This window comes from Enterovibrio coralii (genome assembly GCF_001559595.1).
Taxonomy (GTDB): Bacteria; Pseudomonadota; Gammaproteobacteria; order Enterobacterales; family Vibrionaceae; genus Enterovibrio; species Enterovibrio coralii.
Map to the genome: position 1 here is coordinate 56,100 of NZ_LNTY01000049.1, position 106,221 is coordinate 162,320.

Annotated in this window: 102 protein-coding genes, 1 tRNA gene, 9 pseudogenes and 1 riboswitch (1 of these 113 cut by a window edge); of the genes and pseudogenes, 72 read left to right on the forward strand and 40 right to left on the reverse strand. The window is 46.3% G+C overall.

All coding sequences use genetic code 11. The annotated features are described in order from the left end of the window. Positions 1-192: pseudogene (gene catB / locus ATN88_RS17405) on the forward strand (type B chloramphenicol O-acetyltransferase); it begins 437 nt to the left of the window's first position. A gap of 51 nt (positions 193-243) precedes the next feature. Here the strand turns inward: catB and katG are convergent. Then, the gene (gene katG, locus ATN88_RS17410; protein ID WP_067418933.1) at positions 244-2,454 is read right to left on the reverse strand and encodes a catalase/peroxidase HPI; all 2,211 of its coding nucleotides are present in this window, start codon (positions 2,452-2,454) and stop codon (positions 244-246) included. Positions 2,455-3,082: 628 nt separating this feature from the next. Between katG and ATN88_RS17415 the strand changes: the two genes are divergently transcribed. Both ATN88_RS17415 and ATN88_RS17420 read left to right on the forward strand, forming a co-directional pair. Further along, positions 3,083-3,505 (forward strand): VOC family protein, encoded by a 423-nt coding sequence (locus ATN88_RS17415; protein ID WP_067418682.1) that lies wholly within the window; start codon positions 3,083-3,085, stop codon positions 3,503-3,505. Continuing rightward, positions 3,505-3,888 (forward strand): VOC family protein, encoded by a 384-nt coding sequence (locus tag ATN88_RS17420; protein WP_067418685.1) that lies wholly within the window; start codon positions 3,505-3,507, stop codon positions 3,886-3,888. Before ATN88_RS17415 ends, ATN88_RS17420 begins: the two co-directional genes overlap by 1 nt. A 44-nt stretch (positions 3,889-3,932) precedes the next feature. Here the strand turns inward: ATN88_RS17420 and ATN88_RS17425 are convergent, their stop codons facing one another. Beyond that, positions 3,933-5,516 carry a Na+/H+ antiporter NhaC family protein gene (locus tag ATN88_RS17425; RefSeq protein ID WP_067418687.1) on the reverse strand — a complete coding sequence of 528 codons (1,584 nt, stop codon included), beginning with the start codon at positions 5,514-5,516 and terminating at the stop codon, positions 3,933-3,935. A 409-nt stretch (positions 5,517-5,925) separates the two neighbouring features. Between ATN88_RS17425 and ATN88_RS17435 the strand changes: the two genes are divergently transcribed. The 5 genes from ATN88_RS17435 (at position 5,926) to ATN88_RS17460 (ending at position 10,213) form a co-directional block, all read left to right on the forward strand. Next, positions 5,926-6,459 carry a GNAT family N-acetyltransferase gene (locus ATN88_RS17435; protein WP_067418692.1) on the forward strand — a complete coding sequence of 178 codons (534 nt, stop codon included), beginning with the start codon at positions 5,926-5,928 and terminating at the stop codon, positions 6,457-6,459. A 15-nt stretch (positions 6,460-6,474) separates the two neighbouring features. Then, on the forward strand, positions 6,475-6,810 hold the full coding sequence (locus tag ATN88_RS17440; RefSeq protein ID WP_067418695.1) for a DUF2834 domain-containing protein: 336 nt from the start codon (positions 6,475-6,477) through the stop codon (positions 6,808-6,810). Between the two features lie 19 nt (positions 6,811-6,829). Beyond that, positions 6,830-7,744, forward strand: coding sequence for an aldo/keto reductase (locus tag ATN88_RS17445; protein ID WP_067418697.1), 915 nt, complete (start codon positions 6,830-6,832; stop codon positions 7,742-7,744). 813 nt (positions 7,745-8,557) lie between these two features. Continuing rightward, entirely contained in the window at positions 8,558-9,469 is a 912-nt protein-coding gene (locus tag ATN88_RS17455) for a helix-turn-helix domain-containing protein (protein WP_067418702.1), read from the forward strand. An 84-nt stretch (positions 9,470-9,553) separates the two neighbouring features. Next, positions 9,554-10,213 carry an EAL domain-containing protein gene (locus ATN88_RS17460; RefSeq protein WP_083539510.1) on the forward strand — a complete coding sequence of 220 codons (660 nt, stop codon included), beginning with the start codon at positions 9,554-9,556 and terminating at the stop codon, positions 10,211-10,213. Between the two features lie 157 nt (positions 10,214-10,370). Here the strand turns inward: ATN88_RS17460 and ATN88_RS17465 are convergent, their stop codons facing one another. Beyond that, positions 10,371-10,571, reverse strand: coding sequence for a hypothetical protein (locus ATN88_RS17465; RefSeq protein ID WP_157490749.1), 201 nt, complete (start codon positions 10,569-10,571; stop codon positions 10,371-10,373). Between the two features lie 350 nt (positions 10,572-10,921). Between ATN88_RS17465 and ATN88_RS17470 the strand changes: the two genes are divergently transcribed. Continuing rightward, positions 10,922-11,719: a hypothetical protein gene (locus ATN88_RS17470; protein WP_232313365.1), complete on the forward strand. Its 798-nt coding sequence runs from the start codon at positions 10,922-10,924 to the stop codon at positions 11,717-11,719. A gap of 181 nt (positions 11,720-11,900) precedes the next feature. Next, positions 11,901-12,275 (forward strand): hypothetical protein, encoded by a 375-nt coding sequence (locus ATN88_RS17475; protein ID WP_067418712.1) that lies wholly within the window; start codon positions 11,901-11,903, stop codon positions 12,273-12,275. A 361-nt stretch (positions 12,276-12,636) separates the two neighbouring features. On the opposite strand, the gene ATN88_RS28960 is transcribed toward ATN88_RS17475, so the two are convergent. From ATN88_RS28960 to ATN88_RS28970, 3 genes and pseudogenes are all read right to left on the reverse strand, one after another. Then, the gene (locus ATN88_RS28960; RefSeq protein ID WP_408607715.1) at positions 12,637-13,122 is read right to left on the reverse strand and encodes a transposase; all 486 of its coding nucleotides are present in this window, start codon (positions 13,120-13,122) and stop codon (positions 12,637-12,639) included. 56 nt (positions 13,123-13,178) lie between these two features. Next, entirely contained in the window at positions 13,179-13,631 is a 453-nt protein-coding gene (locus tag ATN88_RS28965; protein WP_083539512.1) for an IS3 family transposase, read from the reverse strand. Then, positions 13,555-13,761: pseudogene (locus ATN88_RS28970) on the reverse strand (transposase); the annotation flags it as partial. The pseudogene ATN88_RS28970 and the gene ATN88_RS28965, both read right to left, overlap by 77 nt. 307 nt (positions 13,762-14,068) lie before the next feature. Between ATN88_RS28970 and ATN88_RS17490 the strand changes: the two are divergent. From ATN88_RS17490 to ATN88_RS17545, 12 genes are all read left to right on the forward strand, one after another. Further along, positions 14,069-14,689, forward strand: coding sequence for a type IV pilus major pilin (locus ATN88_RS17490; protein ID WP_269748189.1), 621 nt, complete (start codon positions 14,069-14,071; stop codon positions 14,687-14,689). Positions 14,690-14,809: 120 nt separating this feature from the next. Next, positions 14,810-16,012, forward strand: a complete 1,203-nt coding sequence (locus ATN88_RS17495; protein ID WP_157490751.1) for a hypothetical protein — start codon at positions 14,810-14,812, stop codon at positions 16,010-16,012. 4 nt (positions 16,013-16,016) lie between these two features. Next, complete coding sequence (locus tag ATN88_RS28340) at positions 16,017-16,652, forward strand: TcpQ domain-containing protein (protein ID WP_067418724.1); 636 nt, start codon at positions 16,017-16,019, stop codon at positions 16,650-16,652. A gap of 1 nt (position 16,653) precedes the next feature. After that, complete coding sequence (locus tag ATN88_RS17505) at positions 16,654-18,090, forward strand: pilus assembly protein (RefSeq protein ID WP_067418727.1); 1,437 nt, start codon at positions 16,654-16,656, stop codon at positions 18,088-18,090. 23 nt (positions 18,091-18,113) lie between these two features. Beyond that, positions 18,114-18,563 carry an HAD family hydrolase gene (locus tag ATN88_RS17510; protein ID WP_157490752.1) on the forward strand — a complete coding sequence of 150 codons (450 nt, stop codon included), beginning with the start codon at positions 18,114-18,116 and terminating at the stop codon, positions 18,561-18,563. After that, a complete protein-coding gene (locus ATN88_RS17515) occupies positions 18,551-19,324 on the forward strand; it encodes a hypothetical protein (protein ID WP_067418732.1) in 774 nt (257 codons plus the stop codon). Before ATN88_RS17510 ends, ATN88_RS17515 begins: the two co-directional genes overlap by 13 nt. A gap of 7 nt (positions 19,325-19,331) precedes the next feature. Next, the gene (locus ATN88_RS17520; RefSeq protein ID WP_067418735.1) at positions 19,332-19,793 is read left to right on the forward strand and encodes a hypothetical protein; all 462 of its coding nucleotides are present in this window, start codon (positions 19,332-19,334) and stop codon (positions 19,791-19,793) included. Then, on the forward strand, positions 19,790-21,295 hold the full coding sequence (locus ATN88_RS17525; protein ID WP_067418737.1) for an ATPase, T2SS/T4P/T4SS family: 1,506 nt from the start codon (positions 19,790-19,792) through the stop codon (positions 21,293-21,295). Before ATN88_RS17520 ends, ATN88_RS17525 begins: the two co-directional genes overlap by 4 nt. Further along, positions 21,240-21,899, forward strand: a complete 660-nt coding sequence (locus ATN88_RS28345; protein ID WP_269748185.1) for a type II secretion system F family protein — start codon at positions 21,240-21,242, stop codon at positions 21,897-21,899. Before ATN88_RS17525 ends, ATN88_RS28345 begins: the two co-directional genes overlap by 56 nt. Before the next feature lie 34 nt (positions 21,900-21,933). Then, the gene (locus ATN88_RS28975; protein WP_408607717.1) at positions 21,934-22,281 is read left to right on the forward strand and encodes a type II secretion system F family protein; all 348 of its coding nucleotides are present in this window, start codon (positions 21,934-21,936) and stop codon (positions 22,279-22,281) included. A 28-nt stretch (positions 22,282-22,309) separates the two neighbouring features. Beyond that, complete coding sequence (locus ATN88_RS17535; RefSeq protein ID WP_157490753.1) at positions 22,310-23,140, forward strand: hypothetical protein; 831 nt, start codon at positions 22,310-22,312, stop codon at positions 23,138-23,140. Between the two features lie 774 nt (positions 23,141-23,914). After that, complete coding sequence (locus ATN88_RS17545; RefSeq protein ID WP_067418744.1) at positions 23,915-24,190, forward strand: hypothetical protein; 276 nt, start codon at positions 23,915-23,917, stop codon at positions 24,188-24,190. Between the two features lie 368 nt (positions 24,191-24,558). Here the strand turns inward: ATN88_RS17545 and ATN88_RS17550 are convergent. The 3 genes and pseudogenes from ATN88_RS17550 to ATN88_RS28980 form a co-directional block, all read right to left on the reverse strand. Beyond that, a pseudogene (locus ATN88_RS17550) lies at positions 24,559-24,848 on the reverse strand (transposase); the annotation flags it as partial. 17 nt (positions 24,849-24,865) lie between these two features. Further along, positions 24,866-25,912: pseudogene (locus ATN88_RS25585) on the reverse strand (IS3 family transposase). An 85-nt stretch (positions 25,913-25,997) separates the two neighbouring features. Continuing rightward, positions 25,998-26,102 (reverse strand): transposase, encoded by a 105-nt coding sequence (locus ATN88_RS28980; protein WP_408607718.1) that lies wholly within the window; start codon positions 26,100-26,102, stop codon positions 25,998-26,000. A 392-nt stretch (positions 26,103-26,494) separates the two neighbouring features. On the opposite strand from ATN88_RS28980, the gene tpx reads away from it, so the two are divergent. The 3 genes and pseudogenes from tpx to ATN88_RS17580 form a co-directional block, all read left to right on the forward strand. Then, on the forward strand, positions 26,495-26,992 hold the full coding sequence (tpx, locus tag ATN88_RS17570; RefSeq protein ID WP_067418762.1) for a thiol peroxidase: 498 nt from the start codon (positions 26,495-26,497) through the stop codon (positions 26,990-26,992). Between the two features lie 60 nt (positions 26,993-27,052). Beyond that, a complete protein-coding gene (locus tag ATN88_RS17575; protein ID WP_067418764.1) occupies positions 27,053-27,310 on the forward strand; it encodes a hypothetical protein in 258 nt (85 codons plus the stop codon). Between the two features lie 131 nt (positions 27,311-27,441). Beyond that, positions 27,442-27,732, forward strand: a pseudogene (locus tag ATN88_RS17580) (Mpo1-like protein); the annotation flags it as partial. Positions 27,733-27,795: 63 nt separating this feature from the next. On the opposite strand, the gene ATN88_RS17585 reads toward ATN88_RS17580, so the two are convergent. Further along, positions 27,796-28,719 (reverse strand): hypothetical protein, encoded by a 924-nt coding sequence (locus tag ATN88_RS17585; RefSeq protein WP_067418766.1) that lies wholly within the window; start codon positions 28,717-28,719, stop codon positions 27,796-27,798. 247 nt (positions 28,720-28,966) lie between these two features. Beyond that, entirely contained in the window at positions 28,967-29,896 is a 930-nt protein-coding gene (locus tag ATN88_RS17590; protein WP_067418769.1) for a GlxA family transcriptional regulator, read from the reverse strand. Positions 29,897-30,041: 145 nt separating this feature from the next. Here ATN88_RS17590 and ATN88_RS17595 point away from each other — a divergent pair, with 145 nt between their 5' ends. After that, positions 30,042-30,560, forward strand: coding sequence for a cysteine hydrolase family protein (locus ATN88_RS17595; RefSeq protein ID WP_067418771.1), 519 nt, complete (start codon positions 30,042-30,044; stop codon positions 30,558-30,560). Positions 30,561-30,901: 341 nt separating this feature from the next. After that, the gene (locus ATN88_RS17600) at positions 30,902-31,585 is read left to right on the forward strand and encodes a dioxygenase family protein (protein WP_456297735.1); all 684 of its coding nucleotides are present in this window, start codon (positions 30,902-30,904) and stop codon (positions 31,583-31,585) included. Positions 31,586-31,665: 80 nt separating this feature from the next. Here ATN88_RS17600 and ATN88_RS17605 read toward each other — a convergent pair whose 3' ends face one another. Then, positions 31,666-33,483 carry a PhoX family protein gene (locus ATN88_RS17605; RefSeq protein WP_232313376.1) on the reverse strand — a complete coding sequence of 606 codons (1,818 nt, stop codon included), beginning with the start codon at positions 33,481-33,483 and terminating at the stop codon, positions 31,666-31,668. A 381-nt stretch (positions 33,484-33,864) separates the two neighbouring features. On the opposite strand from ATN88_RS17605, the gene ATN88_RS17610 reads away from it, so the two are divergent. The 4 genes from ATN88_RS17610 to ATN88_RS17620 all read left to right on the forward strand — a co-directional run bounded on the left by ATN88_RS17610 (position 33,865) and on the right by ATN88_RS17620 (position 35,661). Next, entirely contained in the window at positions 33,865-34,110 is a 246-nt protein-coding gene (locus ATN88_RS17610; RefSeq protein WP_332308923.1) for a c-type cytochrome, read from the forward strand. A 2-nt stretch (positions 34,111-34,112) separates the two neighbouring features. Further along, a complete protein-coding gene (locus ATN88_RS28985) occupies positions 34,113-34,202 on the forward strand; it encodes a c-type cytochrome (protein WP_408607716.1) in 90 nt (29 codons plus the stop codon). A gap of 341 nt (positions 34,203-34,543) precedes the next feature. Continuing rightward, positions 34,544-35,110, forward strand: a complete 567-nt coding sequence (locus ATN88_RS17615) for a cytochrome b/b6 domain-containing protein (protein ID WP_067418777.1) — start codon at positions 34,544-34,546, stop codon at positions 35,108-35,110. A gap of 92 nt (positions 35,111-35,202) precedes the next feature. After that, the gene (locus ATN88_RS17620) at positions 35,203-35,661 is read left to right on the forward strand and encodes a YaiI/YqxD family protein (RefSeq protein WP_067418780.1); all 459 of its coding nucleotides are present in this window, start codon (positions 35,203-35,205) and stop codon (positions 35,659-35,661) included. A gap of 61 nt (positions 35,662-35,722) precedes the next feature. Here ATN88_RS17620 and ATN88_RS17625 read toward each other — a convergent pair whose 3' ends face one another. From ATN88_RS17625 to ATN88_RS17635, 3 genes are all read right to left on the reverse strand, one after another. Further along, positions 35,723-37,402, reverse strand: a complete 1,680-nt coding sequence (locus tag ATN88_RS17625; protein WP_067418782.1) for a YncE family protein — start codon at positions 37,400-37,402, stop codon at positions 35,723-35,725. Positions 37,403-37,856: 454 nt separating this feature from the next. Further along, positions 37,857-38,711 carry a lipase family protein gene (locus tag ATN88_RS17630; RefSeq protein ID WP_067418785.1) on the reverse strand — a complete coding sequence of 285 codons (855 nt, stop codon included), beginning with the start codon at positions 38,709-38,711 and terminating at the stop codon, positions 37,857-37,859. A gap of 120 nt (positions 38,712-38,831) precedes the next feature. After that, the gene (locus ATN88_RS17635) at positions 38,832-39,335 is read right to left on the reverse strand and encodes a hypothetical protein (RefSeq protein ID WP_067418788.1); all 504 of its coding nucleotides are present in this window, start codon (positions 39,333-39,335) and stop codon (positions 38,832-38,834) included. A gap of 320 nt (positions 39,336-39,655) precedes the next feature. On the opposite strand from ATN88_RS17635, the gene ATN88_RS17640 reads away from it, so the two are divergent. Continuing rightward, positions 39,656-40,963 carry a glycoside hydrolase family 18 protein gene (locus tag ATN88_RS17640; RefSeq protein WP_067418790.1) on the forward strand — a complete coding sequence of 436 codons (1,308 nt, stop codon included), beginning with the start codon at positions 39,656-39,658 and terminating at the stop codon, positions 40,961-40,963. A gap of 345 nt (positions 40,964-41,308) precedes the next feature. Here ATN88_RS17640 and ATN88_RS28990 read toward each other — a convergent pair. The 6 genes and pseudogenes from ATN88_RS28990 to ATN88_RS17670 all read right to left on the reverse strand — a co-directional run bounded on the left by ATN88_RS28990 (position 41,309) and on the right by ATN88_RS17670 (position 48,734). Next, positions 41,309-42,423 (reverse strand): annotated as a pseudogene (locus ATN88_RS28990) (PQQ-dependent sugar dehydrogenase). Between the two features lie 92 nt (positions 42,424-42,515). Next, a complete protein-coding gene (locus tag ATN88_RS17650; protein ID WP_067418792.1) occupies positions 42,516-44,522 on the reverse strand; it encodes a diguanylate cyclase in 2,007 nt (668 codons plus the stop codon). Between the two features lie 442 nt (positions 44,523-44,964). Next, positions 44,965-45,228 (reverse strand): DUF2960 family protein, encoded by a 264-nt coding sequence (locus tag ATN88_RS17655; protein ID WP_067418795.1) that lies wholly within the window; start codon positions 45,226-45,228, stop codon positions 44,965-44,967. A gap of 56 nt (positions 45,229-45,284) precedes the next feature. After that, positions 45,285-47,217, reverse strand: a pseudogene (locus ATN88_RS17660) (alkaline phosphatase family protein). A 73-nt stretch (positions 47,218-47,290) separates the two neighbouring features. Further along, positions 47,291-47,893, reverse strand: coding sequence for an SEL1-like repeat protein (locus ATN88_RS17665; protein ID WP_067418797.1), 603 nt, complete (start codon positions 47,891-47,893; stop codon positions 47,291-47,293). Between the two features lie 178 nt (positions 47,894-48,071). Continuing rightward, positions 48,072-48,734: a hypothetical protein gene (locus ATN88_RS17670; RefSeq protein ID WP_067418799.1), complete on the reverse strand. Its 663-nt coding sequence runs from the start codon at positions 48,732-48,734 to the stop codon at positions 48,072-48,074. Between the two features lie 222 nt (positions 48,735-48,956). Here ATN88_RS17670 and ATN88_RS17675 point away from each other — a divergent pair, with 222 nt between their 5' ends. The 7 genes from ATN88_RS17675 to ATN88_RS17705 all read left to right on the forward strand — a co-directional run bounded on the left by ATN88_RS17675 (position 48,957) and on the right by ATN88_RS17705 (position 54,016). Further along, positions 48,957-49,928: a Gfo/Idh/MocA family protein gene (locus ATN88_RS17675; protein ID WP_067418802.1), complete on the forward strand. Its 972-nt coding sequence runs from the start codon at positions 48,957-48,959 to the stop codon at positions 49,926-49,928. Between the two features lie 138 nt (positions 49,929-50,066). Then, a tRNA-Asn gene (locus ATN88_RS17680) sits at positions 50,067-50,142 on the forward strand. A gap of 382 nt (positions 50,143-50,524) precedes the next feature. Beyond that, positions 50,525-50,821, forward strand: a complete 297-nt coding sequence (locus tag ATN88_RS17685; protein ID WP_067418804.1) for a hypothetical protein — start codon at positions 50,525-50,527, stop codon at positions 50,819-50,821. 22 nt (positions 50,822-50,843) lie between these two features. Next, positions 50,844-51,548, forward strand: a complete 705-nt coding sequence (zrgA, locus tag ATN88_RS17690) for a zinc uptake protein ZrgA (RefSeq protein WP_067418807.1) — start codon at positions 50,844-50,846, stop codon at positions 51,546-51,548. A 35-nt stretch (positions 51,549-51,583) separates the two neighbouring features. Beyond that, on the forward strand, positions 51,584-52,279 hold the full coding sequence (locus tag ATN88_RS17695; RefSeq protein WP_067418809.1) for an ABC transporter ATP-binding protein: 696 nt from the start codon (positions 51,584-51,586) through the stop codon (positions 52,277-52,279). Positions 52,280-52,484: 205 nt separating this feature from the next. Then, the gene (locus ATN88_RS17700; RefSeq protein ID WP_408607719.1) at positions 52,485-53,531 is read left to right on the forward strand and encodes an ABC transporter permease; all 1,047 of its coding nucleotides are present in this window, start codon (positions 52,485-52,487) and stop codon (positions 53,529-53,531) included. A 2-nt stretch (positions 53,532-53,533) separates the two neighbouring features. Beyond that, positions 53,534-54,016, forward strand: a complete 483-nt coding sequence (locus ATN88_RS17705) for a DUF3299 domain-containing protein (RefSeq protein ID WP_067418811.1) — start codon at positions 53,534-53,536, stop codon at positions 54,014-54,016. Between the two features lie 29 nt (positions 54,017-54,045). Here ATN88_RS17705 and ATN88_RS17710 read toward each other — a convergent pair whose 3' ends face one another. Then, positions 54,046-54,927, reverse strand: a complete 882-nt coding sequence (locus ATN88_RS17710) for a LysR family transcriptional regulator (protein ID WP_067418813.1) — start codon at positions 54,925-54,927, stop codon at positions 54,046-54,048. Between the two features lie 96 nt (positions 54,928-55,023). On the opposite strand from ATN88_RS17710, the pseudogene ATN88_RS17715 reads away from it, so the two are divergent. Then, a pseudogene (locus ATN88_RS17715) lies at positions 55,024-56,387 on the forward strand (MATE family efflux transporter). Positions 56,388-56,428: 41 nt separating this feature from the next. On the opposite strand, the gene ATN88_RS27630 reads toward ATN88_RS17715, so the two are convergent. The 4 genes from ATN88_RS27630 to ATN88_RS28350 form a co-directional block, all read right to left on the reverse strand. Then, complete coding sequence (locus tag ATN88_RS27630) at positions 56,429-56,644, reverse strand: hypothetical protein (protein WP_232313370.1); 216 nt, start codon at positions 56,642-56,644, stop codon at positions 56,429-56,431. Continuing rightward, a complete protein-coding gene (locus ATN88_RS17720; protein WP_232313371.1) occupies positions 56,638-59,334 on the reverse strand; it encodes a methyl-accepting chemotaxis protein in 2,697 nt (898 codons plus the stop codon). Before ATN88_RS17720 ends, ATN88_RS27630 begins: the two co-directional genes overlap by 7 nt. An 85-nt stretch (positions 59,335-59,419) precedes the next feature. Beyond that, the gene (locus ATN88_RS17725) at positions 59,420-60,388 is read right to left on the reverse strand and encodes an ABC transporter substrate-binding protein (RefSeq protein WP_269748186.1); all 969 of its coding nucleotides are present in this window, start codon (positions 60,386-60,388) and stop codon (positions 59,420-59,422) included. Further along, entirely contained in the window at positions 60,331-60,981 is a 651-nt protein-coding gene (locus tag ATN88_RS28350) for an ABC transporter substrate-binding protein (protein ID WP_269748187.1), read from the reverse strand. Before ATN88_RS28350 ends, ATN88_RS17725 begins: the two co-directional genes overlap by 58 nt. 523 nt (positions 60,982-61,504) lie before the next feature. Between ATN88_RS28350 and ATN88_RS17730 the strand changes: the two genes are divergently transcribed. The 3 genes from ATN88_RS17730 to ATN88_RS17740 all read left to right on the forward strand — a co-directional run bounded on the left by ATN88_RS17730 (position 61,505) and on the right by ATN88_RS17740 (position 66,857). Further along, on the forward strand, positions 61,505-62,626 hold the full coding sequence (locus ATN88_RS17730) for an efflux RND transporter periplasmic adaptor subunit (protein WP_067418816.1): 1,122 nt from the start codon (positions 61,505-61,507) through the stop codon (positions 62,624-62,626). A 5-nt stretch (positions 62,627-62,631) separates the two neighbouring features. Further along, the gene (locus ATN88_RS17735; protein ID WP_067418818.1) at positions 62,632-65,781 is read left to right on the forward strand and encodes an efflux RND transporter permease subunit; all 3,150 of its coding nucleotides are present in this window, start codon (positions 62,632-62,634) and stop codon (positions 65,779-65,781) included. Positions 65,782-65,921: 140 nt separating this feature from the next. After that, positions 65,922-66,857, forward strand: coding sequence for a CorA family divalent cation transporter (locus ATN88_RS17740; RefSeq protein ID WP_067418820.1), 936 nt, complete (start codon positions 65,922-65,924; stop codon positions 66,855-66,857). A 65-nt stretch (positions 66,858-66,922) separates the two neighbouring features. Here ATN88_RS17740 and rarD read toward each other — a convergent pair whose 3' ends face one another. Then, positions 66,923-67,822, reverse strand: coding sequence for an EamA family transporter RarD (gene rarD, locus ATN88_RS17745; RefSeq protein WP_067418822.1), 900 nt, complete (start codon positions 67,820-67,822; stop codon positions 66,923-66,925). A 392-nt stretch (positions 67,823-68,214) separates the two neighbouring features. Between rarD and ATN88_RS17750 the strand changes: the two genes are divergently transcribed. Continuing rightward, on the forward strand, positions 68,215-68,718 hold the full coding sequence (locus tag ATN88_RS17750; protein WP_198158405.1) for a hypothetical protein: 504 nt from the start codon (positions 68,215-68,217) through the stop codon (positions 68,716-68,718). 50 nt (positions 68,719-68,768) lie between these two features. Here the strand turns inward: ATN88_RS17750 and ATN88_RS17755 are convergent, their stop codons facing one another. The 3 genes from ATN88_RS17755 to ATN88_RS17765 form a co-directional block, all read right to left on the reverse strand. Next, on the reverse strand, positions 68,769-70,070 hold the full coding sequence (locus ATN88_RS17755) for an alpha/beta fold hydrolase (protein WP_067418826.1): 1,302 nt from the start codon (positions 70,068-70,070) through the stop codon (positions 68,769-68,771). A 52-nt stretch (positions 70,071-70,122) separates the two neighbouring features. Next, a complete protein-coding gene (locus tag ATN88_RS17760; RefSeq protein ID WP_067418829.1) occupies positions 70,123-70,824 on the reverse strand; it encodes a PilZ domain-containing protein in 702 nt (233 codons plus the stop codon). A 194-nt stretch (positions 70,825-71,018) separates the two neighbouring features. Beyond that, complete coding sequence (locus ATN88_RS17765; protein WP_067418831.1) at positions 71,019-71,423, reverse strand: thiol-disulfide oxidoreductase DCC family protein; 405 nt, start codon at positions 71,421-71,423, stop codon at positions 71,019-71,021. A gap of 103 nt (positions 71,424-71,526) precedes the next feature. Between ATN88_RS17765 and ATN88_RS17770 the strand changes: the two genes are divergently transcribed. Beyond that, positions 71,527-72,159 carry a LysE family translocator gene (locus ATN88_RS17770; RefSeq protein ID WP_067418834.1) on the forward strand — a complete coding sequence of 211 codons (633 nt, stop codon included), beginning with the start codon at positions 71,527-71,529 and terminating at the stop codon, positions 72,157-72,159. Positions 72,160-72,233: 74 nt separating this feature from the next. Here the strand turns inward: ATN88_RS17770 and ATN88_RS17775 are convergent, their stop codons facing one another. Together ATN88_RS17775 and ATN88_RS17780 are read right to left on the reverse strand one after the other, a co-directional pair. Next, complete coding sequence (locus ATN88_RS17775) at positions 72,234-72,773, reverse strand: peroxiredoxin family protein (RefSeq protein ID WP_067418836.1); 540 nt, start codon at positions 72,771-72,773, stop codon at positions 72,234-72,236. Next, positions 72,773-73,360, reverse strand: coding sequence for an NAD(P)H-dependent oxidoreductase (locus tag ATN88_RS17780; RefSeq protein WP_067418839.1), 588 nt, complete (start codon positions 73,358-73,360; stop codon positions 72,773-72,775). The genes ATN88_RS17775 and ATN88_RS17780 overlap by 1 nt, the downstream gene beginning before the upstream one ends. A 97-nt stretch (positions 73,361-73,457) precedes the next feature. Between ATN88_RS17780 and ATN88_RS17785 the strand changes: the two genes are divergently transcribed. The 5 genes from ATN88_RS17785 (at position 73,458) to gbpA (ending at position 78,875) form a co-directional block, all read left to right on the forward strand. Then, a complete protein-coding gene (locus tag ATN88_RS17785; RefSeq protein WP_067418841.1) occupies positions 73,458-73,817 on the forward strand; it encodes a winged helix-turn-helix transcriptional regulator in 360 nt (119 codons plus the stop codon). A 35-nt stretch (positions 73,818-73,852) separates the two neighbouring features. Beyond that, positions 73,853-74,482, forward strand: a complete 630-nt coding sequence (locus ATN88_RS17790) for an NAD(P)H-dependent oxidoreductase (RefSeq protein ID WP_067418843.1) — start codon at positions 73,853-73,855, stop codon at positions 74,480-74,482. After that, positions 74,479-76,440 carry a monovalent cation:proton antiporter-2 (CPA2) family protein gene (locus ATN88_RS17795; protein WP_067418845.1) on the forward strand — a complete coding sequence of 654 codons (1,962 nt, stop codon included), beginning with the start codon at positions 74,479-74,481 and terminating at the stop codon, positions 76,438-76,440. Before ATN88_RS17790 ends, ATN88_RS17795 begins: the two co-directional genes overlap by 4 nt. After that, positions 76,440-76,925: a GNAT family N-acetyltransferase gene (locus tag ATN88_RS17800; RefSeq protein WP_067418848.1), complete on the forward strand. Its 486-nt coding sequence runs from the start codon at positions 76,440-76,442 to the stop codon at positions 76,923-76,925. Before ATN88_RS17795 ends, ATN88_RS17800 begins: the two co-directional genes overlap by 1 nt. Before the next feature lie 206 nt (positions 76,926-77,131). Next, positions 77,132-77,228, forward strand: a riboswitch (cyclic di-GMP riboswitch). A gap of 81 nt (positions 77,229-77,309) precedes the next feature. Next, positions 77,310-78,875, forward strand: a complete 1,566-nt coding sequence (gene gbpA, locus ATN88_RS17805) for an N-acetylglucosamine-binding protein GbpA (RefSeq protein WP_067418851.1) — start codon at positions 77,310-77,312, stop codon at positions 78,873-78,875. A 63-nt stretch (positions 78,876-78,938) separates the two neighbouring features. Here the strand turns inward: gbpA and ATN88_RS17810 are convergent, their stop codons facing one another. Then, entirely contained in the window at positions 78,939-79,436 is a 498-nt protein-coding gene (locus ATN88_RS17810; protein ID WP_067418853.1) for a L,D-transpeptidase family protein, read from the reverse strand. Positions 79,437-79,486: 50 nt separating this feature from the next. Then, entirely contained in the window at positions 79,487-80,056 is a 570-nt protein-coding gene (locus ATN88_RS17815) for a hypothetical protein (protein ID WP_067418856.1), read from the reverse strand. A 437-nt stretch (positions 80,057-80,493) separates the two neighbouring features. Here ATN88_RS17815 and ATN88_RS17820 point away from each other — a divergent pair, with 437 nt between their 5' ends. From ATN88_RS17820 to ATN88_RS17855, 8 genes and pseudogenes are all read left to right on the forward strand, one after another. Then, on the forward strand, positions 80,494-81,213 hold the full coding sequence (locus tag ATN88_RS17820) for a DUF969 domain-containing protein (RefSeq protein ID WP_067418858.1): 720 nt from the start codon (positions 80,494-80,496) through the stop codon (positions 81,211-81,213). A 5-nt stretch (positions 81,214-81,218) separates the two neighbouring features. Continuing rightward, entirely contained in the window at positions 81,219-82,124 is a 906-nt protein-coding gene (locus ATN88_RS17825; protein ID WP_067418861.1) for a DUF979 domain-containing protein, read from the forward strand. 8 nt (positions 82,125-82,132) lie between these two features. After that, a pseudogene (pcp, locus tag ATN88_RS17830) lies at positions 82,133-82,770 on the forward strand (pyroglutamyl-peptidase I). Between the two features lie 119 nt (positions 82,771-82,889). Beyond that, positions 82,890-83,345, forward strand: coding sequence for a hypothetical protein (locus ATN88_RS17835; RefSeq protein ID WP_067418863.1), 456 nt, complete (start codon positions 82,890-82,892; stop codon positions 83,343-83,345). Between the two features lie 148 nt (positions 83,346-83,493). Then, a complete protein-coding gene (locus ATN88_RS17840) occupies positions 83,494-84,483 on the forward strand; it encodes an MBL fold metallo-hydrolase (RefSeq protein ID WP_067418936.1) in 990 nt (329 codons plus the stop codon). Between the two features lie 365 nt (positions 84,484-84,848). Further along, positions 84,849-86,639 carry a hypothetical protein gene (locus ATN88_RS17845; protein WP_067418865.1) on the forward strand — a complete coding sequence of 597 codons (1,791 nt, stop codon included), beginning with the start codon at positions 84,849-84,851 and terminating at the stop codon, positions 86,637-86,639. Then, positions 86,632-87,264, forward strand: a complete 633-nt coding sequence (locus tag ATN88_RS17850; protein WP_067418868.1) for a hypothetical protein — start codon at positions 86,632-86,634, stop codon at positions 87,262-87,264. Before ATN88_RS17845 ends, ATN88_RS17850 begins: the two co-directional genes overlap by 8 nt. 254 nt (positions 87,265-87,518) lie before the next feature. Further along, positions 87,519-88,076, forward strand: coding sequence for a sugar O-acetyltransferase (locus ATN88_RS17855; protein ID WP_067418938.1), 558 nt, complete (start codon positions 87,519-87,521; stop codon positions 88,074-88,076). Positions 88,077-88,175: 99 nt separating this feature from the next. Here ATN88_RS17855 and ATN88_RS25590 read toward each other — a convergent pair whose 3' ends face one another. Continuing rightward, positions 88,176-88,484 (reverse strand): DUF1272 domain-containing protein, encoded by a 309-nt coding sequence (locus ATN88_RS25590; protein ID WP_083539517.1) that lies wholly within the window; start codon positions 88,482-88,484, stop codon positions 88,176-88,178. Between the two features lie 260 nt (positions 88,485-88,744). On the opposite strand from ATN88_RS25590, the gene ATN88_RS17860 reads away from it, so the two are divergent. After that, complete coding sequence (locus ATN88_RS17860; protein WP_067418871.1) at positions 88,745-89,896, forward strand: porin; 1,152 nt, start codon at positions 88,745-88,747, stop codon at positions 89,894-89,896. A 128-nt stretch (positions 89,897-90,024) separates the two neighbouring features. Here the strand turns inward: ATN88_RS17860 and ATN88_RS17865 are convergent, their stop codons facing one another. Both ATN88_RS17865 and ATN88_RS17870 read right to left on the reverse strand, forming a co-directional pair. Next, the gene (locus ATN88_RS17865; RefSeq protein WP_067418874.1) at positions 90,025-90,774 is read right to left on the reverse strand and encodes a hypothetical protein; all 750 of its coding nucleotides are present in this window, start codon (positions 90,772-90,774) and stop codon (positions 90,025-90,027) included. Beyond that, on the reverse strand, positions 90,771-91,739 hold the full coding sequence (locus ATN88_RS17870) for a lactonase family protein (RefSeq protein WP_067418876.1): 969 nt from the start codon (positions 91,737-91,739) through the stop codon (positions 90,771-90,773). The genes ATN88_RS17865 and ATN88_RS17870 overlap by 4 nt, the downstream gene beginning before the upstream one ends. 351 nt (positions 91,740-92,090) lie before the next feature. Between ATN88_RS17870 and ATN88_RS17875 the strand changes: the two genes are divergently transcribed. From ATN88_RS17875 to ATN88_RS17900, 6 genes are all read left to right on the forward strand, one after another. Beyond that, the gene (locus ATN88_RS17875) at positions 92,091-93,200 is read left to right on the forward strand and encodes a tetratricopeptide repeat protein (RefSeq protein ID WP_067418879.1); all 1,110 of its coding nucleotides are present in this window, start codon (positions 92,091-92,093) and stop codon (positions 93,198-93,200) included. Between the two features lie 15 nt (positions 93,201-93,215). After that, complete coding sequence (locus tag ATN88_RS17880) at positions 93,216-94,730, forward strand: 4Fe-4S dicluster domain-containing protein (protein WP_067418882.1); 1,515 nt, start codon at positions 93,216-93,218, stop codon at positions 94,728-94,730. Further along, positions 94,730-95,038, forward strand: coding sequence for a hypothetical protein (locus ATN88_RS17885; protein ID WP_067418885.1), 309 nt, complete (start codon positions 94,730-94,732; stop codon positions 95,036-95,038). The genes ATN88_RS17880 and ATN88_RS17885 overlap by 1 nt, the downstream gene beginning before the upstream one ends. A gap of 79 nt (positions 95,039-95,117) precedes the next feature. Further along, complete coding sequence (locus ATN88_RS17890) at positions 95,118-96,338, forward strand: FMN-binding protein (protein WP_067418886.1); 1,221 nt, start codon at positions 95,118-95,120, stop codon at positions 96,336-96,338. Beyond that, on the forward strand, positions 96,335-96,553 hold the full coding sequence (locus ATN88_RS17895; protein WP_067418889.1) for a hypothetical protein: 219 nt from the start codon (positions 96,335-96,337) through the stop codon (positions 96,551-96,553). The genes ATN88_RS17890 and ATN88_RS17895 overlap by 4 nt, the downstream gene beginning before the upstream one ends. A gap of 87 nt (positions 96,554-96,640) precedes the next feature. After that, a complete protein-coding gene (locus tag ATN88_RS17900; protein ID WP_067418892.1) occupies positions 96,641-97,516 on the forward strand; it encodes an AraC family transcriptional regulator in 876 nt (291 codons plus the stop codon). A gap of 39 nt (positions 97,517-97,555) precedes the next feature. Here ATN88_RS17900 and ATN88_RS17905 read toward each other — a convergent pair whose 3' ends face one another. After that, positions 97,556-98,497 carry a LysR family transcriptional regulator gene (locus tag ATN88_RS17905; protein ID WP_067418895.1) on the reverse strand — a complete coding sequence of 314 codons (942 nt, stop codon included), beginning with the start codon at positions 98,495-98,497 and terminating at the stop codon, positions 97,556-97,558. A 194-nt stretch (positions 98,498-98,691) separates the two neighbouring features. On the opposite strand from ATN88_RS17905, the gene ATN88_RS17910 reads away from it, so the two are divergent. Beyond that, the gene (locus tag ATN88_RS17910; protein ID WP_067418897.1) at positions 98,692-99,075 is read left to right on the forward strand and encodes a DUF2541 family protein; all 384 of its coding nucleotides are present in this window, start codon (positions 98,692-98,694) and stop codon (positions 99,073-99,075) included. A gap of 73 nt (positions 99,076-99,148) precedes the next feature. On the opposite strand, the gene ATN88_RS17915 is transcribed toward ATN88_RS17910, so the two are convergent. Continuing rightward, entirely contained in the window at positions 99,149-99,685 is a 537-nt protein-coding gene (locus ATN88_RS17915; RefSeq protein ID WP_067418900.1) for a MerR family transcriptional regulator, read from the reverse strand. A 202-nt stretch (positions 99,686-99,887) separates the two neighbouring features. Between ATN88_RS17915 and ATN88_RS17920 the strand changes: the two genes are divergently transcribed. Together ATN88_RS17920 and ATN88_RS25880 are read left to right on the forward strand one after the other, a co-directional pair. Then, on the forward strand, positions 99,888-101,111 hold the full coding sequence (locus ATN88_RS17920) for an MATE family efflux transporter (RefSeq protein ID WP_067418902.1): 1,224 nt from the start codon (positions 99,888-99,890) through the stop codon (positions 101,109-101,111). Continuing rightward, on the forward strand, positions 101,086-101,253 hold the full coding sequence (locus ATN88_RS25880; protein WP_198158406.1) for a hypothetical protein: 168 nt from the start codon (positions 101,086-101,088) through the stop codon (positions 101,251-101,253). The genes ATN88_RS17920 and ATN88_RS25880 overlap by 26 nt, the downstream gene beginning before the upstream one ends. Positions 101,254-101,357: 104 nt before the next feature. Here ATN88_RS25880 and ATN88_RS17925 read toward each other — a convergent pair whose 3' ends face one another. Continuing rightward, complete coding sequence (locus tag ATN88_RS17925; RefSeq protein ID WP_067418905.1) at positions 101,358-102,389, reverse strand: extracellular solute-binding protein; 1,032 nt, start codon at positions 102,387-102,389, stop codon at positions 101,358-101,360. A gap of 519 nt (positions 102,390-102,908) precedes the next feature. On the opposite strand from ATN88_RS17925, the gene ATN88_RS17930 reads away from it, so the two are divergent. The 4 genes from ATN88_RS17930 (at position 102,909) to ATN88_RS17950 (ending at position 106,105) form a co-directional block, all read left to right on the forward strand. Continuing rightward, positions 102,909-104,237, forward strand: a complete 1,329-nt coding sequence (locus ATN88_RS17930) for an anaerobic C4-dicarboxylate transporter (protein WP_067418907.1) — start codon at positions 102,909-102,911, stop codon at positions 104,235-104,237. Positions 104,238-104,607: 370 nt separating this feature from the next. After that, complete coding sequence (locus ATN88_RS17940) at positions 104,608-105,156, forward strand: porin family protein (RefSeq protein WP_157490757.1); 549 nt, start codon at positions 104,608-104,610, stop codon at positions 105,154-105,156. A 200-nt stretch (positions 105,157-105,356) separates the two neighbouring features. Then, a complete protein-coding gene (locus ATN88_RS17945) occupies positions 105,357-105,683 on the forward strand; it encodes a hypothetical protein (RefSeq protein WP_067418915.1) in 327 nt (108 codons plus the stop codon). Next, a complete protein-coding gene (locus ATN88_RS17950; protein WP_157490758.1) occupies positions 105,641-106,105 on the forward strand; it encodes a hypothetical protein in 465 nt (154 codons plus the stop codon). The genes ATN88_RS17945 and ATN88_RS17950 overlap by 43 nt, the downstream gene beginning before the upstream one ends. The last annotated feature ends 116 nt before the right edge of the window (positions 106,106-106,221 follow it).

Sequence of the window (106,221 nt, forward strand, 5' to 3'; positions counted from 1 at the left end):
CCTTACGAAGTGGTTGGGTCGAATCCCGCCAAACACATCAAGTTTCGATTCACCGAAGTCGAGATTGCAAAGTTGTTGGAAATAACATGGTGGGATTGGACAGATGAACAATTGAAAGGATGCATGGCCCAGCTTTGTTCTGCCGATATTGAAGGCTTGCATCAATACTGGAAAAAACACATCGCCAAATAAAAGAAAACGCCCTGAGCCGGTCAGGGCGTTTAACCTTATGATCGCTAGGATCTAATTGACGTCAAACCGATCGTTGTTCATGACCTTAGTCCATGCCGTCACGAAGTCATTCACGAACTTCTGTTGCGCGTCGTTTGACGCGTAGACTTCTGCAATGGAACGAAGCTCTGCGTTTGAACCGAAGATCAAATCAACCGGTGTTGCTGTCCATTTTTGATCCCCAGACGCGCGGTCATAACCGACATAAATGCCTTCTTGGCTGGTGGACGGTACCCAAGCCGTTGACATATCAAGTAGGTTGACGAAAAAGTCGTTGTTAAGCGAACCCGGCTTATCCGTAAACACACCGTTTGCCGAACCGTCACTGTTGGTGTTCATACTGCGCATACCGCCTACGAGTGCTGTCATCTCTGGTACTGTCAGTGTTAGCAAATCGGCTTTTTCAACCAGCATTTCAGCCGGGGATTTGTAGTTCGCAGATGCATCATAGTAGTTGCGGAAACCGTCGGCTTTTGGCTCCAATACCGCAAAAGATTCCACATCCGTCATGTCCTGCGAGGCATCCATTCGACCAGGCATAAACGGCACATCTGCTGAATATCCGGCCGCTTTCGCTGCCTTTTCAACGCCCGCATTACCCGCCAATACGATCAAGTCGGCAAGTGAGACCTTGGTGTCACCCGATGACTTGTTGAAGTTGGATTGGATGTTTGCGAGTGTTTTCAAGACGCGTTGAAGCTCCTGAGGGTTGTTCACCGCCCAGTCTTTTTGTGGCGCGAGCGCGACACGAGCTCCGTTGGCTCCGCCTCGCATGTCCGTGCCGCGATAGCTCGCCGCAGATGCCCATGCCGTACGCACGAGCTCTGGGACACTCAATCCCGAATCCAGGATTTGTTGTTTGAGCTGTTCTGCTTGCGCATCAGTGATCAACGGATGATCGACGGCTGGGATAGGATCTTGCCAGACAAGGATTTCAGCAGGAATTTCACCGCCGATGTAACGAGCACGTGGCCCAAGGTCTCGGTGATTCAGTTTGAACCATGCTTTGGCAAACGCTAACTCAAAGGCCTCTGGGTTGGCGCGGAAGTTCTCTGCAATGGCGCGAAAACCGGGGTCTTCCTTGATGGCAAGATCGGTTGTGAACATGATAGGAGCATGTCGTTTGTTAGGATCGTGCGCATCCGGCACCATTTGTGCAGCGGCATCAGTATCAGGAATCCACTGTTTGGCCCCTGCGGGGCTTTCCGTTAACACCCAATTGAAATTGAAAAGATTATCGAGATAGTTCGTTGTCCATTGCGTGGGTGTTACTGTCCACGCACCTTCAAGACCACTGGTAATCGCGTCTTTACCGCTGCCATCACCACACTTGTTTTTCCAACCAAAGCCTTGTTCCTCGATTGGTGCACCTGCTGGCGCAGCACCCAAACACTCTTCTGGTTTGTGTGCACCGTGCGCTTTACCGAAGGTGTGTCCGCCTGCGATAAGCGCGACAATTTCTTCGTCATTCATTGCCATACGGCCAAACGACATACGAATGTCTCTTGCTGCGGCAATAGGATCTGGATTTCCACCCGGGCCTTCAGGGTTGACGTAGATTAAACCCATTTGGACTGCACCCAACCCTTGAATAAGGTTACCTTTTTCATCTCGGCGTTGGTCATCCAGCCACACTTCTTCCGGTCCCCAATATACAAAATCAGGCTCCCAGTCATCTTCGCGACCACCGGCAAAGCCGAAGGTTTTGAAGCCCATCGACTCAAGTGCAACGTTTCCTGTCAATGCCATAAGGTCAGCCCATGACAGTGCAGCTCCGTACTTTTGTTTGACGGGCCAAAGCAGGCGTCTGGCTTTATCAAGGTTACCGTTGTCTGGCCAACTATTGAGAGGGTCAAAACGCTGTTGACCCCCGCCAGCACCGCCGCGACCGTCACTGACACGATATGTCCCTGCTGCATGCCATGCCATTCGGATGAAAAATGGCCCGTAGTGACCGTAGTCAGCTGGCCACCAATCTTGGGACGAGGTCAGCACGGTCGCGATGTCTTTTTTCACGTCGTCAAGGTTCAGCGTTTCAAAGGCCGCGCCGTAGTCAAAATTATCACCCATTGGGTTAGATTCCTGACCATGGTCGCGAAGGGGAGCAAGATTTAATTGATCTGGCCACCAAAACTGGTTTGATTTCGGTTCACCAGCCGAAAACGAAGGTGTTGAAATCAGTGCGCCAGATAGGGCAAGAGATAACAGTGTTTTTCGAAACATACTCATATCCTCTTCCGTGTTGCAACCGTATTGATTTAATTGTTTGGTTGTTATATGAAATAAGTGCCATTCAAATTCATTGAACGACTTGAGACGCTTGATTTAATTATTCAACCAAGCAAGAAATGTTTTCGCGCAGCGAATGTTAGTGCTCTCTAATTAAAAAAGAACAACGTCAGCCTCTCATCAAGCTACGATGGTTGGGTTTTATCTTTATGATTTACATGCAATTGAAATGCTTGTTTAGTTCAGTGTCCTTTCAGTTATTGCGGCTTTTTGATTATAGAAATAAGAAATTGAAATTATAAAAATGATTATTTCGATTGCGATGATTGGAAAAGACAATAATGATGGATGTCTGGTTTTAAATTAGGTGTATTAACTCACTAATATTGTTGGTTATTTTCTGCTTTGTAATGTTTTATAAATATTGGATTTCATCTGGCTTTCTAGTCCAAAATTAATTTCCTACTCACGTTTTAGTGATACTTTAGCAATATATGCAACGTGTTTTTTATGTGGAAATTTGAGAATGGATGCTAATTTTTTTGACAGGCTGAGATAGCGTTAAAGTAAGCTGTGTGTTAGTGAGATACAGTCGAACCCAAATGAAGGAGAGAGAACTGAGATGAAACAATCTTTGGTTCACGTGGCTATCGTCGTTAGAGATTACGATGAAGCCATTGATTTCTATGTGAACAAGCTAAAATTTGAGCTGCTTGAAGACACGTATCAACCGGAAGAAGACAAGCGATGGGTTGTCGTTTCTCCTCCTGGCTCAACCGGGGCGACCCTGTTGTTAGCAAGAGCATCAAAACCAGAACAAATCGACTTTATCGGCAACCAAGCAGGTGGACGCGTTTTTCTGTTTCTCAATACAGATGATTTTTGGCGGGACTACAACCGAATGGTTGATGACGGTATCCAATTCATCCGAGAGCCGAAAGAGGCGGACTATGGCACAGTCGCGGTATTTGAAGATTTGTATGGCAACCTTTGGGACTTGCTGCAACTAAACCCGAATCATCCGATGGCAAAACGGAGTCATTAATGAACATCTCCCATCTCGATCATTTTGTGCTGACCGTTGCGGATATTGATGCAACGGTGAACTTTTACGAAAGTGTCATGGGGATGAAAAAGCTTGTCTTTGGCGAAGGTAGGGTCGCTTTATCGTTCGGGCAGCAGAAAATTAATCTTCATCAGCATCACAACGAATTCAAGCCGCATGCCATGCATGTGCAACCTGGAAGTGCAGATCTTTGTTTTATTGCAGATTCTTCGATTGAAGAGATTGAGCGGCAACTTCTCGAAAAGGGCGTTGAAATAGAAGAAGGGCTGGTTAGCCGCACGGGGGCTCAAGGGCCGATTGTGTCACTCTATTTTAGAGACCCAGACGGCAACTTGATTGAGGTGTCTAACTACCTGTCATAGGCAGAAAAAAAGGGCGTTTTCACGCCCTTTATCATTCTGGTTGTTTATGAAAGCACTGGCTCTGCGCTTGTGCTTTTTTGTTTTCTGAGGGCAAACAAACAGAAAGTGGCAAACCAAATGCTGCTGACTGCGAAGCCCATCCACGCTGAGTGGGTGAAACCAATCGCAAGGTAGCCAAGGAGCGCGCCAAAGGCGACAGTGGCAGCGTAGGGAAGCTGTGTCATCACATGGTCGATGTGGTGGCACCCTGCGCCTGTGGCAGACAAGATACTGGTGCTCGAAATGGGCGAAGCGTGGTCGCCGAATACAGCACCCGCCAAGACCGCAGACATCATAGGCAGCAGCATTGCAATGTCTGTTGCAGCAGCTATATCACCCGCTAGTGGCAACATGATCCCGAAGGTTCCCCAGCTCGTGCCGGTAGCGAATGCCATGACACATGAAAGCAGGAAGATGGCCGCTGGCAGCAATGCGGAAGGCAAGTTACCTTCTGACAGAGACGCTAAATACATACCGGTTTTCATGTCGCGTACTACCGCACCAATCGTCCATGCAAAGAACAGGATGATGATCGCGGGTAGCATGGCAGAGACGCCTTTTGGCAGTGCCTGTAGCCAGTTTTTGGTGCTGAGGTTTAAACGCATCGCCAGCACAATAGAAACTGCAAGGCTGCTCAACGCACCGTAAACCAGTGAAGAACCAATGTTGGTGTGTTCAAGGGCAGGGATAAGGGCGAATGGCATGTCATGTGCTGATAAGTATGCCGCGCCAGATTGCACCATGAAAAACACGGTTGCGCTGGTCAGTGTCAGGATCGGAAGCACCATATCAATCATGCCACCATTACCTGCGTTTTCTACCTGCACATCCAGCCCTTTTGGTCGGCCTTTAGATTCGTCCCACAACTGACCTTCCATCGCCATGTCTTCGTGTTTTTTCATCGCGCCGATGTCGAGTTTGAACGCAATGACACTCACGACCATGATAAGCGTGAAAATAGCGTAGAGATTCATCGGTACCATTGAAACGAACGCACCGATAGGGCTGATGTCAGTGATGCTCAATGCCGTGAGTACGCCGCCGATCAACGCGATGATGTACGCACCCCAAGATGAAATCGGCATCAGCACACACATAGGGGCTGCCGTCGAGTCCAACAGGTAAGCGAGCTTTGCGCGAGAAATCTTAAAGCGGTCTGTAATTGGGCGGCAAATCGCGCCAACGGAAAGACAGTGGAAAAAGTCATCGATAAAAAAGATGAAGACCATCAAACCGGTGAGCGACTTTGCGCTGCGCTGCGTTGCACATTTTCTCTCAGCCCAGTTCGCAAAAGCCTGCGTGGCCCCAGAGATACTCATTAAGCTGATGAGTGAGCCGAGCAGCAACATGAAGATAATCATGTTTACGTTGTCAGCGTTAACCTGACCGCCAGTCCACACCAAATTGATCAACTTTTCGGCAAGGTAGTGCAGTCCGCCGAGCACGGAGTTGTCGCTGAGCATGTATGCGCCCGAGAGAATGCCCACACCAAGGGACAAAAGTACGCGGCGCGTAGATATCGCAAGAATCACCGCCAAAAGGGGCGGAAAAACGGACCAAGCGGAGTCCGAAAAATCAATCAAGTTCATCGTAATTGTTAATCCTAAACACAAGAAAGAAATCTAAAATGGTTCGCTAAGCGCGAAAAACTGAGCTGATATCGTTTCTTGACTGTTTAGGCTTTAAAGGAGGGTCACCGAACTCAATGTGAACACGATGTACATGTTGAGAACAAAGTGTGACTTTCGTCATATTATCCCCGAGCCGTGATGAATACGAACACTTTTGTTAGAAAAGTTATCGCGTTGTCGCTAACACCCTGATAGAAGTCATGTTTATAGTCAGATTCAATGTCGTTATTTGCAGTTTTAGCGGTGAATTTTCGCCTCAATGCGTAAATTTCGGACGTCGCTGTTCTCTTTCTCATGTGTTTTGTGAACATGTGGCTATTGACGTGCTCACGGGGTCACATGTCTTTTCTCGGACTAAGGTGGTGCCATGTTTGTATATAAAATCGATGAAGAGGTTTCCCTCGCGCTTGTGCAACCGTCTTTTGCCATGACGTATTTTGACATTGTCGCGCGAGAACGAGATTACCTCTCTACGTGGTTAGCTTGGCCGCCTCATGCTGATGGAGAGGCGTTTTTCAGTGCGTTTATCACATCATCCCTCAAGGGCTACGCGGAAGGTAAATCCATGACCTGTGCCATGGTGTACAAAGGACAGGTCGTGGGAAACGTAAGCTTTAATACGATCGACAAGTCACTTAAGAAAGCGACGGTGGGTTATTGGCTGAGTAAGGATTTTCAAGGTAACGGCATCACGTCGCGCTGTGTAGCGTCGCTGGTGGATATGGCGTTTAATCAACTGGAACTCACGAAAGTTGAAATTGCAGCGGCCACAGGCAACGCGCCAAGCCGTCGGTTGTGTGAACGTCTGGGATTTACCTTGGAAGGCATAATCACTCAGGCAGAAAACCTGAATGACCGTATTGTTGATCACGCTATATATGGTCTAGCCAAAGACGGATAAAGAAAAGGAGCAAGGATGCCTGCTATCTATCTGATACTTGCGATTTTAGGGACGCTATTCCCGTATGCAGCGTTAGTACCTTGGGTCATCGAGAATGGCGTTAATCCGTCCCTTTTTCTTGCCGATCTGTTAGCGAATCCAATCAGTGTTTTTGCTTGGATTGACGTTGTTATTTCAGCTATCGCCCTGATAGTATTCATCATCACTGACGGACGGCAGCATGATATCCGTTATCGCTCCCTTGCCATTGCTGGCACGCTAACCATTGGCGTTTCTTTTGGGTTGCCGTTTTATCTTTATCTGCGTGAGCGAGTAAAGCTTCGAGCCTTTTTCAGTCACGAAGATTCATAACTAGCAAATTGGAGTTGTTATGTCCTTAATTTCAAAAGTTCTCATGTCGCCTGAGGGGCCATCATTCTCATCGCTTGTGCAAGGCTACTGGCGCATGGCCGAGTGGGGCATGAGCCCGCAGGAAAGACTGACCTTTTTGAAATCTCACATGGAAATGGGGATCACAACCGTTGACCATGCACATGTCTATGGCAAGCCGCCTTGCGAGACTTTGTTTGGCGAAGCATTGAAACTCGAGCCGAGCATTCGCGATGAGATTGAAATCATCACTAAATGCGGCATCGTGCCTGTACCGCCAGTTGATGGTCGACCAGAAGTCTCTCATTACAACTCCAGCCGTCAGCACATTCTCGAGTCTGTAGACCTGTCGCTTTCTCGTATGGGCATTGAAAACATCGATGTGCTTCTTATCCACCGTCCTGATTGGTTGATGGATGCCGATGAAGTGGTCGAAGCGTTTGATGCGCTGAAGCAAAGCGGAAAAGTCAGCCATTTCGGTGTTTCAAATTTCACGCCGTCACAATTGGCTCTGTTGCAATCTCGCCTGTCAGATGTGCTGGTTACTAACCAGATTGAAATCAACCCATTCAACATGGGGGCGTTGGAAGACGGCTCTTTAGACATGTTGCAACAAGCTCGTGTCAGACCGATGGCGTGGTCGATTTTGGGCGGTGGTCGTTTGTTCAACGGCAATGACGAGCAAACGCTGCGTGTTCGTACTGCACTTGAGCAAGTTGCCGCAGAAGTTGGCGCGAGCAGCGTCGACCAAGTGGCATATGCCTGGGTAATGAAGTTGCCTTCAAACCCAGTTGCATTGATTGGTAGCGGCAAAATCGAGCGCGTTGCAGAGGCGGTGGAAGCAACCAAAATCAGCTTGTCACACGAGCAGTGGTATCGCATTTGGGTCGCGTCAAAAGGCAACGGTGTCGCATAACCTCGACGCTTCTCCTTAGGGTATGAGCGTGATAACAAAATGCAGCTGAATAACTATTTGTCTTAAGATAGGTTTGAAGCTTAAAGTAATCCGTGTGTGTTAACTAGACGTACATTTAGCCATGCCTTTTCTTTTTCCGACTTTCTGCGCAAACTTCTGCATACTTGCCGGAAATTTAGCTAACCTTCTTGCGAAAACAACTTTGTCTTGAACTGCGTCACCCCAGTACATTGGGGTGGCCGACTCTACCAACGACATGGTGTGAAAATTGTTTTTGCTGCAGTAGCAAAAAACAGCTCGACCAAATTTAGCTATTTTTGCGGTTCTGTTTATATGACAAAAGATTCCATTTCATTGCAGCTAATTTTATCTATTGTTTCGCTTTTGAATATTAACGAGAACAGTGCTGGCTTTTCGTTGAATAAAACAACAGTCCTCAAAGTAAAGTAAACCTGCCCTCCGAATATTTCTCTGGCAATTGTGGTGGACATACTTTCTATCGCGGTGTTTTCAACGTGTTTACAATACTCCAACTCTGCCACAATGAGGGGGGATGGCTGCTGTAGAATTAGATTATCGATGTTTCTCGATGTACTAGAGAGAGCAACACTGTTCATTAAATTCTCATGAGCAGTGTTTGAGTAAAGGATTTTTCGCGTCACCATATCTGTGAGAAAAGCGGGCTGGTTCAAATGGTCGATCAGTTCTGTGAGTAGCATATCATTAAGCATGAGTTAAGAAAAATAGTGGCTGAATTATTGCTAAGTTTCGACTGTACATGAATAGCTTGCTGCGCAAGCAAAATGCTATTCGGTGCAAAAAAAAGCATCAATTCACGCAACTTATGTTTGCGCATTGTGGGATTTACTGTTCTTTGCGACGGATGTAGCATTTTTGATACAGCAAATGTTATTGTTTTCACTTGGTTTAGATGATGCTATGGAAAACAGGTTACCTCTGATAATGAACCTTACACAAGGTTCTAGCTACATTTGCGTCTCTACTGAGAGCGTATTTCTATTTTCTGGTGCTTCTGGGCAAATAAAGGCTGCAAGGATGTCACTATATATTGGCAACTACGTTGCACTTTGTTACGAGAAGCGGATAGGTGGTACTGGAGAAAGAACAGCCAGCATTAAACAAACGATCAAAATACATTCTAATACTGATGACTTTGACTTTGATGAAAAGTGTATAGTTCTCATACTAGGAGAAAGCTTTCTCTCTGCGTTTGATAGGACGGGAGAGAGGGTGAGACAGGCGCATATACTTCATGAAGACATTGTCACTGTTTTATTAGATGGCATAACGTCTTCAGAGTGCCCACTTTATGACTTAAATGCAATAGCCAATTTGGTTGCCATAGGTATTTATAAAAAAGTACTAGACACGGATTACGAAAGAATCAGAACGGTTATTTTAAAAAATTATCAAGACCCAAATTTCTGCCTAGAGAGCTTGGCGAGCTGTGTATATATGTCAAGACGAAAGGTTCAGTATGTGTTAGCAAGAAATGGCCAGAACTTTCTAGAATGCATAAATGATATTAGAGTCAGTCGATTATATGATAAGGTAATTAAATGTTACGCTATTGATCTGGAAGAAATATCACATAGTTGTGGCTTTAAAAGTCTTGTGTCTGCTAATCGAGTGTTTAGTAAACGCTTCGGAGAATCTCTGTCATCTTTTAAAAAGAAACAAAAGCAGAATAGCTTGGTGGCTTGATTTTAAAAATAATTAGTATGTTCTAGTGCGTAATACTAGGTATGTACTAACAAGTGGTTTACTAATACTTATTGTGGAAGTCTCATGAGTTTTTACATGCATTATCAGGCTATCTATACTGACAAAAATATTTCATATGCAGAGGCCCTTTTCCGGAATGATGAGGTCTCAGATATGGAGAGTTTTATCAAAAGCCAAGCGGATGCCTTAGCTTTTGATAAGAAGGTTATTGAAAAGGTGATCTCTGAAATAGAAATACATCGACCTAGCTTTCCCATTTCAGTTAACGTTAGTGCTGCCAGCATTTGCAACGAAAATTTCGTGGATTTTTGCTGTTCTACATTACTCCAACACAACCTATATTTGGAGTTAATTGAAGACGGGTACCCGCTTGACTATCTTAGCGCAAAGGAAAATATATCAAAGTTGGAGGTGGCTGGGGTAAAGGTAATAATGGATGATTTTGGAGTGAAAGATGCAAACTTTATCAACCTTATTAGGCTTGGCATAAAAAACATCAAAATAGATAAGTCCCTGGTGCTTAATGTTGATTCCGACACTGAAAAACAACGTATTCTAAAATCTATCGTTGGGATTCTCGACTTTATGAAAATTGAACAAATAACTTATGAAGGGGTGGAAACAAACGCGCAATACGATGCCGTAAGAAACATATCTAAGCACTGTGCCATACAGGGTTTCTTGCTTTCTCAACCGACAAGTATGGCTAATCTAACTATTTGAATATAGATTTAAATCTCCGAAGTTTCAATGCAAGTAGTGTTTCATTTGATGTGTTTCTCAAAAAGAAAATCTGTAGAACATAAAGTATTAGCGATTTCGAATCGTTCTTTTTTTGAAAGTCGATCTATTGACAGCGCTAGCTCTAAACAAAGAACCATTAAAAGCTTGGAGGGTGCCATAAATAAAGTGTCAATAAGAATAGTTGGCCTTGCTCTAATCTCAAATTAAAGAATTCCATTAATTGTGGGATTCTTTGTCTATGTAAAATCATTTGTGCTTGCGGGTTAAAACTAATAGCTATAGTCTCTTTAACTCTTGAAATTTTACCAGTGAAGTCATCGTTATCAATGTTTGACATGTTACTAATTTTTCCTTTTAAAGTCATAGATTGGATCTTGAAATGCTTATGAATACACTCTTTGAAGCAAAAAAACGAATGTACTGAGGCATAAAAAGGTCTCGTCATTATTAAGACTTCATTGGGAATAATGGGGCATTATAACAATGATATGCAGCGATGAGTCGACCTGTTTGCGTCACTTAAACAAATACATAGGTGATGATAGCAACGTCTGTTGAGAAATATGAATACTCAATTAATCGATGCTTATTACTTCATTCGAAATTTTCGCTATGCTGATTTTTATCTGCTTTACACGGTTTAGGGGGGGCATCAAAGTGCCTAACATTAAGATAACGAGTTTACTATTGCTTACGATTAGCATGCCATTGTATGCATTCCAAGCTGATTATGAATCCTCGAATACGTCTGGGGCTTCGGTTGGAAGTAATAAATTTGCTGCTAATTTGCCCTATTCTCTATGTGGACTTGCTGGTATCACAGACAAAACCAGGTGTGAAAATGTTTCAATCCCATTAGGTGAAAAAACATTCAAGGAATATGCCAATAAAGATATTGCGAGTTTTGACTATAGCCAATTAGATGCTGATGAGTTATTGCAAGTTGAAAAAAAATTTACTCTTCAAGGGCGCAATTTTGTCATCCCAACCTTAGAACAATTACAGCACCTTGTAAAAGATGGAGAAATAACCCCAAAGCAAGGCGAAGGGTTCTGGAGTAGAAATAGGTTCGGTGTATTTGCTCCTGTCAGCATAGGCTCAGTTCCTTCGTCAAATAGGTACGCTTTACCTTACTTGGTTGCCAATACATACGCAGGTGATTCCTGTTCGGGCGCATCATGTCTCGTAGAGCACCCTTTTGTGGATTTCATGCAAACCAGTACGTCAACGGGGACGACAATGAAATTTCCTTTTGAGCAACCTAAGGCGGTGAGAGTACGTTTGCATACAAGTGGGCACACCGCTGACCTGTGGTATAACTCATCGTCAAAACAATGGGAAAACGGAAGCCTTAGAAACAGCTCGACAGTATCGTTTAAAGCAATGGTAGCTTGGGAGTCTAATATTGGAACAACATTTGAATGCGCAACAACGGGGCCTCGTGGCACTTTTAGATGTGATTCCAATAATATTCACATTCGTTGAGTGAAACTGTGCATCTTTTTGAATCTTTGAAATAGCTATATTTTAATGAGAGCCATTCAACAAGCTTGAAATTTTATGTGAATGTTTATTTTTTAACGTAAAGATCATGCATCATCTACTGTTTTTTTTGTGAGCATGATCTTTTTACGCATCACCTAACTAACCCAATGAAGGGGGATGTTTGAAATTTGAAAATAAACCTAAGACTCTTGCCAAAGAGAAATGTAAAAATCTTAATCGTTCAGAAAGGTTGGAAATTGTATTTTTCCGTAGTTTAAGGAAGTCATTTAAAGTTAACGGGCATCTTTCTTTGGCTGCTTTGGTAGAAAGTCAGTGGAAGGCTAAAGGGCAAAAAAAAAATCTTTTTCGGCCTAGGGAAATACACAGCTTTACTCAGCCGCAAAGGATAAGTAAACGTCAACTTTCTTATGATAATCATATGGCTAGCCTGAAGTTAATAAGAGAGCAGAGAATGACAAACGTCAGAATGTTGTCGAAAGCCAGGCAGATAACCAATGAAAATAAAACGGAGGCTGCCATTAACTTGATGGGATAGATGTCTATCCGTTAAGGTTTAAACTAAACGTTAACCACATTGGAAGCGCGCACGAATAATATGGGCAATCTAGAGTTAGCCGTTGAGCTTTAGCTAAATTACGTATTTATTCTATTAGAGTGGCTCTTGGGGAATTATTTTCTAATTATAAAGTGAATGTGGAGATGTTATACTATAAACAATCTGCGATAGATAACAAACTCAAATATTTGGGGTTTATTTCTGAAATTTTTAAATTACACTAAGCAGTTACACGAATTAGAAAGCACTGTTGACAGGTTTCTCTATTTGTTTATAGAGAGGGCGGTGCTTTGATGTTCCTCCGTTTAAACGGACACTGAATTATCTATATCTGTTGTTTCTAAAACGCTATTGGATAAATATAACCCATACTACCGTGAAGCCGTGATCGGTTGTAAAAGTAATCAACGTATCGCCGGAGTTGTTCTTCAAGCTGCACTAAACGACCAATAAAGACATCCTTAATCAAATCGCCTTTCAGCGTTTTGAGGAAGGACTCCACTTCTGCATTATCTGTGCAACGACCAGAACGGTTCCTATTTTGCATCACACCAATACCGCTCAGGTGATACCGCACACGACCCACACAATATTCACGACTTCTATCTGTATGGAATGATAATCCGTGTTTGGGCTTCCTAGACCTAACTGCTTTCGTGATTGCGAGCATGGTCAAGTCCATATCTAGTCGACTGCTTAAAGCCCAACCCACAATTTTCCGCGAACATAAATCAATGATAACAGCTAGGTAAGCCCACTTATTTCTAACTCGAATGTAGGTCATGATCGATGACCAGTACTGTTTAATTTTTAATGGCTTAGACAACTCTCTACGACGATTTTATAGCCCCTGAAGAGCGATCAGCTTTTGTTCTTACGACGTTATACTCTGTCGACACGTGCCTTTAATACTGCCTCTTTCATCACACGACCGACACGTTTCTTGCCGACGCTAACGCTTTCTTGCTTCAACGCTTTATGTATCTTCGGGCTGCCATATCTGATTTCACTACGTTTGTGCAATAACGTGAATCTTTCGCCAAGTATCTTGTCTATCTGTGCGCGCTTAGAAACACTGCGGTGCAGCCAAGCGCAATAACCACTGGCTGACACATTAACGTGTAAACAATCAATTTCAATGTATACACGCCGGTGAATGTCTTTATGAATCCGAAGGATTGCCTCTTTGGTCAGCCGGAAATCGTTGCCACTTCGTAAGGATGTCATTTTCCTCTTCAAGCTCAGTAATGCGTCGCTTTTATGTGGATATTTCATCTTGTGTTTTTGGCTTATTCTGTGGTTTGGGAGGGGACTTAGGTATACCGAATACTTCATCAAGGTAAGTGCGTCGCCACTTCGAAAGCATAAACGGATGGATATCTAATGCTTCTGCAACTGACTTGACTGTACGGTGATTTTGAAAGACCCATTCCAACGCTTTACGTTTAAAGTTTCGTGAATATTCGGCTGTCTTTTTTCCTGATTTTTAGGTCTGCATAAGCCCCCCCTTTATGGACTGACTGTGTGTTCCCTAAATCGTGGGACGTTCAGTCACAATTCATTCAACCGTGTCTGCACAAAGTGGGTGTAACTTTGCGCACTGTGATATCGGTCCCAGAAGTGCATGGGTGTATTATCGCGGTGAACCTAAACGGTCTTTCGCGAAGCGTTAAGCTCTTCGACGACTTATTCAGAAATGCTCAATAACAGAGATAAAAAATGAAAATAGAAGAAAACAACAGCAATAAAAAGGTAGCGAAACAAAAGCTAATATTTATAAGTCTCAAAAAGGCATGACTCTTCTTGAGGTAATTATTGTCCTTGGCATTATGGGTGTTATAGCTGCTGGTGTCGTTGTGCTCGCTCAAAGAGCTATCGATAATCAGAATACAACTAAGCTGTCTCAGGCACTAAACGTTATTCAGACGGCAATGGTTCAGAGTTACCGCAGCCAAAAATCTTACCCAGCTGTTAAAACCACAGCTGATTCAGAAAAGCTGAATAAAGCTCTAGTTTCTATGGGTAAAGTGACTCAGTCTGATTTGGTCAATCCATTTACTGGTCAGACGTTAGAGGTCTTAACCACTAAAGACAATAAGGCAGACAATAGAGGTTTTGCGATAAAAGTAGCAAACATGTCTCAGGCTCAATGTCGCGCACTAATTTCAAGTAGTTCTGACCTGTTCGCTTTCATTGAGGTTGGTGCAGCAGGTTCAGCACTAGCAGCCGATATGTACGTGGACCCTACGGCAAACCAACCGACTGGCGTAATTAAGTCGACTAAGGGTGGTGCAAACCAGTTCGATATTACTAACTTGGACCACCTAACTAACCTTTGTGGTGGTGATGCAGGTGCGACTAACTATTACGACATCTTCCTAGGTAATAGATAATCGTATGCAAAATAAACAGCGCGGAGCTACGCTACTAGAGGCGATATTAGCCGCTGCTGTTATTGGTTGGGGCTGGCGTTCGCTGGCGCCCAACTAGTTAAAGCAGCGAAAGAAAAGGAAGTGGAAAAGTCTGCCGTTAAAGTTGTTGAATTGCAAAAGACCATAATGCAGTACATTTCCCAAGTGTATTTAACGACTGATAAAGAAGGAGTTGGTGAAAAAGTTGTTAACCCCTTACTTGCTAGTTCTGTGGTTGGAAAAAACATTAGACAAGCTCCTGACCTTGAATGGATGAAAAGTAGCTCATGCTCCGTGCCTGGGGTAGTGCCAGCCGATGTCAAGAGGAAATATGTAGACTGCTCATACAAGCCTGATACTTTTTCCTTAACATATCAGGGGAGTTGGTTTGACTTCGTAGCATATAATAATCTTGCTTTTCCAAGAGCTAAAAGAATCGCAGTTAACGGTTATAGTATATATAGCTTTAGGGGGCACGAGTTCGAAAATGCATATGATGTAATCAGTAAAATACCAAATATAAATAGTGTTGATGGGTTTCGTCTGGCAAATACAGACATAGAAATTGGTGAGATGGAAATAACTGGCGACACGATCACTCGCATCGGAGAATGGAAAACCATTTCAAATGTTCTAACAACCAACTTAGACGAAGTTAATTCATTTATTGAAAAAATGAAGGCATCGGATAAAACGATAGGCGCGAAAGTTAAAATATTCTATGACTCTGAAGTAACATTGAAGCGTGACGGTTCTGTTCCGCTTGCTCTTAATGCGCCGATGTGTTGGGACAGTGCTAACGATGAAAGTCGACCTTGTATTAGGTTGAAAAGCAAACGCGGGTTCCCGAAGCAAGACTATTTGGTTGTTGATAGCGGATTCGCTTTTGGTGTGGAGAAAAAACGCACTCCTGTCACTGTTCAATATCATAGTTTTGGAAGTGGCGGCGGGCCAGTAGAAGTGCCGTTTTTAACTTGTCCGGTTAATGAAGAAGGGTCTAATTGGACCAATCAATTAGTGGCATTGAACAGCTCTTTCTCGTCGGGCTCCGAAGCTGGTACTGATTTTAGCAACCCTGCGTCTATTGTCAGTAAGGGTACTAAAGGTGCTGGAGGTAAACACGCCTTTCTATCAGGACTTTCATTAGAGTGGGAGAAGGGCACTAGAGGCGGCAAAGAAGTATTTTTGATTAACGGTGCTGTAGCAATAGATGGGGCTTACAAAAAGGATAATGGCGATTCGTCAGTGCTTAAGAATCCTAGGTCGATGTCGTTTGTTACAATGCAGTGGTGCGAAGAGGAATAATAAAATGCGTATGTTCATCCTTCCGGCTATAGCGGTAGCATTGTCGGGATGTAATACTTTAAGTATAGAAAATAATACAAGCGTAGATAATCTAGAACAAAATCAGACTCGAGCTCTTAGAAATATAGAAATGCTCAACAATACAAGTGATATGCTTAATGAAAATGAATCACTTTTTAATAACGGTAAAAGTAATGCATCGCTAGTTATTAGCAAAGACGAGAATAGTGATGAACTCGGACAAGAGTGGTTTTCATTCCATTCTGACGATATCGAAAACGAAGGTGGTTTTTCAGAAGAGAACAAAATCAGGCCAACTGATTACGAAAAAATACAGTTGGCAAGTAATGGTGTAAAAGAAGTAGCAACGCCGGAGACCCCCCCTGAGTTAGAGGTGAATTTCCAAGAAGGTGAGTCATTAAAGCACCAGTTGAATGAAGTATTGAATTCTGAAGGGTATAAATTACTTTGGAAAACAGACAAAAATGTAATATTTGATGGTAACATCACTTACAAAGGCGACACCATTTTACTTGTTTTAAAACAAATTTCAGATGAGTTGGCTCGTTCGGGTATCGATATTCACATGAATGTTTACACCAAAAATAACGTAGTGCTAGTCTATTCAGTCAGAGGATAAAATGAAAAAAAAATTACTTGTAGGAGCTGTTCTGGTACTAAGCGGTTGTAGTAGTTTGGATAAACAAAGTTCTTTTGAAATAACTGATAACGAAATAAAAGCTCTTGCCGCAGCTCGAGATTCAAAATCAGCGAATTTTGCTGAATACGATAGCGCATATTTATCGGTAACTGAAACAACTAAAAAGAATGACTTCTTAGATACACCAATGAGCTTTTTCAGTGTTGCGCCGCTGAGCATACAAGAGGTGTTAGAGGTAGTTGAGGACCGATTCAATGTACCTTACTACCTAACTGACTTGCATGACGTATCTGAAAAAAACACTAAGATTTATAAAGAGACAAAAAAGGTCGCGTTCGAAGGAACTATAGGCGAATTTTTCGATTATATTGGGAACCTTTACGGCGTTGTCATTAACGTCGGTGAAAATAAGGTGCTAGATGTTAGCTTCTACCAAACTAAAGTATATAGTTTAGACCAGTTTATCGACAACACAAAAGCGTCAGCTAGTCTATCTGTTGGTGGTGGCGAGGGCGCAGCTGCTGGCTTCAGTGCATCTTCTGAGCAAACTGTTGAAAGCGATACATGGGAAAAAATATCCGACTATTTAGACAAGACGATCGGGGACGATGGTACATCAACGATCTTAGAAGATTTTGCCATTGTAAATGTCAAAGCTCGCCCTTGGGTGATAAAAGAGATCGACAAGCTTTTTGATAAAATAAAGTCAGAAAGCCAAATGCAGGTATCTGTCCAATACCGTGTTATTAGTCTCAACCAGTCTAAACTTGACCATCTGGCACTCAATCTTGGTATTAACAAAACAGGAGACAATTTCACAGTTACCAGTGACATTGTTGATTTGATATCTTCGAATGCTTCAGCCGCAGGTGTTTCTTTCGCTAAAAGATCGGTAAGTGGAAGACTTGATGCTATCGTTCAACAGATTGGACAAGATGTTGTGAGTGAGGGACAGTTTGTTGGATTACCGAATCGCATAATGCCGATTAACTTGACGACGACTTCATCTTACATCTCAGAAATTGAGAAGACGGATAGCGATACTATTGAAAAGTCTACAACGGCAGTGAAAACTGCAGAGATTAAGACTGGTTTAAGTATGCTGATTCTTCCAAAAGTGCTAGAAGACGGTAGAATTCAATTGATGTCGGGATTCACAAGAAAACAGCTTGTGGGGCTAGCAAAGGTAGATGGCGTACAGTTGCCGACAGTCGACGAAAACGAAACACTTTCTACCGTTACAATTGACTCCGGAGACGTTGAATTAATCACTTTATACCGTGGAAATGCAAATAACTCACAAAAAGCGGCAAAGCTATTTGGAGCGGGTTATGAAGACGCTTTAGAAGATAAAGTGATCGCTGTTCTTGTTGGGGCCAATAGCTATAAACTTGACAGTATAGTTTCGAGGAAGTGATGCATTTATCGAACTGTGTTTGGGTGCAAAAAAATGACCCAGCATATAAAGAATTTGAGCGACTGTCTTGGCATCCTGTATTAAGTCTAAAAACGACATCAGGTGAACTCTATTATTGTTTGACAAAAGAAAAAACCACACTTTCTGAACTGCAGAAAACACAACTTCTTGCTCCTATATGCATTGTTGATGGCGACTATAGTGACATGTTGATTTTTCTTGAAGAGGAAGGTAAAGCTTTCTATTGGAGAGACAAAGTGTGCTTTTTCATGGAAGATTGCGCCTCATCAGTGCTTCAATCGAAGATAGGGCAATCTATCCAAAACAAGGTCTTAACAAACGAAGCGATGTTAGAGATAGTAAATTCAGCAAACATCACTGCAAAGACCCATTTTGGAAATGAAATTTATATTATCGGTACACTAGTTGTTTTCATTCTTTTTGCTTTAGGAGCGTACTGGTGGTTATTTTAGATAAAGTAAATTTGAAATTCGGACGAAAGACAATCGTCGTATCTGGTATTGCTATTGCTGCGGTTATTGTAATTGGTGGTATAGCCTACAAGAAGCAAGCCGATGAAAAAGTGCTACAAGCAGCTAGGAATCAGGCCGAAGCTTTGGAGCGCAACCATAAAGCGCAATACAGTGATGGAATGATTACTTTTGGTTCATCGAGCACGCTCTCTGATATTGAACAGCTACAGAAGGAAATGTACACAACCAAACTTGATATGGAGCCTTTAGGTTGGAGCCTTTCAGGGTTTGACTGTGATCCTACCTATTGTAATGTTGAGTTTTCCCGAGAACCAAACGCCATTTTTCAATATGTGGAGATAAAGCGAGCTGGGGAAGTATACACGCCAATATTTGGCGAAAATGAATTGCTTTTTGAAAACGTAAAGTTCGCAGACGATAAAGAACCCATTCATGAGGAGTTTGCGTTTCAGAGTTGTACAGACTTAATCTCACTTGCTTATGAACTTAAAACTACCTTAGGTGGTCGCCTGGTCGAAGATATGGGAGTTGGGGAGCCACAATTTGTTTTCGCAATTCCTAAAGATTATAGCTGGGCTACCCATAAGGGATTGAAGAAATTTGGTATAGATGTTAGCTATCAAAATATGCTGGCACCAAAACTTATTAAAGATTTCTTTGGCGACGAGCATATAGTCGTAGATAGTTATAGTATGAATGGTTCTACCTTCTCCATGAAATTAAACGCATTTTGTATCTGAGGTCTAAATGAAAAATACAATAGGATACGGCTCGGCCACACTGTTGCTTCTATCTTTTTCTCTACAAGCGCAAGCAAACGAATATAATAGCTATGAAAAAGAACTCAAAAATATCGAATCGTTGAAAGTAAAACTTGAACAACTCGAATTGCAAAAACAAATCCAGCAAGTAAGAATCGAGCTTAAAGAAGGGGGTGAGAAGCTAAAGCCTACACCTAAGGTAACAGTGCCTACTGTCGATCAACCTAAAGCTCATGTTCAAGTCGAAATTAAGAAAGAAAAGAGATTCAACCCAGAACTTGTCGAATTGCTTTACGTTTTTGGCAATGGAGAAAAGGTCGAAGCCGTGCTGTCCTACGAAGGTCGAACAGCAAACGTTAAAAATGGTGACAATTACCACGGTTGGCGCGTAAATATAAAAAATAGGACCGTTTTTCTGGGCAATAAAGGTAACACGGTCGAGTTATGAGAGTTCTTTTTTTTTCGGATAACGACCAATATCATTTCTTCAGAGAAAGAAATAATATTTTAGCTAGTCACGGCGACTCACTATATCGATTGGTCTCTTCTGATAAGCTCACTCAATTGTTGATGGAGTTTGAAACAGATGAAGAGTATTCCGAGGACTTTCTGGTCACAACTGACGAACACTATAGTTTATTAGAAGTGAAACTTGCCGGAGGTGATGATCTCGACCTATCGGCAAAAAGTAAATCAGAAGAACGAATATTAACGATTCTTAAAAAGGCGATAGCTCAGCGGTCATCAGATATACACTTTATTAGAGATAGCTACACTTCCAAAGTGAAGTTTAGAGTAAACGGGAAAATGCAGTTTCAGCAAGAGCTTTTAGCAACCGATTGCGATGAGATGCTTTTCGTACTTTACAACGTGATGGCCTCTACCAAAGAAACGACCTGGAACACTAAAAGCCCACAGGACGCAAATATTATCCTTGAAGTAAACAAGGATGAATATCGATTTAGGTATGCACATATGCCTATATTCTCGTCTGGTGTGGGCGGAGCGAGTTATCATGCTGTGGTTAGGGTGATTTACCCAAATCAAAAAGATAGTGTGTGTCGGGAACTCAACGAATTGGGGCTTAACTCAACTGATCAGCATCTAGTAGAGAATATGTTGTCAAACCCCTCGGGACTGGTTGTTGTATCTGGCGTAACTGGTTCGGGGAAATCTACGTCTCTAAAAAATTTCATGGAATATCTGTATTATTCCAAATACAACGAGCAGGGATGCTTTTTAACTGTTGAGGATCCTGTTGAGTACGTCATTGCTGGCTCTCAGCAATCTTCAGTTGTTAAGTCAAACGATAGCACGAACCTATTTGCAGAAGCAGTGCGCTCCGCGATGCGAAGGGACCCGGATGTCCTCATGATCGGTGAAATCCGTGATACTAAAACAGGTCAGGCCCTGTCATCGGCAGTAGAAAGCGGACATTTGTGTTTAACAACAGTACACGCGGGTAATGTTGTAGGCGTACTCCAGCGAATTCACGGTCTCGGGATCAGCATAGACAAATTAGCTACCCCTGGCTTTATTGCCGGTATTATGAACCAAAAACTCGTAACCACGGTTTGTCCTCACTGCTCGGAGGATGCCGTCAACGACTACGGTAGAGCTGTCAAGAGACAGGGAAAAGGCTGTGTTAGCTGTAAGCAGCAGGGTGTCACAGGAAGAAAATTAGTAGTTGAATATTTGGTTCCTGACCTACATGTTCTCAAGCTAACGTCTGAGCATCGATGGGTCGATATTTATTCTTATATAAAATCGAATAGGTCGCATAGTGAAATGGGACAAGGGTATTCAATTAAAGATAAGGTATACGCATTAACTTTAAATGGCCTTGTTTGTGACCAATATTTCAAATCATCATTTGGCCATATGGAATCTGACGATGAAGAACTTATTTTTTCAGTATTTAAGTCGCAAAGGGAGACTGGAGCTTTATAAACTCTTGGCTGACCTAATCGATGATGGCGTCCCTCTTTATAACGCATTGCAAATGCTAAAAAATAAAGAAGGTGAGAAAGTCTATGGAAAGACTTTCATAAAGAAAATGGATATTATAATCGGCAACATGAAAAAATCATCATCAGTGACAGATGCTCTGGTTGGTTTGGTTCCTCCTCAGGATTTGATGGTCATCAACTCAGCAGAGGAATCTGCACAATTGTCTTCAGGGTTGCGAACGCTGGTTGAGATGATCGAGAAAAATGATGAAATTAGCTCAGCACTAAAAAAATCGCTAATGGCACCGATTATTCTGTTTAGCGTTGTGCTTTTCGTCATTATGGGCTACTCACTTCAGGTATTCCCTACCTTTCTAGGGGTGCTACCCTTCGAACAGTGGCCAGGAGTGACCAAAAGTCTTTACTCGTTTGGTGAGTATCTCGCTAACGGGGGGATGGTTGTTATTTTTGGTGTTGCAATAGGCATCTCCATCATTGTTTATTCATCAATGCCTATTTTGAAAGGGCGTTTTAGGAACGAAGTGCTAGATAAAATTCCGCCTTATAACTATTATCGGGTTATACAGTTAGGTCTTTTTTTTTAGAATGCTATCCTCTTTGATGGTAAATAAAGTGCCAATGTCGGAAGCCATAAAGCTCATTAATAACAGAACGTCTAGATGGATGTCATCACATTTAGATTTAATCAATGACAATATGAAAAAAGGGAAGAGTTATAGGGATTCCTTCGAGACTGGTTTTGTTACTAACGATATGCTGCTAACTATTAACATATATTCCGGGCTCGATTCATTTTCCGATACGGTTAAAAAGATGGCTGACAAAATCGATAGTAAAATAATGGATGACATTTCTAAATTAAGTGCGATACTTAAGAATATTTCCTTGATTGTTCTGGCATCCTCAGTTATTTGGATTTTTGGCGCTATATTCAGCTTAGTCGATAAACTTGGTTCTGGGTTTTAGTATGCGGTATCTTAAAGTTCTGTCTGTTATGATGATTTTACTCCCTAAGTCAGCTATTGCTTTTAATGGTGACTATGAGTCTAAGTCTTCTCGTATTGATGGTGGATTGTTGTCTCCACGCATGATTTTTAATGCGCCATATAGTCTATGTCGAGCAGATGGTATCTCCGACGCAGATTGTGGCTCATTTTCTTTAGATATCGGTGGGGAAACGTTTAAAGCAACGTATTATTCGGAAAGTGCTAAAGATAAAGATAAAGCATTTTACTCATCACTATCAAGAAACGATGCGGAGAAGCTTGAGCGCGACTACATCTTAGAGGGGAGGAGTGAAAATAAATGGAAGATCCCTACCCTTGGTCAACTTGAAAACTTGTATCAAAGAGGCTTAATTCGTCGTGGCCAACGTTATTGGTATCGAGCCGATAGTAACGGAGCACTGAAATTGGCCGCTAAAGGGTACACCGACCTGCTTCCTAGTACGGGTGCGATTGACCGTTTAGTTACTGATAAATTAAGCAGTAATTGCTCGGAGGATACCTGTAATGGTTGGAACAACCTGCAGCCATGGGTGCTACAAACTGCTACGGGATCGAGTTTTGCTATACGTTATGACTACGGCTATAAACAGGGCGGACGAAACCTTAGGTGGTCTAAACAATGGGGAGCAAATAACTTGCCCATACCCGGTGATGCCACTGAAGTTTGGATAGAAATTTGGCACAACGGTTCGCTTCATTACTCCGGGAAAAATTACCATATTGAACGAGAAAGAGGGACAGCGAACGTTATGTGCATAAAGCAGTACGGATCTTTAGCTGTGCATTCCGCTGAACTAAAGCGTGGCGCATGTTGGTGATTTAGGCATTGCCGTTAAAACGCGAGTAGAATGTTTCCGAGAAGTCCTACTAGACGCTTTGTTATTGCTTGAATTGTCGGTTAAAATATTTATGGTGTTATATGCTAGTGGTGTTGAGGCAAATGTCCGAAGTTTTCGGGCTAGAGAGTTTGTTATTTTTACCGATATTTTTGGTACTAAGTCTGTTGTTGTCTATTTCCGCTAGCTTTAAAGTGATCGTATATCTTAACAGGCTGAGAAGCAGAGCATCGAGAAGTTGAAGTATTCCCGCGTCGAACTTATCAATGAACTGGCAAACTGTTTTGTCGTGCTTTAAAAAGGAAACTTTACTTGGTATGGCACTGGTAAATGCATAATGTTGCTGGCTCATTTAAATAGTGGGCTGGCAATTTTAGTATTTGATTAGCCCTAAATTAAAAATGGCAAAGTGTCGTTGTGTTGTTTTCCATATCATCAGTGGCAATGTTTAAGCGCTAATTTTGCGGGTTTACGCATTGTGGTGTCTACTGTTTTTTTGTTAAATTAGCTGTAATCCTTTTCTGGTAGTGCATGTCGGCTTGAACGGCATGCAGCTTTGATGTCTGAATAATTTAGAAAGTAGTTTTAAGTTTGAAAATAAAAAAGGTCGCGGTGGTTTGTTCTGAGCACTATTTGATTTCCTACGCATGCAAAACGGTTTTGAATAGTTTGTGTCTGTTCGACGATGTGGTAGTGTTAAGACCACGTAAGTTTCTACCTATCGAAAAGACATTGTTATGGAAAGGATGCTTTAATGTGGAGTTTCAAACATTTATAGAAGTAATTGTGTATGATTTGGATTCTACCAAGGATGTATATAATGCTAGTAAGAGTAATTATCAAAAAGGTGACGAGTTATTACGTTTGTGCGAAGAGAAACAATCCCATTTATTTGTGTTATACACTGACCAAGAATCTAGAAAGAATTTTGAATTGGCACTCGAAAATATAAACATATGTACCACTTTTATAGAAAAGCCATTTAATCTAAATATGCTAAAATATGAAATGTCACGCGGGCTATTCTCTTAGTGTCTATGGTGGGTTTAAAGAGGTTTTTAATAACCTACTAAATGTACGGCCGTTTTGTTGATGGTAGTGTTGCTATAAGTATGGTTCAATTCCAATGATTTGATTTTCATTAACCCTGTAGATGTACTAAATTGGGAAATCCTTATTAGGGTAATGTAATCAACGTCCCTATGTAAATAAAGCTATATAGGCTTTAAAATGAATCAGCACTAGGGAGCTTCTTATGGTTTACAAACTGCCTAAGGTTTAACATTGGAGGCTTTTCCTTTTCATAAAGTGTTTTTAAAAGTTAAAATTTTGAGTTATCTCAAGAGATGTCTACAAGATAGGTAGCTTTAAAATGCACCCCAAAAGCTAGCTAACTACTTCTACTTAGAGTATTTATTCCAATCTGGAGGGATTTTATTCTTTGGTTGCTTTTCCTGATGTCTTACATGTCGATGAATGATAGATTCATTCGCTACTACCGAATCAACAATGTACCCTCTTTGCCTAAAGTGATTCCCCCACAACTTCTCCTTCCTCAAGTAAGGAAATTTGGCAAACAGCTTTATCGCGGTTCGGCGTTTGATAAAACTACTAACTCTGCGAAACTCAAGCTTGTTGGTGTTCTTATCAACAAGTGCACCTGTTCTATCAGAACATTCAACTCCACGATGAATAAGGACCGACTCATTAGACACTTTTGAGTTTCTCTTCGTACTGTTTTTCATACTCTACAGGTGATATTTGATCGTTTGAACCATGCCGACGTTTCACGTTGTAGATCATCTCAATATATTCGAAGGTATCCATGCGAGCCTCTTCTCTCGTTGAGTAGATTTTTCGCTTGATACGTTCTCGTTCTAATAACAGGAAGAAGCTTTCAGCAACAGTATTGTCATGACAGTTGCCTCTACGGCTCATACTTGACTCCAAGCCATGCTGAGTCAGGAGTTTATCCCAATCATGACTGGTGTACTGATTGCCCTGATCAGAATGTAAAAGTACTTTCTCTTTTGGGGAACAACGCCAAATCGCCATCAGCAACGCATCTAACACCAACTCTCAGGTTATCCGACTCTTGATCGACCACAATCACGAGTCTTGAGAACAAATCAATGACCACTGCCAAATGCAACCAGCCTTCATGTGTTTTGATGTAAGTAATGTCTGTTACCCACGATTTATTCGGTGCCGTAGGATTAAACTTCCGTTTCATCAAACGATGAATGAGATTAATTACGCAGGACTTTCCTTCTTCTCGAAAGTCACTGAAAATCTTCCGGTAGCCATAGATACCAACAGACTCAAGCCAAAACTGTTTAATACGTCCGAGGAGATACTTCTGCCGCTGCTCCTGTTGGCAATCAGGATTTTTGAACTCAGGCATAGTAACCACAGGGATGAATGCCGTGGACGTGACACATCAATCTGATAGGTCAAATCGCTTGGTGATCAAGGAAAAGGCGTACCTCAGTCGGACTGGCTTGCGATGTACTTCAATATGTCGCGCTCTTCTGTGAAGCGTTTCAGCTCCTTTTTGAGGCGACGAATTTCTTCGCTTTCATCAGACTTGGCTTGATGATGAGATGCATCAGGTCCATAGCGTTTTATCCACGCATAAAGGCTATATGTTGTTGTCTCTAAACGATGGGCAACATTCGAGACAGGGTGGCCTTTTTCGGTGACCTGCTTTACTGCCTCGATTTTGAATTCTTCTGGAAATTTCTTACCGCTCATAAACACTCGTCTGTTAGTCATCATGTCTAACTAAAGTGTGTCTATCAAGTTGGCGGCTATTCACTATTCTGCACTTCTTCATGTTCTAGAGAGCATGGATACATCGATGCAGGTCATGTTCTACATTTTCCTTTAGAATTTTAAATCGGTACTTGAGCATCCAGATTATATGGCACTTACACCGAAAGATAGCTAGCTACTCCTTCGATTTCTGGTAACAAACGAAGGTAGTCTAGCATGAGGCCTGTAAGGGCTATACCTCAAACAATAGGGCAGGGATTTAGACTGATAATTAAAACACCTACTGATTAAATGATATATCTATGAAGATATGCCAACAATGGAATAACATTATAATGGTTGTGGGTAATTGATAAAAATTGAATTTGATATTTTCATGAACTGTGGCTTTATTTGCGCGTGATTGAGTTGTAAATTATGCATTTTGCGATTGTCTCTTTCTGGCTGAAAATATCAAATGAAAATGGTTGACCAACGTTTGATTTTTGCTGTTAAATGTTCTCGTGGTTCGGATTAAAAAATGAGAACTGCATTCACATAACTTTAATAAGGAAGTAAAAAATGGCTCAAGTGACATTTTTAGGTGAAGGTCTAAATACTGAAGGGGTAATTCCTCAGGTTGGTAAAAATGCGCCTGAATTCTCTCTGACATCCTCTGATTTGTCAGAAAAAGGTCTCTCGGATTTTAAAGGAAAAAATCTAGTTATTAATATCTTTCCAAGCATTGACACTCCGGTGTGTGCTTTAAGTGTGAAAGAGTTTAATTCTAGAGTCGCTGCATGTAGTAAGACCGAAGTTTTGTGTGTCTCTGCAGACCTACCATTTGCTGTTAGTCGTTTCTGCGAAATTGAAGCTCTTGTAAATGTTAGCCATCTATCGACATTTCGTAATCCCAATTTTTCAAAAGAATATGGTGTAGCAATCATTGATGGTGCTTTACGTGGCTTAAATGCACGTGCGATTGTCTGTGTCAATGCTGCCGGAGTAGTAGTGCACAGTGAATTGGTAGACGAAATTACTAATGAACCTGACTATGAACGTGCTCTAAACTCTTTCTAATTCTGAATATAATAGCCCATAGATATGGGCTATTATATTAATTTATAGTTTGTGCTGATAATGAAAGATAAACTGCTACTTGGAAAAGTCCTAGAATATAAAGAAATAACTTCCATAGAGTCAAAAGAACTCGACGTTATTTGTTTGTTGATTAATCTTCTCTCGTTAAGAACTAAAAAAATCTCTAATTTGGAGCGCGGCATACTTATTGATCATATCATTATGCTGCTTTCGCTTGAGTTGAATTTTTGTCGGCGTATGAAGCTCTTTGATGCGGAGGTTTTATTGATGAATATCATGGATGAACTGTCAGGCTGATTATTTTTTACAACTCCGATTAGCTAAAGTTGTTATTTTATCAAATATTAAAATTATTAAATTCTTATTGTTGAAAATCCTTAGTTAGACCAGGCTGCTGGTATTGCCGGGTTGTTTCGGACCGTGCGAAAATATTGGCGTTGGTATTGTTGTTCTACCTCGTTCTGTCGTTCAAGGCCTTTGTGGTGATGACGGCATCTTCTGCGTTTTGCACCATGGTGTTGGTAGAACTACAGAGTGCTCATTTTAATATTCTGATGATATCTATTGTGCTGTTTGTTGTGCTTTGGATCCTTCAGTTTGTTGGACATCACATAGAGGGCAAAAAGCCATCCTTCTTTAAGGATGTTCAATTCCTCTTGATAGGGCCCGCATGGGTTTTCCATTTCTTCTTTCCCCTTACACCGCATGACAATGCATAGAAAAAACGCCAACAAGCAGGTTGGCGTTTTTTATGTGTACTAGATTGGGCTAAATATCAAAGGTTAATCCACGAAGCGTGGTGGATAACAATCGCTTGAGCCTGATTCCACCATGGTCATTGCATCGACACGCATCGGTACAAGACCACCGTAAGACTCGGCAGCAAAGTCACCTTGAACCGCTGGAGGGTCTAGCAACCAAAGGTTGGTGGTGTTTGGCGAACCAGAGACATTGTGGCTCTTGGCTGAAACTAAAATTTCGCCGTTTTGGTCCAAGGTTGCTGCGGTGACGAAATCAATCTTATGGAAAAACTCCAACTGACTGCTCGCATCGCTGGTGTCGATTGAGAACGCACGAGTATTGGTCACAAACAGCAAGTCACCGCCTGAGAAAACGAAGTCGCCCCAGTTCGTAAAGCCTACGATGCGGATATTGGCATCCAGAAAACCGACAGTGCTTTGGTCGGCGTTGGAAGGATCAATGGTGAACAGTCTTGCACGGTCAGAACCGTAAAGGGTGTTTGTATCAGGGTCAAACGTCATGCGTTTGATTTCAAATCGGGTGGTGCCAACTTCATGGTGTGTGCCCGTTTGAACATCATAATACGCCAGCTTAAAAGGCTTCAGGGCCTTCGCATGAAGTCCTAGTGCTTGGAATTCTTCATCGGTGAAATCACCGTTGTTAGAGCCAGCGATATGATAGCCTTGCGGCGTTGGTGTGTTCGCATAGTAGATACGATCTGTCGAGCTGTCATACGCCATTGCAGACGCTGCAAACAGCGCGCGTGAATTTAACGTTGCACGCTGAGAGGCGGTGGTGAAGTAATCGCCACCGGCGCGCGCCGCACCTTCGTCGACGTCAACGAGAACGCCTACATCCCCTCGACCTGCATTCATTGTGAATAGGTCGCCATCACACGTTGCGCCTATCGCAGGTGTCGCAGCACCAGCAGCCAACATTAGTGTTGCAAGTAATGTCCTTTTCATTGCTAACCTCTTTGACTAAAAGATTTTTGGGTAAGTGAGGTTGAGATACCTTTCTTGTAGCTAGGAATAACGTGGACTTTTTGTGGGTCAGGATTATTTCTGAATCACTGTCCAGAAATAACGCTAACAGGTGTAGGCATTTTTTCAGTTGCAACCCTGTGACGATTCACCAGATTCTTGTTTTAGCGACAAATTTATTCGAATTTTACCGAGCCGAGGTGCATAAGAGGGGACTAATCAAGAAAGATCAGACGTACATTTTTCGCCACACACTGGGTGAAATGCCAAAAGCGCGTTTGAAGTGATGGCGGAGGGTAGTGGGGGTGTTAAAGCCACTTTGCGCTGCAACATGTTCAATACTGAAAGTGCTGGTTTCGAGTAATTGCTGGCTGTGTGAAAGGCGTGCTGAGAGTAACCATTGGCCGAAAGATTTCCCCGTGACAGCCTGGAAATGACGGGTAAAGGTACGACGGCTCATTGCGCAGCGTTCGGCAAGTTGCTCAATAGAGTGGGGTTGGTCAAGGCTCTGAAGAACCTCATCCAGCACGGTTGCGAGCCTTTTGTCGCTGCCTTTTTCTGGGATCGGCGTTGCAATGTATTGTGCTTGCCCGCCGAGACGTTGCGGTGGCGTCACGAGATAACGTGCAATATTGTTACTGGCGGTGCTGCCCAATGTTTGTCTAACAACATGCAAGCAGCAATCTAACCCTGCCGCAGTGCCCGCAGACGTCATCACGTTGTCTTGCTGCAGGTAGAGCACATCCGATTCAATATCAATTAACGGGAAGCGTGCTTTGAAGTCTTCGAAGTACGCCCAATGCGTCGTCGCTTTCTTTCCATCCAATATTCCTGCCGCCGCGATAGCGTAAGCTCCCAAGCATAGTCCAATGATCATCGTGCCTTTTCGGTGCGCTTTTTGCAGTGCGTTGATGAGTAAGTCAGATGGTGGCTGATAGGGAGAGTGCCAGCTTGGAATAATGATGATATCGGCATCATCAAAAGCCCGTAAATCATGCGTGGTACTGAGGTGAAATCCAGCAGTGGTGGAAAGTGGAGCATCAGTCTCTGCGCAAACGGTCAATGCGAAATCTTTGGAGACATCACCAAACACCACGCAAGGCACAGACAGGTGAAAGGGGCTCATGTTTTCAAAGGCAAGTAATGCAACACGTTTCATTTGATTCACGCTTTATCGAACACTATGGCCCAATATTAGCGTTCTATGTCCTTTGGGTCACTGATGGGTTTGAAGATTTGTTGCCATACTGTCTCTACTTTCAAAGACCTTACACCCGTCTCCAAAAGCACAAGGAGAGACTCTCATGAGCAAAACAGCTTTGCTACTTATCGACCTACAAAATGACTATTTTGAAAAAGGTGCGTTTCCGTTGTGGCAAGCAACAGAAACAAAGGACCGCATTGTATCTTTTGTAGAAAAAGCGAAAGCCGCGGGCGTGAACATCATCCATGTTCAACATATTGCCGACCCAAGCTTGGGTTTATCACCATTTTTTAATCCAGGCACTGAAGGAGCCGATATTCACCCAGACGTGCTTGCAGTAGCACCTGATGCACCGATTGTGATTAAGCACTTTGCCGACAGTTTTGAACAAACGACATTGGAAGAAACGTTGCAAAAACTGGGTGTAGATACGCTCTGGGTTGCGGGCATGATGACGCAGAACTGTGTGACACACACGGCGATTTCTAGAGCTGCAGAGAAGTACGATGTATCTATTTTGCCGGACTTGTGTACGACGGTATCTGAAATGCTGCATTTGATTGCGTTGCATGCAGTGTCTACAAGAATGACACTCGTACCAAGCGATAGCGTGTTGTAAACACCTACGAAGTTGGCGATTCGTCAACTTCGTAACTCTCTGTTTTAAAGAACCTAATCGTGATTGTTCTATTTTGACGAATAGTCATTTCGGTTCATTTTGTTTTTTTCTAAAAACCTGAGTGTTAGTGTGGGAATGGCTGGGAATTTAGTGTGAGCGTTTAAGGTGCCAACAAAAATAATCAAGGCACCAATATTGGAAGAACTCTATGAGGACGTTTAGATGAGTATGTCTACTGAGCGACATGCCCTCCTGCCCGCGCTTTTTATAGGCCACGGTACGCCGACCCACACTTTAACGGGGAATCGGTATACTAAGCATGGAAAGCCATTGCCGACGATATTCCTACACCCAAAGCGATTCTTTGCATCTCCTCCCATTGGGTCACGAATGGAACCCGCATTACTGCGTTGGCAAACCCAAGAACCCTCCATGATTTTGGGCCGATCGACGCCCGTCTAGAAACGATTGATTATCCTGCTCCCGGCGCGCCAGAGATTGCGCGTCACATTGCTGAAAACGTGCCTTTTGAGTTGTCTTTGGACAAACGCTGGGGTTTAGACCACGGAAGCTGGACCATACTGCGGCACATGTATCCGGATGCAAATGTGCCGGTCTTACAGCTAAGTCTAGATATGACACTCAGTGAAGAAGAGCACTTCCAGCGGGGTCAGCAACTGCGGTTTTTGCGGGAAGAAAATATCTTGGTCATTGCCAGCGGTAACGCGGTTCATAATCTTACCTTGTTTGATCAAAATGAAGAGCGCGCTCACCCTTGGGCGTTGGTAGCTGACAGCCAAATTGCCCATTGTCTGGTGCAAGGACAGGTCGACCCACTACTGGATTATCTCTCGCTTAGCGAGGAAGTCAGAATGGCGATACCAACGCCTGACCATTTTTGGCCGCTGCTGTACACATTAGGTATGCGTGATCAAAATGATGCGCTTGATTTCCCCGTGTTAGGGCTCGCCCATGGCAGCATTAGTATGCGTGCTGTTCGCTTGAGAACGCGGTCGGAATCTTAACGAGTTCAGTGCCTCTGCGCGAAATTGCTGAAAAGAAAAAGCCCCGAATTGTCGGGGCTTTGGTCTTCTAGTGAGTTGGCTTATGCGCCGATGACGCCGCCGTCTTTACGCGTGATACGCATGACGGTTGAACGAGGGACAGAGTTACCGCCATCAGGGAAGTGTGACGGTGCTAAGTCTTCACCTGGATGCTGAATGCCGACAAACATGGTTTTGTGGTCAGGTGAGAATGCGAGGCCTGTGATTTCACATGCGATTGGACCGGTCAGGAATCGACGAATTTCACCTGTGCTCGGGTCTGCACAAAGCATCTGGTTGTTACCCATGCCAGCAAAGTTGCCTTCGTTTGAGTATTTACCATCGGTTTGAATCCACAAGCGGCCTGCGGCGTCAAAACCAATACCATCTGGGCTGTTGAACATGTTGTCTTTGTTGATGTTGGCGGTGCCAGCCATCAGACCTTCTTGGACTTCAGGGTTGCCTGCCATGACAAAGATGTCCCAATCAAAATCAGACGCTGTGTGGTTGCCACCTTTCGGTGCCCAACGGATGATATGGCCGTACGGGTTTTTCTCGCGAGGGTTAGCAATGTTCAGTGGCTGATTCTCTCTCACACCGCGGTACTTGTTGTTGGTCAGAGTACAGAATGCTGTTTTGTTATCCGGATGCACGGCAACCCACTCAGGACGGTCCATGGTGGTTGCACCAACATGTGTGGCGGCTTTACGCGCAAAAATCATCACTTCAGCTTGGCTGTTGAAGCCATTTTCTGGCGTGAGGCCGTTTTTGCCAAAGGTGAGTTCTACCCATTCACCTTTCCCATTTAGCTCACCTTCTGTGCCGTTGAACTTCGCAACGTATAGGGTACCTTCTTCAAGAAGATCGCGGTTTGCTGCCAAATCGCCTGGCTTGTATTTGTTCTTGGAGACGAATTTATACAGGTGCTCACCACGCTCATCATCGCCAAGATACACCACAACATGGCCGTCATCATTGATGGTGAGTGCTGCATTTTCATGTTTAAAGCGACCCAAAGCAGAACGCTTTTTCGGCGTAGACGTTGGATCCATTGGGTCGATTTCAACTACCCAACCAAAACGGTTTGGCTCATTAGGGGTTTTGGAAATGTCGAAACGGTCGTCATGTTTCCACCAGTCGTAACCCCAGTCTTTGTTCTTCACGCCATAGCGTTTGTACTCGTCGGTAAGCTCTACTTCTTTTGATGAAGCAAAGTAGCCGTTGAAGTTCTCTTCACACGCAAGGTATGTACCCCAAGGCGTTTGGCCATTTGCACAGTTGTTGTAGGTACCTAAGATTTTCTTGCCTGATGGGTCGGCAGCGGTTTTCAGTAGGTCATTGCCAGCGGCTGGCCCCGTCATTTCCATCGGTGTATACGCAGTCACTTTGCGGTTCAAGCGACCATCAACATTCGCCTGCCATTTGCCGTCTTTTTTCACCAGTTCGATGATAGACACACCGTGGGCGGCTTGAGATTTACGCACATCGTCAGCCGTGATGTTTTTGCCTTGGTGGGTGTAAAGGTATTCGTTGTTGGTGTACTCGTTGTTTGCAACGAGAACAGCACGATCTTCTGAGAGTGGGAAGAAGGTCATGCCGTCAGTGTTGTCACCATACTGCATTTCTTGCGCTTTAGAGTCGTTGCTTTGGCTGAATTTAGGAGAGGTTGGGAATAGTGGATCGCCCCATGAAATCAGTGTTTCAGCCACGTAGCCATCCGGAACAACAACCGTATCAGCAGTCGAAATAGGGATAGCTTCAAAACCCATCAGCTTAGTTTTGTCCATAGAGCCAGCAACCGCTTTTGCGACAGGTGTTGTAGCAAAGAAGGCCACTGTCCCTGCAGCACTTGCTGCTCGGAGAAAATTACGACGGTTCATTGCCGCGTCGATAAAGCGGTTAAATTCGGGCTCGTGGTCCAGCTCACGTTGATCGTTGTGTTGGTTATATTCGCTCACAATGTCTTCCTTCATTTTGTTGACACGACGTGTAGACGTTTAATTTGTTATGAAGGCGAATACTGGTGCCTTCGTGTTAAAAATTAGTGAAAAACCCATGAAGAAAAGATGTCATGTGAGCGACTTACACTAAATATTGGTAGATGCAGCAGCAGAAAATACGCATATTGATCAGTATAAGCGTGATCGAGTTAACGTCACCAAGGAGGATAAGAGGGACAAAACGTGGCGGAAGGTTGATCAGACACAAGGCGATTTACAAGGTTGTAGGACATGCTATGTGTGCTTTATGGAGAAAATAGCATGCTCAACAAAAAACAACTCTTCACCGTATTCCCTCTTCTTATTGCATCCACCATGGCGAATGCCGATTGGGAGGGGGATGCAAAGCTTGGCCAAGAAAAAGCCTACACCTGTCAGTTTTGTCATGGTGCAACGGGCTACGCTAACGTCGACGGTTATCCGCACATCAACGGTCAAAACGCCAAATACATTTATAACGCGATGCTGGCGTATCAAAAGGGTGAGCGAACAACCCAATGGGGTTAATGATGCAGCAGCAAATGAAGCCGTTGTCAGAAAAAGACATGGCTGATATTGCGGCATTTTACGCATCGCAGCCTGCAGGAAAACCCGAGTAACGGCAGCATCACCTGTTTCTCTCGTCTTGTGATATTCCCTGCGCAAATCGGCCAATCTTAGCGGCTAATGCATAGGTTCAATCTCTCCTCCATGCGCCTTTCACGTGTGTGGGGGAGCTTGAAAATGCATTGGATATGACGACTAGACGGCCAGCTTACCGCTTCCTGTGCGCGTTTCTAATGACTAAGTATACAAGCAGGGTTAGCCTTGAAAATCCAGTCATGAAACCGTCAAAAACATAAATTAGTAATAACTAAGATTGAATTTCTGACAATTGAATCAATGTGCTTCAGGAGTAGTATTTACGCTTTACTAGATGTTACGCGATAGGTACTCGCCGATGGCTACCACCTCCAATAAAAGCCTCTCTGCTGGCTTTTCATATCTTTTTGCTAGCCTGCCAAAAATCGAGAAATGGTTTCATCTCGCCGTTGTGGTTTGGGTGATTGGGCAACTCTTATCGTCGTTTGCTATGCATGTCCATGGTGACACGCCGGCGTCTGCACTTACCTTCATCGACAAATTTCACATGTACAGTGGGATAGCATTAGCCCCTGTTGCGCTGGTTTTCTGTGGTGTGATTTTGAAACGTCGCTCAGTGAGCAATATGTATCCGTGGTTGTCCTTGGATTTTTCGGTCATCAAAGACGATTTGCAAACCTTGCTCAAATTACAATTGCCAGAAGCGCGCCCCAAAGGGCTAGCGGCGACCGTTGAGGGACTGGGGCTTCTGGCATTGCTTCTAGCAATTGCAACAGGGGTGACATGGTATGTTTTCTTCTCTCTTGATGGCTCTGCACCATTGCTTCTTTCAATACACAAAACAGCAGTAGGGGCTATTGAAGCTTACCTCTATGGCCATGGTATTTTTGCGTTGCTGCATCTTGTTGATTGGATGAGGAAGTAAACCGCGCAATCCACTTACTGCCGATAAGCTTTGATTGCGCTTCAATGTGGTCGCTGATACTGTGCACCCAAATTTTTTCGAGATAGATCATTATGACAACGATTTGGGTGGATGCGGATGCGTGTCCGACAGTGATTAAAGAAGTCCTTTATCGCGCAGCAGACCGCACTGAAACGCCGTTGGTACTGGTGGCGAACCAAGGTCTGAGAACACCGCCATCGCGTTTTATTCGCAGCATTCAGGTGGAAAAGGGCTTTGATATCGCTGATAACGAAATCGTGAGACGAGTGAATGCGGGTGATTTAGTGATTACTGCAGATATTCCGCTTGCGTCAGAAGTCATCGAAAAATCTGCGGTAGCCCTGAATCCTCGTGGTGAGTTGTATACGCCAGAGAACATCCGTCAGCGGCTGAACATGCGAGACTTTATGGATACCTTGCGCTCGAGTGGTATTCAAACGGGTGGGCCTGCGGCGATAAGTCAACAAGACCGCCAAATGTTTGCAAATGAACTCGATAAGTTTTTGCAGCGCAGCAAAGCCCGTCGTTAACGGTTGAGTTGAATACAATAAAAAGGGAGCCAAGAAGGCTCCCTTTTTCGTTTGTTCTCAATTAGTTGAAAATCTTGCTCCAACAACCATTTGAACAGTTCACATCTTTGTTGTGATGCAGCTGAGCGCGGTGACCGGTTTTCACGTTGTAGTATTTACCGTTCGGACCTTTCAGGCGTGCCCACGCAATATCACCAGATTGGTAGTAGCGCTCATGGTTTGAATGTTGCTCATAGTACAGACCGCCGCTGCTGATGGAGATGCTACGGAGATGTCCACCTGTTTTGTAGAACTCAAGCGTCGTACCTGCTGGAATGGTGCCGTTGATTCTCGCGTGTACACCACGAATCCACTGATCTTTGGTGCCCCAGTTACCGCCGCGGCTGCCGTGCCACCATACGCCACTGTTGTTGGCTGCATTTTGCAGCAAGGTATCGATGTTTGGATCATTATCGATAATAGTGACGTTCGCTGAACCTTGATCGCTCTTATCAGTGTTGATCCACGCTTGCATCGTGAAGTACTCGTTGTTTTCGTGCGTAGTGTCATTCACTGTAGGCACGCCAACACGAACGTTAGTTACGCCTTGAGGCAAGGTTACTTGCGTACCTGACGACGACAGCGTCGCAGTGCCTGTGGTGTTGTCAGAGTAGAGCAATGCCACAGAATTGCGGTAGTCGCTGTTCAGCACCGCACTGCCATTGACCAACGCCAGTGTCAGTTTGGTGGTGTCATTCGCCGTTGCTTTATCAAAGCTCACGGTGAAGTAAGCGGTTGAGCCTTCGTTTACCGAGCTCGCATTTGCGGTGAGGCCTGATACTTCAGATTTCTCATCACTAGGGAACTTGGTGGTCTCGTAACAAGTGTGATCTTCGGATGTCACGGTACCCATTGCACTGATACGGCTTGGAAACAGACCTACCAATACTTTTTCACCGGTTGATGGCTTCAAGCGGAATAACATGTTGCTGTTCACATTACCCGATACGTTTTGGTTTTTAGCCGCCACCATCATTTGGCCGTTCTGGTCGAGCGTCGCAGAGGTAACGAAATCAATAAAGTGGAACGCTTTCATTGTCAGCGCACCATTGGTGGTGTTCACCGAGAAGGTACGGTTGTTAGTAACAAACAGCAACTCACCGTCTTGGTAAACGAAGTCACCCCAGTTAGTAAAGCCGCCGTTTTTCAGATCTTGCGGGAAGTTACCAACATGGGTCGTTGTGCCTGTGGAAGGGTCGACTTTAAAAATGGTTTGAGAGTCAGACGCAAACAATTCACCCGAATCTGGGTTGAAGGCCATACGTAGAATTTGTTTCTTCGTTGTTGGACCTGCAACGTGATTGCCAGTGGCAGGGTCCATGTAACCCAATTGATATGCTTTCAACGTGCGTGCATGAAGATCCAGGTTTTTGAACTCTTCTGCGGTCACATCGTCTTCGGGGCCTTTGATATGGTAAGAGGTAGGCTGAGGCGCGCTCGCGTAGTAAAGACGGTCAGTAATGCGGTCATAAGACATGGTTGATGTACTGAACAGGGCGCGAGAGTGGTATTCCTCACGAGTAGATGAATCGCCAAAGTAGTCAGAACCCATTTTCTTCAGCTCTTGAACGTCCATCAACAAGCCAATGTGACCACGGCCAGCATTCATGGAATACACGTTACCCGCACAGCTCGCCATCGCTTGCACAGATGTCATTGTGCCAGCGAGGATTGCTGCAGATATCAGAGTCTTCTTCATCATGGTGTTACCTTATCCCTTCCAATTAGCGAACCTTACTCTCGAACAAGAAACCTTTTAGGTCCTACCTTTGCCGGCTCCCCGGTTATCTCCATATCGAGTAAGACAAAATTAAATATGTGATTGGTGTTTTCCAACCAACTGCCCAGAGAGTATTTGTGAATAGAAGGGATGTCTTTCTCATAAATAAGACATTAAGTTTTTTAGTGTTTTTTAATTAAAACACCATAAGTCTCAAAGACAGGGCGAATTAGAAACAGGTGAATCGAAAATTGGACTTGTCTGTCGATAGTATGACGAGAGTGATTAAAAAAGACTGAACGCTGAAATTAATATTTGTTCAGTAGGTTCTTATCGCATGGCGGATTATTGACGATTGACTCAAAATGTAAACAAACCCTCGTAATAATAACCATATGTAAGACAAGTGCTTATTTATCAAGAACTCATACATTAGTTAATGCTTATCGAAGTAGTCTTTGCGGCGAATATACTTGTCCATAAAGTGGTAGGCGATAGGGCGCAAAAGCCAGCTTGTCAGCACACGGATGATACGCACGAGCGATGGCATGTTGTGATAGATGCGATTGTTGTGCAGCCATAGCAACTCTCCCACATGCCAGAAAAGCAAAGGAATGCCAGGAAGGAATGTGACGATATCGACGTCGCAGCAGATACGGTAAGTTTTGTGTTTGAGGCCGTATAACCGCTTGAAGTTCCAGTATCCCGTAGCGGGCTGTCCAAACGTAACAATGCGTTTTATCGCGCCTGGATATTTCTGCTCCAGAATTTCCCCTGCAATGACCGCCATGCTGCCCCCTGAAGAGTGACCCGTCATTGACAGCCGTTTACCTTCTTGAAGTAAGGGGAAAACACTCGACTCCAACGCTTCCATGACGCTATGACCTTGGAAGTCACCCCCTTGCATAGATTGCTGGAGATCTGCTTGTTGGCTCAATGAGAGTTTTTCGAAATCGCGATTAAGGAAACGCCGTTTTACGCGACTGGGTTGCCGCAGCAGAAACTGAAACCCCCAATGTACGTGTCCAACATGACGAGGTGCGTCAACGCGACTTGGAACAACAACTAAGTTGAGTAACCAATCCCAGATACTTTGAGAGCCTTTAAAAACAACGACAACGTCGCCATCTTCGCGCCACAAAACGCGAATAATGGTTTGTCCCCAACGGTTGCTGATGTCTTTTCGACCTTGAGGTGAAAAGCCATATTTGAGGTGATCAAATGTCTTCGGATACGCGTCTCTGCATAGGATCGCGTAACGTTCGTATTGATAACGCTTAAGCCGTTTCACCTGTGTCTTCAGACAAAATGAGGTAAGAAATCAAAAGTATAGAAGGGGAAGATGACGATTAGACGACAGTGTGAAGAGGTAAGCGGCACAATGCGTAACGCACTATGCCGCGAACCGTTTTTAATCGTAGTGCTGCAGAAATGGTGTGATGTGGGTGTTGTATGTCAGTGCTTTAATTGCACCGTGATTTCGGATGATCCACTCTGCTTTTCTCGCGTTCCCAATGCCAATGATGACTTGAACAAGTAGTTTCAAATCGCGCAACCAGCGGGACTTTTGATCTTCGCTCCAGTCATTGCGGTAGATTTCCAAGTAGTGTTCAACCCACCAATATGACCCACGGATAAAGGCTGCAATGATGTTGGTGGCCGGTTGGATTTCCTCATCTTTTCCATCAATGGAGTAGGCATCTGATAAAGGCTGCCCTTGAGAGAACGATGCGTAGTTTTTGCAGTGTTTGTAAAGTGCCAGTTGAAGCGCAGAGGCGGAGTCGCAATGCTCCAGTGTCAACGTGGTCACTGGCATATGCTTGGTATTTTGTCGGAAAAGCTCAACGGTTCGCTTACCCGGTAACAATCTTTCTATGACGTAAAAAACATCGATGCTGATGAGTTGATTACTCAATGTCTTTTCCTTGGATGTTGATAAACGATCAACATAAATGTGTTTTCAGTGAGATAGAGAGAATACCGCGTCAAAATTCAAAACGGAATCACTCCGCAGTTCTCCTTTCCTGCCGCCATACGTGGTGATGCCTAAAAATGTGCGCTTCAGTCCAAATTTTCTGGCTGTTGCAGAGGTTTCAAAAGCTAAAAACCAATATGCTCGCAAACTTTGTAGCGTAACTGTTATGAATGCAGTAATCGTTGGGTACGCAATGTTTTCAATCGTCAAAAGTGATTAATAATTAGTCGTTTACTGGGCATCTAGCACAAGGAGTTCGTATGAAGAAAATAATAGCAGGTGCAGCATTGAGTGCTTGTTTGGCAGCACCAGCTTTTGCAGATAATCACGTTGTTGGCGGCTATTTTGCGGATTGGCAATATGCCAATAAAGACAACCCGTATGTCGTGGATGATATCCCTGCAGAAAACCTAACTCACATCATTTATGCGTTTTTGAGTATGTGTGGACCACACACTGGCGCATCTGAGTTGGTGCAAGAACAAGTCGCAAAAGCATGTAAGGGAAAAGAACCTTTCACCGCGATCGTTGTTGACCAAGAAGCAGCCCTAGAGAAAGACTTCGGCCGTGTGCGCGCAAGAGTGCCGTATGAAGGCCACTTTGGTCAGCTTGCTGATCTGAAAGCAGAGCACCCACACGTGACGATTCTGCCTTCATTTGGCGGTTGGACAATGTCTGAACCTTTCCATGCCATGGCGAAAGATGATGCTGCCATCAAACACTTTGCAAAAACAGCGGTAGAGCTGATTGCGAAGTATGACTTCTTTGGTGGTATTGATCTGGACTGGGAATACCCGGGGGGCGGTGGCTTAACCACGTCACCGTGGAACCCAGAAACCAAAATGGAAGAAGCTCAGCAACTTGCGGAAAAAGAAGCGTTTACGACTCTGGTGAAATCGCTAAGAGCAGAATTGGATGCGCTATCCGCGAAAACGGGTAAGGATTACGAGCTTTCAACCGCTGTCGGTGTAGGCCAAAAAGCGGCTTACATGGATTGGGAAACGGTTGCACCGCTGATGAACAACATGTACGCCATGACGTATGACTTCTTGGGTGGATGGGGACCGCAAACAGGTCACTTGACCAATCTACACGCTACCGATCGTAGCTGGTGGGGTATGGGTGCCGATGTCTTCATTCAACAGATGATCGACCTAGGTGTGCCAAAAGATAAGCTGGTCTTGGGTGCGGCGTTCTATGGTCGCGGTTGGGAAGGCTCTCAGTTTGATGGCACAACGACATCGTCAGACCTTGCGTCTGAAAAAGGTGCGAGCTTTGGTACGGGTGAGCCGGGTTACTTCATGTATTGGGACTTGAAGAAAAACTACGGTAAAGCACAAGGCTACCAATATGGTTACGACGAAGAGTCTGAAGCCCCTTACCTCTGGAACCCTGAGAAGAAAGTGTTCATCTCGTTTGAAGATGCACGTTCAGTGAAAGCAAAAGCGGAATGGGCGAAGCAGCAAGGTCTGGCTGGCGTATTCACGTGGGAACTGTCGGGCGATCCGAACGATGAGCTATCTGCAGTAATGGCTGAAGTGCTGCAAAGCAAAACGGCGAAAAACTAATAGAACTTTCTATAAAAAAACACCGCTAACGAGCGGTGTTTTTTTATCCTTGAAAAGTAAAAAAACAGAAAAACAAAACCCCGCATTAGCGGGGTTTTGTCGTTTTCAGCAAGCAAAGATATCTTTGTTTTTGTTTGTATGCTGAAACTATAGACTTCTGAGAAATGCCTGTCTACGGGTTGCATAACCTTTGTTAAATGTTGGGCTGGGCATCACTTTTATAATGCAACAAATTATGTTGCATAAATTTCTTGGAGATGCACTTCCAAAGTTGTGCTTAATTCGCAGCAAATTTGGAAATCTATGCTTGTAAATAATTGTTTACATTGCTGTTTAATTAGTGAGCTATTGGGTTGGAGTTAAGCGTAGCAGCTTGCCGTTGGAGCTGTCGGTAAGGAGGTAGATGAACCCATCTGGCCCTTCAACGACATCTCTTATTCGGCCGTATTTTCCGTCGAGCATACGCTCTTCGCCAACCACCTTGCCGTTTTCAATATCAAGCCTCACTAACAGCCCAAACTTCAACGAACCCAGAAGAATATCGCCTGTCCAATTGGAAAACGCCGTTCCTTCAACCATCTCCATACCGGAAGGCGCGATAGAGGGCACCCAATAGTGGTCAGGTTGCTCCATACCTTCTTTTTCGGTGCCAATGCCGATTGAAGTACCGATACCGTAGTTCACGCCATAAGTAATAGTTGGCCAACCGTAGTTTGCGCCTGCTCGAATGCTGTTTAACTCATCACCACCTTGAGGGCCGTGCTCATGGGTCCAAAGGGTTTGACCATCATTGCTGAGGGTCATGCCCTGAATGTTACGGTGCCCATAGGTGTAGATTTCTGGCTGCGTATTGGTCGCGCCTCGAAAGGATTCTCTGGGTAGGCGGCACCATCAAGCGTAAGACGAACCAGCGTACCGACATGGGAATTATTCTGTTGAGCCTTGTCTTGATTACCCCTGTCACCGAGTGCCACGAAAAGCGCATCATCGGTAATCAGCAATCTTCCGCCAAAATGACGCCCACCACCCAGTTTTGGGTTTTGTCTGAAAATGGTTTGGATCTTGGTGAGCTGATTGCCTGCCAAGGTGCCTTTTGCAACTGAAGTGCCAGATTTTCGAAATTCGCCTGCCTCCGAGAATGCAATGTATACAGTGCCGGACGTTTCAAAATCAGGAGCAAGGGCTAGGCCAAGGAGGCCACCTTGGCCTCGTGCGACAAGTTCGTCGGGCAGGCCGCTGATCTTTGTGACCTTCCCTTGCTTATCGACTTTGACAATTTGGCCATTGCGCTCTGAGACCAACATATCTTGATTGGGCAAGAAAATGAGCGACCAAGGGTGGTTCAAACCACTCGCGACAGTCTCCACCTTGTAAGTGTGTTTGTCTGACTGGATGACGTCGCCGTTAGCGGCAGGAGCTAACGCAAACGCCGTTGCTGCAAGCAGTAAATGCTTAATCATAGTGAATCCTTTCGATATGCTCCTTCGCCGAGGTGGTCGCGCAGAGAAACGCCTGCCTTTTAAGCACCTTACGTCTCTGCGAATGAGCCCGATCAACTGAAATGTTGTGCGACTCGAAACTTTAGTCTTCTTACTTTGCGAGAGAACCTGGCGTTTATCGTCATTGCCTCTTCGGCTCCCGCCTGAGAAGACGCCCCCGTCGCACTGGTATCTGCATATGTTTCGACACGATTTCGGCCGTTTTGTTTCGCGCGATAAAGGAGTTTGTCGACGATGCTATACAGCTCAGACAGCGTTTGACTGTTGGCGACAGCGACGGTACCGAAGCTGGATGTCACGTTAAACACCTCTCCTTTTTCTGAGGTAAAGTTTAACGCGCTTATTTGCTGGCGAAGGTCTTCTGCAATGGTATTGGTTTCCTCAATGCCACTGTTTGGCAGAAGGATCATGAACTCTTCACCACCCACCCGCGAGCAAACGTCATCACGGCGAAGGTTGTTTTTGAACAGTTCCGAGATGCCAACTAGCACTTTGTCACCAACAGGGTGCCCATAGGTATCGTTGACGGTTTTGAAGTAATCAATATCAAGCAGCAAACAGCCAACAGGCATGTCGCTGCTGCACATTTCTTTTTGTAGTCGCTCCAGTTGCCCCGCTAAGTAACGTCGATTATGAAGCCCTGTCAGGCTGTCGGTGTTGGCAATTTTTCCCCAACGAATTCTGCGACGGTTTATCCAAAGGGCCACAAGAGATGCGATGACGGTGGCTGCAATGCCTAACACTACCAAGAGGTTGAGGTATTCCACTTTCTGCTCGTTGGTTTTGAGCTCAAGTGTCTGCAAAACGTTATTCCAACTCAGGTGCTGATTTTCAGCCTTGAGCTTTTCAAGGTTAAACAGCATTTGTTGACGTTCGAGGTTGTCGACCTGCTCGTCCATGCTGAAGGTATTGAAGCGATTTTGGTAGTCGAGAAGCGTCAGATACGCATTTTTATAGTCTTCTTGGCCAAAATAGGCCTTGGAGGCGACAAGGTACAAAGCGATTTCCGAGCGATATAGACGCGGAAGGGTTGCCAACTCGGCAATCAAAGGCGTGATGATTTCTACCGTCTTGGCATAGTCTTCATTGATCAGGCTTTCGTTCGCTTTAAGGTAGTTGTACTTGCTGATGTAATAACGAATGGTTTCGCGCTCTCTGAGGTTATCGGTCGATTTCAGGTAGCGCATCATGTTTTTCGTGTCACCAGCATCGAGCAACAGATCGGCGATTTGTAGGTTAATTCGAAAACGGTGGGAGCCATCACCGAGCACTTGTGCAATTTGAAGCGCTTGCTTGTATTCGAGCAGTGCTTGTTTGTTGTCACCTTGCTTGCGTGCTAACTCCGCCATGTCGAGTTTAACCAGAAGTTGGTTAAAAGACATTTTGCGGGTCTGGAAGAATTGATAGGACTGCTCTAACAGGAGCGAGGCTTTATCAAAGCCGTTGAGTTGCACCAAAATGCTACCCAAGTTAGACGCAATGCGTTCAATCAGAATCTGATCCTCGGTCGCTTTTGCTGCCTCTAAAGAACTCATCAAAGCCGCCATCGACACGTCGTAGTCGTTTTGTGCTTTGTACGCTTGCCCTTTAACCAACAGGATTTCAGCCGTTAATGCTGGGTCGTTTAACGCCTGTGATTCCGAAAGTAGATTGTCCAGTTGGTCCAATACCAAGGCTTCTTCGCCTTTCAAAATACGCGCTTGGCTCAGGCGCAATTGCATGATGTAGCGGTCGGCGTTTAGAAGCGGATCGTTTTTGGCAAGTTCTATACCTTGCTCGGCAGATTCAATGGCGGCATCAGGGTTGTTCAGGAGAAGCTCTACCGTCGACTTTTGCAGGTAATAACGCACCAGCAAAGGTAGCGGTTGGTTTTGTTTTAATTCGACTTTTTCAAGCTCTGTGAGCAGTGCCTTCGCTTTGATGGGCACCGAATAGAGAATGGACTGAACGCCGTTCAGGGTTTTCTCGAAAGATTGTGTTTTTTCTACGGTAGCAAGCGAGGCTGGTGGAAGAGACAGTAAAACAAGAAAAGTGAAAAAGTGAATAACGCGTTTGGACATTGAATAAGCTTCCCTAACTGTAACGCCTGCAATTGAATTGGTGTTATCTCAGCACTGTCCCACATCCTGTCACTCAAACAATGCGTATCTGCAACACATAAGGTTTTGTAGATAAGCGTAGTTAGAGATAGCCGTTTTTTCACGGTTCCTGGGCGAATGTTGCGACCTTAGAAGCGTTGCAATTTGGCTGATTCAATATGGTGCATTTTCTGTCTGATTTTTGTCTTTTTATGACGAGAATCGAGATAACCAATTGCATGCATAATGTTGATTTAGCAAGTGCTAATTTGGTGTTGCGAGAATAAAAGGGCGAGGGGGGCTTGTGTAGGTCTTGGCGGCAGAATATGTTGGAATGTCTTGAGGTTAGGACGCGAATTCTTGGAAGTGGAGCAGTTTCAAGCCCAATGGTGATGAGAACACCACTGAGCTCGTTATCAAGCGACTAGCGTTTGTCTTTGATTGACTCGGCTTCTTTCTTCAGCAGAATAATCTTGCCAAATCCCAGTTTATTGAAATAGCTGTCGCGATGGTTTTTCACTGCTTTGCCGTCGGCAACCATTTCCAGTTGACGTTCCATCTTCAAAAAGTTGCTCAGGTCGATGCCTTCTGCAGCAGCAGCGGCTTCGTGCGGAGAGTGAAACTGGCGGAACGAGAACGTGATGACTTTCGTTTCACCTTTATAGATGTATTGAAGTTGACGTGACATAACGGCACCTGTTGCAAAATTTAAGGGGCGGAGTATTTCCTACCGCCCCTGTGAAGTCAATCCCGAGTGAGGGAATCCAACGAGGGTTTTGCCTCTTGGCGTTCCGCTTTTTCATTGGGCAGAAACGTTATCTGTTCACCTTTTCCCGTCAGCAACCCTATCGATGCCGGTGAGCCATCAAGATTTAACGTGACTTCGCCAACCGCGGCAGCGTTCACGAGATATTGAGGGCTTCCATTGTCTGGTCTTCGGCGTTCAATACGCATCCGCTTGCGCCGCGTAAACACATTGAGGGGGGATTCGGGCCAGAACAACTTGCGATCAAACCATTCAAACACGGAAATGAACGGTTCAGGGAACTGGTTTCTAAAACCACTGCAGGTGATTTGCCAAATACGCGGACTACCTTTTCTAAAGCGCAGACGAATGTCATAAGCAAAGGAGTAATGCACATCGCCGGAGAGAATGACAAAGTTCTTTGGTGTTTTAGGGTGTTTGAATATGTTCAGCAATGCATTGGCAGAGCAGGGTGTGCCATCCAGTTCTCAGAGTCTGTTGCCAGCGGGTGGCCGCAAAACGTCACGATACGCTGAAGCGTTTCGATAAACTTCACGCCAAACATCGGGGCAGGCGACACCACCACCACGGCATCGTTGTTAAACACGTCGTGTTGAAAATCCATCAATGATTCCCAATCCATCAGGCCGGACGGTTTATTGTCACTGGACTCAGAGCGCCAGCGGCGCGTGCGTGTGTCGATCACCACCACTTTAGGTGAAGTAGGTATGGTGTAATGCCACTGCTCAAAATGCTGAAGAAGTTCGGAAACGTGCCCGAAGTTTTCTAGATTTGGGGCGGTAACGAAGGTGTTCACGGTCTCCATAAATTTATCGTCGAACACGTCCGGGTGATTTCCCCAACCTTGGCAAAGGAAATAGCTGAGCATGCCGTTTGTGATAATGGCCTGCGCGAGCGTTGAGCTGTCTATACCCTTTTCCCAGCCCACGGTAAGGTTAAAGTCATCAGTGACATCATGGTCATCAAAGATCATGTACGTGGGAATGTGCGCCATCAGACGACGAACATTCGGTAACGAGGATTTGAACCGCTCAAGTTCAGCTAGCTCAGTGTCCCAGCGGGTGGCTTGTTTTGCATCGGGGAAGCCGATGGCTTCGCCGTTTGGCAGCGTAATGTCTCGCCATAGTGAAGGCGACCACACCAAAACATACATGACCACAAATTCATTAAAACTGATCAGGTGATTGTCCAAGGTGCAAGAACTGAACACAGGCTCAGGCGCCGCATTGAGAAAGCGTTTGATAAAACCGTGATTCACGCGCGTTGTTGGCAAAATGTTTGCCCGTGAATAGAGCGGTGTTTTCGTTGTCACCAAGTCACTGCACGCGTTAATCACTTCGCCGTCGAAGGCTTGGTCATAGAGGCCAAGCAAGGTAATACTTTGACGAATAGCAGACATTAAAGGCCCGCAGACATCATCGGCATAGATCTGATCACCACTCATGATCAGCATGTTTGCGCGTTTTGGAACATCGAGTTCTGCGTATTTTCTATCGAGAGCCGCCAAGGCATCATCACAGTGGTGATGCGGGTGTCGGCAAGAGCCATGCGCAATGTTCGTGGCGGTTGATGAAACTAGAAATGAGGGACGCGTTTCTCCGGGATACAAGAAGCCTCAAGATCGGCAATTAAGGATTGCCCATCCATTTCGATGTCGTAATCAAGTGGCGTATCCAATGGAAAACCACTTTCACTCTTAAATTCGGCGAGTAGGGCAAAACATGACTCACCAAGTTGTATTTGATGCGTGTTAGCGAGTGAGGCTGAAAACAGCGGCGTCGATGACTCAGAAGCGTAAAGCGAGAAGTCAGCTTCCAAGCGTGAAGAGGTGATTGCCCACAGGCAAATCTCGTTTTTCGTGGCGCGTCTTAAAAGCGGCCCCGCAAGGAACAAGGGCAAAGAAGATGGCATGAGATTCTCTGATTTCTTCGTCTATACCATCACTTTACGTCCGTTAGCACTGAATTTGTAGTGGCTCCGCTATTTATTCTGTGCGCTCACCTTGAACCAATGAGTCTTCTGATGCTTTTTCTCGCCAGTGCATCGCAATATCATTCTCTCCAATATCATCGAGCGCGTTTGCCAAAGAAATCTGTGCTTGTTGGTGATCTTGGCGGGCAGACAGCGTTAAAAAGTAGATACCTTTCTCTTGGTCTTGATCGGTAATGAAACCGTTATACAGCATACTGCCAAGCGCATACTGTTCTACTGGGCTGCTGCAAAGCGCGAGGTCGAGAATCCACTTAAATTCATCGTAGTCAACGCCAGTGGGCATTCGTTGATTGTTGTAGATACTGCTGTTGTCAAGCGAAGTGGTTGATTGTTCTGCCTGACAGAAGTCGAGATAAAGCGTCGAGAGTTCGAAAACCGTTTTCGATTGGACGGCCGATTCGAAGTAAGGAATCGCGATTTCGCAATGCTGTCTAGGGTGTTTGCCTTTCTCCAATTTTTGCCAGCCACGATAAAAGTCGCTTTCAAGGAAGGCTTCGGAGTAATTCTGGATGGTCGGGCATTGGGTGTATTGTTGCTTTACATCTTCTGTGCAACCCATTGCCGAAAAGAGCACGACAGGAAGTAACCACTTCATACATCTTCCTTGAATTACTGGAGAAAACGCCAGTATAAAATCAGATGAATAGGGTGATGCGTTCTCAAAACTGGGATTATTGAAATTGTTTCAATGGTCTTGAATTTGAGATATGACCAAGCCACTCGACTGTGAGAGTCAGAGGCTTGGAGATGAGATACGTCAATGAGCAGTTATCTTACTTGCACATCATTCGGCGGTTGGCTTCGTGCGAATGTATGCCATGACAGCAATAATCCCACACGTAACGGACCGACGCGTAAAGAATCATAAAGTAGGCGAGAAGTTCGGAACCTTCTTCTGCGACGTTTTTGGCAGTGCGTACATACCCTTCGCTCAAAATACCGTGCCATAACGCACCCATACCGAAAAGGCGAGAGAAAACCAGTAGTGTGGCAAGCCCTAGGCAGAGCAGCGTAAAGTTCCGGCTTTTTACGAACTGGGAAAAGCTTCGCAGCATACTGTGGCGATCCGTGAGTGCGTAAAGCAAGGAAGACGCCGCAACAATGGCCGCAGGATAAACCCAGAATCCATGCCAAAACGTGTCGTCAAACCATTTGTCCAACTCACGAATCAACAAGCAAAGGAAAAAGCCAGCTACAAGGACGCCAAAATGTCTGAAGTCGGGCTTTTTCAACAAGATAGTTGTATAGCAGACTACGATTAGTAGAAGTACTGAATGCTCCGTGTACTCCGTGAGAGATTGCTCAGAAAGTCCGTTATGCAAAACGTTGATGTCGATTTGTACAATAAGCACAGGCAGGGCAACGAGAAGCGCAATAGAGAAAAAGTGGCACAGTGCGCGTAAAATGACGTGGCTTTGGTGGGATCTATACTGCATTGATGTCCTCCAAAAAAATCTTAAGTGGATACATTCAACAGACTTTTCTTCCGGGAAATGCGTCACGCAACGTGGTGCAGAGCGTCCTGACGGGTTCTGATGAAAAAGAGAGCCGGCAATATTATTGGAAATATCGAACACTGTTCGTCTCATTGTTGAGATATGAGAGTTGTTTTAATGCTCTTCGATGAAGTGCTAATGCGTGAAAGGACAAGATCGAACATGACTTTGAATAACATTCGTTGGGGAATGATTGGCTGTGGCAGTGTAACAGAACGAAAGAGTGGCCCTGCATTTTGGCAGGTTGAGGGTTCCTCTTTAGAAATGGTGATGGCACGCCGTGAGGAGCAGGCGAAAGACTATTGTGCTCGACATGGCATAGCGCGCTACACAACAGATGCGCATGAATTAGTGGTTGACCCCAATGTTGATGCGATTTATGTAGCGACACCGCCGAATAGTCACTTGGGCTATGCGCTGATGGCTGCCGAGGTCGGAAAGCCTTGTGTCGTCGAAAAGCCGATGGCCTTGAACACCAAAGAGTGTGACATCATGCTCTCTGCTTTCGAAAAGGCAGGCGTCCCACTTTTTGTTGCCTACTATCGTCGCTCTCTACCGCGTTTTGATGTCATTCAAAAGTGGATTGCAAAAGGAAAAATCGGAACGGTGCGTCATATCCATTGGACCTATCATCGTCCGCCCAACCCCAATGATGTCGCGGGGAAAGCGAATTGGCGCGTTGACCCAAATGTCGCGGGTGGGGGTTACTTTGTGGATTTAGCGAGTCATGGTTTGAATCTTTTTCAGCAGTGGTTTGGCAACATCACAGTCGCGAAAGGCATAGCAGTTAACCAGCAGGGATTCTATGCAGCAGAAGACGCGGTAACGGCGTGCTTTTCTTTTGAATCGGGTGTTTTGGGTTCAGGGTACTGGAATTTTGCTGCAGCTAACCGAGAAGATAAAGTCGAAATCATTGGCAGTGAAGGGAAAATCATTTGCTCTGTATTTGGAGAAGATGAGTTCGTTTTGGAAGGTAAAGAGCACCTTGTCTCCAACGTTGCTAACCCTGACGCTGTTCAATACTTTCATGTCGAAAACCTCATTGCGCATATAAAGGGTGAGAAAACGCACCCAAGCATGGGGATTTGCGGCAGGAACACGACGTGGGCGATGGAGCAGATACTGAAAAGTTAGAGACTACTGCTTGTTTTGAATTGCTTTTTGGTTGGAAAATGCACACTTAACACGAAAATAGTGCTAATGGGCAAATTAGTGCTTGCAAGCATCAGTCGCATTCCATAATATCTGAATCGTTCTCAGGAACACAGCAATTCCCCCTTAGTTCAGTCGGTAGAACGGCGGACTGTTAATCCGTATGTCGCAAGTTCAAGTCTTGCAGGGGGAGCCAAATTCAAATGATTTGTTTAAGTACGAATCATCCGCTTGAGAGTATCGCTTCGCGATATGTCGCAAGCCTAGGCAGCCCCGTTAAGTCATGCAGGGGAGCCAAATTTCAAGGCCTCGTCGAATGACGAGGCCTTTTTCGTTTCAGACTTCCAATCTATCCAGCCACCCCTTTCTTTTTCATTTGTTCCTATATCCCCAAATAACCTGAAGATGCAGGATTAAGCGAGTTCGGTTGTAGTGATTTTTCAGCAATAAAGTGACGTGCACGGTATTTTCTTGTTCGATTTATAAGCAAGAAAAACTCAAGTGTGGTCAAAGGGTTCAAACGGAGTGGATTGTAATGTTATATTATAACATTACTGTTCTGGCGTATTTGATGGACCATGCTGAAACTGCTTCGCAACGTATTACCTTTATTGCTCGCCGTGATGATCGGTTGGCAAGGTATTGCATTTGCTGAGCACAAGGGTTCGCATCACCACGAGGCATCTATTGACCACCATTGTGTGCTTTGCGCACTAGGTCTGCCGTCAACGACACCGCCAACCTCCGAATTGCTTGTTTCACCAGCGACTTTCCCCCAAGAGTTCGACTATCTCTTTTCATCTTTATCACTGGACGAGACAGCAGCAAATGCGCGCGATCCACCTTTCATAACGTTCAAAGATTTCTATAGTTAACGTAATAATTTTTGGAGTATTTATGAAAAAAGTAGGTTTGTTTGCGCTGAGCGCGATTTCATTGGGTATGTCAGCGACGGTATCGGCAGAAGAAGCGGGTCATCGTCAGCATGAAGCACATCAGCATGGCGTGGTTGAATGGCATATCGCGCAAGATGGCGATTTGCTTATGGTAGAGATTACTGCGCCGGGTGCCGATGTTGTAGGGTTTGAGCACGCACCGGAAAACAAAGAACAAGAACATCTGATCCATGAAGCCGAAGAAACATTGGCTGCTGTGGGTGGTTTGTTTGCAATCAATACCTCAGCGGGCTGCAAACTGACAGAACATCATGTCACGCAAACCTTGATGGAAGAACATGATGATCATGATGGGCACGACCATGATGCTCATGGACATGACGATCACCATGATGACCACGACAAACATCATGACGACCATGACGATCACGGACACAAAGACAGCCATGATGATCATCACGGTGACCATGACGACCACGCGGGTCATGACCACCATGACGAGCATGACCATGGCAAAGAATCTTCTCATGGCGAATTCTCTGCGCAATACACCTTTAGCTGTAGCAACCCAGCGGAAATCAAAACGGTCACCACCAACTGGTTTGACACCTTTAGCACGACTGAAAAGATCACTGTTCAGGCGTTAACTGACAAAGGTGTGGTTGCTGGCGATCTTTCTCCTGCAGCACGTTCGTTTAAGTTTTAATTGGGGGCCTCGTAATGAGGCCTTTGCTTATCTTTATGTTGCATATAGAAAACCTTCAGTTCAGATGGCCAGGACAGCAAGACCTGCAAATTGATATAGCGGAATTCTCTGTTGGAAAGGGTGAAAAAGTCTTTCTTAAAGGGGCGAGTGGAAGTGGTAAGTCGACACTGCTGAGCTTAATTTCAGGTATCAATGCGGCGCAATCTGGTCAACTAAACATCATGGGAACCGATGTCACGGCACTGCGAAATGCTGAGCGTGATGCATTCAGAGCTGATCATCTGGGTTATATCTTCCAACAGTTTAATTTGTTGCCGTATCTGTCTGTGCTCGACAACGTGACCTTGCCGTGTCGTTTTTCGGGGCATCGCGCCAAGCAAGTGTCGGACACTGTGGAAGTGGAAGCGAAACGTTTGTTGTTGGGTCTGGCGTTGCCAGAAGATTGTTTGGATAAACCGGTTACCTCGTTAAGTATTGGTCAACAACAGCGAGTCGCCGCAGCGAGAGCCTTGATAGGTAAACCCGCGCTGGTGCTTGCAGATGAACCAACATCCGCTCTGGATTACGATTCTCGAAATACCTTTGTTTCCTTACTGATGAAAGAGTGTGAAAAAGCAGGTGCGGCACTGTTGTTTGTCAGCCATGACCATTCATTGGAATCGCATTTCGACCGCAGCGTCGCGCTCAGCGAGATCAACGCAGCAAGTGTGGTGGGAGTTGAGGCCGCATGACAATCATGAAACTGGCGATTCAAAGCCTTAAAAACCGCAAAGCAACGGCGTTGCTGACCGTCTTCACGGTTGCTGTGTCCGTGGCATTATTGATTGGGGTTGAGCGTGTCGCACACAGGCGAAGGACAGCTTCGCGAACACCATTTCAGGAACGGATCTCATCGTCGGTGCGCGGGCAGGGCAGGTTAACTTATTGCTCTATTCCGTGTTCCGTATTGGTAATGCCACAAACAATATTGATTGGCGAAGTGCGGAAGATATCCGAAATCACCCATCGGTCGCGTGGTCGATTCCCATTTCTCTGGGTGACTCTCACCGTGGTTTTCGGGTCGTTGGAACAACAGACGAGTACTTTAAGCATTACAAATATGGTCAAAAACAACCGTTAACGTTTTCTGCGGGTAAACCGTTTGAAGGGCTTTTTGACACTGTTATCGGTTCAGAAGTCGCCAAAAAACTGGGTTACAAACTGGGCGATGAAGTGGTGATAGCGCATGGTTTGGCGGACAGAAAATTCAGTCGCCATGACAACTTACCGTTCGTCATCACCGGTATTCTTGCGCCTACGGGGACCCCTGTGGATCGCAGTGTTCATGTGTCCTTGCCCGCGATTGAAGCGATTCACATTGGTTGGGAAAGCGGCGCGAACATGGGTGCCAATATCAAAGCAGAAGACATTGACGTTAGTACGCTTCAACCCAAACAAATAACGGCTGTTCTGGTTGGTCTGAAAAGTCGCATTCAGACATTTGCCTTGCAGCGAACCATCAATGAATACAAAGCTGAGCCGCTCACGGCCATTATGCCGGGGATTGCACTGCATGAGCTCTGGGGCTTGATGTCCGTTGCTGAACAAGCACTGCTTGTGGTGTCAGGTTTTGTTGTCGTAGCGGGCTTACTGGGCATGCTTTCAAGCTTGCTGACCAGCTTGAATGAACGACGCAGAGAAATGGCCATTTTGCGTGCCGTTGGCGCAAGGCCTTTGCATGTCTTCTTGTTGCTCGTCAGTGAAGCATTACTGTTAACGATTTGTGGCATTGTGGCGGGTGTCGTAGTACTGTTTTTACTCGTTGAAATGGCCGCGCCGTTCGTACTGAGTCAGTACGGGTTGCAGCTTTCTTTTGGCTTACTCACGAGCTACGAATGGATGTTGCTCGGCATCGTTTTGATTGCTGGCTTCATCGTCGGTTGTGTGCCGGCACTTCGCGCTTATCGCCAGTCACTTTCTGATGGCATGACTATACGGATCTAATAATGAAGAAGTGGTTTTTATCTCTCATGCTGTGCTTCTCAACAGCAACCTTCGCTGAAGAAGCGTTAACACTGGACTGGCTTGACCTGATCCCAGAGAAAGAGCGCAACCAGTTCAATGAGAGAGGCATGCCAATCATTGACCATAACAATGACCAGCCAGCACAAAATCTTGTCGGTAATATTCGCCCTGAACTGAACAACAGCGAAGTGAAAATTCCGGGCTTTGTTATTCCCTTGGAAGGTGATGCGAACAAGGTGACTGAGTTTTTGTTGGTACCATTCTTCGGTGCTTGTATTCACGTGCCACCACCGCCACCAAACCAAATCGTTTATGTGAAGTTCGATAAAGGCGCGCCAGTGCAAGACCTTTGGGATGTCGTTTATGTTGTGGGTACGCTGAAAACGCAAACTGTGTCCCATGAACTGGCACAGGCAGGTTACTTGTTGGAAGGGCTGGAGATACAACCCTACGACGATTATTAAGTGAGAAAGCACCCGAAAGGGTGCTTTTTTTATGGCTCTGGGAACAGGGTATTAAGCTTGGAGTCAATCCATTGCATGACTTTATCCCATCCGCGCGCTTTTCGTTTAATTGCGCTCAATGTCAGCAGTGGTGGACTGGAAAGCTCGCTGGTGGAAAGCACTTTTAAACTGCCTTCCACCCACTCCATTTGCGCAATATGCTGGGGAACAAATGCCCAACCCACACCGCGCATCACCATGTTGGATATGTAGAAGTAGCTATCCACATACCAATACCTTGGCGAAATAGGCAATTCGCGCGAGATACCCAAACTGTCTACAATCGCCAGTTGACGGTAATTCACCAAATCGTCTTCCCGCGGGTGCGGGATTTGGGCGAGAGGGTGGTCCTTGGCAGCTATCAACACCTGATTAATGGTGGTTACGTCATACCAATCCAGGGTTTCTTTCATGGGTTTAACGCGAAAGATAAAACCTATGTCAGCGCGCTCGTCTTTCACCCATGTCGCGATGTCATCTTGAGAGCCGTTGAGAATGGTGAGTTTTAAGTCGGGAAACGTTTCGGCCAACGATTCAAACAAGGTCTCGAAGGTCTGCATCGGTACCGCTTCATCCATTGCTACGGTAAAGGCGACTGGGTCACCTTCGGTTACTGCCATTGCGCGTGCATTCATGCGCTGACATTGCTGAAGAATCGCTTTAGCATCAATCAGCATCTCCTTGCCTTCTTCGGTCAGCACTGGACGTTTTGCCGTGCGATCAAAGAGCTCAAAGCCCAAATCAATTTCTAGATTTGCAATGGCGGTGCTAACGCGAGATTGTGCCTTTCCCAATTTTCTTGCCGCGGCAGAAAATGAACCGCTGTCTGCGGCTTCCACAAAGGCTTTTAGCTGTTCTAACGTCCATTGCATAGTGGTCTAACCTATCCGTTTTGAGGATGATTTTAATCTTTATTCTATCTGATATCTGAAGATAATAGCGCGAGACTTTTCTATGTGACACATTTTATGCACACCAGTGATTTAAACCCCAATGCTTCAATAACTAAAACGTTCTGGCGTTTCACGATTCCGGCGATTGCCGCGATGATTGTGAACGGCTTGTATTACCTTGTCGATGGTATCTTTATCGGCCACTTTGTGGGCGCAGAAGGGCTTGAAGCAATCAACATTGCTTGGCCTGTTATTTCTATCATCGGCGGCGCGGGTTTGATGATTGGTATGGGCGCAGGCAGCCTGATTTCCATCTACCGCGGTGAAGAAAACATCGTTGCTGCCCGCAATGCAATGACCACAGGGTTGCTGCTGACCGCTGTCTTTGGCGCGTTGGCTTCTCTGTACATTCTTTTGCTGGGTAAACCTTTGGTGGATCTGCAAGGCGCAACTGGACTGGCTGAAGCTTTGCCAACGATTACCTGAATGTCTTTATCTTTGGCTCGGTAGCAACCGTCGCCGCATCTGCATTGCCATTTTTGATTCGAAATGACGATAGCCCGATTGTGGCAACATCAATGATGGTGGCGGGCGCATTAACCAATATCTTGATGAACTATGTGTTCATCGGCGTGTTTAAGTGGGGTCTAGAGGGTGCTGCAATTGGTACCGTCGTTGCTCAGCTTATGTCGATTGCAATGGCGTTGGCGTATCTTGCGTCCAAGCACTCTTACCTCTCAATCTTCAAGCATCCGCTTCGCAGCAGTGTAAATGACGCCAAACAAACTGTGGTGCTGGGCAGTTCGTCGTTGGCGATGTTCATGTACTACGGGGTGCTTGTCGCTTTCCACAATAAGCTGTTTGTGGAATACGGCTCAAACGTCAGCGTGGCGGCGTTTGCGATTGTGGGTTACTTGATGACGCTTTACTACGTGGTGGCTGAAGGCATTGCTGAAGGTATGCAACCGCAGGTGAGCTTCTATCACGGTGCAAAGCAATACAACAACATTGTGAAGGTGGCAAAGCTGGCGACCATGGTGTCTTTAGCTGCAGGTGTACTCTGGCTTGCCGTGCTAAACCTGTTCCCAGATTTTGTCATTGGTATGTTCAATACTGGCAATGACTCGCTGATCCAAGAAGCAACAACTGGCATCCGCATTCACTTGTCGGCCATGTATCTGGATGGCTTGATCATTTTGGCTTCGATGTACTTCTTGTCTGTTGGCAAGGGAGGAACATCACTGGCAATTTCACTGGGTAACATGTTTATTCAGCTGCCATTCCTTGCGGTATTGCCAAAGCTTTATGGCGTTACTGGGGTATGGATGTCGATGCCGTTGTCGAACGTCGTGTTGGCTTCCATTGTTCTGCCAATCATGTGGCGTCATATTCTTAAGCAACGCACGGTTGCCCCGTCGCCAGACTTGGCACCGGCATAAACGCAATGAAAAAGGGGAGCTTTTGCTCCCCTTTTTACTGCTTAGAATTCATCCCATTGGATGTCGTCTTCTTCCGGCGGCGGCTCTGCCTTACGCCTTCTTTTCGTTACCGCTTTTTTGGCTGTCTTCGTCGTTTTGAGCACGGGCGATTTGATGGCTTCAGCCGATTCAGACACGGTGAAGAATTCCATCATGACGCTCATGTCCTGAGACTGGGAGAGCATGCTTTCACCCGCCGTCGCCGCTTGTTCTACCAAGCCGCGTTTTGTTGGGTCATGGTGTCCATTCTGGCAATGGCGATGTTAACTTGCTCGATGCCTGAGCTTTGTTCTTGCGCCGCTTCGCTGATTTCGGCCATTTTGATACCGACTTCTTCAACCATGTTGACGATCTCTTGCAGCGTATCGCCAGACTCACTGACGAGTTGCGCACCGTCTTCCACCTTTTTGTTGGTGTCACGGATAAGCTCTTTAATTTCTTTCGCCGCCTCTGCTGAACGTTGTGCAAGGCTACGTACTTCACCTGCTACCACCGCAAAGCCACGGCCTTGTTCACCAGCACGTGCGGCTTCGACCGCCGCATTCAACGCGAGCAGGTTGGTCTGGAAGGCGATTTCATCGATAACGCCGATAATGTCGGATATCTTATTACTTGCGCCACTGATTTGATCCATTGCGGTAATGGTACGCATAACTACGCTGCCGCCTTCGCGGGCTTTTGAGCGAGCTTCTTCACTGAGTTTGTTCGCAAGCACGGCATTTTCCGCGCTTTGTTTAACGGTATCAGTCATGTTTTCCATGCTGACTGCTGTCTCTTGCAGAGAGGTCGCTTGGTCTTCCGTACGTTGACTGAGATCTCGGTTACCCGACGCGATTTCATTGGAAGAGTTAGCGATGGTGGCTGACGCGCGGCGAATATCACTGATTACCTGAGTGAGTTTCTCGATGGTCGAGTTGGTGTCGGTTTTGAGCTGACCAAAGCGTCCTGCGTAGCTCTTCTCGATACGCTCAGTCAGATCACCGCCTGCCATTGCCGCAAGTATACGCTGCACATCGCCAAGGGCTGTGTCTGTGTTGGCAGTGAGCGAGTTGAGGCCTTGCGCAAGGTTAAGCAAGAAGCCTTGTTTGTCTTCAAGCGAAAGTTGTTTGGAGAAGTCACCACGGGTTGCTGCATCAACAACGGCATCAATCTCACGTTCAATCGCGACCTCAGCGGTTCTGTCTGTCCATTCGATGACGGTACCGATTCTGTCTCCATTGTCATCAATGATGGCACTGGCTGCGATAGCCATGATTCGCGTGCCTACTGGCAGTTCGATGTTATGAGTGCCTTGTAGGTGCTCCAGAATGTGGCGTTGGTGGTTCGGGTTTCTATGGAAGAAATCGATATTCTGCCCGAGGATATTTTCGGGGTCGAAGTGAGGAACCAAGGTCGCAAAGTCTTCACGCGCATCACGCATCAGTTCTTTGGACGACCGGTTCATGTAGATAATGTCGTAGTTGCGATCCGCAATCATGGTGTTTGTGGAAACATTATCGAGAGCTTGTCTTACACGGGCATTCTCTTCAGCCTGAATCTTGGCTTCATGTTCAAGGTCCGCTTTAATGCGTTCTGACTCTTCGATGTTTTCTAATGAGGTGTTGGTTGCCTGCTTAATCAGCAGCAAATCCCCGTTATATTCCGATTCAATACGTTTGCTGAAATCGCCTTCTGCAAGGCCTTCCATGACGACGCGGATCTCTCCGATGGACGCTTGCATACTGTCCATGAGTGTATTGAATGCATCGGCGGATTGACCAATCTCATCTTTGCTTTTCACTTCAACGCGAGTTGAAAAATCGCCGTTAACCGCAACGTCGCTCAATCGGTCAGTCAGTTCTTGAACTGGCTTAGTCACAGAGCGCGTAACGAGCAACGCAATCACAGAGATAATCACCACGCCCGCAACGAGAACGATAAGCACCAAGTCTTTGAGGCTAGCGATGGAGTCAAACGCTTCGGACTCATCGATTTCGGCAATCAACGCCCAGGTGTTATCGCCAAATTCAATCGGTGTGTAAGCAGAGAGCACTTTGACGCCACGGTAGTCTTCGATGACCTCATACGCGGTTTGTCCGGCCAGCGCTTCTACTGATGCATTCGTTATCATTTCGCCTTCTTCTGGATTCTCAAAAGAGGCCAAAACAGAATGGGTTTCGGGAGAAAGGTAGGAATCTGAGCGCATTAAATAATCCGGCCCCACGAGATAGGTTTCACCGGTTTCTCGCATGCCCGTTCGCTGAAGCATGATGCGATTGATCTCGTCAAAGGAGAGTTCCAGCACCGCAACCGCGAGCATCTTGCCTGTGAGATCTTTAATTGGGCTTGCGATGAATGCGACGGGCTGATTGTCTTTCACCACATAGCGTTCATAGTCTTGTACCGAGGTTTCTTGCGAGGCGAGCACTTTGTTAAACACGTTACCAAGCGGACTGTCTTGTAAGTCGCCGGTGTAGAGATTTTGTCCCAAATCACCGTGCTTGTTGGCGGTATAAACCACATGGCCCGTGTCAGCTTGAATGATCAGAACGTCGGCGTAGCCATAAACATTAACGTAATCGACCAGGGTGCTTCCGTGTGTGTTCCAGATTTCTTCGTATTCGTAGGTGTCGGTAATGAATTCGTCAGCCGCGCTAATCTCTTCATCGACGGCATAGAACTGCATTAATTTCTGAATTTGTTTTGCATCTTCACTGCCTGAGAGAATACGAATGTCGTTAAATGCGCGATTGAAGTAGGTCTCTATCTGGGTTTTCTTTACTTCACGCATGCTGACGAGTTGGGCGAATGCTTGTTGTTGGAGAGCCCCACTGGTCTTACTGAGTGCTAAATACCCGACGACTAATATCGGCAGGACGCCGATAAATAGAAATATGAGTAATAGTTTTGACTTCAGTTTTCCAAACATTGTTCACCCTTCCCGTCACGCAGTGAGGAAAGGCAAATTGCCTTTCCTACATGCAAATGAAAAACAAGTGCTGAGCCTGAGGCCTCTATTTCACTGACCAGTGGTCAGGAGAAACTTCAATTTCCCACAGTGGCATGTTTGCCATCTTGTAAGGGGAATAACTGACATTTTTATTCACGGCCAATACTTTGTTGGGCGTTGGGACAAACAGCATGTACCCACTGTTGTATACGTGTCGCATGATCTTCTCTGATACCGCATCAAATTGAGGCGTACCGACAGATTCTTGGAACATCTCTTCAATGTACCCGTCCAATTGGCCATCAGGGAAAATAGTGCTCCAATAGTTGTGCGTTCTATAAACCAAGAATGCCGACCAAGGGTGGTTGTAGTACCAGTCATCATCGCCCCAGACGAGCAAGTCCCACTCTTTGGTGTTCTTTTTCGCGTTGGTGCTGAGCAATTGGCCGAACACTTCTTTTTCGCTTGAGGTGATATCGAAGTTCAGTTTCACACCCACTTTGCGCAAGTCGCGGTCGATTCCTTTCCATATGTGCATGAAACGGTCTTGCGTAAATACATTGAGTTCGAGACCGTTTAGCGTTTTCTTCAGATCATCGCGAATCGACTTGGGATCTTGCACTTCCGAGTAGGCTTTGAGGTTTTTCACCACTTTATCTACGCCAGGGTAGAGCGGTGCGGCGAGCGTGGGGCTGATCTGTCCTTCGCCGTCGTAATATTTGTTCAGCAGGCGACGTTGGTCGATGGCTTTGTTCAATGCAACGCGCACGTTCTGGTCGAGCAGTTTTTCATTGCCCGTGCGCATATTCATGTGGATGGCGATGTTGTTGGTTGAGGGTGCGGTAACCAGTTTTGCGTAACGTGAACTGGTCACTCTGTCTTTTTCTGATACCGGAATCGGCATGATGTCGAGTTGGCCGTCATTGTCCAATGCCATTTCAATCGCTACTTTACTGTCGAGTTCAGTGTAGACAGTCACGGTTTCGATTTTGGGGTATTCAGGGTTCCAGTAATTCGGGTTTGCAACCAACACGGCTTTCGGTGTTTGGCGATCGCTTCTATGTAACCTTCTTTCAGCATGTAAGGCCCCAAGCCGTAAGGCCCAGCTTCAGCCAAATTAGGGCAGGTCGCTTTTCCATTCCAACCAAACTTTTCGAGATAGGGTTGGGTGTAGAACTGAATCCAAATGGCGTCGTTTAGAAACTGGCCATATTTTTCTTTCAAATGAAATCTGACGGTGTAGTCATCAACTTTTTCCGCGTAATCAAAAACGGTATCAATTTTGGTGAACAGGAAGGGAGCTTTTTTAAAATATTCCATGTTCAGTAAAACGGCGTCGGCATTAAATGGCGATCCGTCTTGGAATTTCACGCCTCGACGCAGATCGAATTCGTACGTCTTGTCATCGATTTTCCGGTGCGACACGGCCATGTCGTATTCCCAGCCTTTTTCGTTATTCGCAGGCTTTAGGAGTGCGGCATTGATGGAATGGGAAATATAGATATAAGGCAGGCTGGGAATAAAAACTTTTAAATGTGACCCTTCAACGGGTTTAGCGATTGTCCCCATTGGAACGAACAGGAGCAATGACAGCATCATTCGAAAGAATATTTTCACACCCATCATATCGTCTACCTTGGTACTCGTTTGTTTGTTAAAAGTTTGTTTGTTCTGGAGATAACTATCAAAAGTGTAGTTAAGCATTGATGCATTTTTGAGCTCAATGACTCACACATGAAACGAAATGTATGCATAATGTTGATTGATAACAGAAAATAATTTTTGGAAACGTTATGAAATGAATGACATACGTTAATTTCCAAACATCAGTTAGGTTGACTGCGCAAACCTTGTCCACGTGGTGTGTTTTTACCCTCCAGACATTTCGTTCAGCTTCTTTTCATGACTGTTATTGATTGGTTTCAAATCGGCAGGCTTTTATAACGCTGTACAGCTTTGAGAAAGGATTCCTATGCATACTAGCTGCGATAATGCGGTAAATAGGTTTGGGTGCCTGATTTTTGCTCAAATTGCTGATAATGCAGTCAAATCTGTTTGCCGCTAGCTGAATATCAAAGAACTTTTATTACCCCTTTAGGTTCCTTTTACGTTTAGCTCGTTGCTTCGTGATTTAGGGAAGGAGAACACCATGATCAACCGGAAGTTAATGCTTCCTGCGCTTATCAGCGCCGCTCTTGTTGCTGGTTGCGGAAAAGAGCCAGCACCACAAAATAACGCTTTTGTTCCTCTCGTCAGTGCGCAATCTGCTGAGTTGATTGATTATCAACCCATCCAAACTTTTGTCGGACGAACGGAAGCGGTTGAAGATGTGGGTATCGTGCCGCAGGTGTCTGGTTACCTGAAAGCGCGCTATTTCAAAGAAGGGCAATTGGTTCAACAGGGCCAACTCCTTTATAAAATCGACCCAGGCCTTTACGAAGCGAAAGTGGCGAGTGCACAAGCTGCGGTTTCTCAAGCAGAAGCTGGCCTTCATAACGCCAACTTGGACTACGAGCGCGGGCAAGATCTGTTGCCTCGTGGCGGTATCAGCCAATCTGAGTTTGACCGTCTTACCGCTGTGAAACTGCAAGCTGAAGCGGCCGTGAAGTCTGCCGATGCGCAGTTAGCTGCGGCACAGTTGGACTTGTCTCACACCACTATCGTTGCACCTTTTACTGGCCGCATCAGCGAGAGCAATGCGAGCTTGGGTGATTTGGTTTCTCCATCAACCGGTGTACTGACCACGATCGTTAGCCTTGACCCTATGCAAGCATCATTCTCAATGAGTGAAAAACAACGCTTGGAAATGGGCGCAGACATGGTATCTGGCAGCGGCAAAGGTCGCGGTGGCTCGGTAGAAGTCTACCTACGCTTGGGTAAAGGTTACGACTATGACCAAGTAGGTAAGATTGATTACCTCGGTAACCGTATCGACGTGAAAACGGGCACCATTGGCCTTCGTGCTAGCTTCCCGAACCCAGATCACCGCCTGCTGCCAGGTCAGTACGTTGAAGTTATCGTTCAAGACAAGAAGCCGCTTCCGAGCATTATCATTCCGCGCCTGTCAGTGCAGACTGACCTTGAGGGCGATTTTGTGATGGTGCTGAAAGAAGGTAACAAGGTTGAGCGTCGCAACATCATTCTGGGCGAGCAGACTGACAAGGGCATCATTGTTCGTGAAGGTCTTGAAGAAAACGAACAGGTTCTGACGAAGGGCCTGCAGCGTGTGCGCAATGGCATGACTGTTCGCCTGCAAGGTGAAGGGGCGTAACGAAGATGCTGAGTCGTTTCTTTATCCAGCGTCCTAAATTCGCGCTGGTGATTTCGATTATTCTGACACTAGCAGGTGCCATCGCATTGATGAGCCTGCCAGTGGCAGAATATCCACGGATCAGCCCGCCATCAGTAAACGTTTCGGCGATTTACTCAGGTGCGAGTGCTGAAGTCGTTGAGCAAGCGATTGCCGACCCGATAGAAACGTCCGTGAACGGCGTTGAAAACATGATTTACATGTCTTCAAAGAGTGCGAACGATGGTTCGTATAGCCTGAACGTAACATTTGATATCGGTACCGACCCTGACATGGCGCAGGTTAACGTACAAAACCGTGTGGCACAGATTGAATCTAAGCTGCCGCCAGAAGTGCGTCAGGTCGGTGTGACAGTGAAAAAGCGTTCGCCTGACCTGCTGATGGTACTGAACTTCTACTCTCCAGAAGGTAAGTACGATGATCAGTTTCTCGTAAACTACATCAACCTAAACGTTAAAGACCAGCTGGCGCGTGTGAAAGGCATCAGTGAGGTTAACGTTGTGGGTGGTGGTGAGTACGCGATGCGTGTCTGGTTGAACCCAGAAAAAATGGCGAACTTAGGCATCACCACATCGGATGTTCGCACTGTGTTGGCTGAGCAAAACGTTCAGGTCGCAGCGGGTGACATCGGTGCGCCGCCGTTCAACAGTGTTCAGGAAATGACCTTCAAGCTGGTGACACAAGGCCGTCTTGGCTCGGTGGAAGAGTTTGAAAACGTGGTTGTTCGTGCAAACGCTGACGGCACCATGGTTTACCTGAAAGACATCGCAGACATTTCTCTAGGCCGTAAATTCTACTCAGGTAACGGTAAATACCGCGACCGCCCGGCGTCTATCGTGATCCTGAACCTGCAATCTGATGCGAACGCATTGGAAAGTGGCGGTTTGATCATGGAGCGTCTGGAGCAGCTTTCTGAAAGCTTCCCAGAAGGCATGGCGTATGAGGCCAGTTACGACACCACGCTGTTCGTTTCTGAATCTATCAAAGGCGTTGTGAAAACGTTGGTTGAAGCGGTATTGCTGGTTATCGCAGTTACCTACCTGTTCTTGGGTAGCTTCCGTTCAACCCTGATCCCTGTTGTTGCGATCCCTGTGTCCTTGATTGGTACCTTTGCCATCATGTTAGCCGCAGGTTTTACTATCAATACAGTGACCCTGTTTGGTCTGATCCTCGCTATCGGTATCGTGGTGGATGATGCCATCCTCGTTATCGAAAACGTGGACACCAACATGTCCAAGGACCCATCGCTGACGCCGCGCCAAGCAACGCTGATTGCGATGAAAGAGGTAACAGGTCCAATTATTACCTCAACATTGGTTCTGTTGGCGGTATTCCTGCCAGTTGCCATGCTGCCGGGTATTACCGGGATCATGTACCGCCAGTTTGCACTGACTATTTGTATCTCTGTACTTATCTCGTCCATCAACGCATTGACGCTGTCTCCGGCAATGTGTGCGTTGGTATTACGACAAGGTAAAGACAACCACGCTCGCTGGTTTACTGTATTCAACCGTGGGTTGGAGAAAGTCACTGACAAGTACGGTGCGGTTGCAGGTTTCCTCGTACGTAAAACGCTGATCCTCGGTACGCTGTTTGTGGTGGCTGTGGGTGCAGCAGGTTACTTTGCGAAGACCACGTCGACGGGCTTTGTTCCGCAGGAAGATAAAGGCGTGCTGCTGGTAAACATTCAGTTGCCAGATGCAGCCTCGTTGTCACGTACGGAAGAAGTCACACGTAAGCTGACCCAAATCGTGAAAAACGAGCCGGGTGTTGAAGCGGCAACGGTAGCGAATGGCTTTGCCTTCTTGACCGGCGCGGCAGCATCAAACGGTGCGTCGATGTTTATCAAGTTGAAGGATTGGGAAACCCGTCAAGCACTTGAAGGCAAGCACGATGCATTCTCGATCACTAACCGCATTAACGGCGCAGCAGCAATGCAGTTGCCTGAAGCGATAGTGTTTGCGATGGGACCGCCAGCGGTTCCGGGCATGGGTGCGGCATCAGGCTTTGAGTTTGTACTTGAAGATACATTGGGACGTTCGCGCAGTGATTTGGCGATGCTGATGCAGCAAATCATGATGAAGGCGAACGAGCAGCCAGAAATTGGCCGAACCTTCAGTACCTTCCGCGCAAACGTACCGCACTTCTACATCGACGTAGATCGTGAGAAAGCGAAGCAGCTGGGTATTCCTCTGTCAGAAATCTTTACCACGCTTCAGGGTAACCTGGCGGGTATGTACATCAACGATTTCTCGCTGTTTGGTAAGAACTACCGCGTGACCATTCAGGCGGATACCGACTACCGAAACGACTTGGATTCATTAGGTCGCTTCCACGTTCGCTCTACGTCGGGTGAGATGATCCCACTTAGCACCTTGATTGATGTTGAGCAGGTGTTTGAGCCCGATGTTGCATGGCGTTACAACATGTACCGCTCAGCCGTCATTCAGGGCTCTCCAGCGCCGGGCTATTCGTCGGGTGATGCGATTGCTGCGATGGAACGTATCGCCGCTGACATGCTGCCACAAGGCTACCAGTTCGAATGGACAGGTATGGCGTACCAAGAGAAGCAAGCGGGTAACCTTGCTATCTACGCGTTTGCTTTGGCACTGATCTTTATCTACCTGTTCATGGTCGCGCAGTATGAGAGTTGGAGTATTCCTCTGGCTATCATCCTCGTGGTTCCCGTTGCGACACTAGGTTCGTTCCTTGCCCTCGCGATGACGGGCACACCATTGAACCTGTATGCGCAGATTGGTCTGGTACTTCTGATTGCACTTGCCGCGAAGAATGCGATTCTTATCGTTGAATTCGGTAAGTACGAGCGTGAAGAGAAAGAGCTGTCGATCAACGATGCGGCGGTTGAAGGCGGTAAGCTTCGCTTCCGTGCGGTAAACATGACATCTTGGTCATTCATTCTGGGTATCTTGCCTCTTATCTTTGCAAGCGGTGCAGGTCATATCAGTCAGAACTCTCTGGGTATCTCGCTGACAGGTGGTCTGCTGTTTGTACTGTTGGCCGGTACCTTCCTGATCCCTGGCTTCTTCGCGCTTATTCAGCGTCTTCGTGAGAAGCACCACGGTGGCTCAACGAAACTGGTTGAGTTGGATGACTAATTTCAGTCAATGATTGAAAGGGTGCCTCAGGGCACCTTTTTTTGTCTTATTTTCGCTGTAGTCACGGCTTTGAATTGGATTTATTCGCGGATTTCTACCATGTTAGCTTCCATAGCGACTGACCGACATGGAGGCGGAATATGAGCGAATTTATCGTCACGAGCTGGGATTTCTCATCAGGCACGGCAAAACAAATGGATCCCAAGCCTGTGCGGATTGAAAAAGGGCATTGGTTTCATTGCCAACGAGATGGCGACGGCGGCCAAGCGTGGCTCGCGCAAAACCACATTCCGGAAGCTATCATCGATTCACTGCTGGCGGACGACACGCGCCCGCGCTTTGAGCAATTTAGTGATGACTGTTTTCTGATTATTTTGCGCAGTATCAACATGAATGAGGGATCTGACCCCGATGACATGATGAGTTTGCGAATTCTTTGGTTTAACGGCGCGATAATTTCCACCCGTAAGGTGCCTTCCAAAGCCGTGTCTACTTTGCTCGAAAAGCTGCAAAACGGGATTGGACCGAAAGATTTACCTTCTTTGCTGCTCGGTATGTTTAACGGTGTAAATCAGATAATTTCGGACTTTCTTGACCCAGTAGAAGACACCATTGATGACTTAGATGATAACGCGACCATTACCGCGCAAGAGTTGAATCAACTTTATTCGCGGTTGCTGCGTTTGCGACGCTATCTCAAACCTCAGGGCTATGCGTTTGACGACTTGATTAACGCGCGGTTACCTGTGCTGAAACAACAGAAAAACCATGTAAAAAACTGTCTGGACACCATCTCTCGCATCAACGAATCGATTGAGTTTTACATCGACCAAATCAATCTCTATCAAGCCAGTGTGAATCAAAAACAATCGGAAGTGATGAACCGAAACACGTACCTTTTCTCGGTGGTGGCAGGCATTTTCCTGCCCGCGGGTTTCTTTACGGGGCTGCTTGGGGTGAATATTGGCGGGATGCCGGGGATTAATAACCCGTTGGCATTTACTGTGTTTTGTATTGCGCTTTTGGTCGTGGTGGCACTGGAAGTGTTGCTGCTAAAGAGGATGCGGTTTATTTGAGGGTTAGAGGGATACAAACGACACGGCCAGCAGAGGTCATTCATGCTGGCCGATAAAAGTATGGCTTAGTGTTGTGGTAAATCCGGCTTGGGTTTCACTCTCACTAGGCTTTCGATGATAGTGATAGCCAGACCCAGCCAAATCAGACCGAAGCTGACGGTTTTTACGCTATCAAACGCTTCACCGAACACTACGACAGCTAGCAGGAATTGCAGGCTAGGTTCGATGTATTGCATTAGGCCAACCATAGACATCTTTGCGTGCTTGACCGCTTCTGAAAAGAAGAAAAGCGGTAGCAATGTGATAGGTGCTGAACCTATGTATAGCAGCATGGTAGACATGTCGCCCGACATGGCTTGGCTGGTGCCTGTCGCCATTTTGTAAGACAGATACACGGCAGCAAACGGCAGCAGAACCATGGCTTCCACCAAAAGGCTGGAGATAGCATCGTATTTCACGTAACGCTTACACCATCCGTACACCGCAAAGAAGACTGCCATTAGCATCGCCGCAACAGGGACTTCGCCGTATTGCCAGATTTGGTAACTGAGCCCCAAGGCACCAAAAATGACGGCAGCGTATTGACCCAGCGACAACTTTTCTTTGAAGGCAATGACGCCCAACGCGATCACTAAGAGTGGGTTGATGAAAAAGCCCAAGCTTGCATCAAGCACGCGATCATTGGTCATTGCCCATGTAAATGCGGTCCACGAAATACACATGGCGACCGATGCAATTGACGCGAAGATGAACGAACGTTTGTCCGCCACCAATGATTTCCAGTTCGGAGAATGTCCCTTTCTCAGTTGCAAAATCAGGATCAGAAAAGGCACAGACGCAGCAATGCGAAATGCCAGCAGTTCACCCATGGCAGCATCGGGTAAAAATTGGTAATAAAGCGGTAGCGAGCCCCAAAGAACGAAGGCGATCGCCGCCATCACGTTGCCATAACGTGCGGGATTCATCGAGTAATACCTGAGAGAAAAAGGGGTTAAGGATGCGCGATTGTATAGCGAACTAGCCAATTGTAAAGTAATAAACAGACGATTATTAGAAGCTGTCTTTGTATCGGATAAATAACACGTAAAAACAGATGTTTAGGTTTTTATGGTGTAACGATAACTTACTGTGATTAAACAATAATGTTTCAAAATTGAAACCTGTTTTTGGTAACGAAAACTCCCGCTCAACCTAACCTTACAAACCAGCTTTTCAAGAAGAAAACTGCTTTTTAATAGCGTGAACCATTCACGCGAGTTTTGTTTGCCTCTCTGGATAATAAGTGACGTTAAAATGTCATGGAGAATAAGTAGGCTATTTCCATGATCAAACCACAAATCAGGGCCTTAAAGGCTTTGTGAAAAACGCATTGTCTGTGAAAATTGAACGACAATTAGACAGCTTTGAGAATAGGGAAAGAATGAATTGGAATGAAATGCAGCCCCACCTACAGTCACATGATGTGGCGATTATTATCGGGCCGCATCGTTCAGGGAAAACGGAGTTTGTCGTTCAGCAGTACGGTGACAATAGCCCTTGTATTGATGTGAATAAAGCGTCAAAGGCATACAGCGGGGGTAATCCTGCAATTTTGGATGAAGAGTGGGAGGAAATTGCCACCCGTGATTGTCCTTTTATCGCCGTCATTGATGCCCATACATTGCGTAGTGATGACTTGTTCACGCTGGTGGAAATGGCTGTCGAAACAAAGAAAAAGCTCTACATGACCTGCTTCGATATTGAAGCGATTCCTTATAGCGAACTGCTCTCACAAATTTGCGCCGCTAAGTTGTCGCTGGTTAGAATTGAGATGCTTGAGAACAAAGAAATCTACGCGTGGTCTTTGGTGGGCAACAGCTAGGAATACGCAGTTGAAAAGGTCTCAGGCACCTGCCCGAGACCTTTTGGGTTTTATCGGTTTGCTGGTAAAAACGCAATCTCGTCAGACATGGATATCAATGTATCCAAGATGCGTTCGCCGTCAGCACGCAAACCGTTATGTTCGTATTCATTGGTGATCCACGCTTTGCTGTTTGGAATGCCCTTTAGCGTTTCACGCGTGTAATCGAGCTCGACGTACATATCTTCTGCATAGACAGCACAAGCAACTGGAACCTTATTTCCCTTCAAGGTATCCACATTGTAGAGCTGTCCCCAGTCTTGTTTTTCGGCCAATATGTCGGCTGCACCTTTAAGTGGTTTAAGCGTTTCCATCTGATCGAACATCCACGGGTACACCATTTCCCCCGTGAACAGGAACGGGGTCCCTTTGCTGTAATTAAACTCAGTGAATTCAGCATTGCGGATGCGATGTGCTGACCAGTTTGACGCTTCATTCTGGTTGTAGATCGGCTCATGCAAAAAGGCATATATTGGGTTGGTTTGGTAGCTTTGCTCATTCAGCATGGCCAGCAAGAACGCATGACTCAGCGTTTTACCACTCTCTGTTTCTACAAACGCATCTTCCAGCAAGTAATACATCGGTACATTTGCGCCACTTCGACCCAAATTGATGCCGATTTGTTGGAACTGTTCAACGGTAAATCGTTGCCCGTTTGGCAAGAGGACGTTGTTGTTTAGTAGGTAGTCTGCAATGTCTGCACACAGTGTCTGTGCGGCTGGGAATTGCGCAAAAAACGCCGCGTTCTTGTCGAGCACTCGTTGGTACGTTGCACGATACACATCGTCAGCATGACGTGTCAGAGAAGGGACGCCACCGGTAATGAAAACGCGCTCTAGGCCGTGGGGATGGAAAGACAAGTAGGTCAATGCGCAGAAGCCACCGAAGCTTTGTCCCAGTATCGACCACTTATCAATGCCAAGTTGCGTGCGAATCGCTTCGGCGTCATTGACAATATTGTCCGCGCGGAAATGGGCAATGTAGTCGGCTTGCGCTTCTGATGACAGATGTGAAAGCGTCTGTAATGTCAGCGGTGAGCTCAAACCTGTACCGCGTTGATCGAGAAGCAGAACGCGATAATCTTGAAGAGCGCGTTTTAGCCAACCACTAGCAGCGTCAGGCCTTGGGGACGGAAAGCCCGGCCCGCCTTGAAAATAAACCAGCCAAGGGAGGCTGGCGTTGTCTTTTCCAACAGGCACCACTTCTCGTGCAAAAACGGAGATTTTGCGACCATCAGGAGAGTTGTAATCGAGAGGGAGCGAGAAGGTGTGCTGGCGAAAAAGCACACCTTGATTGACAAATTCTTTTTGCATGAATGGCGTCCGTTAAGCGTTGCCGTAAAATCATCCGTCGAATTTACCGTATTTAAGCAGTCGTTGCTTCATTTGACGTTGTAGTTTCTGCAATTATATCTGATTGAACTATCAGCCTACCCAGTGTGTTTTTCAGCATCTCTGAGCATGGTTCATCAAACTTGATGCTAAGCTGGATCCCTTCACCATGTCCACTGACTGTCGCAACGGTTCCATCAAAGAATATCGGATCATCAAACAGCGAATTAATAACAACACGTAACGATTCACCTTGGTCAACGAAGAGATTGGCAGAGGTACGAATAGCACAGCCACCCAAGGAGAAGTCAGCTAACTTTGCTAGCGTGTTTTTGCTGTCAATTTCGATTTGAACAATACGAGAGACGGGATAACGCGCATACTTTCGCATCCGGTGAATGTTCACGACATCAGGGAGGGCGATGGCTAACATCTTCTCAGGTCGATGCATGACGCTCAGGATATGAGATTTAAACGCGAAGATTTCGCCAAATCGCGAAGCATTGAGGCCTTTAATCACAACCTGCAATCCTGATGGATCGTTTAGCAGTTTGCTTAGCTCTGGATCTGGCGGCGTTTCGAGAAGAATGTATTTCTTATCACGGTAACCAATCAGCTTTGAGGCCCCCGTAAAGGCACTAATTCTGTCTTTGTATTTGAGTTCAAATGAAAGGGCAGTGCCGACAGCAACCGTAGGCAGAAAAGCGGCGGGCGCGAGTGTATCAGTGGTATTCATTAAATGCTTTGAATTATCTAACCCATAGAATCAGTCACGCAGAACGCTGGATTGGCTGATTCGCAAATTTAAGATGCTGATATTACTGCGTTATTGTGATTTGGTGGTATTCGCGGCATCAATACATTGAAGCGGCGCACAAATAAGTGGGAGGTTAGTGCCAAACCCATCAGTAATGTACGGCACTACAAGGGCTATTTAGACGCGCTTTTGTCCTTGTAGCAGACGCCTTGTTCACACCTTGAACGTCCAGTGAACACGTAAGATATTGCATAGCGATTCCGGGCAAAAAACAAATAGCAGTGGTCTGCAAACCAGCGGATGACAGGCCATCTTAAGATTCCAATCCACGGTTTCTTGCCAACAAGGCTCCATGCTCTATGTGTTGCATCCAGCCCCAGCAACAAGGTACCTTCGTGTGTGTATCCATGAAGGATTTGGTTGGCTTTGTTCACGTCGATGTCCGGATATCTGTCCGAGAAATCCGGCGCAAGAATATCTTCAAAGCTAAGTGCGCCTTGTTTGTTCAGCTCTCTTAACTTTCCCATTTCCGCAACGCACAATGGGCAGCTTCCGTCGTAAAAAAGTGTGAACTTCATCTCGTGGTTCCTTTGGCATGAAAACAAGTTATCTTACGGCCTTGAATTTCATTTGGATTAACAGCATAACACCTTTGTAACATTGAGCAGAAGGAGAAGGGAAATGGAATTTTATCAAGCGTTTTTAACGCTGACCTTGGTGCATTTGTTGGGAGCGGCTTCGCCAGGTCCTGATTTTGTGATGGTGTCACAACAATCGCTCGTGCATGGGCGTCGCGCAGGCCTTCTCGTTAGCCTAGGTATTGCACTCGGTCTTTCCATTCACATCATCTATTCTTCTGTTGGCCTAGCGACGGTGATCAGCGAGTCGTCGATGGTGTTGAGTATCATGAAATACTTGGCAGCAGCGTATCTGATTTACTTAGGTTGGAAAGGCATTCGCAGTAAAGCGTCTGTGGGTGATAACGACCAAAATACAACAGTGAAACCGCGCTCAGCGATGAAACTTATCAGTATGGGATTTGTGTGCAATGCGCTGAACCCAAAAGCACCGCTCTATTTCCTGTCAGTTTTCACTTTGGTGTTGTCGCCGGAAATGCCAGTCAGTGAACTTGCATTGCTTGGCGCGTGGATGATGTTTATTCAGATGGTGTGGTTTGGCTCTGTGGCCATGATTTTATCCAAGCCTTCGGTTCAGGCGAAGTTCAAGAAAATTGGCCATTGGGTAGATAGAGTTTTAGGTTCAGTGATGTTGGCCTTTGGGATCAAGTTGTTGTTCACCAGTACGACCAAATGACCCTCAGTGTTAACTGAAAAAGCCCCGCTTAAAACGCGGGGCTTTTTGATCAAACAAGGTATTGTCGCAGCGCATTAATAAGGCGCAGTGCCGCGAATTGGGTAGTTGTTATCTGGGTTACGAATCCAGGAAAGGCCATTGACCAGTGTTTCGATATCAGGACGCACGAAAGGATTGTTTGAAATATCCACGACTTGCACCGTACCGTGTTCATTCACCACGAACAGACCAGGCTCTGCGAAGTGATGGTCTGTCTCTTGCTCTGAGCGAGGAATGGAAATCCACAGGCCTAGTGCTTTCATTTGGTCTTCGCTGAGACCGTATACAAACGGGAAAGAGACCTCTAATTTAGTTAGATGCTCTTCGAGTTGTTCGCTGCTGTCACCTGACGCTGCGATGATATCCACACCAATCTCGGCCAGTTTTTCTTTAAAGCCTTCAAGTTGATTGAGATAACGGGTACACATTGGGCAATGCCTCCCACGATAAATGACCACCATCTGCCAAGTGGCACCGTCTCTTGGTTTACCGAGAGTATGCGCTGTGCCATCGAGTGCGTTTAGGGTAATGGCAGGAAATTCGCTTCCTGCAGCCAGTTTATTGGTGTAAGCCATTACTGTTCTCCTAGCTCTGAAATCAGATGGTGCTTAAAGCGCACCAGATCGTTTTCGATATCTGGGTTTTTCATCACGTCGTAGCAAACAAACGTTGGCAACGCCGTCATGTCGAAGAAACGAAAATTCAAGTGCATGGGAAGCCACATGTCATCAACGCTTTTGCCTTGCAGCAAATATTGGCTTTTATCGTCAAACGCTTCCTTTGGTGCGTTGAACGTTAAAGAAAGCATGTATTTCTTACCCGTCAACGTGCCACCTGTGCCGTATTGATCGTCGGTATCACGATGTCGACCGTCGCCACTGCATAGCTGTCCGCCCATACCCGCAGTGTAGACTTCGTCCATGTACTTTTTCATCTTCCAAGATACACCCATCCAGTTGACCGGTGATTGGAGGATGATGACGTCAGCCCACTGGTGTTTTTCAACTTCTTCTTCGACGTTGTAATCGCTGTCGACAGCAGATAAGCGCACGTTCGTTCCCATTTCAGACAGGGTTTCTAACGCTAAATCAACCAATTTACCGTTGAGTCTACCTTCTGAGAAAGGATAAAAATGGTGACCATTTATGATGAGTACGTTCATTTATTGGTGATCCCTCTGGTTGATAATTGCGCAATGACTTTGTTACACTTGGTTACAACTGTCAACCAGTATACTTTTAGTAACCTAGTGCGAAACTATGTCAAATGCAGGACAAACAAAGGAAAGTGGTGCAGCGAAAAGCAGTAAGTCAACGTGCTTGGAGCCTTGTCCCATCGAGCGAGGAATGCGAATCCTTGGTGGGAAATGGAAAGCATCAATCCTTTGGCATCTAAAGGATGAGCCGGTCAGGTTCAATGACCTTTGCCGTCAGTTAGGTGGCGCGAGTAAAAAAATGGTCGACCAACGGCTGAAGGAAATGGAAGAGATCGGCTTGGTGCGTAGAAATGTGTTAAGCACACGCCCCATTGCCGTGAGCTATGAAATTACAGAGTTTGGTCGCTCAGCACTTTGTGTATTGGAAGAATTAAAAGAATGGACAGAGAAGTACGGCGTTTAAATTCGCTAAGGTCTGCCAACATTTAAAGGATCACCATGGCAAACGATAACAAAAAGGTTCTGGTGCTATTTGCACACCCTTCACAGCGGCGATCAGAAGTGAATGCGCCGCTTTTTAACGTTGCAAATCAGGTCGATGGCGTCACGGTTGTCGATCTTTATGCAGAATATCCCACTTACCACATTGATATCGACCGAGAGCAGAAACGCTTGGTTGAGCACGATGTCATCATCTTCCAATTCCCGCTTTACTGGTATTCCACGCCATCCATTTTGAAAGAATGGCAAGACTTGGTGTTGGAATACGGCTTTGCATACGGCTCTAAAGGCAAAGCATTGCACGGTAAGAAATTCATCTGTGCGATCACAGCAGGTGGTAAAGAAGAAGCTTACAAGGCTGATGGTTTTAACCACTTCAAAATTCGAGAGCTGCTTTATCCGCTGGAGCAAATGGCGAACCTAACGGGCATGGATTACCTGGCGCCGTTTGCATTGTTTGGCTCACGGACTGCGGTCGAAGACGGCAAAGTAGCCCGTCATACCGAGTGTTATAAAAAGTTGCTGGAAGCGTTTGTGGCCGACGGTGTGGACACCGATAAACTGGCAAAGCGAGAAAAAGTAACTGCCACCAACGTGCATTCAGTATTTAAGGAAGGTGTGGCATGACAGGGTTATTTCTTCAGGCATTCATCTATCTGATTGCTGCTGTTATTGCTGTGCCGATTGCCAAGCGTCTGGGACTGGGCTCCGTGCTTGGTTACCTGATTGCAGGTGTTGTGATTGGTCCTGTTGTTGGGCTGGTCGGTTCTGAAACCACAACCATTCAACACTTCGCTGAGTTTGGTGTGGTGATGATGCTATTTCTGGTCGGTTTGGAGCTAGAGCCGAAAATGCTTTGGGCGATGCGCAACAAACTGCTGGGATTAGGTGGTCTGCAACTGGGTATCACGGCGGCTGCGGTCATGGGTATCGCGCTCGTCTTGTCACTCCAATGGAGCATTGCACTTGCCATCGGCATGATCTTCGCATTGTCTTCAACTGCGATTGTGTTGCAAACATTCAATGAAAAACGCCTGACCAAAACAGAAGGTGGCCGCAGCGCATTCTCGGTACTCTTGTTCCAAGACATTGCGGTTATTCCCATGTTGGCCTTCATCCCGTTGCTGGCACTACCTGAATTGGTTGAAAAGGCGCAAGCCGCGGCGGCCGGTGCTGCTGAACACCATGAACAATTGAGCTTGGTAGCGGGTTTGCCGGGCTGGGCGTTAGGGCTTGTTATTACGGCAACCATCGCTGGTGTGGTCGTCGGGGGACACTATCTTAGCCGTCCGCTTTTCCGCTTTGTTGCAAGCTCAGGTCTTCGTGAGATATTTACTGCCACGGCGTTGATGCTGGTGATTGGTATTGCCGCGCTCATGAGCCTTGTTGGGCTTTCCCCTGCGCTGGGTACCTTCCTTGCGGGTGTGGTGTTGGCTAACAGTGAGTTCCGTCATGAGCTGGAATCTAACATCGAGCCGTTCAAAGGCTTGTTGCTTGGCTTGTTCTTTATCACCGTGGGTGCAGGGATTAACTTCGGCATTCTGTTCAACGACTTTTTCGTCATCATTGGCCTGACGCTAGGTTTGATGGTGCTGAAAGCCTTGGTGTTGTTGCTGCTTTCGTTCATCTTTCGCATCAAAGGCTCGGCGCGCTGGTTATTTGCGTTGAGTCTGGCTCAAGCCGGTGAGTTTGGTTTTGTGCTGCTTAGCTTCTCAACGCAAAACCACGTGATCCCAACAGAGTTGGCGCAGCTTTTGTCTCTGGTCGTGGCACTTTCGATGTTCCTCACGCCGGGTCTCTTTATCCTATACGATAAAGTGATTTTGCCGCGTTACGAGAAGGCATCGAATGATCGTGAGCCGGATGAAATTGATGAACAAGGCACGGTGATCATCGCCGGTGTTGGTCGCTTTGGTCAGGTCGTAAACCGTCTTCTTACGGCGAATGGTGTGAAAACCGTGGTATTGGACCATGAGGCAACGCAAGTTGAAAACCTCCGTCAGATTAACATTAAGAGTTACTTCGGTGACGCCACACGCCCTGACTTGCTGCATACCGCAGGCATTGAAGAAGCCGCTATCTTGGTGGTGTCGATGGACAACCAAGAAGCCTCTACAGAACTGGTGGAGTACGTAAAACACACTTACCCGCATGTGAAGATTCTGGCGAGAGCATTCGACCGTGGGCATGCCTACATGCTGCGTCATTCCGGTGCGGACTATGTGATTAAAGAAACCTACCGCTCCGCATTGGCGATGGGTGGTGAAGCGCTGCTTTCACTTGGCGTGCATCCATTTGAGGTTGAACAGAAGAAAGCGACGTTTAACCGTATCGAGAAAGAAAGCTCGGAAACGCTCTACGAAACATGGATGGGTGGCGAAGAGTCGCAATCGTATGATGTTCACTATCAGCATCTGTTTATCCAGCTGGAAGAAACCATCAAAGAGGCGATGGATGCTGACCGAATGGACAGACATGCGATGACAGAACGTGAGTGGACACCGCCACCGAAAAACTATCTTGATGATTTTGAAGACGATGCAGACAAAAGCAGTGAACAACCGGGCGAGGAAAAGCCAGCCTGATGCTGTTAGTCCCGTTCACTGATGAAGATGCCCCTTTGTTGTGTGGCTGGATTCAAAGTCCACAGCAAAATGTGCTCTGGGGTGGACCAACATTTGAATTTCCGCTTACGGAATTGCAAGTGAGGACTCACCTAGCTAAACCGGAAGTCAGCGCGTTCTTGTTGTTACATGAGCAAAGGGCAGTGGGATATGTCGAGCTGTATAATGTGTCCCGCCAAGAACGCCGATTGTGTCGCGTGCTGGTCGCGGATGATGACAACCGAGGCAAAGGATGGGGGAAACAGCTTGTATCGCTTGCCCTCGGCGTTGCTAAAGAAGATTGCGATGTCACCACCGTGAGTTTGGCAGTGTTCGAGCAAAACGATGCGGCAATCCGGTGCTATCAGTCATTAGGCTTTGAACGGGATGACGGCCAAACCAAGTCTCGTGTCGTGGAAGGTGAGACTTGGGTATTGCTTCGAATGATAAAGCATTTATCCAGATAGAAAGAGAGACTAAAAAGCCAGACATCATGTCTGGCTTTTTTAATTCAATCAACTTGTTAGTGAGATATTGCTTCACTGATATTGATGGTGAATGTGAATAGCAAAACAGGGAAAATGTGATCTTGGTTCATATTGTTGCATTAAAAATGTGAACTAAAGCAAGATGGAATTGCCTGTCAGAAATTTCTGACTATTCTTCGCCGTGCCACTCTTATCGGCAAACTGTTTGAAAAAACAGGACGCAAAGCCACCGGTCTAAGGGCTCACTTCATTGTTTGAGCTTATGATAGCGGGGCCGCCATTCTCGCCAGAGAATGCCCTCTTTGCGACGTTTGTCCGTGCGTGTGTGATTACAAAACAATAAAACACTCAGGAAGAACAAACATGCTCAAACTAAGAACAACTTTACTGCCCGTTGCGGCAGCACTTTTCAGTGCGGGCGCGATGTCTCACGGTTATGTCAGTGCTGTTGAAGGCGGCGCAGCACCTGGCCGTGCTGCATTGTGTAAGTACACCAATGCTAACGGTGAGAAAAACACTAACTGTGGCCAAGTGCAATGGGAACCACAGAGTGTTGAAGGTCCGGAAGGTTTCCCAGAACTGGGTCCTGAAGACGGCAAAATCGCCAGTGCGGGTTTGATCCAATTTTCTGCGCTGGATGAGCAAACGTCATCGCGTTGGGTAAAAACGCCGATGGCAGCCGGTCCTCAACACTTTGAATGGACGTTCACCGCGCCGCACGTTACGCGCACCTGGAAATACTACATCACACAACAGAACTGGAATCCAAACCAGCCACTGACACGCGCAAGCTTCGATCTGAACCCATTCTGTACTGTTGAAGGCAACATGCAGAAGCCGCCAAAGAACATGCTTCACGCGTGTGATGTACCAACACGTGAAGGCTACCAAGTGATTCTGGCGGTCTGGGATGTGGGTGATACCGCAGCGGCGTTCTACAACGTGATTGACGTTCAGTTCGATGGCGATCTACCTGTGCTACCAACGTGGTCACAAGGCGGTCAAATCAACCCGGGCATGAACCTGAGCGAAGATGATGCAGTCTTTACTCGCGTGTTTGACGCAAACGGCGAACGTCCAGAAATGTCAGTACGCCTAAAGATTGACAGCGAAAAAGCGGGTATCGCAAATAACTGGTCTTACAATCTGGCGACCAAAATCAACGCAAGTTACGACAACATCAAAGCAGGTCAGCGTGCGAATGATGATGCGTTTACCCCGGTATTCGGCGCGAACCCAATTTTTGTAAAAGCGAACAGCGGCGTTTCCCGTGTTGAAGTGGGTTATGACATCGACACAACGGTACCTGAGTACAATGTGGCAGTTGATGGTTTGGCGAACGAATACCAAATCGGCGACAAGGGTGTGACGCTGGATCTCGCTGTAAGCGCATCGGGTGATGTGAACGTCGAGATGACCGTTTACAACCACGCGCAAGATGCATTGGCTTACGAAAAACTGGCTATCGCAGACGGTATGACTGAAGCGGTAGAAATGACGTTGACCAACGCGAAAGCGGGTCACCATATGCTGGTAACGCGTGTGAAAGATGTGGAAGGCAATATGGTTGATCAGCAAATGCTGGACTTCTTCCTTGTTGAAAAAGGCGAGCAGTGTGGCACTGACCCAGATGCAGTTAATCACCCTGCATGGTCTGCAGAAACGACGTACACTGGCGGCGAGAAAGTGAACTTCAATGGTCTGGTGTACGAAGCGAAATACTGGATTCAGGGTGCAACACCAGAAACCAGCGATGCGTGGAAACTGCTGAGCAACATGCCAGTGGCGTGGACATCTGGCAAGGCTTACAACGGCGGCGACCAAGTCATTTTCGAAGGTAACCTGTACGAAGCGAACTGGTGGGTAAACAGCAGCCCAGCGACATCACCAGAAGCGTGGAGCGACAAAGGTCCATTCGTCTGCCAATAATTTAATGCTGAACAAGAAGCACTAAATCGAAAGCCCGAGTCTGCGAAGATTCGGGCTTTTTGTTTACCAGACAATCTCGATAGGTGTGCCGACTGGGATCAGGCTCAGAAACTCATCCATTTCATCATTCGAGATAGCGATGCATCCGTCAGTCCAATCTGCGCCGCGTGATTCGCTAGGGTGGGGGCCATTTCCGTTCTTTTGGCCGTGGATCATGATTTGTCCGCCGGGGCTGACACCTAAGCGTGCCGCGCGCGCAATGTCATTGGTGTTCGGGTAGTTGATGCGAATTGAGCGGTAGAAGCGGGACTGTTCATTGACCAGATCGAGGGTGTAATTGCCTTCTGGTGTGCGTTTATCGCCTTCGCGTAGTTTGTGTCCTTCAGGGTTGGCACCCAGCGCAATACGGTAGTATTTGATGACGCGATTGTTTTCGAGCAAAAACATCAATCGCGCAGATTTATCCACCCGGACGCTGAGCGTGCTCTCTTCGCCGACATCATCTGCATTCGCATGAGTGGTAAAGAGCGCAAGCAGCAAAACAATCAGTCCCTTTTTCATAACATCCCTGAATGGTTTTAATTGTCAGTATTGTTGATAGTCAGCATTTTTCAATCAGACACTGTGCTCATGCAGTAATCCCATGCCCAATCGCTGGCCTGTTGGCTGTTGAGCCGCTCTTCATACACTTTATCTACCACGACAAAGGGCCTCACCGATTTGTAAGGCGCAAACGCTGTGTAGGCATCGACCTTGGCTTCGTTTCTCTGGAACATCTCGCCAGCTCCCAGGGCAACGAGCGATTTCTGCGCGCAAAGCGAAGCCACCTCGATATTGTCCGAGGGAATATCTGCCACTTTGGTTGCGCATTCAGAAAACACATTGGTTGCGTAAGCCCAGCTGCTTTCAAGATCTGACCGATAGATATCGTCGACTAAAGCCGCTTTGATTTCCGCAGAGCTGTCATTGGTGATGGCCGTAAACAGCGATTGTTTGGTGGCACCGCCGCGCTTTTCTTCGGCGATTTGATAAGCCGTATTTGCCAAATCATCACAGTAGGAGAGTTTTACTGCCTGCTTTGCTGTGTAAATGAGAAGAGGTTTTGCGGGATCTGTTTGAATCGTACAAGCTGACATCAGTGCTACAGACAAGGCACCAAAAATGCTACGTGTCGCGTTCATCATACGTCCTTATTGATTAGAAAGCGCTTACGAAATGCGGTGGTCACGCAGTATATCCTTGAGAACCCTAGGCTAAATGTTCTTCAAATGAGACAGAAAAGCACTTTTTTGGCTGAGGCTGTAGAAAGGTTGTTATTTCATGAAGTACAGATTAAAAATCAACCGTAATAAGTAAAATGAACAATATTTGAGCTGGATGTGCTGCCATCTATAGTTTCGTTGTATTCACAAATGTCAGGTTATTTAGGAGATTTATTGATTAAACTAAGGTGAATTGTTTGGCTTTTTGTTTCTTCACTGTATCAAGTAGATAAATTGGTTGGTAACACAAAAATCTCTAATTGCAGGTCGCTATAAGGCTCTTGTATAGTCGAAGCGTCGATGATTTTTACATCATGGATCGCAATTTATATATAAAGGTCGTGTAGAGGACACCTATGATTGATTTTTGGCCATTGATTGGCATTGTGATTATAACGGTAGGGTTAGCGTTAAAACTGAACACTCTACTCGTTATCTTGGTTGCTGGCGTGTCAACTGGCTTAGTCGCCGATATAGCGGTAATGGACATCCTTTCTATTTTAGGTCAATCCTTCACCCAAAACCGCTACATGTCTCTTTTCATCCTTATCCTTCCAATGATTGGTATCCTTGAGCGCTTCGGCCTGCGTCAACGTGCAGAGCAAATGATCGGCTCAATGAAAAAAGCCTCTGTAAGCAAGATTCTGATGACCTATTTGCTGTTGCGTAAAGTCACGAACGGCATGGGTCTGAGTATTGGTGGCCATCCAGCAATGATTCGTCCGTTGATTGCGCCTATGGCGGAAGCAGCGGCAGAGAAAGAGTCACCAAACCTTTCTGACGAAAAACGTCAATCCATTCGCGCATTGTCTGCGGCGAGTGAAAACTTCGGTAACTTCTTCAGTCAGCTACTGTTCATCGGTACCGGTGGTATCTTGCTGATCAAAGGCGTAATGACAGACAACAACTTGGATGTGAAGCTGGAAACCATGGCGTTGTGGGCACTGCCAACAGCCATCGCGTCTTTCGTGGTGTTCGTCATCTTCAGCAAAATCACAGAAGCGCGCCTTCTGAAATCGCAAAGCAATAACGATGCATCAGTGGCTGCAAACGCTGACGCACAAAAAGAAGGGTAAGCACCATGTTGGAATATATCTATCAAACCACGGGTTTGTTGCTGCTTGCTTTCTCTTTCCAAACCTTCTTGGACAAAGAAAACCCGAAACGCCTAGGTACTGGCCTGTTCTGGCTTATTTATGGCGTGACGTTCATCTTTGGCGCAATGATCCCGAACTGGGTGACAGGCTTGATGGTTCTGGCACTAACTGCTCTGGCAGCAGGTGGATTCATGGGTGTGGGCAACTACGGCACCACGAAAGATGAAGAACGTCAAAAGACCGCATCTGTACTGAAAAACAAACTGTTTATCCCTGCGGCTATTGTGCCAGTAGGTACGGTTGCCATCAGCCAGTTTACGTCTCTGGGCGCGCTGGTGGGTTTGGGCTTGGCATCGATCGCTTCGATTATCGTTGCGCTGATGATCACCAAGAGCAAACCAATGCACAGCCTGAGCGAAGGTCGTCGTCTGATTGACTCGATCGGTTGGGCGGCAATTTTGTCGCAATTCCTTGCTGCACTGGGTTACCTGTTCAATCAGGCGGGTGTGGGCGATACCGTTGCACAAATCGTCAAGATGATGATTCCGGAAAACATGTTGCTGATCAACGTGATTGCCTACTGTGCAGGTATGATGATTTTCACTGTGGTCATGGGCAACGCTTTTGCGGCATTTGCTGTAATCACCACAGGTATTGGTATTCCGTTGCTGGTACTGGAGTTTGGCGGTAATGCGGCAATCATCGGTGTTCTGGGTATGCTGTCTGGCTACTGCGGTACCTTGATGACGCCAATGGCGGCAAACTTCAACGTGGTTCCAGCAGCACTGCTTGAACTGAAAAACAAGCACCACGTTATTATGATGCAGGTGATTCCTGGTCTGATCATCCTTGCATTTAACATCTTCGTTATGTACAGCTTTGCATTCTGAGGAAAGCGATGAAAAAAATTCTAATTACTGGTTTTGAACCGTTTGGTGGCGCAGCTATCAACCCAGCTCTGGAAGCGGTGAAAAAGCTAGAAGGTGTGAAACTTGAAGGCGGTGAAATCGTTACCTGTGAAGTGCCGGTAACGCGTTATGAAGCGATTAAAGCGGTAACAGCGGCAATCGAACTACACAAACCAAGCTACGTGATCACTGTTGGTCAGGCAGCTGGTCGTGCATCGATTACCCCTGAGCGCGTGGCGATCAACGTGGATGATTTCCGTATTCCAGACAACGGTGGCAATCAACCAATTGATGAGCCAATCGTAGAAGACGGCCCAGACGCGTACTTCACCACATTGCCAATTAAGGCAATCACCAAAGCACTGCAAGACAGCGGCATTCCATGTCAGGTGTCTAACACTGCAGGTACATTTGTTTGTAACCACGTGTTCTATGGCGTGCAGCACTTCCTACGCGAGACGGATATCGGCCATGGTTTCATCATATCCCTCTGCTGCCAGAGCAAGCTGCGGCTACTGATCAGGCTTCTATGTCACTGGAAACCATCGTTGAAGGTCTGCGTGTCGCAGCACAAGCAACGCTGACAAACAAAAAAGACGCAGTGATTGGTGCGGGTCAAATTTGCTAATACGCAAAATTGATTAGGAAAAGCCGGGCGGTTGCTCGGCTTTTTTGTATCCGTAGCATCTAGACAAAGCTTGAGTATAATCCTGACATCGACTGAAACACACAAAATGTGGCTTGCATATGAACGCTCAACTGCTGACTGCCTATCGCGGTGAAATCTACGGTATCGCCTTCTTTTCTTACTTCGCCAAAAACTACGCCGACAAATCACGCCAAACCTTATGGCAAACCCTGATTGAAGTGGAAACCTTAACGGCAAACCTGCTTGAGCCACACTTACGCACCGCGTTTATCCCTTTCAAAAGAGACGACGTGGAAATGCAGGCAAAGGGTATTGTTGATGCTGAAAAATGGATTGCGATGCCTTGGGATGAACTCACTGAAACCCTCACAGATTGGGTAGAGCCTTACGAAGTGAAATACCGAGAATGGGCGATGGAGTCCGAGAACAACCAAGACGCCTATGCATTGATTGCCGATCATGAAACCGCGATATTTGATTGCTGGAAAGCCTTCAAAGATGGTGAGGATGGCGAGAAATTTCTGCGAATCTTTATCCAACAATATTCTGCCTAAACCTTCTTTCTCAGAATGGAATCTGGCGCACGAACCGTGATGAAAAATCCGTAGGGCGTTGAGTGACCCAAGACTAAAATGGCGGCCTTCAACATAACAGGTTGGCGCGCCTTTCTAGTTTCTGTCGCGGCCAAAGAAAAGGATGAACATGTTTAGACGTAAGCTTGCTGTTTTGGTGGGGTGCCTGTCGTTTGGTGTAAATGCGGCTGGGTACGATTTGGTGACATTGGGAAGTAAAGGTGGCATTCAAGACGGTAATCTCACCGCGTTTATGCTGAAAAGCGACCAAGACGATAACTACGTGATGCTGGATGCAGGTTCTGTTGTTAACGGCTTGATTGTCTCTGATGAAAAGGGGGCGTTTTCTGATATCAAGGTGCCAGAAACCTCGCCCTACACCAAAGTGGGTTACCTACTAAAAGAACGCATCAAAGGTTACTTCATCAGCCATGCTCACTTAGACCACGTAGCAGGAATGATCATCAGTTCGCCAGATGACAGCAACAAGCCAATCTATGCCTTGTCTGCGACCAATGACGACCTGCAAAATAACTACTTCAACTGGTCAGCATGGCCAAACTTTGGCAATGAAGGTAAAGGCTTCAAACTCAGCAAGTACACCTATACCGATTTACCCGAAGCACAATGGCAGCCTGTGGCAGGCACAAGCTTAAACGTCAAAGCCATGCCCCTCTCGCACTCTGGTGGTCTATCGACAGCATTCGTGATGAAAGATACCGATGGCGATATGTTTGCTTACTTTGGTGACACAGGACCGGATGCGGTAGAGAAAAGCGATGCGCTAAAAAAGGTGTGGTCGTCGCTCTCAGAGCATGTCAAAAACGACAAGCTCAAAGGCATCGTCATTGAAGTCTCCTTCCGCAACGAAACCCCAGATAAACAATTGTTCGGTCACCTGACGCCTAAATGGTTGCTCGAAGAACTGAAGACGCTGGAAAGCTTGAGCGGAAAAGGCAGTTTGAAAGGTTTAGATGTTGTCATCAGCCACATCAAATACAGTTTGAAAAAGGGTGAGTCCCCTGAAACCATCATCAAACGCCAGCTTGAAGAAGCCAACACCTTAGGCGTGAATTTCCACTTCCCACAGCAAGGCGACACGCTAAGTTTCGCGCCCTAGGCTGGGGCTACTACAAGTCACAGCTCGTCAAGAGAGCGCAAAGGCAAAGTGCGGAGGCTGAAATACCTGATTATTGATGCCTCCGACCTAAGTAATCCGGCGCACTAAGCACAACAATCAAGTGACTAACAACAACGAGAGAGTGTACGTAGTCTGATTACGATAAAGCACCCTTCTATTTACTCTTCTCATAGCGGAAAAGTGTTAGTTATAAAATAGTCTTTATCTCACTCATATATTTTTTTAATCAAGCTAGTGGTGTTGTGGTTGTTTTTTAAACACTTGAGTGTTTCGACGTATTTTTAAATATTTCATTGGGACTATTCGCTGATACTATTTCAAAAATTTCTTTTTGAATCAATGCAATGTTAAAAATATTAATCTTAGCTGTTACGGTTCTATATCTATTTGTTAGGCAGCGCACTAAAAAGAAAGTGGGTGTCCACAATCATATTCGACGCTTTGCGCTTCTCATTTGGTTAGGCGTAATGTTAGTTATTTTTGCACTTGCCTTTGGTCCAGAGAAATATCTTATCTATGCCGACAGCCTCAATACTACTCAAGTGAAAGGTAACCCCGTCGTCTTTGCGTGGGAACAGTTCAGGCCTTTACCAATAGAAGTATTTGCTAAGCCAGTTTTCCTGAATTCAGATTTCCAACAAGTTTACGATGTGCCAAAACAGCTAGTTGCAGGGCTAGCAGAGCGCTTCCCTTATCAGAGCGGTTTTAGTCCTGTTTACTTTGTGGTTTATCTTTTTTCCATGTTATCGGTTCTAGCGGTATTTTCTCGCCATCACGCGATCACACAGCGTTGGGAAGATGCTAAACGACTTGATACGGTTGGTGGGTATAAACATTTCCTTGATTGGGCTAATGGCAACTTCGTACGACGTTTTTATACTCGTGACGAACAAGCAATGGCTGAAGAATACATGCAAAGTATTCGCCAGCGCGCAGTATTAAAATTAGACACCTACTACAAAGGTTTTCAGCAAGCCGGTGTGAAGCCGCACTTTCTCAGCATTGCTAAAAAGCTATCTAATTCAGGTAAGCGAGCACTGTCTGTGCGTGTTAAATATGATGGGCACAATCAGACTAAGTTTGATATTTCGACGTTTTATACCCAACCATTAGGGCTATATCACAAGGAACCGTTAACGGAATTACCAGAGAAAATTTTGGCAAACATGTTGGTTGATCAAGAGAGAAAGCACCAACTACTTTACGATTACTCGATGCAGTTTCTCAAAGAGTGCCCGTATTACAACCTCGGCACATCTGTTTCCATGCTGCCATACAGCCAGCCTTATCTGACGTTTCTGCCTCCATCACCAGACTACGCAGAAGAATCAATTACAAAGTCAGTAAACGAGGCGATGGCTGAAGGCATTCGAAAATTTGCTGGGCAAGAACTTCTCACTATTTCCAGCAGCGCAACAGATGCAGTGTTGGAAATGGATTTTAACTGTTTTGTTCTATCGCCTTTTCACACCATGAGCCCTCCTTATGGTTGGAAACGGACTGCTGGAATGGGTGCTGGTGCTGGCTATAAACCATGCATAATTGCAGGAGAGGAGAAGGATGGCGGAGCCGTGACGACATATTCTCTAGGTATGCTAATTATTTGTCGTTTGGTCATTGATGGTGAGACAGTTGACGAGTTCAAACACGTAGCCTTTCCCGACAGGGACTATATATCTACAACAAGCTTTCCCGGCAGAGAAATCCCGAGCAAAGATGCGGTAGAAAAGAATTTGTTTGATGCCAATGGACAATCTTGTATTAACAGTTGGTTTGCGCAAATGATGGGGATTTCGGCAGATACCATTAACAAATCAAGGCTAAAAATAGACAAGAAGACATTTGCATCTATCCACGCAGCAGAAGGGGCGTTGAATCAAATCAACGAACAAATCGAGACGGCCTTGAGAGATGAAGGTTTGTCTGAACTGTTGAACAAGTCGTCCGAAGAGCTATATCGCCTCAATCAAGGCATCATCGATAGTTATATTCACTCAATGGTTGAATCCGCTGGCCAGCAGGAAGTGCTCGCACATCTTTTGGAAAACTATGCTGATCTCATCCCAGTACCAGATATTCTCGGAGATGTTATAGCAACTGCGGTAGAAGCTACGGTGGAGTTAAATAATGCGTAAGTGGGTTCTCTTTACTCTATGTGTGATGGTGACAAACCAAGTATCTGCTTCAGCGCTCAATGACATTAAAGATAGTGCGAAAGAATCAGTATTTGCCGAAGCGGCTGCATGGTTAGCAGCAGTTCCGGGTGTCGATTTATTGGAAAGAAAGATTGAAGCGAATAAATATCGAATTGTGTCCGCTACGCCAGCAGCAGGCACACTGAAGATAGATTCGGATACCAAAGCACAATTCCGTATTTACTTTGGTAACACTAGGTTAGGGCTGTCGGTATTTGACAATGCTACCTTGCCCGCTATTAGCTATCGTCTAGTAGCCGAGCAGGATACGCATCGTGAACTGAATCCTCGCGTAGAGCGCAAAATCGAGGTTCGTAAAGGCTTGCAGGTCGAAGAAAATGTCACATTCTGGCCGAGAAACGAAAAAACCTTCCCTCTGGAAATAAAGACGTATCCCGAGGCAAAACGAATTAGGATTATGAATATTGTGGACCGCTACGAGCCGGGGATGATGCTCAAAAAGGGACGTTACGATATTGAAGTTTTGTTCTGGAATGAAAAGTCGCCACGACGGTTAACGTTCACACTCAATGATGACCAGCAAACGTTATCGGTATATCAGTAGTAATCAAGCAAATCGTTAGAACGTAACTTGCTCACCTCAAACTAAAATGTCCTGCAAAAGCGGGACATTTTTAAATGCGTACTCTTCATCCTCGTCAATCTCATGGTGTAAATGATATTCCAAACCCTCAACTCAGAAGTGACGAGAATTCACTTCTGGTTATATCACTTAGCCGTTAAAGTTCGTCCTGTAGGATCAACGAGGGGCGAGCTAACCAACATCAATTAGCCCCGATAATGCATGGCTTAGATAAAATGACCGAATTCGAAAAAATGATGGCGGGTGAAGACTTTGACGGTGGCGATCAGAGTGTTGATGCTGTCCGTAACAACGCTGCGACTTTGCTACAAACCTTGAATCAAACCATTGATGGAAAAAAGCGTAGCGAATTACTCAGCCAACTGATGGGTGAGATTCCTTCATCTTCTATCATCCGTTCGCCGTTCTACTGTGAGTTTGGTAAGACGATCTCTATTGGCGAAGGGACTTTCATCAACATGAACGTGACGATGCTTGATGGCGCAAAAATCAATATCGGCAAGAATGTGCTGATTGGCCCGAATACCCAGTTTTACACGGCGAGCCATTCACTGAACTATCTGGAGCGTCGTCAATGGGAAACGTATTGCAAACCAATCACGGTTGAAGATGACGTATGGATTGGTGGCAACGTGGTGATTAACCAAGGCGTCACGATCGGTGCGCGTTCAGTGATCGCGGCTAACTCTGTTGTAAACTCGGATGTCCCACCCGATAGCCTTTACGGTGGCACACCGGCGAAGTTGATTCGTCATATCGACGAAAACCACTAAAACAGCGTGTTATCGCAATCAGAAAACCACTGCTACGTGCAGTGGTTTTTGCGTTTAAGGCCTAGTAAACCGTTAGTGGAGAACGGGCATCGCCCAGCATTAACGCTCTTCTGGCTTGATATGCTTTGCCGTTGCGGCAAATGCTCTCAATTCTTCTATTGAATACTTTGTGTGTACACGTTCGGTGGACGGCGGTTGATGCCCAATGCTAAGTCCCGGGCGACGCGCGGTTTTGGGTCGAATGGGACGTGGCATAAATCCCCCGCCACAGTTTGGGCAGACGTTTTCGAGAACATCATCCACACACGGTTTGCAGAAAGTGCACTCATAGGTACAAATCATGGCTTCGGTGGAATCTGGCGGTAAGTCCTTATCGCAGCATTCGCAGTTGGGTCTGATTTCCAGCATTTCTACTTTCCTTGTCGTCGCTAAATCTTGTCATTCATCCTTTTATAACACGCGTTTATCGTTACACACTTTTCATTTCTATTCATCTTTTTGACTATATGGCTGCGTAAGTCGCCCCTCCTACCAAAGACCCGTTGTTTTCATTCCGTTTCTGAATTCTGCGAGTTTCTTCTGCTGGTTAGCATGTGTTGACGCTAACACGAGCAGCTCGCCACTCAGTATCAGAGCTGCTTTTAGCCCAAGCAGGAGTGCAATGCAGTATGAATAAATATACAAAAGGAATATTGTCGCTGACGGCAATGCTTGCCGCGTCGAGCGGACAAGCAGCCGTAACTTTATACGATGATGGCGACAGCACAGTGTCGACCGATTTGTTGATTAACGTGTTTTACACCCATTCAAGCAATGATCGATTGAAAGATGCCAATGACCCAAACAGTGGGTTAGAAAGCCGCGATCAATCGCGTGTTCGCATCGGGTTTTTACCCAACTACATTGGGTTTAACTTCAACACGGATGCAAATGGTTTAAAAATAGGTGCGCGCTCATCGTTTTGGGTCACGCTGAATGACACCGACATCAACCGCGGTGCGGAAGGTCTAGGCACCCGTTCAGGCATTGATGTTCGCCAGTTCTACGCAACCATTGATGCGGACTGGGGACAAATCTTGCTCGGTAAAGACTTTGGCTTGTTTTCTCGCAGTAACATCCTTACCGACGAGTTGTTGTTGGGGCACGGACAAACCAGCGATTTTTACGGCTTGATTGATGGCGGTAACGTCTCGTTCGGCAATATTGGCGCGGGATATACCTACCCGTTTCCGAAAGCTCAAATCACTTATCGAACGCCAGACTTATCGGGCTTTCAGGTTGCCGTTGGGGTGATGGACCCGAACAAGAAAAGCAAAACCAGCTCTGAAGATAACCCTCGATTCGAAAGTGAAATCTCATACACCAATCAATTTGATGACATCGGATTGAAAGCCTATCTCAACGGTGTCAAGCAAAGTTCTAAAGACAGTGCGGGCGAAACCAGCTCCAACGGTTTAGGTGGCGGTGTGCGTGTTGATGTGGCGGGTTTTGCGTTTAACGCATCTGGGTTTGAGAGCAAAGGGCTTGGCGATGTAGCCGGGCTAGATCAAATCATCACGTCTGAAAACACCAAAACGAAAGGGTACTTGCTGCAAGGTTCTTACAGCTTTGGGCAAGAGCGCTTCGTGCTTTCCTACGGTAACTCAAAAGTGAAGACATCTGGTGTGCAGACGTTGGAATACGATAACGCTGCGTTTGCCTGGTTCCACACAGTGAATGACCACTTAACCTTGGTTGGCGAATACAACCGCACTGAGGTGAATGAAGGTCGCACTGAGAAAAATGACACCATAGCCTTAGGGGTAGTCGTCACTTTCTAATCATGTTCATTTAATCTTTCTAGTCCCTTAACCACGCCTGTGGTTTAACACAAGCCTTATGTTTTTAGTGAGTGGGCATAAGCATGTGTTAAAAGCGCTAAGGCTGCCCTTAGCGCTTCTTTTTTGGGTTAGTAGAACTCACAGGTGTTACTGCTGTAGTTGGTGTAGCGGAGTCCGCCACTGCCGTTACAGAAGGTTTCGTTCAGGGTGATCTGACAAGACAACACACCTTGAGCATTAACGGAAATGCTGCCGTTAATCGTGGTGTTGATACGTGTACCTGACGTACCACCGTTGCTACAGACAGACGAGTTATTGGTACCACTTCCTCGGTACGACATGGTGCGAAGATCGCCCACTTCTGTCACCCCAATTTGGGTGTTCCAATCATTTTGCGACCCGCTACCATAGCTGTTGGTTGACCACGAAACGCGTTTTGAAATGCTTTGCGCGCTGATTGAAGGGCCACCGAGTCGGCCATTGTTACAATCCACAAAGACATACGCGCCATTGGTTCTGACTTGCACGCGTTGGTTAGTGCCACAGATGTTTGGATCCATTGGCTCGTCATCATCTTCAATGGTAAGCGTGCCGGATTCCAAATCGCTTTTGTCATCTTTAAACCACGCAGACAAGGTTGCTGACTCTGTGCTTTCCTCTGTGGTGTCTTCAATGGTTTGTACTTCAACCGTCAGGCTGAGAATACCCGCAGGCACTGAAACCTTAGTGCCGCTTTCACTGAGTGATGCGGTGGTTTCTGTGTTGTCATTGAAGATGATTTTCACGGTGCGGTTGTAGTCAGATCCGCTTGTCGCTGTGCCGTTGATAAGCGCGAGCGTAAGGTCTCGCTCCACTTTGTTTTGGCTATCGAAGGTCACGGTGAGTTTGCCAACTTCGCCCTCTGTGACAGTGTCATTGATACGCCTTGGACGATGACTTTATCACTCGGGAATTCGGTCGGGTCGTAACAGGTGTGCGTTTCTTGCGTGTTGGTAGAAAGGGCATTTACGCGGGAAGGGAAAAGCCCTGCTTGCACAATTTCACCAGTTTCAACATTCAAGCGCCACAGCCAGGTACTGTTCACGTTACTGGTGACGTTCTGGTTCTTCGCTGCTACGAGAACTTGTCCGTTTTGGTCGAGAGTCGCGGAGGTGACAAAATCGATATTGTGAAAGGCTTTGAGCGTCACGCCGCCAGTGTTCTTGTTGAGTGCGAAGGTGCGGTTATTCGTGATGTAAAGCAGCTCGCCATCAAGGTAGAGAAAATCACCCCAAGAGCTAAACCCGCTAAAGCGCGTGTCATTATCAAACTCAGAGAGTTGGGTGACGGAGCCGTCAGCCGGGTCGATGGAGAAAATATCAATTTGGCCAGATGCCACCAAGGTCTGTGATGACGGGTCGTAAGCCATGCGGTAGGTAAGCGGGATATTCCCCACTACTGTGTGCTGCTTTGTGTCGTGGTCATAGTAAGCCAACTGGCTGGGTGTCGATGTCGCAAGGTGTAGCGAGAGGCTTTTGAATTCGTCTGCCGATACCACAGACTCGACACCTTGAACGTGGTAAGACGTGGGCGCGATGACGTTGGCATAATACGTTCGGTTTCTGTCTGGATCATAAGCCATCGCGGCGCTGCTGAATAACGCTCGAGATTCTAGCAGAGCGCGAGAACCGGGATTTGCATAGCCGGTCAATCTGTCTGATTCTTGAATATCGAGAAGAAGACCCACTTCACCTCGACCACCATTAATGGAATACACATTGCCGAAACAGTTTGCATAAGCACTGGCTGAAGACAGGGATGCCAGCGCGATGAGAGAAGCAATAGCTTTGACGTTCGTTCGCATGAGGAGACTCCTACTAAATTAACCCTACACCTTGAAAGGTTTTAGGGTTTTCAATGCGTTACAGCATCGAGGAGTATCCTTTGATTTTGTCTCATGTAGGCGTCCCAAAATTAAGAGACTATGTAAATTAGGCTTTACTAATGTCTTACATTCTAACTTACTTATAAACATCTTGTTTCATACAGGCGTTTCAATAACACCTCAGCCACATTCCCGCTAACAACCTTCATTTGATCAAAATCATGATTCTTTCCAAAGGGAGAATTTCTACCATTTTTGGGTGATTTTGTACCTTTTGACCACTTTATTAATAAAGGAAATTGAGCACGAATTAGCAGTGTGGATTTCCCGATGATCAGCAACAAATGGTTAGAACTTTACCAATACATTCAACAGCACATTGAATCGCTCCCTCAAGAAAGCGAGGTTGTGGAACTGCTGAATGACAGGTTTATGTTCCTCAGTGCGCAGTTCGTGACCAACGAAACGGCAAAGAACAAAAGTCAGCATGACTGGCTAGAGCACGAAGCATTCACCTTGGTGATGAGCGACGTGTTGCAAGACCTGCCATTGATGAAATCTCAACTCACGTTTTTGTTTGAAACCCTGATGGCCGCGCAACTTTGCCAGTTGGCGATGGTGTCGATCAATGCCTACAAAATGTTGCTTAGCGAAGATGATTTTAAGTGCAAATGCGGCTTGGTCTACCAACAGTTGGGCGACTACGACATGGCGAAGTCCAGCTTAGAAGAGTCACTGGCGTTGAACGCTGAAAACCCGATGACGCTTTGCCACCTTGGTTTCAACTTCCTGTTTCAAGGCCACACAGAAGAAGCGATCCAGTGCTTTGAGCAAAGCACAGATATCGCGCCTGACTTTGTTGGTGGCTACCAAAATCTAGCAGGCGTTCATTATCAAAATGGCGATTTTGAATTAGCTGCAAAAAATGCCGAGCTTGCTTACAGCAAGGACACGTCGTTGGTTTCGACCTACATCACTGCCGTGAGTAGCTACCTCGCACTCGGTGAGAAAGACAAAGCGGACCAATGGATCAACAACGCGTTTGAAAACAATGTGTCGTCGATGGAACTGGTGCGTTTGGCAGGCATTGCCGCTCACCAAAACGGTCGATTGGAAGAAGCACTGGAAGCGTTGAATCACTATCTGGAGCACAACCCAGAAAGCTTCGACGTGTTGAATATCCGTGCGCATGTGAAAGCCGAACTGAAACTCTACGTCGAGCTTGAAGCTGACATTAACCAACTGCGTGTGTTTGAACCTAACGACGAATGGTCGTTAGAACAGCTTTTCCTTTGCTACTTCCACACAGAACGCTGGAACGAAGCACAGGCCGTCATGGTGCAGCTAAACCGCTTGGCACCACGCTACAAGATTACCTACCGCGATGAACTCAACACGATCAAGAAAAAGCTGAGCATCGACGTTCTCGAATTATCATAACTATCTGGAGCAAATGTGAATACGCAAAATCATACAGGCGTTAAGAGCAATTCACGCCGTGATTTTCTGAAGCTGGGTGGCGTTGCCGCAGCAACCGTAACGGTTGGCGCAGCAGCGGGTGCAGGCTTCGTTCTGGGTCGTGATCCTGACGCAAACGTGGGCTGGGGCCGCACTGAATCTGGTCACGACATGTTCTTCAACCGTGAACCTTTCCGTGTAGACGTGGCACCAACCATGGAAGTGGCAGGGCCGCTCATTCGTCCTGAGTGGAGTGATTTCCTGTTCCACCGTACCCGTGTTCTGGCTGCTGAAATGAAAAACGGTTGGATTCCAACCAAAGACTGGCGTGACATTCCTAACGAACGCGTGCGTGAGTACTACTCGCGTTACCCAGAGCGTTGGGCAGACATGTACCAATCGTTTGAAGAAAAAGCCGAGCACGCAGCTAACTTTGAAAAACACCGTTCTCGCTTCGCTATCGGCTGGGCTTACTCTGCTGCGTACATGCGCGGCGTGTACAGCGACTTCCCGCCAAAACCACAAGGTCATCCAGATGTGGTTGACTTCCAGTGGGTAAAACGCGCGAAACAAGAATTCAAATCGCCTAAGCACGCGTCAGAATTGATCAAAAAAATGGCGTTCAAGTTCGGTATGAGCATCGTTGGTATCACCAAGATGGATCCGAACTTCGTGTTCAAGAACACCATGCGTGGCATGCCAGATTGGGATGAAAGCATTCCTAAACACTGGAAGAACGTGATCATCTTCGGCACCCCAATGAACTGGGATCCGATGTACGCCGCGATCGGCTACTCAACCTCTTACGACGGCTACTTCCGCGCGAAAAACGCATCGGGTCTGATGGCTGCATTCTTGGGTGAGTTGGGTTATGCAGCACGCCCACAATGGCCGGGTTCAGACTACGAAATCGTGGTTCCACCTTTGGCCATTCAAGCGGGTATGGGTGAAGCGGCACGTAACGGTATTTTGCTGACGCCTGAGCTGGGCCCAAACATCCGTCTAGCGGCAGTTATCACCGAGCTGGATTTGGAAGCAGACAAGCCAATCGACACCAAGGTTAAGCACTTCTGTGAAGAATGTAAGATCTGTGCAGACTCTTGCCCAAGTGAATCAATCAGTAAAGCCGACAAGCCTGATGCTGTGGTTCGTGGTTACCGTAAGTTCGATTTCAACCAAGACAGTTGCTGGACCATGTGGCGTCAAGGCCCAACGGAAACCGCAATGGGCTGTCGCGTGTGTATCGCCGTGTGTCCTTACACCCGTAAGAACAACTGGATCCACGCATTGGTGAAAGAAGCCGACCCGCGTGACCCAACAGGCATGACGCGTAAGACACTGCTCGCGATGCAGCACAACTTCTTCTACTACCCAGAAGCAGAAGCGTACCACGGTGACTGGAATGGCGGTCGCTTCGCTGGCTACCACCAACCACCAGAGTGGATGCGTAGCGAGAACTACATGAAGGTCGAGAAGACTTGGGAATACGACGGTAACTGGGAGGGCTTCTAATGTTTCCACAATCAACGGTATTAGATCCGCTATTTTGGATGGCGTTTGGTGCACTTCAAGTTCTGGTGTTCGCAGGTGCTAACCAATGGGCGAAGCAGTTCAACCTTGGGATGAACTGGTGGAAGTGGGGCATGGTTGGCGGCTGGTGGGCATCGTTTGTTCTGACCGTCGCTGGCGCATTCACGCTGCTGGGTGAGAACGAAGGTCTTGCTGGCTGGTACTTCCTCGGTTTCGTAGGTACGGCACTTATCATTGCAGGTGCAGTGATCTTGCGTGTGCTGGTGGCCCTGAAGCCAAAAACGCTGTAATGGCGTGACGGTTTAACCTCGAAAGGAACAGATCTCAGGTGTATTCGAAGGAATCGATCGCCTGAGATCTGAAGAGATCATGACGAATAAGAAACCCGCTAATCGAAATAAGAACCTTGAGAAGATATTGAGCGTCGCTTCCGTGATTGTTCTGATCTTGGCTTGGTTTCTGGGTGGATTGCGCACCAATAATTCGCAAACACAATTCTTTGAAAGTATTACTGGCTCAGGTGAACAAATTGTTCAGGTGAGCCCACAGCTCTACAAAATCGTTCCAAACGGTGACAATGCAGAACAGGCAGAGGCACTGAAATGGGTGAGCTTTGGTTCTGGCATCGGTTACGGTGGTTCGCTGACTGTTGGTGGTGTGTTTATGCCAAGCGGTGAGGTACAAACCATCTCGCTGCTGTCGTCAAAAGAGACATCGTCATACTTTGAAAAAGTGGTTGATGAAAAGCTGCCTGAAGCCTTGCTGGAGCAAAACATCCGCAAAGCCTTGTATGTCGATGGTGTGTCTGGAGCGACGTTAACGTCTGAAGCCTACAGCTCGGCATTGGACCAAGCAGCGGATCCAGTGCGCCAACAACTGTTCAACTTCCAATTGACAGAAAAAGCGTCTCTGCTGGCGTATTTGAAATGGCTAGATGCCGCTGCGCTCTTGTTCTTCGCGGCTGCGGTTTGGATTAACCAAACCCGTTCTCCGCACAAAGCAAAATTGAATGCAGCCTTGCTTGCGGGTTCCACGTTGGTATTCGGTTTCCATGCTGCGGCCTTGTATTCCGCTTCCACCATGGGTGGCCTGATCTTCGGTTCTTGGCTGACAGGTGTGGCGAACTACACGCCGTTTATCCTGCTGGTGCTGAGTATTGGTTACATCCTGTACTACAACCGCAATGTGTACTGCCAAAGCTTGTGTCCGTTCGGCGCGGTTCAACAATGTTTGGCGAAAGTGGGTAAGGCAAAAGCCTCTCCGGTGCGTCACACCTTCTTCGTGTGGATGCCACGTGTTTTGCTGTTGGCAACGTTATGCCTTGGCGCGTATTTCCGTAACCCAGCCGGGTTTGTTTACGAGCCCTTTGGTATTGCTTTCGGCATGATTGGCGGCATGTACCTGTTTGTACTGACCGTGATGATTTTGCTGACGTCCTTGGTGGTGCGTCGCCCTTGGTGTCAGAGCTTGTGTCCAATCAACGCGATGACAGATTTCATTGTGTTCAACAAGAACTGGTTCAAGCAAACACAAAGCAAAGCGAAGAAGAAAAATCGCCAACCGCGTGCGCGTAAGGAAGGAGCAGAATGAGACAGAAACTTTCTTTGGTTTTCTTTTGCGCCGCGACCGTGCTGATTTTGCTTCAATTGATGTCCAACGTCATAGAACTGTCTGAAGAGCAAAGCGAAAATCGCTTGATTCATACCGTCAGTCGTCACATTGATGTGGTGCCTGTAGAAGTGGTCGAAAAGCCGAAAGTGGACTTCAAGCAAATGGCGCAGGACATGCAGGAAGAGAAGTACTGAGGCTCGTTCATACCGAATGACCACAGCGCAACAATAAGAATAATATTTCGGCGTTTAGGGCATCCCTAAACGCCTTTTGAGCGTTACATGGTAGAGAAAAACATTCCCGTCGAGCGTATGCGCTCGGAAATGGCCTTGGTCAATCCCAACTGCTTTCGTATTTCAGAACTGTATGCCTCTCGCGGTGTGCATGACGTATCACGCCCGCATCGATTGAATTTCAGTGCCTTTGTTTATGTGACAGAAGGGGAGGGAGTACATTACGTTGACCACCAGATGTATGTCCTCAAACCCGGCACGCTAATCACCATAGGCAGGAATCAAATCCACGGGTTCGCGCAAGAGCGGACGGTAGATGGCTTCGTTATTCCGTTTAATTGCTCGTACCTCTCGAATGGCCCAGACGATCCTCACGTCGATCTCATGCTTGATGCCATCACACAGGTTAATCGTATCCCCAATGTTGGCGAAGAAGTGGGGGGCCTTATCAAGCTGCTTGCGGAAGAATTTGCGTCGACCTCAGAGTTGAAAGCTGAAATCATCCGAAGCTTACTGCGCGCCTTATTACTCAAGTGTGTTGTCCCAGAATATGTGGCGATGCAAAGCATGCCCGTTTCGACCAATGCCAACGCGGATTTCATACGCCTGAAGCAATACATTGAAGCGAACTTTGCGGAGCGACCTTCCACAACAGACATTGCTCTCGCACTGGGTAAAAGCGTCAAACAACTGGATAAACTCGCCCGCTCAAACACAGGCGACAGCGTCAAAGATTTGGTGGATGACCGCGTGCTGGTGGAGGTAAAGCGGCTGCTCGCTTTCAGTCAGTATTCGATTGCAGATATTGCGGCAAAACTCGGCTTCAACGAAGCCACCAACATGACCAAGTTCTTTAAACGACACACGGAAATCAGCCCGAAAGATTTCAGGCAGTTGTGCCGTATGGGATTGTGTAATCGATAGGTGTCGAGCCGAACTGGCGCATCCCAATGCGAGAGTGCGCTACTCCCCAATACATTGGTCAATGATCAGCTCTCGCAGCCAGCGATGACCGGAGTCTGATTCAAATTGCTTGTGCCAAAGCAGAAATAATGCGCCGGGTTTGTGTTCAACAGGGACGGGTTTGACAATCAAGCTACCATCTAACGTGTACTCACGGATGGGCTCGTAAGGGTAATACATGATGAGATCGGTCTGCTTACACAATTGAATGGCACTGGTGATGCTGGATACATTGACGGCATTGTCGATACGCAGCCCCTGTGATGCCAATACTTCCTGAACCACCCATTCTTTTACCCCGCCAGTTGTCACGTGTATTTGTCGGTACTTTAAAAAGGTATCGAGTCCCCATTCCTCATCAAGTGCTGGGTGACCGCGGCGTAGCAAGCAGACGGATTGATCACTTCTTAACTCAATGTAACTCAGTTCCTCGGGGATAGTGTCAACATAGAGTTTGGAACGTTCATCCCATTCAAAGACGCCAAGGCCGAAGTCGATCTCTCTTTTCAGCAAGCGCTGAAAACTGAGTTCACTCCAGCTCTCGCTGTTGATGGTAATCAAAGGTGCTTCGCTTAATGCCGTTGGCATAAATTTGGGGTAGAGCACAGAGTACGCGGTATCGACCAAATCTATATTGAAAATGCGTTGGCTACTTTGGGCATCAAACGTATCGGGCAGTGTAAGCATTTCGATTTGTTGCAATGCGTTGCGCAGTCTCGGTGCCAGTGATAGGGCTTTCGGTGTAGGATTCAGCCCTTTCGACGTGCGTTCAAACAGAGGGTCATCGAACAATTGGCGTAAACGTGTCAGTTGCTTACTCACGGCAGATTGCGTCAAATGCAGTCTGGTTGCTGCTTTACTCACGCTCGATTCTTCAAGCAAGACATGAAGGCATAACAGCAAGTGAATGTCGCTTTTTAGCAGGCGGTTTACGTCAATCATTCCTATTCCTATGATTCATACTGCTGAAGGGGCGTGGTGAATCTGAATCATATCGCTATTTTGAAAGGACTCAATCTTTTAATTAATCTGATCATTTTTTTGCATTCACCTGTCATTTTAATCTTGAAAAACGCCTACACTCCGCCACGTTCGGGGGCGATTCCCTCGTGAAGACTTGATTGAGATTGAAGTAAATGACGAAAAAAACGCTGTTGTCTGTTATTTGCGTTTTAACTGGCCTGATGGGCGTTTCTTCTGCGGCACACGCAGATGACAAATTCACATTGGGAAGAACAATTCTGCTTGAAAATGCCAATCATGGCGCTGAAATTCCATTGCTGGTTTGTCGCCGCACCGACGCGATTCAGGTAGAAGCGAGAAAAGATCTACACCTTCGTAAAGTGGTGGTGACGTTCAATAACGGTGACACCAAAACTATCCGTTTTCATCGTAACGTGAAAGAAGACAGAACAACGGATTGGCGCAAGTTTGCGTACAAACGTTGTGTGAAGAAGTTGGAAGTCTTTGGTGAGTCGAAAAACTCGTCGGCGGGTGTGCGCGTTTACGGCCGCAGTTAATTGCCCTTGCGAGCAATCGAATAACCAATAAAAAGAACCCCTGCGACGTTGCAGGGGTTCTTTTTTATTTCACTTACGCTTTTTGCGCAGGCTGTTGAGACCACTGGCGGATTTTCTTCACTTCGTCGTCATCAATGCTCAGAGACTTCAGAAAATCTTCGTGGCCTTGTGGCTCCATCTTTTCAAATTGAATGTGCCAGTTGTGCATGTCCTGCTCAGAGAAACCTGCAGCTTCCATAATTGCTACCCAGCGATCTTTATTAACCATTTCTTGCTCCGATTGAATGTTCTGTTCCAGTAGCAACACAATCGCCTTTTGCTGTTGTCGAAGCTTCTTAATCTCCAACTCCAACGCATTGAACTGCTCTTTAAGAACAACCTCCTGCGTGATTGTGTCGTTGTGTTCCAACAAGCTGGCAATCTCGCTAACAGGCAAACCATAAGCACGATAAGCGACGATAGTTTCTAAGCGCTTTATTTCGTTATCGCCATACCATCGGTAGCCGTTATCAGAACGGTTGGTAGGGGTGATCAATCCCGCCCGTTCGTAATACAACACCGTGGTTCGGGAAATCCCGGTTTTTCGAGCCAGTTGAGTGACAGATAGCATGATGAACCTTGTTTGTCGTTGGAACAGGTCGGAGTATCAACCCGACACTTGTAGACGGGTCAACAACAAAATTATACCTGATGATTCTGAAGGCGTTGAATAGACCGAAATCTATCTAAGGTTGAATGAAACGTATCAATATGACGCTGAAAATAAAGCCAAAATACCCCGCCTAGAAATACAAGACGTAACAAGGATTGTTATGAAACCCTACAAAGATATTTTGTTCCTCGCGATTCCCATCGCCCTTCATAGTGTGTTGTTTGCCAGCCTCGGCTTTATAGACACCTTTATGCTTTCAGTGCTAGGCGGTGATACCGTCGCCGCAGCGGGCATTGGCTCCCGCATACTTTGGTTCGTGTCCAACATCATGTTTGGTATTGCAGGCGCAACCACCATTTTCTGCGCTCAACATTGGGGCGCGAAAGACAATAAAAGCCTGAGTGTTTCTTTGCACATTGGCATGCTCCACGCGATTGTGGCGTCGGTGGTATTGGTAATCTGCGTGCTGGTTTTCAAAGAGCAAATCGCGTCCTTGATGACAAACGATGAAACGATTGCTGCGCTGGCAGGTAACTACATTCAAATTTCGATTCTTTGTGTTCTGGTCACCAGTTTATCAGTGATTTGGGGCGCGGGCCTTCGCGCGATTCAAAAGCCAAAACTGATCCTGTATTTGTTCGTGTTTGAATTGCTGCTGAATGTGTCGCTCAACTACTTGCTGATCTTTGGTCACTTCGGTTTTCCTGCAATGGGGTTGGAAGGGGCTGCGTTGGGCACCTTGATTGCCCGAGCATCATCCACGCTCATTCTCTTCTTCTACGTGCATGCGTTCGAACGTGTGTTGAGTCTGTCTAAAACCTCGTTTACTGCGGCGCAGGCGAAAGCCAAAAACATCGCGTTCGTGAAAATCGCGTTGCCAATCATCGGTGGGGAAATCATCTGGAGCGGTGGGATCACGGCGTATCACACCATTTACGGCAACATTGATGGTACTGCGCTCGCAGCAATGTCGATATTGGCACCAGTCGAGATCCTGTTGGCGTCATTCAGTTGGGGCTGCGCAGCGGCGGTTGGCGTATTGGTGGGTGAGAAGATTGGTGCGAACCAATATGACGCGCTCAGTGTGTATATTCGCGCGGGATTGGTATCTTCCGTTGCAGTGGGCGGCACCATCGTCGGAATATTGTGGGTCAGCAAGATCTGGTCGTTGGCTTGTTTGATGGCGTTGAGCAGAAGTGCTGGATGCCGTTTATCTGCTGCTGCCGTTCATCTTAGCGTCTATCTTCCTTCGTTCCGTCACCATGACGGCAATGTCAGGGGTGTTGAAAAGCGGCGGAGACACCAAGTTCGCGATGTATTTGGATATGGTGGCACAATGGTTTGGAGCCATTCCATTGATGCTGATTCTGGCGTTCTGGTTTGAGTTGTCCGTGCAATATGTTTATGCCGCCGTGTTGCTTGAAGAAACACTCAAGCTCATTCCGGTCGCATTGAGAATTCGAAGCGGGAAGTGGATTAAAAAGCTCGCGGAGCCTGAAGAGATGATGGAGCCCATGCCGGCATAAGCAGGGTGTTTTGTAAGTCTGTTCCACTTACAAGTTGCAAAAAAAACACCCCTCGGCCAGGGGGTGTTTTTCTTTTTGATTTTCTGTCTAACGGACGAAGTAAATTACTCGCCAGTTTTCAGACGCAGGAAGTAGTTTTCGTACTTCTCAGTCAGGTCGCCAACCGCGTCTTGCCACTCACCACGGTCTATGTCTGCTTGTGGTGGGAACAGGGTTGGGTTGTCTTTGTATGCAGAGTTAGATTTCTCAACTGCTGTCAGATAACCCGTATCAGCACTGATTTTCGCTGCAATGTCAGGGCGAAGCAGGAAGTCGATCATCTTATGTGCCGCTTCAACGTTCTTCGCGTTCTTTGGAATGGTCAGGCTGTCTACCCAGAAGATACCGCCTTCTTCCGGCCATACCAATTCAATTGGCAGACCTTCACGTTGCGCTGCTGCCGCAGAGCCGTTCCAAAGCATGCCCAGACCCACTTCACCTGACAGGTAAGGGTTGGCTGGGTTGTCAGAGTTGAATACCAATACGTTTGGCATCAGCTTCTTCAGCTCTTCGTATGCTTCGTCGATTTGCTTAGGATCGGTCGAGTTACCCGAGTAACCCAGTTTACGCAATGCAATGTGGAACACTTCACGCGTGTCGTCCATCAGCATGATCTGACCTTCCAGCTCAGGGTTCCATAGATCGGCCCAGCTCTTGAAGTCATCAGGGTTGTACATGTCAGTGTTTACCGCCAGACCCGTCATCGCAATAACGTGTGGAATAGAGTAGTCGTTGTTCGGATCAAACGGTTTATCAAGATAGTTCTTATCCAGCTCAGCAAAGTTGCTTAGCTTGGTTTGGTCAATCTTCTGGAGCATGCCTTCATCGCGCATTTTTGCAACGAAGTAGGTAGATGGCACGACCAGATCATACCCATCTGGATGCGTTTTCATTTTTGCGTAAAGGGTTTCGTTCGACTCGTAAGTAGAGTAGATAACCTTAATGCCAGTCTCGCGAGTGAACTGTTCTCTCAGTTCTGTCGAGATGTAAGGACCCCAGTTGGCGAAGATGAGTTGATCATTAGCTGCGATTGCAGACGAAGAGAAAAGAGCAGCTGCACAAGCAGTGCCGGCCAGAATTGAAGACCATTTTTTCATTAGCGGTTTCCACCTCCAAAGGCCCGTTTTATGGGCGCATTAATCATGTCAGAGAGACAACAAGTTCCCTGCGTATATATCGGCAGTGCCGAATTTCGTTGTCGACATAAGTGTCGAAAAATCTGCTGTCGGGGGTGGTCAAAAGACATCCATGCCCGAAAAATTGGCCGGATATTACCGTTCTCCGTTGTGCCATGCAACAAAAATGAAACGTCCTGAAACGCGACAGATTTTTTGCAAGCCAGCGAAGGTCAAGCGGTGCGAATCGTTCCTACAAAAATCGAATAAAAAATGCACATCACATTTTTATGGATGGCGGTTAACGAAATGGTTTCCGCTTGCTTTCAGCTTCATCACAAACTGTCTTTGTCTGGATTACGAAAGTGCCAGTAAATGTGGGCAGAGTCGGATTAAAAAACTTCGAAAAATTAACCAATTAGGACTGTGATGCGTTGGCGTTTTTTCCCGCGGGTTTCGGCTGACAATATTGTCAGTTGTTTATGTTTTGGGGATTAGAAAGTGCTGTACTTAGAGTTCTTATTTCTTCTTTTGATGCTGTATATCGGTTCTCGATATGGCGGTATTGGTCTGGGTGTGGTGTCCGGTATTGGTCTGGTTATCGAAGTCTTCGTGTTCCAGATGCCACCGACATCGCCACCTGTCACGGTAATGCTGATCATCTTGGCGGTCGTGACGTGTGCGTCGATTCTTGAAGCGGCGGGTGGTTTGAAATACATGCTACAAGTGGCTGAGCGTTTGCTGCGTAAGAATCCAAAACGCGTCACCTTGATTGCGCCGTTCGTGACCTACGCCATGACTTTCCTGCTGGGTACAGGTCATGCGGTTTACAGCATCATGCCTATCATTGGTGATGTTGCGCTGAAAAACGGTATTCGTCCTGAGCGACCAATGGCAGCGGCATCGGTTTCATCGCAAATTGCGATCACGGCATCTCCGCTCTCTGCGGCCGTGGTGTACTACTTGGCGCAGCTTTCAGACATCCAAGCGGACATTACCTTGATGTCGATTCTGTTAGTCACCGTACCTGCTACCTTGTTCGGTACCTTGCTGACAGCACTTTACAGCATGAAGCGCGGTGTAGAGCTGGAAGACGATCCTGAATACCAAGCGCGTATGAAAGACCCAGAGTGGCGTGAGCGTATCTTGAATACCACCGCGACCACATTGAATGAAACGTTGCCAACCTCTGCACGTAACGCGGTATTGATCTTCCTGTCGTCGATTGTCGCGATTGTTATCATCGCGATGATCCCAGAAATCCGTACCATTGGTGATGCCGCGAAACCGATCAGCATGTCCGTCATCATTCAGATGATGATGTTGTGTTTCGGTGGTGTCATCTTACTGGCAACCCATACCGACCCGCGCAACGTGCCAAACGGCGTGGTGTTCAAATCCGGTATGGTGGCAGCGATTGCGATTTTCGGTATCGCATGGATGTCAGACACCTACTTCAAATACGCAATGCCGCAGTTCGAAGCGGGTATTCTAGACATGGTAACCAGCTACCCGTGGACGTTCGCACTGGCGCTGTTCATCGTGTCTGTGGTGGTAAACTCGCAAGCTGCAACCGCGCGTATGCTGCTGCCTGTCGGTTTGGGCCTGGGCTTGGAGCCTGCGCTGTTGATTGGTTTGATGCCCGCCGTTTACGGTTACTTCTTCATTCCTAACTACCCGTCAGATATCGCAACCGTCAACTTCGATACCTCAGGCACCACCAAAATCGGCAAGTGGTACTTCAACCACTCGTTTATGTCAGTGGGCTTGATAGGCGTTATCGGTGGCTGTGTGATGGGTTACATCTTAGCGCAGATCATTATTGCCTAATGACCACCTTTTTCGGTTTAAAAGCGTCCTCAGAGTAGGGCGCTTTTTTATAGGTACAGCCCGCTTTCCGGTTAGAAGCTGTCGATTTTATTAGGAGCTCTTCACTCCTGTCTTCTGCTGTTTTCGCTATATAAATCTGATTCTTATGCTTAATCGGTCTATAACTTTTCTGGTGATGAACGTTTAGAGTTGTTAGCATTTCATTAATTAAAATACAGCGACCTCTTAAAGTGGATAAGTAACGCTATAACGATATCCATTCCTGCAAGCCCGCCAGAGAAGGGATGACGTTACTTAAATAAAGTGCAGTGTACTTTTTGTGGTGTGTGAAGTAGTCGTACAGAATAGAAACAAGAAGCGTGGTAACGAGATGAAGAAGCTAATTTTAATGTGTTTGTTGGCGATGCCAATGCGTGCTTTTGCACTAGATGTAGAAGGCCAATATGTCGGTGCTGGTGCGTTACATGTGAACAGCGAGTTGATACCCACCGTCACGCTGGGCGTGAACTACACCAATGGCCTAGCCTTTGACCTTCAAGCTGGCTATCTCGAAACCGAATACAAAGAGAGTGATTGGGATAGATACGACAACCAAATCACCCTTCTTATCGCCAACCTAAAACAAACCTTCTATTCCAATGGGTTCAGCGACGTTTATATCAGAGGTTCTATCGGCGGTTTATGGTGGGAGTCTAACCACTTTGAACGCGCGCAAGTCACCGACCCTTATTTGCCAGACGGCTCAGGCAGCGACAACGCATTTCTTTGGGGTCTAGGAGCGGGTATCAATTTGAATTACACCGAACGACTCACGCTCAATGTCGACGCTGGAATGCTAGGGCTCGATGGCAGCATAGAAGAATTGGATTATTCAAAGACAGATACTGTTGTTCAGGCGAATGCTTATTTTCGGTTTTAAAAGGTTTGTGATGCGTGGAATTGGACAGATTGTCGTTTTTTTGTATGTGGCTAGATCTGTGATCGTGTGAATAGTTCATTTAAAACATAGTGTTATGATACGTTAGAGGTAGGTGGGTTGCGGTGTTAAAAGACAAAATGTCGTATTTAATTCCGACATTTTGTCATCTAATACAATGTTAGATTTTATTTGGAGTTTGTATGACAACAATAGCTCAGCCTTCAGTTCAGTCACTCATTATAGAAATGAGGTTTAATGGACAAACTTTGTCTACTGGTACTGCCTTTGTCGTCAATGGGAGAACTGGACCTTTATTGATCACTAATCGACACAACGTAACAGGTAGGCATCAAGAAACAGATCAACCACTATCCAAAACAGGTGGCATACCTAATGAAATTGTTGTAGTTCACAACAGCAAAAGGGCACTTGGTGAATGGGTTGGTATTGTCGAGCCTATTTTGGACGCAAATGACAACCCACTATGGATAGAACACCCTGTTCTAGCAAGAAAGCCGATTTTGTAGCTTTGCCATTAACAAACCTCCAAGGTGTAGAACTTTACGCTTACGATTTAAATAACACTGGCCCGGACATGCATATTGGCCCAGCAGATTCAGTAAGTGTTGTAGGTTTTCCATTTGGAATCCAAGCGGGTGGCTCATTAGCAGTATGGGCTACAGGATTTATGGCTTCAGAGCCTGAAGTTAACTTTAAAGAACTACCTACTTTCTTAATAGATTGCCGCAGTAGGCAAGGGCAATCGGGGTCTGCTGTTATCGCCTATCGTAGTGGTGGTTCAGTTGCAATGAAAGACGGTAACACGGCTATTTTTTCAGGACCAGTTACCAAATTCTTGGGTGTCTATAGTGGTCGTATTAACTCTGAGTCAGATTTAGGGATTGTGTGGAAAGCGTCTGCAATCAAAGAGTTGGTAGATAGCATTTAAAATCTAACAAACTGTTCAAGAGGGATTCACAACGCGTAGCATTTTCAATATGCGTTGATTTTAGTGATTAAGGTGGTTTGCAGTGGCTTTTATATTGCGTTGCTCACCCCTTAACA

Excerpts from the sequence above, each read along its gene's own strand:
- ATN88_RS17825 (WP_067418861.1), top strand. The coding sequence starts at position 81,219 with ATGTTGGAATATATCTATCAAACCACGGGTTTGTTGCTGCTTGCTTTC.
- ATN88_RS17885 (WP_067418885.1), top strand. The coding sequence starts at position 94,730 with ATGTTTCCACAATCAACGGTATTAGATCCGCTATTTTGGATGGCGTTT.
- ATN88_RS25880 (WP_198158406.1), top strand. The coding sequence starts at position 101,086 with ATGCTGATTCTGGCGTTCTGGTTTGAGTTGTCCGTGCAATATGTTTAT.
- ATN88_RS17900 (WP_067418892.1), top strand. The coding sequence starts at position 96,641 with ATGGTAGAGAAAAACATTCCCGTCGAGCGTATGCGCTCGGAAATGGCC.
- ATN88_RS17675 (WP_067418802.1), top strand. The coding sequence starts at position 48,957 with ATGACTTTGAATAACATTCGTTGGGGAATGATTGGCTGTGGCAGTGTA.
- ATN88_RS17920 (WP_067418902.1), top strand. The coding sequence starts at position 99,888 with ATGAAACCCTACAAAGATATTTTGTTCCTCGCGATTCCCATCGCCCTT.
- ATN88_RS17730 (WP_067418816.1), top strand. The coding sequence starts at position 61,505 with ATGATCAACCGGAAGTTAATGCTTCCTGCGCTTATCAGCGCCGCTCTT.
- ATN88_RS28965 (WP_083539512.1), bottom strand. The coding sequence starts at position 13,631 with ATGAAGTATTCGGTATACCTAAGTCCCCTCCCAAACCACAGAATAAGC.
- ATN88_RS17575 (WP_067418764.1), top strand. The coding sequence starts at position 27,053 with ATGAAAGATAAACTGCTACTTGGAAAAGTCCTAGAATATAAAGAAATA.
- ATN88_RS17415 (WP_067418682.1), top strand. The coding sequence starts at position 3,083 with ATGAAACAATCTTTGGTTCACGTGGCTATCGTCGTTAGAGATTACGAT.
- ATN88_RS17505 (WP_067418727.1), top strand. The coding sequence starts at position 16,654 with ATGAAAAAAAAATTACTTGTAGGAGCTGTTCTGGTACTAAGCGGTTGT.
- ATN88_RS17870 (WP_067418876.1), bottom strand. The coding sequence starts at position 91,739 with ATGCGAACGAACGTCAAAGCTATTGCTTCTCTCATCGCGCTGGCATCC.
- ATN88_RS17615 (WP_067418777.1), top strand. The coding sequence starts at position 34,544 with ATGGCTACCACCTCCAATAAAAGCCTCTCTGCTGGCTTTTCATATCTT.
- ATN88_RS17915 (WP_067418900.1), bottom strand. The coding sequence starts at position 99,685 with ATGCTATCTGTCACTCAACTGGCTCGAAAAACCGGGATTTCCCGAACC.
- ATN88_RS17720 (WP_232313371.1), bottom strand. The coding sequence starts at position 59,334 with ATGTTTGGAAAACTGAAGTCAAAACTATTACTCATATTTCTATTTATC.
- ATN88_RS17910 (WP_067418897.1), top strand. The coding sequence starts at position 98,692 with ATGACGAAAAAAACGCTGTTGTCTGTTATTTGCGTTTTAACTGGCCTG.
- ATN88_RS17790 (WP_067418843.1), top strand. The coding sequence starts at position 73,853 with ATGGCAAACGATAACAAAAAGGTTCTGGTGCTATTTGCACACCCTTCA.
- ATN88_RS17665 (WP_067418797.1), bottom strand. The coding sequence starts at position 47,893 with ATGAAGTGGTTACTTCCTGTCGTGCTCTTTTCGGCAATGGGTTGCACA.
- ATN88_RS17605 (WP_232313376.1), bottom strand. The coding sequence starts at position 33,483 with ATGAACCGTCGTAATTTTCTCCGAGCAGCAAGTGCTGCAGGGACAGTG.
- ATN88_RS17710 (WP_067418813.1), bottom strand. The coding sequence starts at position 54,927 with ATGCAATGGACGTTAGAACAGCTAAAAGCCTTTGTGGAAGCCGCAGAC.
- ATN88_RS17420 (WP_067418685.1), top strand. The coding sequence starts at position 3,505 with ATGAACATCTCCCATCTCGATCATTTTGTGCTGACCGTTGCGGATATT.
- ATN88_RS17765 (WP_067418831.1), bottom strand. The coding sequence starts at position 71,423 with ATGAAGTTCACACTTTTTTACGACGGAAGCTGCCCATTGTGCGTTGCG.
- ATN88_RS28350 (WP_269748187.1), bottom strand. The coding sequence starts at position 60,981 with ATGATGGGTGTGAAAATATTCTTTCGAATGATGCTGTCATTGCTCCTG.
- ATN88_RS17590 (WP_067418769.1), bottom strand. The coding sequence starts at position 29,896 with ATGAAACGTGTTGCATTACTTGCCTTTGAAAACATGAGCCCCTTTCAC.
- ATN88_RS17705 (WP_067418811.1), top strand. The coding sequence starts at position 53,534 with ATGAAGAAGTGGTTTTTATCTCTCATGCTGTGCTTCTCAACAGCAACC.
- ATN88_RS17425 (WP_067418687.1), bottom strand. The coding sequence starts at position 5,516 with ATGAACTTGATTGATTTTTCGGACTCCGCTTGGTCCGTTTTTCCGCCC.
- ATN88_RS17735 (WP_067418818.1), top strand. The coding sequence starts at position 62,632 with ATGCTGAGTCGTTTCTTTATCCAGCGTCCTAAATTCGCGCTGGTGATT.
- ATN88_RS17840 (WP_067418936.1), top strand. The coding sequence starts at position 83,494 with ATGTTTAGACGTAAGCTTGCTGTTTTGGTGGGGTGCCTGTCGTTTGGT.
- ATN88_RS28975 (WP_408607717.1), top strand. The coding sequence starts at position 21,934 with ATGTCGGAAGCCATAAAGCTCATTAATAACAGAACGTCTAGATGGATG.
- ATN88_RS17895 (WP_067418889.1), top strand. The coding sequence starts at position 96,335 with ATGAGACAGAAACTTTCTTTGGTTTTCTTTTGCGCCGCGACCGTGCTG.
- ATN88_RS17440 (WP_067418695.1), top strand. The coding sequence starts at position 6,475 with ATGCCTGCTATCTATCTGATACTTGCGATTTTAGGGACGCTATTCCCG.
- ATN88_RS28345 (WP_269748185.1), top strand. The coding sequence starts at position 21,240 with ATGAAGAACTTATTTTTTCAGTATTTAAGTCGCAAAGGGAGACTGGAG.
- ATN88_RS17460 (WP_083539510.1), top strand. The coding sequence starts at position 9,554 with ATGAGTTTTTACATGCATTATCAGGCTATCTATACTGACAAAAATATT.
- ATN88_RS17670 (WP_067418799.1), bottom strand. The coding sequence starts at position 48,734 with ATGCAGTATAGATCCCACCAAAGCCACGTCATTTTACGCGCACTGTGC.
- ATN88_RS17835 (WP_067418863.1), top strand. The coding sequence starts at position 82,890 with ATGAACGCTCAACTGCTGACTGCCTATCGCGGTGAAATCTACGGTATC.
- ATN88_RS17850 (WP_067418868.1), top strand. The coding sequence starts at position 86,632 with ATGCGTAAGTGGGTTCTCTTTACTCTATGTGTGATGGTGACAAACCAA.
- ATN88_RS17760 (WP_067418829.1), bottom strand. The coding sequence starts at position 70,824 with ATGAATACCACTGATACACTCGCGCCCGCCGCTTTTCTGCCTACGGTT.
- ATN88_RS17685 (WP_067418804.1), top strand. The coding sequence starts at position 50,525 with ATGCTGAAACTGCTTCGCAACGTATTACCTTTATTGCTCGCCGTGATG.
- ATN88_RS17860 (WP_067418871.1), top strand. The coding sequence starts at position 88,745 with ATGAATAAATATACAAAAGGAATATTGTCGCTGACGGCAATGCTTGCC.
- ATN88_RS17525 (WP_067418737.1), top strand. The coding sequence starts at position 19,790 with ATGAGAGTTCTTTTTTTTTCGGATAACGACCAATATCATTTCTTCAGA.
- ATN88_RS17795 (WP_067418845.1), top strand. The coding sequence starts at position 74,479 with ATGACAGGGTTATTTCTTCAGGCATTCATCTATCTGATTGCTGCTGTT.
- ATN88_RS17810 (WP_067418853.1), bottom strand. The coding sequence starts at position 79,436 with ATGAAAAAGGGACTGATTGTTTTGCTGCTTGCGCTCTTTACCACTCAT.
- ATN88_RS17855 (WP_067418938.1), top strand. The coding sequence starts at position 87,519 with ATGACCGAATTCGAAAAAATGATGGCGGGTGAAGACTTTGACGGTGGC.
- ATN88_RS17695 (WP_067418809.1), top strand. The coding sequence starts at position 51,584 with ATGTTGCATATAGAAAACCTTCAGTTCAGATGGCCAGGACAGCAAGAC.
- tpx (WP_067418762.1), top strand. The coding sequence starts at position 26,495 with ATGGCTCAAGTGACATTTTTAGGTGAAGGTCTAAATACTGAAGGGGTA.
- ATN88_RS17905 (WP_067418895.1), bottom strand. The coding sequence starts at position 98,497 with ATGATTGACGTAAACCGCCTGCTAAAAAGCGACATTCACTTGCTGTTA.
- ATN88_RS17610 (WP_332308923.1), top strand. The coding sequence starts at position 33,865 with ATGCTCAACAAAAAACAACTCTTCACCGTATTCCCTCTTCTTATTGCA.
- ATN88_RS17595 (WP_067418771.1), top strand. The coding sequence starts at position 30,042 with ATGAGCAAAACAGCTTTGCTACTTATCGACCTACAAAATGACTATTTT.
- ATN88_RS17940 (WP_157490757.1), top strand. The coding sequence starts at position 104,608 with ATGAAGAAGCTAATTTTAATGTGTTTGTTGGCGATGCCAATGCGTGCT.
- ATN88_RS17535 (WP_157490753.1), top strand. The coding sequence starts at position 22,310 with ATGATGATTTTACTCCCTAAGTCAGCTATTGCTTTTAATGGTGACTAT.
- ATN88_RS17620 (WP_067418780.1), top strand. The coding sequence starts at position 35,203 with ATGACAACGATTTGGGTGGATGCGGATGCGTGTCCGACAGTGATTAAA.
- rarD (WP_067418822.1), bottom strand. The coding sequence starts at position 67,822 with ATGAATCCCGCACGTTATGGCAACGTGATGGCGGCGATCGCCTTCGTT.
- katG (WP_067418933.1), bottom strand. The coding sequence starts at position 2,454 with ATGTTTCGAAAAACACTGTTATCTCTTGCCCTATCTGGCGCACTGATT.
- gbpA (WP_067418851.1), top strand. The coding sequence starts at position 77,310 with ATGCTCAAACTAAGAACAACTTTACTGCCCGTTGCGGCAGCACTTTTC.
- ATN88_RS17780 (WP_067418839.1), bottom strand. The coding sequence starts at position 73,360 with ATGAACGTACTCATCATAAATGGTCACCATTTTTATCCTTTCTCAGAA.
- ATN88_RS17755 (WP_067418826.1), bottom strand. The coding sequence starts at position 70,070 with ATGCAAAAAGAATTTGTCAATCAAGGTGTGCTTTTTCGCCAGCACACC.
- ATN88_RS17740 (WP_067418820.1), top strand. The coding sequence starts at position 65,922 with ATGAGCGAATTTATCGTCACGAGCTGGGATTTCTCATCAGGCACGGCA.
- ATN88_RS17445 (WP_067418697.1), top strand. The coding sequence starts at position 6,830 with ATGTCCTTAATTTCAAAAGTTCTCATGTCGCCTGAGGGGCCATCATTC.
- ATN88_RS17950 (WP_157490758.1), top strand. The coding sequence starts at position 105,641 with ATGGATAGAACACCCTGTTCTAGCAAGAAAGCCGATTTTGTAGCTTTG.
- ATN88_RS28340 (WP_067418724.1), top strand. The coding sequence starts at position 16,017 with ATGCGTATGTTCATCCTTCCGGCTATAGCGGTAGCATTGTCGGGATGT.
- ATN88_RS17800 (WP_067418848.1), top strand. The coding sequence starts at position 76,440 with ATGCTGTTAGTCCCGTTCACTGATGAAGATGCCCCTTTGTTGTGTGGC.
- ATN88_RS17435 (WP_067418692.1), top strand. The coding sequence starts at position 5,926 with ATGTTTGTATATAAAATCGATGAAGAGGTTTCCCTCGCGCTTGTGCAA.
- ATN88_RS17520 (WP_067418735.1), top strand. The coding sequence starts at position 19,332 with ATGAAAAATACAATAGGATACGGCTCGGCCACACTGTTGCTTCTATCT.
- ATN88_RS17770 (WP_067418834.1), top strand. The coding sequence starts at position 71,527 with ATGGAATTTTATCAAGCGTTTTTAACGCTGACCTTGGTGCATTTGTTG.
- ATN88_RS17650 (WP_067418792.1), bottom strand. The coding sequence starts at position 44,522 with ATGTCCAAACGCGTTATTCACTTTTTCACTTTTCTTGTTTTACTGTCT.
- ATN88_RS17925 (WP_067418905.1), bottom strand. The coding sequence starts at position 102,389 with ATGAAAAAATGGTCTTCAATTCTGGCCGGCACTGCTTGTGCAGCTGCT.
- ATN88_RS17890 (WP_067418886.1), top strand. The coding sequence starts at position 95,118 with ATGACGAATAAGAAACCCGCTAATCGAAATAAGAACCTTGAGAAGATA.
- zrgA (WP_067418807.1), top strand. The coding sequence starts at position 50,844 with ATGAAAAAAGTAGGTTTGTTTGCGCTGAGCGCGATTTCATTGGGTATG.
- ATN88_RS25590 (WP_083539517.1), bottom strand. The coding sequence starts at position 88,484 with ATGCTGGAAATCAGACCCAACTGCGAATGCTGCGATAAGGACTTACCG.
- ATN88_RS17465 (WP_157490749.1), bottom strand. The coding sequence starts at position 10,571 with ATGTCAAACATTGATAACGATGACTTCACTGGTAAAATTTCAAGAGTT.
- ATN88_RS17655 (WP_067418795.1), bottom strand. The coding sequence starts at position 45,228 with ATGTCACGTCAACTTCAATACATCTATAAAGGTGAAACGAAAGTCATC.
- ATN88_RS17785 (WP_067418841.1), top strand. The coding sequence starts at position 73,458 with ATGTCAAATGCAGGACAAACAAAGGAAAGTGGTGCAGCGAAAAGCAGT.
- ATN88_RS17875 (WP_067418879.1), top strand. The coding sequence starts at position 92,091 with ATGATCAGCAACAAATGGTTAGAACTTTACCAATACATTCAACAGCAC.
- ATN88_RS17845 (WP_067418865.1), top strand. The coding sequence starts at position 84,849 with ATGTTAAAAATATTAATCTTAGCTGTTACGGTTCTATATCTATTTGTT.
- ATN88_RS17815 (WP_067418856.1), bottom strand. The coding sequence starts at position 80,056 with ATGAACGCGACACGTAGCATTTTTGGTGCCTTGTCTGTAGCACTGATG.
- ATN88_RS17585 (WP_067418766.1), bottom strand. The coding sequence starts at position 28,719 with ATGAAAAGGACATTACTTGCAACACTAATGTTGGCTGCTGGTGCTGCG.
- ATN88_RS28985 (WP_408607716.1), top strand. The coding sequence starts at position 34,113 with ATGCAGCAGCAAATGAAGCCGTTGTCAGAAAAAGACATGGCTGATATT.
- ATN88_RS17820 (WP_067418858.1), top strand. The coding sequence starts at position 80,494 with ATGATTGATTTTTGGCCATTGATTGGCATTGTGATTATAACGGTAGGG.
- ATN88_RS17945 (WP_067418915.1), top strand. The coding sequence starts at position 105,357 with ATGACAACAATAGCTCAGCCTTCAGTTCAGTCACTCATTATAGAAATG.
- ATN88_RS17625 (WP_067418782.1), bottom strand. The coding sequence starts at position 37,402 with ATGATGAAGAAGACTCTGATATCTGCAGCAATCCTCGCTGGCACAATG.
- ATN88_RS17640 (WP_067418790.1), top strand. The coding sequence starts at position 39,656 with ATGAAGAAAATAATAGCAGGTGCAGCATTGAGTGCTTGTTTGGCAGCA.
- ATN88_RS17775 (WP_067418836.1), bottom strand. The coding sequence starts at position 72,773 with ATGGCTTACACCAATAAACTGGCTGCAGGAAGCGAATTTCCTGCCATT.